This window comes from Halogranum rubrum (genome assembly GCF_900114455.1).
Lineage (GTDB): Archaea > Halobacteriota > Halobacteria > Halobacteriales > Haloferacaceae > Halogranum > Halogranum rubrum.
This window is the reverse complement of the sequence record NZ_FOTC01000002.1, coordinates 1-114806: the sequence shown is the minus strand read 5'-3', so window position 1 is coordinate 114806 and position 114806 is coordinate 1. Positions and strand designations below refer to the sequence as shown.

The 114806-nt window shown below is 63.9% G+C and carries 107 protein-coding genes, 1 tRNA gene and 1 pseudogene (1 of these 109 running past the window's edge); 58 read left to right on the top strand and 51 right to left on the bottom strand.

Annotation, left to right across the window (positions count from 1 at the left end; genetic code table 11):
- The 3 genes from BM083_RS08800 to kdgK1 all read right to left on the bottom strand — a co-directional run.
- Positions 1-341 carry the start of a dihydrolipoyl dehydrogenase family protein gene (locus BM083_RS08800; RefSeq protein WP_089868632.1) on the bottom strand. 1090 nt of this gene lie to the left of the window's left edge, so only the first 341 of its 1431 coding nucleotides appear in the window; the start codon lies at positions 339-341; the stop codon falls past the left edge of the window.
- Positions 342-431: 90 nt separating this feature from the next.
- Positions 432-1619 carry a hypothetical protein gene (locus tag BM083_RS08795; protein WP_089868630.1) on the bottom strand — a complete coding sequence of 396 codons (1188 nt, stop codon included), beginning with the start codon at positions 1617-1619 and terminating at the stop codon, positions 432-434.
- 52 nt (positions 1620-1671) lie between these two features.
- Positions 1672-2631: a bifunctional 2-dehydro-3-deoxygluconokinase/2-dehydro-3-deoxygalactonokinase gene (kdgK1, locus tag BM083_RS08790; protein WP_089868627.1), complete on the bottom strand. Its 960-nt coding sequence runs from the start codon at positions 2629-2631 to the stop codon at positions 1672-1674.
- A 351-nt stretch (positions 2632-2982) separates the two neighbouring features.
- Here kdgK1 and BM083_RS08785 point away from each other — a divergent pair, with 351 nt between their 5' ends.
- The 3 genes from BM083_RS08785 to BM083_RS08780 all read left to right on the top strand — a co-directional run bounded on the left by BM083_RS08785 (position 2983) and on the right by BM083_RS08780 (position 4432).
- A complete protein-coding gene (locus BM083_RS08785; RefSeq protein WP_177197591.1) occupies positions 2983-3768 on the top strand; it encodes a winged helix-turn-helix transcriptional regulator in 786 nt (261 codons plus the stop codon).
- Positions 3769-3912: 144 nt separating this feature from the next.
- Positions 3913-4074 carry a hypothetical protein gene (locus tag BM083_RS23250; protein ID WP_177197590.1) on the top strand — a complete coding sequence of 54 codons (162 nt, stop codon included), beginning with the start codon at positions 3913-3915 and terminating at the stop codon, positions 4072-4074.
- A complete protein-coding gene (locus BM083_RS08780) occupies positions 4067-4432 on the top strand; it encodes a response regulator (RefSeq protein ID WP_177197589.1) in 366 nt (121 codons plus the stop codon). Before BM083_RS23250 ends, BM083_RS08780 begins: the two co-directional genes overlap by 8 nt.
- Positions 4433-4442: 10 nt before the next feature.
- On the opposite strand, the gene mutL is transcribed toward BM083_RS08780, so the two are convergent.
- The 8 genes from mutL to BM083_RS08740 form a co-directional block, all read right to left on the bottom strand.
- Complete coding sequence (mutL, locus tag BM083_RS08775; RefSeq protein WP_089868621.1) at positions 4443-6719, bottom strand: DNA mismatch repair endonuclease MutL; 2277 nt, start codon at positions 6717-6719, stop codon at positions 4443-4445.
- Complete coding sequence (locus BM083_RS08770) at positions 6716-7117, bottom strand: NUDIX hydrolase (RefSeq protein ID WP_089868619.1); 402 nt, start codon at positions 7115-7117, stop codon at positions 6716-6718. The genes mutL and BM083_RS08770 overlap by 4 nt, the downstream gene beginning before the upstream one ends.
- Positions 7114-7530 (bottom strand): NUDIX hydrolase, encoded by a 417-nt coding sequence (locus BM083_RS08765; RefSeq protein ID WP_089868618.1) that lies wholly within the window; start codon positions 7528-7530, stop codon positions 7114-7116. The genes BM083_RS08770 and BM083_RS08765 overlap by 4 nt, the downstream gene beginning before the upstream one ends.
- A 140-nt stretch (positions 7531-7670) precedes the next feature.
- Entirely contained in the window at positions 7671-9869 is a 2199-nt protein-coding gene (locus tag BM083_RS08760) for a glycoside hydrolase family 3 N-terminal domain-containing protein (RefSeq protein WP_089868616.1), read from the bottom strand.
- A gap of 66 nt (positions 9870-9935) precedes the next feature.
- Positions 9936-12620 (bottom strand): DNA mismatch repair protein MutS, encoded by a 2685-nt coding sequence (gene mutS, locus BM083_RS08755; RefSeq protein WP_089868614.1) that lies wholly within the window; start codon positions 12618-12620, stop codon positions 9936-9938.
- A gap of 192 nt (positions 12621-12812) precedes the next feature.
- Entirely contained in the window at positions 12813-13478 is a 666-nt protein-coding gene (locus BM083_RS08750; RefSeq protein WP_089868612.1) for a hypothetical protein, read from the bottom strand.
- Positions 13479-13531: 53 nt separating this feature from the next.
- The gene (gene thiD / locus BM083_RS08745) at positions 13532-14977 is read right to left on the bottom strand and encodes a bifunctional hydroxymethylpyrimidine kinase/phosphomethylpyrimidine kinase (RefSeq protein ID WP_089868610.1); all 1446 of its coding nucleotides are present in this window, start codon (positions 14975-14977) and stop codon (positions 13532-13534) included.
- The gene (locus BM083_RS08740; RefSeq protein WP_089868607.1) at positions 14977-16014 is read right to left on the bottom strand and encodes an AIR synthase family protein; all 1038 of its coding nucleotides are present in this window, start codon (positions 16012-16014) and stop codon (positions 14977-14979) included. The genes thiD and BM083_RS08740 overlap by 1 nt, the downstream gene beginning before the upstream one ends.
- 155 nt (positions 16015-16169) lie before the next feature.
- Between BM083_RS08740 and BM083_RS08735 the strand changes: the two genes are divergently transcribed.
- Positions 16170-16691, top strand: a complete 522-nt coding sequence (locus BM083_RS08735) for a DUF6789 family protein (protein WP_177197588.1) — start codon at positions 16170-16172, stop codon at positions 16689-16691.
- A gap of 86 nt (positions 16692-16777) precedes the next feature.
- On the top strand, positions 16778-18529 hold the full coding sequence (locus tag BM083_RS08730; RefSeq protein WP_089868606.1) for a cbb3-type cytochrome c oxidase subunit I: 1752 nt from the start codon (positions 16778-16780) through the stop codon (positions 18527-18529).
- A gap of 92 nt (positions 18530-18621) precedes the next feature.
- On the opposite strand, the gene BM083_RS08725 is transcribed toward BM083_RS08730, so the two are convergent.
- Positions 18622-19212 carry a MaoC family dehydratase gene (locus tag BM083_RS08725; protein WP_089868604.1) on the bottom strand — a complete coding sequence of 197 codons (591 nt, stop codon included), beginning with the start codon at positions 19210-19212 and terminating at the stop codon, positions 18622-18624.
- A gap of 189 nt (positions 19213-19401) precedes the next feature.
- On the opposite strand from BM083_RS08725, the gene BM083_RS08720 reads away from it, so the two are divergent.
- On the top strand, positions 19402-20034 hold the full coding sequence (locus BM083_RS08720) for a DsbA family oxidoreductase (RefSeq protein WP_089868602.1): 633 nt from the start codon (positions 19402-19404) through the stop codon (positions 20032-20034).
- A 213-nt stretch (positions 20035-20247) separates the two neighbouring features.
- Here the strand turns inward: BM083_RS08720 and BM083_RS08715 are convergent, their stop codons facing one another.
- A complete protein-coding gene (locus BM083_RS08715) occupies positions 20248-20598 on the bottom strand; it encodes a winged helix-turn-helix transcriptional regulator (RefSeq protein WP_009366579.1) in 351 nt (116 codons plus the stop codon).
- Between the two features lie 125 nt (positions 20599-20723).
- On the opposite strand from BM083_RS08715, the gene BM083_RS08710 reads away from it, so the two are divergent.
- Complete coding sequence (locus BM083_RS08710) at positions 20724-21146, top strand: DUF6069 family protein (RefSeq protein ID WP_089868600.1); 423 nt, start codon at positions 20724-20726, stop codon at positions 21144-21146.
- A gap of 8 nt (positions 21147-21154) precedes the next feature.
- Here BM083_RS08710 and BM083_RS08705 read toward each other — a convergent pair whose 3' ends face one another.
- On the bottom strand, positions 21155-21619 hold the full coding sequence (locus BM083_RS08705; RefSeq protein ID WP_089868598.1) for a PaaI family thioesterase: 465 nt from the start codon (positions 21617-21619) through the stop codon (positions 21155-21157).
- A 248-nt stretch (positions 21620-21867) separates the two neighbouring features.
- On the opposite strand from BM083_RS08705, the gene BM083_RS08700 reads away from it, so the two are divergent.
- Complete coding sequence (locus BM083_RS08700; RefSeq protein WP_089868596.1) at positions 21868-23229, top strand: GntP family permease; 1362 nt, start codon at positions 21868-21870, stop codon at positions 23227-23229.
- Positions 23230-23295: 66 nt separating this feature from the next.
- Here the strand turns inward: BM083_RS08700 and BM083_RS08695 are convergent, their stop codons facing one another.
- From BM083_RS08695 to BM083_RS08685, 3 genes are all read right to left on the bottom strand, one after another.
- Positions 23296-23931 (bottom strand): MBL fold metallo-hydrolase, encoded by a 636-nt coding sequence (locus tag BM083_RS08695; protein ID WP_089868594.1) that lies wholly within the window; start codon positions 23929-23931, stop codon positions 23296-23298.
- 71 nt (positions 23932-24002) lie between these two features.
- Positions 24003-24812, bottom strand: a complete 810-nt coding sequence (ubaA, locus tag BM083_RS08690; RefSeq protein ID WP_089868592.1) for an SAMP-activating enzyme E1 — start codon at positions 24810-24812, stop codon at positions 24003-24005.
- A gap of 73 nt (positions 24813-24885) precedes the next feature.
- Positions 24886-25434 carry a GNAT family N-acetyltransferase gene (locus BM083_RS08685; protein ID WP_089868590.1) on the bottom strand — a complete coding sequence of 183 codons (549 nt, stop codon included), beginning with the start codon at positions 25432-25434 and terminating at the stop codon, positions 24886-24888.
- A gap of 100 nt (positions 25435-25534) precedes the next feature.
- Between BM083_RS08685 and BM083_RS08680 the strand changes: the two genes are divergently transcribed.
- Both BM083_RS08680 and BM083_RS08675 read left to right on the top strand, forming a co-directional pair.
- Positions 25535-25858, top strand: a complete 324-nt coding sequence (locus BM083_RS08680; RefSeq protein WP_089868588.1) for a rhodanese-like domain-containing protein — start codon at positions 25535-25537, stop codon at positions 25856-25858.
- Positions 25859-25991: 133 nt separating this feature from the next.
- On the top strand, positions 25992-26432 hold the full coding sequence (locus BM083_RS08675; RefSeq protein ID WP_177197587.1) for a DoxX family protein: 441 nt from the start codon (positions 25992-25994) through the stop codon (positions 26430-26432).
- Positions 26433-26581: 149 nt separating this feature from the next.
- Here BM083_RS08675 and BM083_RS08670 read toward each other — a convergent pair whose 3' ends face one another.
- From BM083_RS08670 to BM083_RS08660, 3 genes are all read right to left on the bottom strand, one after another.
- Positions 26582-27172, bottom strand: a complete 591-nt coding sequence (locus BM083_RS08670; RefSeq protein WP_009366589.1) for a 50S ribosomal protein L15e — start codon at positions 27170-27172, stop codon at positions 26582-26584.
- Between the two features lie 230 nt (positions 27173-27402).
- Positions 27403-28479, bottom strand: a complete 1077-nt coding sequence (locus BM083_RS08665) for a DUF7972 family membrane protein (RefSeq protein WP_089868586.1) — start codon at positions 28477-28479, stop codon at positions 27403-27405.
- Complete coding sequence (locus BM083_RS08660) at positions 28476-28697, bottom strand: Sp36 family protein (RefSeq protein WP_177197636.1); 222 nt, start codon at positions 28695-28697, stop codon at positions 28476-28478. Before BM083_RS08660 ends, BM083_RS08665 begins: the two co-directional genes overlap by 4 nt.
- Positions 28698-28825: 128 nt before the next feature.
- On the opposite strand from BM083_RS08660, the gene BM083_RS08655 reads away from it, so the two are divergent.
- Entirely contained in the window at positions 28826-29647 is an 822-nt protein-coding gene (locus BM083_RS08655; protein WP_089870041.1) for an alpha/beta hydrolase, read from the top strand.
- Here the strand turns inward: BM083_RS08655 and BM083_RS08650 are convergent.
- The gene (locus BM083_RS08650) at positions 29644-31707 is read right to left on the bottom strand and encodes an alpha-amylase family glycosyl hydrolase (protein ID WP_089868583.1); all 2064 of its coding nucleotides are present in this window, start codon (positions 31705-31707) and stop codon (positions 29644-29646) included. The genes BM083_RS08655 and BM083_RS08650 overlap by 4 nt on opposite strands.
- Before the next feature lie 230 nt (positions 31708-31937).
- Here BM083_RS08650 and BM083_RS08645 point away from each other — a divergent pair, with 230 nt between their 5' ends.
- Positions 31938-32816 (top strand): DUF7351 domain-containing protein, encoded by an 879-nt coding sequence (locus BM083_RS08645; RefSeq protein ID WP_089868581.1) that lies wholly within the window; start codon positions 31938-31940, stop codon positions 32814-32816.
- A gap of 35 nt (positions 32817-32851) precedes the next feature.
- On the opposite strand, the gene BM083_RS08640 is transcribed toward BM083_RS08645, so the two are convergent.
- Genes BM083_RS08640 through BM083_RS08630 form a run of 3 tightly spaced genes read right to left on the bottom strand, consistent with a single transcriptional unit; the run spans position 32852 to position 36195 of the window.
- Positions 32852-33934, bottom strand: coding sequence for a sugar ABC transporter permease (locus BM083_RS08640; protein WP_089868579.1), 1083 nt, complete (start codon positions 33932-33934; stop codon positions 32852-32854).
- Complete coding sequence (locus tag BM083_RS08635; protein ID WP_089868577.1) at positions 33931-34896, bottom strand: carbohydrate ABC transporter permease; 966 nt, start codon at positions 34894-34896, stop codon at positions 33931-33933. Before BM083_RS08635 ends, BM083_RS08640 begins: the two co-directional genes overlap by 4 nt.
- A 3-nt stretch (positions 34897-34899) precedes the next feature.
- Complete coding sequence (locus BM083_RS08630; RefSeq protein ID WP_089868576.1) at positions 34900-36195, bottom strand: extracellular solute-binding protein; 1296 nt, start codon at positions 36193-36195, stop codon at positions 34900-34902.
- Positions 36196-36455: 260 nt separating this feature from the next.
- Between BM083_RS08630 and BM083_RS08625 the strand changes: the two genes are divergently transcribed.
- Positions 36456-37589: an ABC transporter ATP-binding protein gene (locus tag BM083_RS08625; protein ID WP_089868574.1), complete on the top strand. Its 1134-nt coding sequence runs from the start codon at positions 36456-36458 to the stop codon at positions 37587-37589.
- Positions 37590-37704: 115 nt separating this feature from the next.
- Here BM083_RS08625 and BM083_RS08620 read toward each other — a convergent pair whose 3' ends face one another.
- Complete coding sequence (locus BM083_RS08620; RefSeq protein WP_089868572.1) at positions 37705-39867, bottom strand: DUF7997 domain-containing protein; 2163 nt, start codon at positions 39865-39867, stop codon at positions 37705-37707.
- 164 nt (positions 39868-40031) lie between these two features.
- Between BM083_RS08620 and BM083_RS08615 the strand changes: the two genes are divergently transcribed.
- Genes BM083_RS08615 through thrS form a run of 3 tightly spaced genes read left to right on the top strand, consistent with a single transcriptional unit; the run spans position 40032 to position 43244 of the window.
- The gene (locus BM083_RS08615; RefSeq protein ID WP_089868570.1) at positions 40032-41102 is read left to right on the top strand and encodes a TrmB family transcriptional regulator; all 1071 of its coding nucleotides are present in this window, start codon (positions 40032-40034) and stop codon (positions 41100-41102) included.
- The gene (locus tag BM083_RS23245; RefSeq protein ID WP_177197586.1) at positions 41099-41239 is read left to right on the top strand and encodes a hypothetical protein; all 141 of its coding nucleotides are present in this window, start codon (positions 41099-41101) and stop codon (positions 41237-41239) included. The genes BM083_RS08615 and BM083_RS23245 overlap by 4 nt, the downstream gene beginning before the upstream one ends.
- A gap of 58 nt (positions 41240-41297) precedes the next feature.
- Positions 41298-43244 (top strand): threonine--tRNA ligase, encoded by a 1947-nt coding sequence (gene thrS / locus BM083_RS08610; RefSeq protein ID WP_089868569.1) that lies wholly within the window; start codon positions 41298-41300, stop codon positions 43242-43244.
- A 220-nt stretch (positions 43245-43464) separates the two neighbouring features.
- Here the strand turns inward: thrS and BM083_RS08605 are convergent, their stop codons facing one another.
- The gene (locus BM083_RS08605) at positions 43465-45852 is read right to left on the bottom strand and encodes a M14 family metallopeptidase (protein ID WP_089868567.1); all 2388 of its coding nucleotides are present in this window, start codon (positions 45850-45852) and stop codon (positions 43465-43467) included.
- A gap of 410 nt (positions 45853-46262) precedes the next feature.
- Between BM083_RS08605 and BM083_RS08600 the strand changes: the two genes are divergently transcribed.
- Together BM083_RS08600 and BM083_RS08595 are read left to right on the top strand one after the other, a co-directional pair.
- On the top strand, positions 46263-47741 hold the full coding sequence (locus BM083_RS08600) for a citrate/2-methylcitrate synthase (protein ID WP_089868565.1): 1479 nt from the start codon (positions 46263-46265) through the stop codon (positions 47739-47741).
- 238 nt (positions 47742-47979) lie between these two features.
- Entirely contained in the window at positions 47980-49164 is a 1185-nt protein-coding gene (locus BM083_RS08595) for a citrate synthase (protein WP_089868563.1), read from the top strand.
- Positions 49165-49221: 57 nt separating this feature from the next.
- On the opposite strand, the gene BM083_RS08590 is transcribed toward BM083_RS08595, so the two are convergent.
- The 4 genes from BM083_RS08590 to BM083_RS08575 all read right to left on the bottom strand — a co-directional run bounded on the left by BM083_RS08590 (position 49222) and on the right by BM083_RS08575 (position 52291).
- A complete protein-coding gene (locus tag BM083_RS08590) occupies positions 49222-50136 on the bottom strand; it encodes a serine/threonine-protein kinase RIO2 (protein ID WP_089868562.1) in 915 nt (304 codons plus the stop codon).
- A 196-nt stretch (positions 50137-50332) separates the two neighbouring features.
- On the bottom strand, positions 50333-50656 hold the full coding sequence (locus tag BM083_RS08585; protein WP_089868560.1) for an ASCH domain-containing protein: 324 nt from the start codon (positions 50654-50656) through the stop codon (positions 50333-50335).
- Positions 50657-50775: 119 nt separating this feature from the next.
- Positions 50776-51372, bottom strand: a complete 597-nt coding sequence (locus BM083_RS08580; protein ID WP_089868558.1) for an arsinothricin resistance N-acetyltransferase ArsN1 family B — start codon at positions 51370-51372, stop codon at positions 50776-50778.
- Between the two features lie 49 nt (positions 51373-51421).
- On the bottom strand, positions 51422-52291 hold the full coding sequence (locus BM083_RS08575) for a deoxyribonuclease IV (protein ID WP_089868556.1): 870 nt from the start codon (positions 52289-52291) through the stop codon (positions 51422-51424).
- 96 nt (positions 52292-52387) lie between these two features.
- On the opposite strand from BM083_RS08575, the gene BM083_RS08570 reads away from it, so the two are divergent.
- On the top strand, positions 52388-52921 hold the full coding sequence (locus BM083_RS08570; RefSeq protein WP_089868553.1) for a redoxin domain-containing protein: 534 nt from the start codon (positions 52388-52390) through the stop codon (positions 52919-52921).
- A gap of 10 nt (positions 52922-52931) precedes the next feature.
- On the opposite strand, the gene BM083_RS08565 is transcribed toward BM083_RS08570, so the two are convergent.
- Positions 52932-53747, bottom strand: coding sequence for a lipoate--protein ligase family protein (locus tag BM083_RS08565; protein WP_089868551.1), 816 nt, complete (start codon positions 53745-53747; stop codon positions 52932-52934).
- A 116-nt stretch (positions 53748-53863) separates the two neighbouring features.
- Here BM083_RS08565 and BM083_RS08560 point away from each other — a divergent pair, with 116 nt between their 5' ends.
- From BM083_RS08560 to BM083_RS08525, 7 genes are all read left to right on the top strand, one after another.
- Positions 53864-54946: a metal ABC transporter substrate-binding protein gene (locus BM083_RS08560; RefSeq protein WP_089868549.1), complete on the top strand. Its 1083-nt coding sequence runs from the start codon at positions 53864-53866 to the stop codon at positions 54944-54946.
- Positions 54943-55725, top strand: coding sequence for a metal ABC transporter ATP-binding protein (locus BM083_RS08555; protein WP_089868547.1), 783 nt, complete (start codon positions 54943-54945; stop codon positions 55723-55725). Before BM083_RS08560 ends, BM083_RS08555 begins: the two co-directional genes overlap by 4 nt.
- Positions 55718-56653, top strand: coding sequence for a metal ABC transporter permease (locus BM083_RS08550; protein WP_009366616.1), 936 nt, complete (start codon positions 55718-55720; stop codon positions 56651-56653). Before BM083_RS08555 ends, BM083_RS08550 begins: the two co-directional genes overlap by 8 nt.
- 178 nt (positions 56654-56831) lie before the next feature.
- On the top strand, positions 56832-58496 hold the full coding sequence (locus BM083_RS08545) for a bacterio-opsin activator domain-containing protein (RefSeq protein WP_089868545.1): 1665 nt from the start codon (positions 56832-56834) through the stop codon (positions 58494-58496).
- A 196-nt stretch (positions 58497-58692) separates the two neighbouring features.
- On the top strand, positions 58693-60099 hold the full coding sequence (locus BM083_RS08540) for an endonuclease/exonuclease/phosphatase family protein (RefSeq protein ID WP_143085706.1): 1407 nt from the start codon (positions 58693-58695) through the stop codon (positions 60097-60099).
- Between the two features lie 114 nt (positions 60100-60213).
- Positions 60214-61029, top strand: coding sequence for a class I SAM-dependent methyltransferase (locus BM083_RS08535; RefSeq protein WP_089868541.1), 816 nt, complete (start codon positions 60214-60216; stop codon positions 61027-61029).
- Positions 61030-61889: 860 nt separating this feature from the next.
- The gene (locus BM083_RS08525; RefSeq protein ID WP_009366623.1) at positions 61890-63128 is read left to right on the top strand and encodes an orc1/cdc6 family replication initiation protein; all 1239 of its coding nucleotides are present in this window, start codon (positions 61890-61892) and stop codon (positions 63126-63128) included.
- A gap of 30 nt (positions 63129-63158) precedes the next feature.
- On the opposite strand, the gene BM083_RS08520 is transcribed toward BM083_RS08525, so the two are convergent.
- Positions 63159-63809 carry a DUF7095 family protein gene (locus BM083_RS08520; RefSeq protein ID WP_089868537.1) on the bottom strand — a complete coding sequence of 217 codons (651 nt, stop codon included), beginning with the start codon at positions 63807-63809 and terminating at the stop codon, positions 63159-63161.
- A 122-nt stretch (positions 63810-63931) separates the two neighbouring features.
- Between BM083_RS08520 and ncsA the strand changes: the two genes are divergently transcribed.
- Complete coding sequence (ncsA, locus tag BM083_RS08515) at positions 63932-64912, top strand: tRNA 2-thiolation protein NcsA (RefSeq protein WP_089868535.1); 981 nt, start codon at positions 63932-63934, stop codon at positions 64910-64912.
- Positions 64913-64935: 23 nt separating this feature from the next.
- On the opposite strand, the gene BM083_RS08510 is transcribed toward ncsA, so the two are convergent.
- The 4 genes from BM083_RS08510 to BM083_RS08495 all read right to left on the bottom strand — a co-directional run bounded on the left by BM083_RS08510 (position 64936) and on the right by BM083_RS08495 (position 67809).
- Entirely contained in the window at positions 64936-65541 is a 606-nt protein-coding gene (locus BM083_RS08510) for a class I SAM-dependent methyltransferase (protein WP_089868533.1), read from the bottom strand.
- Between the two features lie 123 nt (positions 65542-65664).
- Positions 65665-66843: a cell division protein FtsZ gene (ftsZ, locus tag BM083_RS08505; RefSeq protein ID WP_009366626.1), complete on the bottom strand. Its 1179-nt coding sequence runs from the start codon at positions 66841-66843 to the stop codon at positions 65665-65667.
- 3 nt (positions 66844-66846) lie between these two features.
- A complete protein-coding gene (locus BM083_RS08500; RefSeq protein ID WP_009366627.1) occupies positions 66847-67035 on the bottom strand; it encodes a ribbon-helix-helix domain-containing protein in 189 nt (62 codons plus the stop codon).
- A gap of 210 nt (positions 67036-67245) precedes the next feature.
- Complete coding sequence (locus BM083_RS08495; protein WP_089868532.1) at positions 67246-67809, bottom strand: double zinc ribbon domain-containing protein; 564 nt, start codon at positions 67807-67809, stop codon at positions 67246-67248.
- Positions 67810-67929: 120 nt separating this feature from the next.
- Here BM083_RS08495 and BM083_RS08490 point away from each other — a divergent pair.
- Positions 67930-68003 (top strand) — tRNA-Tyr (locus BM083_RS08490).
- Positions 68004-68239: 236 nt separating this feature from the next.
- On the opposite strand, the gene BM083_RS08485 is transcribed toward BM083_RS08490, so the two are convergent.
- Positions 68240-68833: a flavin reductase family protein gene (locus BM083_RS08485; RefSeq protein WP_089868530.1), complete on the bottom strand. Its 594-nt coding sequence runs from the start codon at positions 68831-68833 to the stop codon at positions 68240-68242.
- Positions 68834-69057: 224 nt separating this feature from the next.
- On the opposite strand from BM083_RS08485, the gene BM083_RS08480 reads away from it, so the two are divergent.
- Positions 69058-70047 carry an aldo/keto reductase gene (locus BM083_RS08480; RefSeq protein ID WP_089868528.1) on the top strand — a complete coding sequence of 330 codons (990 nt, stop codon included), beginning with the start codon at positions 69058-69060 and terminating at the stop codon, positions 70045-70047.
- 209 nt (positions 70048-70256) lie between these two features.
- Here the strand turns inward: BM083_RS08480 and BM083_RS08475 are convergent.
- Both BM083_RS08475 and BM083_RS08470 read right to left on the bottom strand, forming a co-directional pair.
- Positions 70257-71192, bottom strand: a pseudogene (locus BM083_RS08475) (FAD-dependent oxidoreductase); the annotation flags it as partial.
- Positions 71193-71315: 123 nt separating this feature from the next.
- Entirely contained in the window at positions 71316-72659 is a 1344-nt protein-coding gene (locus tag BM083_RS08470) for an outer membrane protein assembly factor BamB family protein (RefSeq protein WP_089868526.1), read from the bottom strand.
- Positions 72660-72841: 182 nt separating this feature from the next.
- Here BM083_RS08470 and BM083_RS08465 point away from each other — a divergent pair, with 182 nt between their 5' ends.
- The 10 genes from BM083_RS08465 to BM083_RS08420 all read left to right on the top strand — a co-directional run bounded on the left by BM083_RS08465 (position 72842) and on the right by BM083_RS08420 (position 80846).
- Positions 72842-73450, top strand: a complete 609-nt coding sequence (locus tag BM083_RS08465) for a translation initiation factor IF-2 subunit beta (protein ID WP_049893608.1) — start codon at positions 72842-72844, stop codon at positions 73448-73450.
- A gap of 136 nt (positions 73451-73586) precedes the next feature.
- A complete protein-coding gene (locus BM083_RS08460; RefSeq protein WP_089868524.1) occupies positions 73587-74000 on the top strand; it encodes a DUF5789 family protein in 414 nt (137 codons plus the stop codon).
- Positions 74001-74120: 120 nt separating this feature from the next.
- On the top strand, positions 74121-75173 hold the full coding sequence (locus BM083_RS08455) for a dipeptidase (RefSeq protein WP_089868521.1): 1053 nt from the start codon (positions 74121-74123) through the stop codon (positions 75171-75173).
- A gap of 54 nt (positions 75174-75227) precedes the next feature.
- Complete coding sequence (locus BM083_RS08450) at positions 75228-75854, top strand: HAD family hydrolase (RefSeq protein WP_089868519.1); 627 nt, start codon at positions 75228-75230, stop codon at positions 75852-75854.
- Positions 75845-76747, top strand: coding sequence for an adenosylcobinamide-phosphate synthase CbiB (cbiB, locus tag BM083_RS08445; RefSeq protein WP_089868517.1), 903 nt, complete (start codon positions 75845-75847; stop codon positions 76745-76747). Before BM083_RS08450 ends, cbiB begins: the two co-directional genes overlap by 10 nt.
- Complete coding sequence (gene cobS / locus BM083_RS08440; RefSeq protein ID WP_089868515.1) at positions 76738-77535, top strand: adenosylcobinamide-GDP ribazoletransferase; 798 nt, start codon at positions 76738-76740, stop codon at positions 77533-77535. Before cbiB ends, cobS begins: the two co-directional genes overlap by 10 nt.
- Positions 77535-78143 (top strand): NTP transferase domain-containing protein, encoded by a 609-nt coding sequence (locus BM083_RS08435; protein ID WP_089868513.1) that lies wholly within the window; start codon positions 77535-77537, stop codon positions 78141-78143. Before cobS ends, BM083_RS08435 begins: the two co-directional genes overlap by 1 nt.
- A complete protein-coding gene (locus tag BM083_RS08430; protein ID WP_089868512.1) occupies positions 78134-79126 on the top strand; it encodes a nicotinate-nucleotide--dimethylbenzimidazole phosphoribosyltransferase in 993 nt (330 codons plus the stop codon). Before BM083_RS08435 ends, BM083_RS08430 begins: the two co-directional genes overlap by 10 nt.
- Positions 79116-80126 carry a threonine-phosphate decarboxylase gene (locus tag BM083_RS08425; protein WP_089868510.1) on the top strand — a complete coding sequence of 337 codons (1011 nt, stop codon included), beginning with the start codon at positions 79116-79118 and terminating at the stop codon, positions 80124-80126. Before BM083_RS08430 ends, BM083_RS08425 begins: the two co-directional genes overlap by 11 nt.
- Positions 80127-80138: 12 nt before the next feature.
- Positions 80139-80846 carry an adenosylcobinamide amidohydrolase gene (locus BM083_RS08420; RefSeq protein ID WP_089868508.1) on the top strand — a complete coding sequence of 236 codons (708 nt, stop codon included), beginning with the start codon at positions 80139-80141 and terminating at the stop codon, positions 80844-80846.
- Between the two features lie 59 nt (positions 80847-80905).
- Here BM083_RS08420 and BM083_RS08415 read toward each other — a convergent pair whose 3' ends face one another.
- Positions 80906-81310, bottom strand: coding sequence for a hypothetical protein (locus BM083_RS08415; RefSeq protein WP_089868506.1), 405 nt, complete (start codon positions 81308-81310; stop codon positions 80906-80908).
- A 232-nt stretch (positions 81311-81542) separates the two neighbouring features.
- Here BM083_RS08415 and BM083_RS08410 point away from each other — a divergent pair, with 232 nt between their 5' ends.
- Genes BM083_RS08410 through BM083_RS08400 form a run of 3 tightly spaced genes read left to right on the top strand, consistent with a single transcriptional unit; the run spans position 81543 to position 84923 of the window.
- Positions 81543-82865, top strand: a complete 1323-nt coding sequence (locus BM083_RS08410) for a cobyrinic acid a,c-diamide synthase (protein ID WP_089868505.1) — start codon at positions 81543-81545, stop codon at positions 82863-82865.
- A gap of 53 nt (positions 82866-82918) precedes the next feature.
- Positions 82919-84190, top strand: a complete 1272-nt coding sequence (locus BM083_RS08405) for an amylo-alpha-1,6-glucosidase (protein WP_089868503.1) — start codon at positions 82919-82921, stop codon at positions 84188-84190.
- On the top strand, positions 84183-84923 hold the full coding sequence (locus BM083_RS08400; protein ID WP_089868501.1) for a cob(I)yrinic acid a,c-diamide adenosyltransferase: 741 nt from the start codon (positions 84183-84185) through the stop codon (positions 84921-84923). The genes BM083_RS08405 and BM083_RS08400 overlap by 8 nt, the downstream gene beginning before the upstream one ends.
- A gap of 4 nt (positions 84924-84927) precedes the next feature.
- Here the strand turns inward: BM083_RS08400 and BM083_RS08395 are convergent, their stop codons facing one another.
- Complete coding sequence (locus BM083_RS08395) at positions 84928-86223, bottom strand: outer membrane protein assembly factor BamB family protein (protein ID WP_177197585.1); 1296 nt, start codon at positions 86221-86223, stop codon at positions 84928-84930.
- Positions 86224-86362: 139 nt separating this feature from the next.
- Between BM083_RS08395 and BM083_RS08390 the strand changes: the two genes are divergently transcribed.
- Together BM083_RS08390 and yqeC are read left to right on the top strand one after the other, a co-directional pair.
- Positions 86363-87979, top strand: a complete 1617-nt coding sequence (locus BM083_RS08390; protein ID WP_089870040.1) for a cobyric acid synthase — start codon at positions 86363-86365, stop codon at positions 87977-87979.
- A gap of 51 nt (positions 87980-88030) precedes the next feature.
- A complete protein-coding gene (gene yqeC / locus BM083_RS08385) occupies positions 88031-88759 on the top strand; it encodes a selenium cofactor biosynthesis protein YqeC (RefSeq protein ID WP_089868497.1) in 729 nt (242 codons plus the stop codon).
- 126 nt (positions 88760-88885) lie between these two features.
- On the opposite strand, the gene BM083_RS08380 is transcribed toward yqeC, so the two are convergent.
- The 5 genes from BM083_RS08380 to BM083_RS23240 form a co-directional block, all read right to left on the bottom strand.
- Positions 88886-89686 carry a hypothetical protein gene (locus tag BM083_RS08380; protein ID WP_089868495.1) on the bottom strand — a complete coding sequence of 267 codons (801 nt, stop codon included), beginning with the start codon at positions 89684-89686 and terminating at the stop codon, positions 88886-88888.
- Positions 89687-89751: 65 nt separating this feature from the next.
- Complete coding sequence (mobA, locus tag BM083_RS08375; RefSeq protein ID WP_089868494.1) at positions 89752-90366, bottom strand: molybdenum cofactor guanylyltransferase; 615 nt, start codon at positions 90364-90366, stop codon at positions 89752-89754.
- Positions 90367-90417: 51 nt separating this feature from the next.
- Positions 90418-93723 (bottom strand): formate dehydrogenase subunit alpha, encoded by a 3306-nt coding sequence (gene fdhF, locus BM083_RS08370; protein WP_089868492.1) that lies wholly within the window; start codon positions 93721-93723, stop codon positions 90418-90420.
- Complete coding sequence (locus tag BM083_RS08365; protein ID WP_089868490.1) at positions 93720-95315, bottom strand: NADH-ubiquinone oxidoreductase-F iron-sulfur binding region domain-containing protein; 1596 nt, start codon at positions 95313-95315, stop codon at positions 93720-93722. The genes fdhF and BM083_RS08365 overlap by 4 nt, the downstream gene beginning before the upstream one ends.
- Before the next feature lie 94 nt (positions 95316-95409).
- Positions 95410-95559 (bottom strand): hypothetical protein, encoded by a 150-nt coding sequence (locus BM083_RS23240; RefSeq protein WP_009366652.1) that lies wholly within the window; start codon positions 95557-95559, stop codon positions 95410-95412.
- A gap of 104 nt (positions 95560-95663) precedes the next feature.
- Here BM083_RS23240 and BM083_RS08360 point away from each other — a divergent pair, with 104 nt between their 5' ends.
- From BM083_RS08360 to BM083_RS08320, 9 genes are all read left to right on the top strand, one after another.
- Positions 95664-96437, top strand: a complete 774-nt coding sequence (locus BM083_RS08360; protein ID WP_089868487.1) for a nucleotide-binding protein — start codon at positions 95664-95666, stop codon at positions 96435-96437.
- Positions 96434-96976, top strand: coding sequence for a DUF8054 family protein (locus BM083_RS08355; protein WP_089868485.1), 543 nt, complete (start codon positions 96434-96436; stop codon positions 96974-96976). Before BM083_RS08360 ends, BM083_RS08355 begins: the two co-directional genes overlap by 4 nt.
- Positions 96977-97134: 158 nt before the next feature.
- Complete coding sequence (locus BM083_RS08350; RefSeq protein ID WP_089868483.1) at positions 97135-98496, top strand: ferritin-like domain-containing protein; 1362 nt, start codon at positions 97135-97137, stop codon at positions 98494-98496.
- A gap of 9 nt (positions 98497-98505) precedes the next feature.
- Positions 98506-98811: a DUF8036 family membrane protein gene (locus BM083_RS08345; RefSeq protein ID WP_089868481.1), complete on the top strand. Its 306-nt coding sequence runs from the start codon at positions 98506-98508 to the stop codon at positions 98809-98811.
- 210 nt (positions 98812-99021) lie between these two features.
- Positions 99022-100161 (top strand): AI-2E family transporter, encoded by a 1140-nt coding sequence (locus tag BM083_RS08340; protein ID WP_089868479.1) that lies wholly within the window; start codon positions 99022-99024, stop codon positions 100159-100161.
- 60 nt (positions 100162-100221) lie between these two features.
- Positions 100222-100962, top strand: coding sequence for a DUF8116 family protein (locus BM083_RS08335; RefSeq protein WP_089868478.1), 741 nt, complete (start codon positions 100222-100224; stop codon positions 100960-100962).
- A gap of 66 nt (positions 100963-101028) precedes the next feature.
- Entirely contained in the window at positions 101029-102006 is a 978-nt protein-coding gene (gene corA, locus BM083_RS08330; protein ID WP_177197584.1) for a magnesium/cobalt transporter CorA, read from the top strand.
- 112 nt (positions 102007-102118) lie between these two features.
- A complete protein-coding gene (locus BM083_RS08325) occupies positions 102119-102742 on the top strand; it encodes a V-type ATP synthase subunit D (RefSeq protein WP_089868474.1) in 624 nt (207 codons plus the stop codon).
- A gap of 174 nt (positions 102743-102916) precedes the next feature.
- Positions 102917-103276 carry an SHOCT domain-containing protein gene (locus tag BM083_RS08320; RefSeq protein ID WP_089868472.1) on the top strand — a complete coding sequence of 120 codons (360 nt, stop codon included), beginning with the start codon at positions 102917-102919 and terminating at the stop codon, positions 103274-103276.
- Between the two features lie 175 nt (positions 103277-103451).
- On the opposite strand, the gene BM083_RS08315 is transcribed toward BM083_RS08320, so the two are convergent.
- On the bottom strand, positions 103452-104780 hold the full coding sequence (locus tag BM083_RS08315) for a permease (protein ID WP_089870039.1): 1329 nt from the start codon (positions 104778-104780) through the stop codon (positions 103452-103454).
- Positions 104781-105088: 308 nt separating this feature from the next.
- Positions 105089-106081 carry a class II fructose-bisphosphate aldolase gene (gene fba / locus BM083_RS08310; protein WP_089868470.1) on the bottom strand — a complete coding sequence of 331 codons (993 nt, stop codon included), beginning with the start codon at positions 106079-106081 and terminating at the stop codon, positions 105089-105091.
- Between the two features lie 384 nt (positions 106082-106465).
- On the opposite strand from fba, the gene BM083_RS08305 reads away from it, so the two are divergent.
- The 5 genes from BM083_RS08305 (at position 106466) to BM083_RS08285 (ending at position 112504) form a co-directional block, all read left to right on the top strand.
- The gene (locus BM083_RS08305; RefSeq protein ID WP_009374765.1) at positions 106466-106660 is read left to right on the top strand and encodes a cold-shock protein; all 195 of its coding nucleotides are present in this window, start codon (positions 106466-106468) and stop codon (positions 106658-106660) included.
- Between the two features lie 162 nt (positions 106661-106822).
- Positions 106823-107044, top strand: coding sequence for a hypothetical protein (locus BM083_RS08300; RefSeq protein WP_089868468.1), 222 nt, complete (start codon positions 106823-106825; stop codon positions 107042-107044).
- Between the two features lie 160 nt (positions 107045-107204).
- Positions 107205-109016, top strand: coding sequence for an SLC13 family permease (locus BM083_RS08295; protein ID WP_089870038.1), 1812 nt, complete (start codon positions 107205-107207; stop codon positions 109014-109016).
- A gap of 230 nt (positions 109017-109246) precedes the next feature.
- Positions 109247-109441: a cold-shock protein gene (locus BM083_RS08290; RefSeq protein ID WP_009374772.1), complete on the top strand. Its 195-nt coding sequence runs from the start codon at positions 109247-109249 to the stop codon at positions 109439-109441.
- 210 nt (positions 109442-109651) lie between these two features.
- On the top strand, positions 109652-112504 hold the full coding sequence (locus BM083_RS08285; protein WP_089868467.1) for a bacterio-opsin activator domain-containing protein: 2853 nt from the start codon (positions 109652-109654) through the stop codon (positions 112502-112504).
- Positions 112505-112814: 310 nt separating this feature from the next.
- Here BM083_RS08285 and BM083_RS08280 read toward each other — a convergent pair whose 3' ends face one another.
- The 3 genes from BM083_RS08280 to BM083_RS08270 all read right to left on the bottom strand — a co-directional run.
- The gene (locus BM083_RS08280) at positions 112815-113165 is read right to left on the bottom strand and encodes a type II toxin-antitoxin system PemK/MazF family toxin (RefSeq protein WP_089868465.1); all 351 of its coding nucleotides are present in this window, start codon (positions 113163-113165) and stop codon (positions 112815-112817) included.
- Complete coding sequence (locus BM083_RS08275; protein WP_089868463.1) at positions 113162-113533, bottom strand: MarR family transcriptional regulator; 372 nt, start codon at positions 113531-113533, stop codon at positions 113162-113164. Before BM083_RS08275 ends, BM083_RS08280 begins: the two co-directional genes overlap by 4 nt.
- A gap of 904 nt (positions 113534-114437) precedes the next feature.
- A partial coding sequence (locus tag BM083_RS08270; RefSeq protein WP_143085704.1) for a transposase occupies positions 114438-114806 on the bottom strand: 369 nt, incomplete at its 5' end.

Here is a 114806-nt window from a genome sequence, read left to right as displayed (position 1 = left end):
AGGAACTCGACGCCCTCCTCGCTCGCCATTCGGTGGACGGCCGACCGACGGTGTTCGGCGAACCCGAGGACGTGGTCGTCTTTGGTCGCCACCGTCTCGTGGAGGTCGATGGTCGGCGGGTCGCCGGTCAGTCTGTCGTCGTGGCGGGCCTGATAGCGGTGGGCCGCCGCAGAGAGCACCTCCTTCGAAGGCATACAGCCACGGAGGATACACAGCCCTCCACCCGGTTCGCCGTTGTCGACGAGCGTCAACTGGTCGACTCTGCTTCCGACGTGGTCCGAGAGCGTCTCCGCGACGGCGACGCCCGCACTCCCGTACGCACCGACGATGACGACGTGCATACTCGCCAATCAAAGCCGAACGGATTAGGTGTTGTGTCGGTTGGGCGAGAACGGTGGAAAACCGACAGACAGCGAGGCGTCGGGGGAGAACTAGTCCCGTCGACGGACGCGGCCGGCGAGACCGACGAGTCCAGCGAGTGTCGCGAGCAGTGCGAGGACGGCGACGCCGGCCCCGAACCCGGGCGTCGTCGTCGACGTCTGTGACGTCTGTGACGCTTCGGCCGTCGATTCGGACGACTCGGCCGAGTCGCCGTCGTCGCCGCGAATCGTCACCTGTCGCTCGGAGAAGTGGTTGAGCGCGATACCGACTTCAGTCGTCGCCCGGGCGTTACTGCTCTGTTGGACGAGGTACTTCGAGGTCTGTCCGCCGCCGGCGGCCATCTGGAGTTCGCCGTAGGTCAGCGCTTCCCCGGCGACTTCCCCGTCGACGGTGACGTTGACAGTGCCGTCACCCGCTCCGTCGAGCGTCCCCTGTGGGATGCTCGTGAGAATTACCGTTCCCGACTCGACGGCTCTGTCGACGGTCATGTCGAGTGCGTCGGCGCTCTGACTCGTCACCTCGACAGTTGTATTTCGGCCGTAGGCGACGGTGTCGACGACGGTCTCGCCACCGCGCTGCACGAGATAGACCTCGCCCGTCGCGACGCCGTCGGCGATGAGTTGCTCTTGATTCCGGTCGTCGGTCCCGCGTTCGTCCTCGTAGGTCCGGACGACGAGATAGCCGTCCGGCCCGACCGTCGCCGTGAGGTCACCGTCGTCGTTGACGCCGACGCTTCCCTCACCGACGACGAACACGGACGCCTGTGGGCCGCTCTCGGTCTCGACGAGAACCGTCGCGTCGCCCTGGTAGGTCGCCTCCGTCGTCTCGCTGAGGTTCGCCTGGAGGTACTGAGTTCGCTGCTCACTCTGGAAGACGACGATACCGTGGGTGTTGTCGTGCACGTCGAGGGTGGCCCCGCTGTCGGCTCTGACCGTCGTCTCCACGTCGGTCGTCGACCCGAGCGAGAGGCCACTCCCCGCGAGCGACCCGAGCGACGAGACGTCGGCACCGACGCTCACGACACCGCTCTGTTCGGCCTGCTGTTTCGACTGGACGGCGATTCGCTCGAAGAACGTCGTCCCGTCGACGCGGTAGTCGATGAGAGCGGTGTCGTCGACCGAGAACTGGACGTGCTGGCCGTCGTAGGTCGTCGACTCCTGTGCACCGACGACCGCAGGCGCGGCCGTACTCGTCACGAGAAAGAAGACCGCGAGGAGCGTGAGAGACCGTGGTATCATGCGGCAGGCTACTCCGGAGTCGTGCTATAGTCTTGTGGCTACTCGCCGTGTTCTACCGTGAAATCGTGTCGTGTTCGTCGGCGACGACGGTGTCGACTTCGGCGGGCGTCACGAGCGCCACGTCGCCGTCGATAGTGCGTTTCAGCGAGGCGGTCGCCGCACCGTACGCCAGCGCCTCTCGCAGCGTGCCGCCGTCGAGGCGCTTCGAGAGGAAGCCCCCGACGAAGGCGTCGCCGGTTCCGATTGCGTCGTAGGTGTCGGCCGCGAACACCGACTGTTCGGCGACGTCACCGTCGTGTAGTGCCAGTGCGCCTTCGCCACCGCGTGTGACGACGACCGTCTCGAAGTCGTACGTCGACGCGAGATGCTCTGCCATCTCGGCCGCGTCGCCGTCGAGTCCGAGACAGGTTCGCGTGTCGCTGACGGGGGCGACGAGAACGTCGACGTGGGCGAACAGGTCGCGGTACTGCTCGGCGGCCTCGTCGGGCGACCAGAGTTTCGAGCGGTAGTTCAGGTCGAACGCCGTCGTCGTTCCCGCCGCCTGTGCTCGCTGCAGGAGCGCCTCCGTCGTCGTCGCCGCCGTCTCCGAGAGAGCGGGCGTGATACCGCTCGTGTAGAAGACGTCCGCGTCGTCGATGGGGTCGGTGTCGAGGTCGTCGACGGTGGCCGTCGTGATAGCGGCGTTCGCTCGGTCGTAGATGACGTTCGTCCCGCGGGGTTCGCCGCCGTATTCGAGGTAGTAGGTGCCGACGCGGGCCTCGTCGCGGTCGTCCCACGCAATGTTCGTCTCCACGCCGTAGCTCTCTAGTTCGGAGACGATGCGTCGACCCAACGGCGAGGCGGGAAGTTTCGACAGCCACACCGTATCGCAACCGAGGTTCGCCGCGGCAGCGGCGACGTTGCTCTCGGCACCGCCGGCCTGCACGTCGAGTTCGCGGGTCCGTTCTAACCGGTCGCCTCGGGGGGGCGAGAACCGAAGCATCGTCTCGCCGAACGTGACGATATCTGTCATACCGAGAGAGTCTGACGGCGGCGCACATAAGTTCCGGTCGTTCCGTCTGAACTCGCCACTCGCCGACCGTGTTCGCGACGGCGTCGGCGATGAACGTTTCTGAGGAATTCCTCCGTATTCGACGCTGTGAGCCCTCAACGAGCCAACGTATGGCCACCACACTTAACAACAGTGACTCCATACGAAGCCAGTGTGAGCGGTCGACGATAGCCTCTCTGGGCGGCGACCGCTCGCCACGCAACACACAGGTCACGCAACCCGTATCACGGAGAGATTGAACAGCGGACTGCAACCTGATACAGCGCTATGTCTCGTTTCAACCGATATCTCACACTCCTCGTAGTGGCTGCCATGCTCGTAAGCTACTCCGGAGCCACGGTGGCGGCCGCAGCACAGCCTTCGACCACACTTGCTGTCACAGGAGACACGAGTGACCGGCACGTGAACCCCTTCGCGACTGCCGACGGCGTGGACACGGAGCGTCCCGACCTCCCCGACGGCCTCGACGCCGCACTTACCGATGCATCGCTCGAGACGGGGCTTTCAGACCTCTCGACCACAGTGACAGTCGGTGGTGAAGAGATCGTGCACCTCACGGGTGTGTTCGCACAGATGCCAATAGGCGATGGTGCGCCCGGCCTGCTCGTCGCGGCGGGCTACCAGCGGCGCTCTACGTCGTCCACGCTGGAGAACGAGACGCGAAGCGAACTCTACGAGACGGTTCGTGAGTCGCCGGGGTCGTACCTCAGTGAACTCGCGACGGAGTTAGACGTCTCCGTCTCGACGGTTCGCTACCACGCGCGGATTCTGAAGAACAACCGCGTCGTGGCCGTCGCCGAGACGGCCGGCAAACACCGACTGTATCCGGTCGGCGGTACCGACCCGGTGCTACTCGCCGCGCTCGACGAGGAGTCGACGGCACGCATCCTCCACGCCGTCGAGCGGTTAGGGCCAGTCACCGTGTCGAGTCTCGCGACCGACCTCGACCTCGCGGATAGCACCGTCTCGTACCACCTCAACCGACTCCACGACGACGGACTGGTCACGCGTGAACGAGCAGGCCGGACGGTGCTGACCGAACTGACGCCTCCGGTCGACGCCGTGGTCAGCGACGACAGCGCTCGGTCGTCGAGATAGCTGTCCGAGAGCTAACCATTCGATACCGTTGAGAGAACCGTTATTCTCGCTCACGCGTGAGTACTTGGGTAGTGGGCAGTACTTCGGAGTCGGAGACAGAGTCGATTTTCCGATGTGCAGCTTGCGGCACCCGTTAACGCATCTATGGAATTTCGCATCACGTCTCACGGCATCGCCGTCGGCGACACATCCACGGGTCTCCAGGGCGTACTGACGGGGACGTCCACCGAAGTCGGAGCCGAACCCGACGACCCCCGGACCGCCAGCGTCGAGGAACCGTATCGAGGGGCTAGAGACGGTGACTGACGCGCCGGCAGTCCTCGCACTCGCCGCGAAGCAACGAAATCTCGAACTGCTGACGGACGCACTGACTAGCGAGGGCTACGCCGTCGAACGGACGACCAGCCAGGCCGAAGCGACTCGACTGCTCGAACGACCCCGGTTCGACCTCGCTGTCGTCGACGTCGACGGGTTCTCGCGAGCGATACTCACCGTCGTCGAAGCACTCCACGCACGACAGGTGCCGGTCGTCGTCCTCTCACGACGAGTCTCGTCGGTCCTCCGGAAGCGAGCGATGGAGGCCGGCGCACTCGTCGTCCTCGAAAAACCGGTTTCGCGAGGCGAACTCTCACACCAACTGCGTGTGCTCGTCCCGAAACCGTAGTCGACTCTGGTTACTCTTCTCGTCGCCGCCCCGCGTGACCCGGATAGTCGCGCTCGAATCGGTCTGCTATCTCGTCGCGGTCGAACTCGATGACGACCGGGCGTCCGTGCGGGCAGGCGTAGGGGTTCTCGCAAGCGTCGAGCGCTTCCAGCAACTCGACGACGGACCCCTCGGTCAACGACGTGTTGCCCGTGATAGATGGGTGACACGCGAGGTCTGCGAGCAACGAGTCAGCGACGGCGTCGACCGTCTCACGGCCGCCGTCACGTTCCGCTTCGACGAACGCCGTCAGCACGTCGCGGAGGAGTTCCGGTTCGAGTGCGGCGTCGAAGACGGCCGGAACGGAGCGAACGGAGACGGTCCGTTCGTCCGTTCGCTCGGCGTCGAAACCGAGTTCTGCCAGCGCGTCGGCGTACTCCTCGAACAGCGCCGCCTCGCGCGCGGTGAGTTCGAGTTCGACGGGTTCTGCGAGTCCCTGTGTCGGCGTGTCGCCGCGAATCTCCCGGCGAAGTCGCTCGTAGTTCACCCGCTCGTCGGCGGCGTGCTGGTCGACGAGGACGAGTCCGTCCGGCGCTTCGGCGACGAGGTAGGTGTCGAACAGTTGGCCGAGCACTCGAAGCGAGGGTAGCGAGTCGAACTCGCCGCCGACGGTGGCTTCCTCGCCGTCGAGCGTCTGCTGGTTCGTCGCCCCGACGACGCTGAACGTCGCCGACGAGTCGTCGCCTGCGTGCTCCGTCTCACGTCCCTCGTCGTCGCCGAGCGACGACTGTTGCCACGGCCGCGGCGACGGGCGACTCGCGTCCGTTCGTTCCCGTTGCTCGGGAAACTCCCACTCGTCGGTGGCCGCCCGGAAGTCCGGGACGGCGTCCGAATCTGCGGTGGACTCTTCCGAACTGCGGGCGTTGTCGACGACCCACGACGCCTCGTCCGTCTCCTCTTGCCGTGTCTGTCGTGTGTGCTGCTGCTCGTCCGTCTGCACGGCGTCTGTGGTGTCGACGGTGTCGACCGTCTCCGCTTCGACCGACTCGGAGCGTGCCGCCGTGGCATCGTCGTCGACAGCGTCGGCGTCGGCGGAGCCAGTAGCGTCACCGACGGTTTCGACGTCACCAGTATCGACAGCGTCGGTTTCGTCGACAGCGTCGACTTCATCGACAGGGCCTGCTGCAGGCGACTCAGTGTAATCATCTGTCTCTGCGTGCTCCGGAGCGACGGGAGTCTCGTCGGGTGCCGACCGACCGCGCGGGGCGGACGAGCGGACCAACCCACCGTCGAGGAGAGCGGATTCGACCGCCGACTCGACGGCGGCTTTCACGCCCGACTCGTCGTCGAATCTGACCTCCATCTTTCTCGGGTGCACGTTCACGTCGACCGAGTTCGGCGGCACGTCGAGAAAGAGGACGGCGAAGGGGTAGCGGTCGGGGGCGAGTTGGCCGACGTAGGCGTCGAGGACCGCCTCGCGAAGTGAGCCAGCAGTGACGTACCGACCGTTGACGAACGTCGAGAGATACTCGCGGCCCGAGCGCGTCGTCTCGGGGTGACTGACGAGTCCGGAAATCGAGGCGACGGCGTCGTTCGCTGGGTCGCTCTCGACGCGCGTCATCGCCTCGGCGACTTCCCGGCCGTAGACCGAGAGCACCGTCGATTCGAGACTTCCCTGTCCTTCGGTGGCGAACACTTCTCGGTCGTTGTGTTCGAGCGAGACGGCGACGTCCGGGTTCGCCAGCGCGTACTGCGTGACGACGGTGTTGACGTGGTCGAACTCCGTCGCGTCCGTCTTGAGGAACTTCTTTCGCGCGGGCGTGTTGAAGAAGAGGTCGTCGACTTCGATGGTCGTCCCCGCCGGACAACCAGCAGGACGGACCTCGCCGACGTCGCCGCCTTCGACGGTCAGTTCCGCACCGGCGCCGGCCGACCCGCGGGGCTTCGAGCGCACCGTCGTCCGTGAGACGGCGCTGATGGTGTGGAGCGCCTCGCCGCGAAAGCCGAGGGTGGCGACGCCGGTTTCGAGGTCGTCGATGTCCGAAATCTTGCTCGTCGTGTGTTCGTCGACGGCGACGGCGAGTTCGTCTTCGGTCATGCCGACGCCGTCGTCGCGGACGCGAACCCCGTCTTTCCCGCCGTTCCGGACGGCGACCGAAACCCGAGATGCGTCGGCGTCGAGACTGTTCTCGACGAGTTCCTTCACGACGCTCGCGGGGCGTTCGACCACCTCTCCGGCGGCGATGCGTTGAATCGTCGTCTGGTCGAGTGCGCGAATCGTCGGTCGGTCGTCTCCCGTGTCGGTCATTCTCGTAACTCCGTGGCTCGCGTGACGGCGCTTCCTTGCGTCTCGCTCAACCGCTCGGCCGCCGCCGACGGCGTGAGCCAATCGTAGTCGGTGTGTTCGTCGCTGAGTGTGACGCCGTCGCCCTCGGCGAGACAGTAGTAGTAGACGCCGTAACGTCCATTTCCGCGGTCGTTGCGCCACGACGTCGTGTAGATAGGTCGGCGAATCGCCACGTCGAGACCGGTCTCCTCTCGGACTTCGCGGCGCAGTCCCTCGACCGTCGACTCGTCTGCGTCCAGTCGCCCGCCGGGGAGTTCCCAGCCACCGTCACTGGCGCGGCGGACGACGAGGATTCGGTCGTCGTAGCCGAAGAGGACGGCCCGTTGGCTCACCGTCGCGTTCAGCGGTTCGTCCGTCACCGGACCACCGCCCGTCGTCTCGCCGCTCGTTCGATTGCCGTCCGGAGTTCCGAGGGCGAGAGGACGTCGTCGACTGCGCGTTCGGGGTCCGTCCACTGCCAGTCGCGGTGTTCGTCGCTCAACTCTACCGCGCGACTGTCGGTCGTACATCGAAAGACGACGGCGTACCGACCGTCGCCCTCTTTCGTCCGCCACGTGTCCGTGTATATCGGCTCCTCGACGTCGACGTCGAGTCCCGTCTCTTCGCGGACTTCGCGGCGCAGTCCCGTGACGACGTCTTCGGAGGCGAGAAGGCGACCGCCGGGGACGTCCCACCGGCCGCTCGACGCTCGGCGAAGCAGCAGCACGTCACCGTCCGGGCCGAACAGCGCTGCCTTCTGGCTGATGGTCGCCTGCAGATGTTCGTCGGTCATAGCTCGTTCACAAATGGAACCAGGGAGTGTTTAACGTTCGTGCCCCGTGACGCGGTTTGCGGTGAGTGCATCGGCCGCACCAACTGCACCGACTGCACCGACTGCACCGACTGTGACGGCACACGACAGCTACCGAAGAATCAGCCGTCGTCCGCGACGGTCAGCGACGCCGTCGACCCCTCACACTCGACGGTGACCGTCCCCGCCTCGACGACGCGACTCCCGTCCGGGTGGAAGACACTGAACGCCGAAGCCGGGAGGTCGAACTCGACGGTTGCCGTCTCGCCTGCGTCGAGGCTCACGCGCTCGAAGTCGACGAGTTCTCGGACGGGCGTGACGGTCGAACTGTACTCCCGAGCGCCGAACAACTGGACGGCTTCGTCGCCAGCGCGGTCACCGACGTTCGCCACGTCGACGCCGACGGTGACACGTCCGTCCGGGTCGACCGTCTCCGCCGACAGCGACAGGTCACGGTACTCGAAGTCGGTGTACGAGAGACCGTGGCCGAACGCCCACAGCGGGTCGTAGCTCGGTTCGTGCTCCTCCCGACCGATTGGCGTCGGGTTGGGGAGGTGGTTGTGTCGCGTCGGCAGGTGACCGGTCGAACGCGGCACCGAGATGGGAAGCTTCCCGCTCGGGTTGTTGTGCCCGAAGAGCGTCTCGGCGACCGCTCGTCCGCCGTCGGCACCGGGGTAGTACGCCTGCAGGATGGCCGGGACGTTCGCCTCGGCCCACGGCGTGGCGAGCGGCCGACCGGTGATGAAGACGAGCGCCGTCGGCGTCTCCGTCTCGACGATGGCCTCCAGTAGGTCCTGTTGCGCGTCGGGGAGGGTGAGTTGCGTGCGCTTCGGGAAACGGTCCGTCGGCCCAGTTATCTCCTGCACCCCGAACTCGTGGATGTACCAGTTCTCGCCGAGGACGACGACGGCGACGTCCGCCGATTCTGCGGCCTCGACGGCCGCTTCGACGTCTGCCGGTTCGTCGATACCAGCGCCCTGTTCGTAGGTGACCGTCGTGTCGTCGCCGACGACGGATTCGATACCGTCGCGAACGCTGATACCGGTGACTTCGTCGTCTTTGCTCACGCTCCACCCACCGACCTGATTCGAGAGCGCGTCCGAGTTCGGCCCCGTGACGAACACCTCGTCGGTGTCGGGGTCGAAGGGAAGCAGGTCGTCTTCGTTCTGCAGCAGCGTCATCGACTGGCGGGCCGCGTCGAGGGCCGTCTCTCGGTGGGCGTCGGTTCCGAGTACGTCGTCGAGACCCTCCGCGTCGACGTAGGGGTCCTCGAACAGACCGAGGTCCGCCTTCAGTTCGAGTACGCGCCGAACCGACTCGTCGACGACGGATTCGTCCACCTCGCCCGACTCGACGAGGCCGACGACGTGGTCGGTGTGGTCGACGCTGCCGAGCGAGTGGACGTCGACGCCCGCGGTCATCGACTGCCGAATCGCCTCGCGCATCGACTCGGCGACGCGGTGGTCCTCGTGGAGCATCCGGACGCCGTTCCAGTCGGAGGCGACGTAGCCGTCGAAGCCGAGTTCTTCGCGGAGCACGTCGGTCAACCAGTACGACGACCCGTGAGAGGGTTCACCGTTGATGGAGTTGTAACTGGGCATGATACCCTCGAGTCCTTCTTCGAGAATCGGCTCGAACGCCCGGACGAAATCACGACGGAGCGACGAGAGCGAGCGGTCGACGGGGGCGGTGTCCTCGCCGCGTTCGGGTTCGCCGTACGCTGGGAAATGTTTCGCCATCGTCGCCACGTCGACGTCGGCATCGTGGACGCCGCGCGACTTCGCGGCCGCGAGTTCGCCACAGAGAAGCGGCGACTCACCGAACGTCTCGAACGTCCGCCCCCACCGCGGGTCACGGGCGACGTCACAGGTCGGTCCGTAGGAGAGTCGTGCTCCGGTCGCCGCGACTTCTCTCGCCGTCGTCGTCCCGACTCGTTCGAGGAGTGCCCGGTTTCGCGTCGCTGCGAGTCCGAGATTGTGCGGGAACACGGTCGTGTTCTGCACGTAGGCGTGGCCGTGGATGGTGTCGACCGGAATGAGAAGCGGGATTCCCAGTCTGGTCTCCTCGACGGCGGCGCGCTGGAGTCGGTTGGCGATGTCGACGACTTCCTTCGACCCGGTGTGCGGCGACCCACCGAACCCGAACGGGGTGGCGAAGCCGATACCGGGGTTACGGACCAGTGCTTCGACTTCGTCGACGGTCTGGGTCGGGTGCTCCGCCATCTCGCCCACGTACGTCCCAGCGAGTTGTGCGGCCTTCTCACGGAGCGTCATCTCGTCGAGAAGCGCCTCGACCCGAGAGTCGGCGTCGTCTGCGTGCATAGTACGCCGATTCGGAGACAGACTCTTGACTGTAGGGGCTGTCGGTGGGCGTTGCCGGAGTGTCGCTCACTCGTCCAGTCGCTCTTTCCACTGCTGGACTTTCGCCATCAACTCGATGGGCGACGTCTCGTTGACGTCCGTCGACCGCAACTCTTCCAGAATCGCCTCGGTGTCGGCGTCGAGTTCGGCTCTCGCTGGCTCTGCGTGACCGTTAGCCGTCGTGGCGGCGGTTCCGTTGCTCCGCTCGCCAGTCGTCTCGGCCACGTCTGCCGTGTCGCTCCCGCCCGCGAACTGCCCCGACCCGAGGTCGAAGACGGCTTGGACGGGTTCGCCGCTCCCGCCGTCGCCGCCCTTCGCCTCGATAGCCTTCTCGTCGCGCAGACGACCGAGTACGTCCGTCGCGCGGTCGACGACCGGTTTCGGCACACCCGCGAGGTCGGCGACGTGAATCCCGTAGGAGCGGTCGGTCGGGCCGTCGACGACGGTGCGGAGGAACGTTACGTCGCCGTCTCGCTCGTCGGCGGCGACGTGGACGTTCGCCACGCGCGGGAGATGGTCGGCGAGACTCGTCAGTTCGTGGTAGTGCGTCGCGAAGAGCGTCTTGGCGCGAACCTCGTTGTGCAGATACTCGGTCGCCGCCCACGCGATGGAGATGCCGTCGTAGGTGGCGGTGCCGCGGCCCACCTCGTCGAGGATGACCAGCGAATCTTCGGTCGCCGAGTGGAGGATGTTACTCAACTCCTGCATCTCGACCATGAACGTCGAGCGTCCCTGTGCCAACTCGTCGAGTGCGCCGACGCGGGTGTAGATACCGTCGACGACGCCGACTGTCGCACTGCGGGCGGGGACGAAACTGCCGACTTGGGCAAGCAGGGTGATGAGCGCGGCCTGTCGCATGTAGGTCGACTTCCCGGACATGTTCGGGCCGGTGACGATGAGGAATCCCCGACGCTGGTCGAGTCGGAGGTCGTTCGGCACGAAGTCGGTCGTCTGCTCGACGACGGGGTGGCGACCGGCCTCGATGGTGAGTGCGTCACCCTCGTCCAACGCTGGGCGGACCCAGTCGTTCCCGGCGGCGTGGGTGGCGAGGGAGGCGAGCGTGTCGACTTCGGCGAGCGTCCGCCCGACGTCCTGCAGGAGTTCTGCCTGCTCGGCGACTCGCTCGCGGAGGTCCTGAAAGAGTTCGTACTCCAAGTCGCCTCGCACCTCTTCGAGACGGAGGATGTCGCGTTCCTTCTCCTCCAGTTCGTCGGTGACGTAGCGTTTCGAGTTCTTGAGCGTCTTTATCTCGCGGTAGTGTTCGGGGACGCGGTCGGTGTTGGATTTGCCGACCTGGATGTAGTAGCCGTCCGTCTTGTTGCGGTCGACCTGCAGGTGTTGAATGCCGTGTTCGCGCTTCTCGCGCGGGCCGAGGTCGTCGAGCCAACTCTTCGCCGACTCGTGACGCTCGATGAGGTCGTCTAGCTCGTCGTCGTAGCCGCGCTTGAACAGTTCTCCTTGGGTGACCGTCTTCGGTGGCTCTTCGGCGAGGGCGTCGGCGAGTTCGTCGTGGAGCGCCGCTGCAGCCTCGCGGTCCGGCCGCTCTACGACGTCGCGGAGTGGCGAGTCGGCGAGTCGACTCCCCTCGATGGCGTCGACGAGCGCAGGAAGGATGGCGAACGTGTCTCGGACCGAGAGCAGTTCACGGGCACCTGCACTCCCGCTGGCCGAGCGACTGGCGAGTCGTTCGAGGTCGTACGCGCCGTCGAGCACGTCACGGACCTGCTCGCGGGCGAGTGCCTCCGAGGCGAGCGCCGAGACGCAGGTCTGTCGCCGTCGCAACTCGTCGGGGTCACGTCGCGGGCGCGTCAGCCACTCGCGGAGGAGTCGTCCACCCGGACTCGTGACGGTGTGGTCGAGCGTGTCGAGGAGGGAGCCATCGCGCCGACCCTGCATCGTCTCGGTCAGTTCGAGGTTGCGCTGCGTCGTCGCGTCGAGTTCGAGATGGTCGCGGGCGTGGTAGGCCTGCAGGCGCGTCATCGACTGGAGGACGCCCGCACCCGTCTCGTCGACGTAGGCGAGGACGGCACCCGCCGCCCGAACCGCTCGTTCGGAGTCGATACCGACGCTCTCCAACGCTTCGTCGCCGAACTGTTCGCGAACGCGATGGCGCGCACGACCCGGTGCGAACGCCTCCGCCTCGTGGAGTGAGAGCGAGGCGTCCGTCCCGTCGCGAAGGGACGCGAGGAACTCGTCGTCGCCGCGGAGTTCCGGGCCGGGGAGGATTTCGGCGGGGGCGAACCGGTACAGTTCGGCGTGGGCGTCGGCGACGTCGTCGACGTCGGTGACGAGGAAGCGACCGGTGGTGATGTCGGCGAACGCGAGACCAAATCCATCAGAGTCGCGAACGAGTGCGGCGAGATACTGGGCGTCGGCGTCTGTCGTCTCCAAGAGCGTGCCGGGCGTGACGACGCGCGTAATCTCGCGGGCGTGGCCGTTCTCCGTCTCGTACTGGTCGGCGACGGCGACTCGGTAGCCGCGTTCGACCAACGCCTTGAGGTAGGGCGTGAGGTCGTCGAGGGGAACGCCCGCCATCGGGTAGGACGACCCGTGCGAGGACTTCTGCGACACCTTCAGGTCGAGTTCCTTCGCGACCAGTTCGGCGTCGTCGGCGAAGAACTCGTAGAAGTCGCCGCACTGCATCGCCAGAATATCCGCGTCCGTCTCCTCTTTGAGGGCGAGGAACTCCCCGACGATTCCCGTTGCAGTCATACTCTGTTCTGGGAGAGACGGCGGCTAAAGCACTGCGGGTTACTGATGCGGTTTGTGGGAGAATGTCGCCCGTCGCCTCGCACGGGCCGTCCCTACCCTGTCCGTGCGGTGCGACCGAGACGACACGTAGACGAACAGACCGGCGGGAAGTGTAGGTTACGGCACGTCAGACAGTCGTCTGACGAGTTCTCGTCACCGACGGCGAGCGACGGCGACGCCGGCAACACTCACGACGACGAGCAACACGGCGACGACGGCCGGGACGACGCCGAATCCCGGCGTCAACACACCCGTCGGCGCGTCGCTCTCGACGTAGACGCGCGTACTCGTGAAGGCGTCTCGGCCGCTGGCCTCGTAGACGGCCGTCGACCCGTTGACCGACGAGGCACCCTCCGCACGCTGGACGTCGCCCGGCATGTTCACCACGTATCGGAGTTCGAAGTCGGCGACGTCGACGCCCCCGCCGGGAGCGACGTCGGCGTCGTAGAACGTCGTGTCCTCGTAGACGACGCGACCGTCGACGCGGGTCACGTTCAGTCGCTCGGCGTCGACGGGGTTCCACCCGGTTACGACGAGCGTCACCGTCGCCTGGTCGCCGTCGAGCGACTGGCTGACGCTGACGTTCTCGGCGTTCGAGTCGTTGACGTTCGCACGGAGTTGTTCCGCCAGCGAGTCGTACCCCTCGTCTTCGGCACCTTGGTTCAGGAGACCGTAGACGGTCGTCGAGGTGTTCAGGTTCAGTTCGTAGCGGTCGATGGTGCCGTCGGTGGCGACGTCGGACTCGACGGTCATCGTCGCACAGCCAGACAGCAAGACGAGGAGGGCCAGTATCGCGGCCGCGGGGAGACGGTTGTCCATGGGTGAACGAAACATGGAGAGAGGAAATCGTTTCCGACGCGAGCGCCGTCTCTCTATCGCTCCGCCTCGACGGCGTCGAGGAGCGTCAGCGTTCGCTCGACGAGTGTGTCCGCATCGGCGGCGAGCAGTTTCACGATACGCTCCTTACCGACTGCACCCCGGTCGACGACGGCGACGGGTGTCCCTTCGGTCGATTCGAACGCGCGCCGCGCCCCCCACTGCATCGTGTTTCCTTCTTCGGTCGCAGAGTCGTCCGGTTCGGCCGCACGGTCGAACTCCGCGACTGGACCGTCGAGTGCCGACAGGGCGGCCTCCACGTCGTCGGCGAACCGACAGTTCACGGCGAAGCGACGACTCGGGTCGACTTCGCGGGCCGCGAGGAGAAAGCGCGCGACGTGACTGGACGCGCCGAGACGCACGCCCCGATTCGGGTGGACGCCCGAGAACGTCCGCGTGATACGCCCCTCGACGGCCGCCGTCTCGTCCGGTGACTCGGCGTACGGCGTCGCCCCGACGACGTTCATTCCGACTTCGGGGACGAGGAGGGAGACGTCGCGGGCGACGAACTCCTCGACCACACTGGCGACTGCTTCGACCGTCTCCTGTCGGGCGGCCCGCTCTCGGAGTTCCACGAGGTGGTGGACCGCACCGGGTCCCTCGCCGACGTCGAGACCGTATCTGACCGCGCGATGGAGGAAGTCGGTTCCGCCGTCCACCGCCTCGACCAGCGACTCGCCGCGAGCGAGTCGGGCCGCGATGGCACTCGACAGCGCGCACCCCGACCCGTGTGTCGCGTCCGTGTCGACGCGCGGATGGTCGAAGCGGTGGGTGGCGAGTCCGGTCGGTGCGTCGGGCGTGCCCGGTGCGTCCGGCGCGTCGTCGTCGCGGGGCGCACGGCCCGCACGGAGTCGGTCGGAGACGACCAGCGTGTCGACGACGCGCGCTCCGTCGAGGTGGCCGCCCTTCACGAGCGCCGCCTTCGCCCCCATCTCGACCAGTCGCTCGGCCGCCTCGCCCGCGCTCTCGCGGTCCGTCACGTCGACGCCGGAGAGCACCGCCGCCTCGTCGGTGTTCGGCGTGACCAGCGTCGCGGCGGCGACGAGTTCCTCGTACGCCGACTCGGCGTCTGCGGAGAGGAGACGGTCGCCCGACGTGGCGACCATCACCGGGTCGACCACGAGCGGTGCGTCGACCCCGTCGAGTCGGTCGGTCACCGTCTCGATTACCTCGCGCGTGGCGAGCATCCCCGTCTTGACCGCACCGAGGGTGAAGTCGTCGAGCACGGCGTCGAACTGCGCCTCGATTTCGCTCGTCGGCAGAGTGTACGAAGACGCGACGCCGCGGGTGTTCTGCGCCGTCACGGCGGTCAGTACAGACGTTCCGAAGACGCCGTGGGCCTCCATCGTCTTCACGTCGGCTTGGATACCTGCGCCGCCGCCGGAGTCGCTGCCGGCGACGGTGAGCGCGACAGGTGGCGAGACGGGTGCCGGTCGGCGCATCACTGCTCCTCCCGCGCCTGCAACTCGGCCATGTGCTCCTCGAACGCGCCCCAGAACGGGTCGACTTCCGGATGGGGAACCTCGTCGCCGTCGACGCGAAGCCCCAACCCCTCGACCACCTCGCCGACGGCGGCCGACGGAACTCCTTCGCGGTCCAGTGCGTCGAGGACCGCGTCGGCGTCGTCGGGAGCCACCGTCGCCAGCAGCGTCCCCTCGCTGATGGCGTGCCACGGGTCGATGCCGAAGAAGTCGCAGGCTTCGAGCACGCCCGGGAGGACGGGAACCGAGTCGCGGTCGATGTCGATACCGACGCCCGCGGCGCGAGCGAGTTCGTAGAGACCGCCGTAGACGCCGCACTCGGTGGCGTCGTGCATCGCGGTGACGTCGCCCGCCGCAGACGCGACCATCGCGTCGCGGACGGGACTCATGTCGTCGAAACGGTCCTGTGCGGCGTCGATGGTCGTGTCGTCGACGCCGCCGTCGCGCATGAGCGGGTCGAACTGGTTGCTCAGGAGACCCGTCGCCTCGATAGCCGGACCCTTCGTGATGACGACCGTATCGCCGACGCGCGCGCCGTCGGGCCGGACGAGATTCGCGGGGTCGCCGACGGCGACGCTCGTCGCGCCGCCGACCATCGGATAGTTGCACCCGGCGTATCGGGCGGTGTGACCCGTGACGATGCTCACGCCCAACTCGCGGGCCTCGGCGTCGAACGTCTCCAAGAGCGTTCGAATCTGGTCGTTCGAAATCTCCGGCGGGAGATTGAAGTCGACGGCCAGATGTGTCGGGGTGAGACCCGAGACGGCGACGTCGCTGACGAGGATGTGGAAGGCGAACCACGCCGCACGCTCGAAACCGAGCGACGGCATCACGAAGACGGGGTCGGTGGCCATCGCCACGGCCCGGTCGCCGACGTCGACGACGCCGAAGTCGACGCCGTGTTGCGGTGAGAGCCGAACGTCGTCTCGGTCGGCCCCGAGGTTCGGGTACACGTACTCGTCGAAGAACGCACGGTCTATCTTGCCGAGTTCGGACATACCCAGTGATATTCGTTCGTGGTACTAAGCTGTGTGCTTCGATGAGGAGAGAAGAAGAGAGACGAGTGGACGAACGAGGGGCAACCGAGTAGTGAGCGACACTGGACGCGACGATAGCCGGTGTCTTATTCAGGGACGGCCGTGTATCGTGGGCCATGCAGACGCCGCGGACCGACGGAGGCAACGACGAGGGGTATCTGGAGTACGCGCTGCGAAACCTTCGCCACCCGATAAGCGCCATCGCCGGTGGCGTCGTCGGAATGGCCGTCATGAGCGTCCTCTTGCTCCTCTTGGAGGTCGAGACACGCGAACAGATCGGCGTGTTCGACGCCGTCGCCCGCTTCGCCGGCCAACCGGGGAACGTCTTCGTCGGTTTCGTCCTCTTCGTGCTCGCGGGGGGTATCGCCTGGCCGTTGCTCTTCTTGGCGCTCGAAGACTACATTCCGACGAGTCCCGACCCGGCGACGCGTGGAGCGGTCTTCGCAGTCGTGCTGTGGGTCCCTTTCGTCGTTCTCGGCCGCGGTGACATCGGTGGGGCGCTGTTGGTCATCTACGCCATCTTCACGCTTATCTCGCATCTCGCGTACGGGTTCGTCCTCGGAGCGGTCTACGGTCGACTCACCGGAACGACTCGGAGTCGCTTCGAGGAGACGCCGTCGGTGGAATCTTCACGGTAATTCCTCCGCGGCGGGTAGCTATTTGCCTCCCCCGTCCTAAGGGGAGCTATGTTCATCGGGACCTCTTGTTCGGAGGCGTGGTACCCGTGGTAGCACTCGCGTCTGGACTGGTGACTATCACACTCCTCCTCACGCTTCTCGCAGTGGGCGCGGTGGTGTTTCGACTTCGTCGTGACGGCGGCAGAGACACCGACACACCTGCGACCGACGGCGGCTTTCTGCGTGGCACGCGAGTGCGGACCGAGAAACCACTCGGTGTCTTTCGTTGGTTGACGACTGTCGACCACAAGGACATCGGCGTCTTGTACCTCCTGTTCGGGACCGTCGCGGCCCTCTGGGGCGGCACCGACGGGATGATGATCCGGACCGAACTGTTCACCGCCGGCGTCGACGTCTGGAGCGCAGAGACGTACAACGCGCTGTTCACGACCCACGGGTTCACGATGCTGTTCTTCTTCGTGACGCCCGTCTTCACCGGCTTTGCGAACTACTTCCTGCCCATCCTCCTCGACGCCGACGACATGGCGTTCCCGCGCATCAACGCCATCGCCTTCTGGCTCCTGCCGCCGGCGTTCTTCATGGTTCGAGCGGGACTCATCACCGAGATTATGGGCAAGATGCTCTTGGCCGTCGGTATCCGTAGTGAACTCCTCTTCGCACTCGAACCACCGACGACGGGGTGGACGCTCTACACGCCGCTGGCGACCCAACTCACGAACCCGCAGGTCGACATACTCCTCCTCGGACTCCACCTGAGCGGTCTCGCGACCATCATGGGTGCAATCAACATCATCGTCACCGTGTTCACCGAACGCGGCGACGAGGTCAGTTGGAGTAACCTCGACATCTTCACGTGGACGATGCTCACCACGAGCGGCATCATCATCTTCGCGTTCCCCATCCTCGGGAGCGCAGTCCTCATGTTGTTGCTCGACCGTAACTTCGGAACAGTGTTCTTCGCCGTCGAAGGTGGTGGCCCCATCCTCTGGCAACATCTCTTCTGGTTCTTCGGCCATCCGGAGGTGTACATCCTCGTCTTACCGGCGTTCGGACTCGTGAGTCTCATCCTCCCGAAGTTCTCGGGGCGGAAGCTCTTCGGGTTCAAGTTCGTCGTCTACTCGACGCTCGCTATCGGCGTGCTCTCGTTCGGCGTCTGGGCACACCACATGTTCTCGACGGGAATCGACCCACGGCTTCGGGCGTCGTTCATGGTCGTCACCCTCGCTATCGCCATCCCCTCGGCCGTCAAGACGTTCAACTGGATGACGACGATGTGGACCGGCAACGTTCGACTCACCGCGCCGATGATCTTCTGTGTCGGCGGTATCGGTCTGTTCGTCATCGGCGGCGTGACCGGTATCTTCCTCGCGTCGATTCCGGTGGACCTCGTGCTCCACGACACCTACTACGTCGTCGGCCACTTCCACTTCATCGTCATGGGCGTCATCGCCTTCGCTGGCTTCGCCGCGAGTTACTACTGGTTCCCCATCCTCACCGGACGGATGTACAACCAGACGCTCGCCCAAGTGCAGGCGTACCTCAGCATCGTCGGCGTCGTCGTGACGTTCATGCCGATGCTCATCATCGGCCAGATGGGTCTCCCTCGCCGGTCGGCAGAGTACCCTGCGCAGTTCGAACTGCTCCAACAGGTCGCCACCGTCGGCGCGTTCGTCCTCGGGTTGGCGGCGGTTCTCTGGGTCGTCAACATGGTCCAGTCGTACCGACTGGGCTCTATCGTCACCGACCCCGACCCGTGGAACCTCAAGGAGTCCGGGCAGTTCACCCGCGAGTGGCAGTGGTTCGAGAAGAAGATAGAGGACCGAACGAAGACGCGCTGATAGGTGAGACTCGGCTTTTTGTCGCGGTTTGTTGAAGTGTGACCGATGAGCGAGAGAAAGAGCGACCGCGAGTTCGTCAGAAGAGACCGACTTTACTCTGCGGCTTCGGGTGTCTCCGCCGCCGCAGTCGGCAGTTCGTCGACGAGGACGACCGCTTCGCCGTCGATGAGTGTCTGCCCGTCGTCGTCGGTGACGACGGTCGTGAGACGGTAGCGCCACTTCCCGAGGTCTTCGACGATTTCACACTCGGCGGTGAATCGGTCGCCGACCGACGCCGGAGCGTGAAACGACGTGTCCTGCGAGAGATAGACGACGACACCTGGGAGACGAGCGAGTGCGGCGCTGATGAGCCCCGAGACGAGCGTCCCGTGTGCGATTCGGCCGCCGAAGCGCGTCCCGTCGGCGAAGTCGTCGTCGAGGTGGAGTCTGTTGGTGTCGCCGCTGGTGTGTGCAAAAGTGTCGACGTCCGCGCCGGAGAAGGACTTCTCGAAGACGACGGTGTCGCCGACGGCCAGATTCGACCGCTGGTCGACGCTCCGTGTCGCAGTCCACTCCTCGTCCTCGTACGCGACTGCCGAACCGTTCGGACTCGTCGGATGGTCTGCCATCTCCGTCATCGTCGCTTCCGTCGTCTTCGTCGTCTCCGCTACATCGGCATCGGCGTCCGGGTTTCGGCTGGCCATTGTCGACTCCGGCTACTCTCGTGACATACATCATTATTCAGGGGATAATCTGCCGGTACGACCAGAGGACGACACTTAGTGGTGTGGTAACAGTCCCCTATCTATATGTAGTCGTCCCCCGTTCCGCCCGCCCGTCGCCGTCGCACACACGAGCAACCCTCTTCTGTCTCGTTGGTCACTAGCCAGACGATGAGTCAACAGGAGTCGGAACGAATCACGGTCTACTCGGACTACGTCTGTCCGTTCTGCTACCTCGGGCGTCACTCGCTGAACCAGTACCAAGAGACCCGCGAGGAGGAACTCGAAATCGACTGGCATCCGTTCGACCTACGCTCACAGAAACGCAACCCGGACGGCACCATCGACCACGCTGTCGACGACGGGAAAGACGACGACTACTACGCACAGGCCAAAGAGAACGTGCGTCGCCTCCAGGAGAAGTACGACGTCGAGATGGACCTCGACATCGCCACCGACATCGACTCGCTGCCCGCGCAAGTCGCCTCCTACTACGTCAAGGAGCACTACGACCAAGCGACGTGGCTCGACTTCGACGTCGCTATCTTCGAGGCACTCTGGCAGGAGGGCAAGGACATCGGCGACGAAGCGTTGCTCGTCGAACTCGCCGAAGACGCTGGGGTCGCCGGCGACGAGATTCGCTCGGCACTCGACGACGAGAGCCTACGAGCGGAGGTCCGCGAGCAGTTCACCGAAGCCCAACAGCACGGCGTGACTGGCGTGCCGACGTTCGCCTACGAGGGCTACGCGGCGCGGGGTGCGGTCCCACCCGAGCAGTTGAGACGACTCGTCGAAGGGACGTAGTCGTCGAAAAATTCGTTACAGCGGTTGTTCACACCGCGGGCAGTCGGTCCGCTCGTCGGTGACGATTGGCCGGAACCCGCAGTGGGAGCACTCGTACCACGCGACCATCCCGTCGAACGCCTCTCGTTTGTTCATAACGATTAATCGTCGCGCGCAAAGGTAAGTATTAGCCAGGCTCTCGTGAGGTGGGAACGAGCGATAGAGAACGGCTCTTCAGTTTTGGCTGACGACCGACTCGCCGAGCCACTCTTCGGCCCACGCTTCGATTTCTTCGAAGACGGGACAGAGCGACTCGCCTTTCTCGGTGAGACTGTAGTACGTCGCGACGGGTGCGTCTTCTTCGAGTCGTCGGCTGACGAACCCGGTCTCTTGGAGGTCGTCGAGCACTCGTGAGAGCGTGCGCGAACTCGCGTCCGTCGACCGCTTGAGTTCGTTGAACCGCTTCTCGCCGTCCTGCAGGTCGTGTAGGACGATGAGTCGCCACTGCGAGCCGATTTGCTTCAGCGAGTCGATGACGAAACAGGGTCCGACGAGTTCTTCTTCGTTCTCGGTGTTGACAGCCATCTCTAAACGGGTGTACGGACGCTGCGTATATACCGGTTCGGAATCGAACCTGGTATCTCATTGTGAGTGCTCGTCTCGGTGACAGAGAGTCACAGCTATTTCTCCATCGGAAGCGTACGGATGGGATGCAATCCGTTGCTACCCCTGTCGACTCGCTACAGCAGACGCGCGCTTCACTCCCGGAACGTGCAGCAATCGGGCTCGTGCTCGCGCTCGTCTTGAACGCACTCGTTCGTGCGATTACCGGGGCACTCGTCGATGTCAGCGGTGTCGACCCCTTAGGGTGGGGTCCCATCCTCACCGTGACGATTGTCGCCGCAGTCGGTGCGACCGCCGTCTACGTCGCCGTGTCTCGGTTCTCGACACGCCCAGACCGTCACTTCACGATTGTCGCGGCGGTCGTCCTCGTGCTCTCGATGGGGCCGGTGTTCACCGTCGCCCCCACAATCCCGGGTGTCACGGCGACGATGCTCGTCGCGCTCGCGGTGTTGCACGTCACGACTGCTGTCGGCCTCGTCACCGGATTAACCGGTGTGATTCACCGATAGCTTCCAGTTCACTCGTCTTCTTCGTCGGCCCCGTTTCGTCCGGGGAGACTTCCACGACCACCCGCTCCCCACGCCGTCTCGTCGGCCGCACCGCTCGTCTTGTACGTTCCGCGAGCAGTGGCGACGTCCGTCCCTTCGGTGTCGGAGACAGTGACGTCGGCGACGGCGACGCTGCCGCCGTCTCTGACGACTTCGGCTTCGGCGACGAGGTCGGTCGTCGCCGGCGCGAGATAGTCCATCCGCATGTCGATAGTCGGCGTCGCCGTGTAGTGCAACGAGATGACGGCCGCACCGCCGACGGTGTCGGCCAACGCGTAGGCGACGCCGCCGTGTGCGATAGACCGGCCCGGAACCGAGGAGTGGAAGTCGTTCAGCGTCAACGTCGCCGTTGCCCGCCCGTCTACCGCCTCCGTCACTTCGATGTCGAGATGGTCGGCGAACGGCATCTGCGACATAATCTCCTCTAAGCTCATTGTCCGTGATTCTCGGCGGGGTGGCAAAACGGTTGTCCGAACGTGCCCCGCGTTCGAGTTCGGGCGAGTATCGTGGTTCGAGTGAGTGTCGTGGTTCGAGCGAGCGTCGCTACCCCACGATGATATGGTCGCTGTGGTGCGCTTAGAGTACCCAACTCGCCCTATAATTCCTTATCTCACACACATGTTCTAGTAATATTTGTGGCTGACAGCACCCTCTTTTCAGGCCACCGGAGTGGTACACGTGCATGATAGATGGTTACGCATTGGTGATACTACTCGCCGCAGCAGTGGGGTTCATCATCTTCGCGACGGCGAAGGTGAACCTCCACGCGTTCTTGACGCTCTTGCTCGCGGCGTACGGAACCGGTGTGCTGGCAGGAATCGACCCACAGGAGGTTGCGACACTCGTCACCGACGGGTTCGGTGGTGTCCTCGGCTACATCGGTATCGTCATCCTCGCGGGGACGATTATCGGTGTCGTCCTCGAACGGTCGGGTGCCGCAATCGTCATCGCCGAGAGCATCCTCGACCTCATCGGCGAGAAACACACGCCCGAGGTGATGGCGATTACGGGGAGTCTCGTCAGTATTCCCGTCTTCTGCGACTCCGGGTACATCATCCTCTCCGGACTGAGTCGCTCGCTCGCCGAGCGCTCGAATCGCTCGCTTGCGACGCTCAGCGTCGCACTGGCCGGTGGCCTCTACGTCACGCACGTCTTCGTCCCGCCGACGCCCGGCCCCATCGCTGCGGCGGGTATCCTCGGTGCCGACGTCGGACTGGTCATGCTCGCCGGTATCGTGGTGAGCATCCCCGTGACGCTCGTCGCCGCAAAGTGGGCCAGTTACGTCGCCTCGCGCTTCCACATCGACCCCGAACCCGAGGTGACGATGTCGGACATCAAAGCCGAATACGGTCGGCTTCCCTCGCGCGGACAGGCGTTCGCGCCGTTACTCGTTCCGATTATCCTCATCTCGCTCGGCAGTATCGCCGCCTACCCGAGTGCCGACGACCCGGCGTTCGTCGCCGGTACACTCCAGAGTTGGCTCCTGTTCATCGGTGACCCCGCGGTTGCGCTTCTCTTCGGGGCGTTCCTGAGTTTCACTATCGTCCCATCGTTCTCCGATGACATCATCGACGAGTGGGTCAGCGACGGTCTGACCAACGCCGCCGTCATCCTCGCCGTGACGGGCGCAGGTGGCGCGTTCGGGAGCGTTCTCGGTGCCCTCCCGCTCGAAGACTTCATCGGCAACACGTTCAGCGGTCTCGGCATCGGTCTCTTGGCCGCCTTCATCATCGCGGCAGCACTCAAGACCGCACTCGGGTCGTCGACGGTGGCGATTCTCACCACGTCGAGTCTCATCGCACCCCTCCTCGGGTCACTCGGACTCGCTTCTCAGTGGGGAGCGGTGTTCGCGGTGCTGGCAATCGGTGCGGGAAGTATGACGGTGAGTCACGCCAACGACTCGTACTTCTGGATCATCACCGAGTTCTCCGACATGGAGACGGCGACGGCCTATCAGGCGTGGACGCTCGCCACGCTGGCACTCGGCATCGTCAGCATCGTCTGGATTGTCATTCTCAGAAACATCGTCCAGCTGGTCGCCTGAGTTCACGACGCACCGTTTTCGTTCGTTTTCTGTTCGTCGATGCACCGAACAGTAGAATCTCAGCGACTACGACGGCTTGCCGGGGAAGTTCACGAACGCGTCGAGCTTTTCGTGCCCTCCGTCGAGCACCGACGACCCGTGGAAGACGAGGACGGCGTCGAACTCGTAGTCGAGGAGTCGTTCGAGACTCGCCTCCGCTTCGTTCAGGTCGTCGGAGTAGACGGCGGGTGGGAGGAGGAGATAGCCCGCGGGCAACCCGCGTTGGTCGGACCCCGAGACGGCGTCGCCCGCGACGACGACGCCGCGGGACTCGTCGACGAGTGCGTGGTTGTCCGGTTCGTGACCGGGGACGTGGACGGCTTCGAAGTCGCCGATGGTGTCGCCGTCGCCGTAGCGAACGTCCGGGTCGACGCCGCCGAGTGCGCTCTCTTCTGTCTGCTCGGGGACGAACACCTCCGGGTCGTACTTGTCGACGACGGCCGGGAGGCCGCCGGTGTGGTCGCCGTCGTTGTGCGTGACGACGACGCGCTCTGGTTCGACGTCGAGCGCATCGAGACCCTCGAACAGCGCGTCCGTCGTGCCGCCGAGACCGGTGTCGACGAGCGTCGGAACGGGGTCTTCGAACAGGTACACGCGGAATCGTCGACCCTCGCCTTCCATCACCGTCACGTCGTGGACGCCGGGCAGAACCTCTTCTGGCATAGCTGAGTAAACGAAGTGAAGCGGGTTAAACGACAGCCTCGCGGTAGGTCGGACGGCCAGTCGACGAACGCTCAGTCGGCGATGGTACAGCCACCGCTGTACTCGATGCCCTCGATGGAGTCGATGGCCGACTCTCCACAGACCGGGCAGTCGGGGTTCTCTCTGTACGGAACCGTCTCGAACGTCATGTCCATCGCGTCGTAGAACAGCAGTCTGCCTTCGAGCACGTCGCCCGTCTCCAAGAGGAGCTTCATCGCTTCGGTCGCCTGGATACAGCCGACGGTTCCCGGGAGAACGCCGAGGACGCCCGTCGTCGCACAGTCGGGAACCGTCCCCGGTTCGGGTGCCTCACGGAACAGACAGCGGTAACACGGCCCGTCGGGCGTGAGCGTCGTGACCTGTCCCTCGAACTTGTAGATAGCGCCGTGCGCGACGGGCACGTCGTGGATGCGGGCGGCATCGTTGACCATGTAGCGCGTCGGGAAGTTGTCTGAGGCGTCGACGACGACGTCGTAGTCGGCGACGAGTTCTTCCACGTTGTCGGTGTCGAGGCGCGTCTCGTGTGCCTCGACGGTGACGTCGGGGTTCAGTCGTTCGACGAACTTCTTCGCACTCTCGACTTTCGGGATGCCGACGTCGGCGTCGGCGTGGATGACCTGCCGCTGGAGGTTCGAGCGTTCGACGACGTCGTCGTCGACGACGCCGATTCGGCCGACGCCCGCGGCGGCGAGATACTGGATGACCGGCGCGCCGAGTCCACCCGCCCCGACGACGAGGGCGCTCCCGTCGAGCAGTTTCTGTTGGCCCTCTGGGCCGACTTCGTCCATGATGATGTGTCGAGAGTACCGGTCCAACTGGGTCGAATCGAGTGAGAGAGACATTGTCTGAGGTTTGCGACACGCCGGGATAAGGATACGGCTCGCGGGTGTGACTGGTAGAGAGTGGGCAACGTCGTCACTCCGTCCACTCCTCGCGGAGCAGTCCGTACTGCACCATATCGCGGTGTTCGCCGTCGACGAACATGAACTTCCGGCGACGCCCCTCCTCGACGAAACCGAGCAACTCCAGTAGTCCACGCGAGGCGTCGTTGAAGTCGAAGACACCCGCGCCGACGGCGGGCGTGTCGTACTGTCGGAACACGTAGTCGACGACGAGCGAGAGGGACTCTGTACCGTAGCCCTCGCCGTGGAACTCGGGAACGAGCCAGTAACCGAGTTCGGGTCGTTTGTAGTGGGCGTCTGCGACGCTCACGCAACCGATTCGGGTCACGTCGTCGGCATCGTCGAGCAGTTCGGGCGTCTCGTCGCCTTCGAGGCAGACGAGAAACCGGTCGGGGGCGTTCCGGTCGTCCGACACCTCGTACTGCTCGCGGTTCTGCAGTGGGTTGCCGAGCGGATACCGAATCTCGGGGTTGGAGCCTGCTCGCTGGAGAAACGGGATGTCCTCGTTCTCGACCGTTCGGAGGGTGACTCGCTCGCCGCTGGTGATGCGTGCGCCGGGCATGGACGTACCGAGACAGACGCGCCTCATGGACGTTCCCCCTCGAACGCAGTGGGAGTCGAGAGACCGACGAGCATTTGCCCGACCTGCCGTAAGCCACCGCATGGTCACGGAACTCTCGCCGACGGAGCTACAGGAGAAACTGGACACCGGTACCGACGTCGCCCTCCTCGACATCCGCGACCCCCAAGCGTTCGCCGACGGCCACATTCCAGGGTCCGAAAACCGCCCCGCACAGCGGCTCGACGCGTCGGTCTTCGACGAGGAGTGGCCCGACGAGGTGGTCGTCTCCTGTTACATCGGCAAGAGTTCGAAGCGTATCGCCGAGATTCTCGACACGAACCTCGCGGCCGACGTGACGAGCCTCCGGGGCGGGTTCGACGCCTGGGAAGGGCCCGTCGAGAGCGGTCATTCGGTATCGGAGTGAAGCGACACGGAAACCCGAGGAACGCTGAAACCAGAAGAGTCCGAAGTTGCGGAACTGCCTGCCTTCTGAGGTAGAGCTAAAGGTGTCGAACGTTATATCTCCGTATATCTCCACCAGACGGAGAGACGTTCTCATGAGCGAGGAAGCAATCACCATCGACATCGAAGACGAACAGGCGAGTGAAGCAGCGGCCGAGGAGAGCAGCGACGGATTGCTCTTCCTCCTCGCACGACTACTCTTTGCGATTCCGCTCGGCTTCACCGCGTTTAACCACTGGAAAGACATGGAAGGGACCATCGGCTACGCCGAGGCGATGGGCGTCCCGAACGCCGACAAACTCGTGCCCTTCTCCGTCGGCATGCTCTCGTTCGGCAGCATCGGCATCGCGCTCTGGCGACTCCCGACGCTGGCCGCGGGCGCAGTCGCGACGTTCCTCGTCGGCGTCACGCCGCAGATGCACCGCTTCTGGGAAGCCGACGAAGACCAGAAGCAGTCCGAGCGCACGCACTTCGTGAAGAACGCTGCCATGCTCGGCGGCGCGCTCGCGTTCCTCATCAAGGCGCGACAGGACTGAGCGAGACGACAGCGTTTCCCGGTTCTTTTCTTTGACTCGTCCCAGATGCCGTAGCCTCGGCTCCGAGTGCGTCACTGCGGGATATCGACGCGTCGCTCACGAGTTCGAAAAAGACAGAATACGAGTGGAAGCGCGCGTTCCGTAGAGGGTTATTTGCCGCGACCCTGACCGCTGGCGACGCTCGGGCGGACGTGTTCCGACCCCTTGCCGCGGTTGTTGAGACCACGGTTGTCCTTGCCGGCGTTCGTGAGACCACGGAACGCACGGCCCTTGTGCTTGTCCGAGCAGATCCAGTTGAGGTCGTCGTCGTTCTCGATGGCTGCGTGTTCCGGGTCCACGAGAATCACCTCGAACCACTTCTGCGAACCGTCTTCACCGACCCAGTAGGAGTTGAGGACGCGCAGGTTGGGGTACTTTCGGGAGACGCGCTGTTCGCCGATGCGCTGGATGCTCGTACGTCGCGAGAGACGCTTGACACCCTGACGCTTCGAACGGCGACCCGCCTTGTGGCGCTGCTTGCGCGCGGTCCCCTTCCGGACGGAGACGCGAGCGACGACGATGCCCTGCTTGGCCTTGTAGCCGAGTTCGCGGGCCTTGTCGAGACGCGTCGGGCGCTCGATGCGCTCGATTGCGCCCTGTCGGCGCCATTCCTGTTTTCGCTGCCACTGAAGCTCTGCGAGTTTCCCGTCACCGGGACTCCGCCAGGCTTCCTTGATGTGAGAGTAGAAGCTTCGTGCCATTGTAATCACCACGGACGCTTGCGATTCAGTTCCGCCAACGAAGACGACACGTCGTCGCCCTCGCCGCGCAACCACATTTCGTCCCGTTCCCGTACGGGTCACGGGTGCCCACTGGTGGCCCGTCGTCCAGCGAGTTACCCACACTTCCTCGTCTCGGCCTTTAACCACTTCGGAACGCGAGAGCGTGTGTGAGAGGGTTTCGTGGGTCGACGTCACGAGGTCCGACGGTCCTACCGCTGGGAGTCTCGAAGGATGAGCGGACCGATAGCGAGTGTCCGCTTCGCGATGGTCGCGATACGGGCGATGTAGGACACGAGAAGCAAGAACGGGAGCAACGAGATGGTGAAGGCAGCGTCGACGACCCAGAGGATGTTCTCGATGCCGAACGTGACGCCCGTAACAGAGTCGCTTCCGACGAACGCCAGCATCCCACCGGTCACGACGAGTGCGGGAACCGCCGCGTAGAGAATCATCTGTGAGAGGTCGATGAGCGCCCACTGGAAGTAGAGCGTCTTGATGTGTTCGCGGGCGGGTCCGAACATCGACAGGCTGGTCTTCAGTTCCTCGAACAGTTGTCGTTGGTCGGCCGAGAGGGCGTCGTCGTACTCGTACATCATGCGCTCGACCTGAAAGATCTTCCAGCCGTAGTTGAAGTCGAGTGCGGCGAACAACACGTCGAACGTTCCGAAGCGCGCGCCGTCGAGTTCGTCTCTGACCTCGTCGGCGTTGCCGGTCAGACTGTCCGTGAACTCGTCGAGTTCGTCCCGGAGTTGGTCGTTGTCGCTCCCCGAGACGGCGTCGCGGAGCGCGCGTGCGCGTTTCTGTGTCGCGTCGACCAGCACGCGGAGGAACGCCGACGGGTCGGCGGGTACGGGTTGCTCGAGCAGTTCGGAGGCGTAGCTCCGGAAGTCCATCGTGTTGCTCATCCGCGCGTGTTGGTCGCCGAGCGGACCGTTCTCCTGTGAGATGACCAACTGCGTAATCGTGACGACGAGCGTCGTTCCGGTGATGATCGCACCGAGCATCGTCGAGAAGATGGTCTCGATGGTGTCGCCAGACTGGATATCCGCTTGGAAGTCCGGGTAGTAGAACTGTCCGAGCACCATGAACGCGACGAAGAAGCCGAGTGCCAGCGCGCCCGTTATCAGGAGTCGGTTCGCACTGAGGAGCACGACGAGTTTGATTCGACTCTCGTCGGCCCGGTCGAGCATCGTGTTCGCGGTGCCGATGTCGGAGTCACCGTGCGTCTCTATTTCGGTTTGGCTCTCTGCATCCGCGTCGACGTCGTCGTCGAGTCCGGAACTCATTCAGCGTTCTCGGCTTCGTCGCCGCCGTCCTCCTTCGGTCGCTTGAACACGAGGAACTTCGTCCCCCCGCCGACGTACTCGATGGTGTCGACGAGCTCCCACCCCTCGTCGCCGAGTTCGTTCAAGCGCGCTTTCGGGTCGGTCGCTTCCTTCTGTGTCGACCCCTTGGGAGGGACGACTGTCTCGTATTCCCATTTCGTAGACTCAGACACAGCTATCGAGTAGGCCGGACGACTCCTAAATCTATTCGCCGTCGTGCGCTATCCACTCGATCGTAGGGCTGGGCAGCGGCGTGCGTTCCCTCCGAGACACTACAGTGATGTCGCTCGCCGCAGACGACGAGACCATGACCGACGACATCGACTGGCGGCCGTACGACCTGACCGACGGCCACACCGTCCTCGGCGACGTCCGTGTCTCTTCGACCATCGAGACACCGCTCTCCACCGACCGCCACCTCCTCGTCTCTCTGCCGCCGTCGTACACTGACGCCGAGCGGTCCGAAACGTCGTATCCTGTCGTCTACATGCACGATGGGCAGAACCTCTTCGACGAGGCGACCAGCAACTCGGGTGAGTGGTGTGTCGACGAGACGATGGCGCGACTGAGCGACGAAGGTAGAGAAGCAATCGTGGTCGGTATTCCCCACGGTGGCGACGCCCGGGGCGACGAGTACACGCCGTATCCACACGAGGAGTACGGCGGCGGCGACGCCGACCAGTATCTCCAGTTCCTCTTCGAGACGGTCAAACCGCTCGTCGACGAGACGTTCCGAACCCGTCCCGGCCGGGAGGCCACCGGACTCGTCGGTTCTTCGCTCGGCGGCGTCGTCAGTCTCTACGGCTTCTTCGAGTATGGAGCGAAAGTAGGCTTCGCAGGCGTCATGAGTCCGGCGTTCTGGTGGCCTGGCGAACCGATGTTCGAGTACGTCGCCGACCAGTCGCGGACGGACGGGCGACTCTACGTCGACGTCGGCGGACAGGAGTCACCCGACAATCCCGAACTGAACGACGCGTACGTTCGCGACGCAGAGCGGATGGCCGAGCAACTGCGAGAACAGGGGTTCACGGACGACCGACTCAGATTCGTCGTCGACGACGACGCGAGACACCACGAGTCCGAGTGGGCCGAGCGGTTCCCCGACGCGATGCGGTTCTTACTGGGTTAACGGATGCGGAGGACGACCACGCTGTCGACGCGGACACCGTCGCCACCGCCCACGTCCGACTCGGTGAGTAGGTCGCGCGTGTCGACGTCCCGATGCGGCGTCACCGTCGCAGACCCCTCGGCGAAGTTCAGCACGACGACCACACTCTCTTCGTCCTCGGTTCCCGGTCGTTCGTAGGCGACGACGTTCCGCTCCTCGCCGTCGTGGACGTCGCAGGCGACGCGGTTCACACCCGGCGAGCGGAGCGCGGGAATCTCGTCGCGGAGGGTGACGAGACGTCGGTGGAACGTCGTCAAGTCGGCGTCACCGTCGTGCCACCGCATCGGGCCGCGCTGTTCGGGGACACCTCGTTCCTGTCCGTAGTAGACGAGCGGCGTGCCGGGGAGCGTGAACGTCGCCGCCGCCGCTGGACGAAGCGTTCCCGCCTCACACTCCGTCGCGTACCGGTCCTCGTCGTGGTTCTCGACGTAGCGCAGGTAGACCGCTTCGTCGGGAAACCCTTTCCGCTCGGATTCGACGAACGCGTCGAAGAGTTCGGCGGCGGGCGCGTCGCCGGTGCCCACGTCGCGAAGCGCGTAGTAGAGGTCCGTGTCGTAGTGCAGGTCGAACTCGTTCTCGCGGAAATCGACGCGTCGTTTCGGAACCGTCTCGTCCAAGAAGAGGAACTCGGGGTCTTCGGCCTTCACGCGCGCTCGAACCTCCTTCCAGAAGCCGTGGGGCACGCCCCACGCGACGTCACACCGGAAGCCGTCGACGAGCGGTGCCCACGAGTCGACGACGTCGAGCATCCACCGGCGAACCGCGAGCGAGTCGTAGTTCACGTTCGGAATCGACGCCCAGTTGAAGTAGTGGCCGGGTGCGTCGTCCCCAGCCCAGTCGACGCCAGTCGTATCCTGCTCACGCGGGATGCGTTCGTAGTGGTCTGCGTATTCGGGGACGCCCGCCCGGTGCATCTGGAAAGCCGGATGGTCGCGGGAGGTGTGGTTGACGACGAGGTCGAACAGGACTTGGATACCCGCCTCGTGAAGACGGTCGACGAGCGACTCGAACTCCGCGCGCGTGCCGAGGTCCGACGCCGTGTCGAACAGGTCGGTGATGTGGTAGCCGTGACGCGTCGGACTCGCACAGACGGGTGTGAGCCACACGGTGTCGATACCGAGCGATTCGAGGTACGGGACGCGTCGTTCTATCTCCTCGAAAGTCGTCTCCAGTTTCTCGCCTGCGAACTGCCGGACGAAAATCTGGTAGACGGTGGCGTCCCGAACCCAGTCGGGAGCGTCGGCCGGTCGGTCGAACGAAATCGTCTCTTCGTCCCCAACCCGAATCGTCAGCGTGTCGGCGATGCTCGGTCGCTCGGCGACGGCGACGGCGTGAACGCGTGAGAACACCGGAAGCGACTCGACTGGGATGCGGAGTTCCTCGCCGTCGACGGAGACGTCCGACTCGTCGAGGGCGTCGCGGTCGTCGAAGTGGAACTCCACCTCGGGGTCGTCGCCGTCGGGAGCGGCCTGCGCCGTCGCAGTGACGACGACTTCCTCGGCCTCCCGTCGTCCGTCCAGGCGGATACGCGGGCGCCCCGGCCCCTCGACGGTCACGCTGGTCGTCGCGTGGGGGTCGAACTCGTCCTCGAACGCGAAGATAGCCTGGTGGTCGCCGGGCGGGAGTTCGACGTCGAGTGTGAACTCGTCGCCCTTGCGGGTGACGCGATGACCGCCCATCACGAAGTCGTTGAACGGGCCGATGACCGAGGCCGAGTCGACGCCGTCGAGGGCAGCGTCGACAGCGTCTGCGGACACAGAGAATCGAGCAGGTGTACGTGTCGTCGGGAACACACGGACGGTCTGTGTGTGCGTGCCGTCCGGTGCGTCGAGTTCGGCGGTGTACGTGCCGGGAGCGTCCGGGTCGAGGTGGACGACCGGGCCGTCGTCGAATTCCGCGGTGCTCTCTTCTGGCGCGGACGTGAGCGTCCACCGGTAGAGTTCGTCCGGGTCTGGGTCGCGTGGGGCCAGTTCGACTGCCTTCCCGACGGTCGTGAATCGGGGCGGTCCGGGATGCTGCATGTGAGTACGTGGGCGGACGGAGCGTGGATAAACCTCCGCAGAAGGGTTCTTCTGTTCGTCTACGTCGATGAGGGGGCAAGCGGTGGTCGTGGTGCAATCAGCTCTATACTTTGTCTCTTCGCGCGTGCGCGCGAGTCTCTCAAGGCTGCCGGTACGGTGAAGATTTCTTCTGTTCGGGTCGGTCCGCTCCGAGGAGATAGTTTTTCGACCGTCGGCCGACGTGAGGCGGTATGGCCCGAGACGAGAACGGTGGAAGACCCGACGTCGACACCACACAGGCGGCGTCGGCGCTGGGGTCACTCGCCGACGAGGACCGCATCGCCATCCTCCTCGCACTCCGAGAGGGCGGTCCGCGGTCGTTCGTCGACCTCCAGACCGCCGCCGGATTCGAAGACAGCGGTCGGTTCAACTATCACCTCGACCAGTTGGTCGGGCGGTTCGTCCAGAAGAGCGACCGCGGGTACGACCTCCGAGCGGCCGGCGCGAAAGCGGTTGACATCGTCACCGACGAGCGGTTCGGCGAGTCACCACCGCCCGTCGACAGACCGGCCGACGCCGACTGTCCGAACTGCGGTGCAGGACTCCGAGCGCGCTACGCCGACGAGAACGTCGAGATTTCGTGTCCCGAGTGTACGGTTCTCGTCCACTACGGCTACTTCCCGCCGCGTGGTCGAACGACCCGTGACGCCGACGACCTGTTCGACGCCTACGGGAAGCGCCTGTGGCGCGACTTCACGCTCGCCTATCGCGGGGTCTGTCCGTACTGCAGTGGACGGATGACGACCCGTGTGGAACGCGAATCTGACCACCACCTACACTATCCTGCAGTCAGCACCTGCCGCGACTGTGGTGCCGAGATTGCGACGGCGGTCGGACTGCGACTGCTCGCAGACTCGGGCGTCGTGTCGTTTCTCGCTGACCACGGCGTCGGTGTCGACGACCGGCCGTTCTGGCAGTTCGACTTCTGTCTCGACGACAGCCGCGTCGACGTCGTCGCCGAGGACTCGTTTCGAGTCTCCGTTCCAATCGAACAGGGAGAGGAGACGCTTCGGGTTATCGTCGACGAACGGGGAGACGTAGTCGAGACCACGCGGACGACGCGGCGGTAGAGGTGAAGAAAAGGACCGCTGTGTCGACTATCTCACTACCCTTCGACGCCACCGAACGACAACCCGCCCTCGATGTACCGCTGTGCGAAGAGGTACACGAGGCCGAGCGGTGCGGCGAACGTCAGCGCGAACGCCGAGAACCGCGCCCACGGGATAGAGTACTCGCTGATGAGCGAATACAGGCCGACCGGGAGCGTGTAGTTCTCCGTCCCGAGCAGTGTCTGAGCGACGACGAACTCCGTCCACCCGGTGAGGAAGGTGAAGATGAACACCGTCGCGAGGCCGGCTTTCGACAGCGGGAGGATGACCTCGGTGACGACCCGCCACGGCGGCGCGCCGTCGACGATGGCCGCCTCTTCGTAAGAGACGGGGATACCGTCCATGTAGGTCTTGAGCAACCACGTGTTAAACGGCACCGCCGTCGCCGCGTAGTATACCGAGAGTGCGAGTTTACTGTCGTTGAAGCCGAGTTGGACGAACACGGTGTACAGTCCGATGAGCATAGCGATTCCGAGTCCCCCACCCACCTGCGTCAAGAGGACGTAGCCGAACAGAATCTTCTCTCGGCCGATGAACTCCCGCCGGGAGAGGGCGTATGCACCCGGCACGATTAGCGACATCGCGATGAGCACCGTCGGGATGGCGACGGTCATACTGTTGACGAAGAACTGTTTGAAGCCGGAGGGACTCTCAACCCCGTGGGCGGAGGCGTCGAGGAACGTCACCTGCGGCGTGTTGAACACGACTGCCAAATCCGTCAACGGGATGTTGAGGCTGATGGCGTACGCTGGGATGATGAGGTCGCCGACGACCCACACGAACGGCTGGAGCGAGACGTCCGTAGGGAGTAATCGAAGACCACCGGACGAGTAGATAGAGCCACCGGACCCCGACAGTGCGGACATGAGAATCCAGTACAGGGGAAACAGGAGCGTCAGGACGATAGCCAGCGCGCCGAGCGTGATAGCCAGCGTCTTCACCGGTTCGACCGGCGACATCCGGCCGTTCCGAACCTCGTCGACCGTGTACCCGACCCCACGGACGAGGTCGACCGGGACCATCAGAGCCTCTTTGGTGTCCTCCTTGACGCTCCGTCCGACAGATCGAAGCAAACTCATGCTTCGTTCACCCCGTCTGCGAGACGACCGCGCTTGACGTTCAGCCACATGAACGCGCCGATGATGACGACGGCGACGAGGCTGATGGCGGCACCCTGCCCGTACTGTGAGAACGAGAACGCCTCACGGTAGGCGTACAGGATGAGCAGTTCGTTCGCCCGTGCGGGCCCTCCCTCGTTGAACACGAAGGGGATGAGGAACTGCTGGAACGACGCTGCCGCCGTCAGGATGGAGGCGAACAGCACCGGTCGTTTGATCGAGGGAAGCGTCACGTGCAGGAAGCGAGCGACGTACCCCGCCCCGTCGACCATCGCCGCCTCGTGCAGTTCGTCGGAGACGTTCTGTAGCGCGCTGACGGTGATGATGACCATGAACGGGTAGGCGAGCCACGCTTCGGTGACGTTGTACGCGAGAAACGCCATCCAGCGTTGGCTCATCCACGCGATGCTGGAGAAGCCGAACTCGGCGAGTACCTGATTGGCCAGTCCGAACTCGGCCGAACTGAAGATGCCGCGCCACACCGTGATGGTGAAGATGGCGGGGAGCCCCATCGGGACGATGATGATAGAGCGCATGAAGCGCTTCCCGCGGACGCGTTCGCCAGTAACGACGAGCGCGATGCCGAGGCTGAGTGCGATCTTCAGTGCGACGCTCGTGGCGACGAACAGCCACGTGATACCGAACGAGTTCCAGAACGCCGGGTCGGTGAGGATGGTGACGTAGTTCTCTAGTCCGACGAACGTCGCTTCACCGAACGTCAGAATCGAGGCGATACCGTCTCCCGCAAAGAGGTTCGACGGTTTCGCGTTCGTGAACGAGACGCCGACGAGGTAGAGGATGGGGAAGAGCATGAACGTCGAGAACATGAACAACCCCGGAAGAACGAGGAGCAGCGACGCGTCTCCTCGCTCTAAAAACGGCACCTCGTCGACTCGCTGTGCGACGCGCGATACTGTGCTCATTGTTCACTCCCAGTTCTTGCGGACGGTCGCTGCAGCCTGCTCCAGAGCCTTCTTCGGTTTCGCGTCGCCGTTGAACGACTTGATGAGCGCGTCGTCGAGCGGTCCCCAGACCTTGTTCATCTTGGGGTGCGTCGGCATCGGCCTCCCCTGAGCGACGGCCTCGGAGAACGCACGGACCCGCGGCGGCAGGTCCTCGCTGCCGGCGAGACTCTTCAGCACCGGAATCGTTCCCTGCTCCTCGGCAGCCATGAGCGCGCGGTCCTCGTTGGTGACGTACCACTCGATGAACTTCTGTGCGGCCATCGCGTCGGCACCGCCCTCCTTCATCGCCTTCGAGAAGTACCACATCGTGATTCCCGTGTACGGGGTCGGCTCTCCGCCCTCTGGTTTCGGCAGTGTCGTCACGCCGTAGTTCACGCCCTTCTCGTTGAGCGTCGCGAGATACCACGGACCGTTGAAGGCGAACGCCGCGTTGCCCTCGGCGAACGCGGCCGCCTGTGCCTCGTAGCTCGGGTCTTTCGGCACGTACGGGACGAAGTTGTCGAGGATGAATTGGAGTCCCTCGACGGTGCTGGACTGATCGATTCCGAGCTGTGGGTCCTTCTCCGAGTCGAAGTAGTAGCCGCCGAACGCCTGTAGCCACGCACTGACGAAGTAGGAGTTGAAGGGGTAGCTGAGCCCGTAGGAGTTGTTGCTCGGGTCGTGCTGCTCTTCCATCACGCTGACCATGTCGGCGACCGTCTCCGGTGCGGAGTCGACCTTGTCTTTGTTGTAGACGAGCGACACCGTCTCGGCGGAGTGCGGGAGGCCGACCGTCTCCCCGTCGAACTGAACTGCCTCCGCAGCAGCGTCGGTGAAGGTGTCGAGGCTCACCGAGAGGCTGTCGCCGCGGCCGACGACGAAGTTACGCTGATAGTAGTCGCCGACCCAGTCGTGTGCCCACTCGAAGCTCTGTGGCCCCTGACCGGCCGGGATTGCGCTCGTCGTCTTCTTCTCGAGGTCTGCGATGTCTGCACCTGTGACCGCGTGCTTCGACTGGTCGTTGAACTGCTGCATCGCGTTCTTCCGAGCCTGGATCTCCGAATCCGGGAGACTGTACCACAGCTTCGCCTCCCCGGCCGGCCCGGACGACTCCGTCGTCTCCGACCCGCTCGATTCGGACCCACCGTCGCCGGAGCCACCGTCACTCGACGGCTCCTCAGTCGAGCCTTGTTCTTGCACACCGACACAGCCTGCCAGCCCGCCGATGGTGCCTGCGATACCGAGGTTCTTGAGTACCGTTCTGCGGTCCATTGTCATGGATGAATATTGGATGAATAAGTCGTTCACACCTTAAATCATTCGGATACGACACTATTGTTCATCCTGGATACGGCGCGCGCGAGCGACGCGGGTGACTGTCCGTTCTTACACAGACGGGGAACGACGCGCACGCCCGCCGCTCTCGGACCGTTCGTGCGCCGTCGAGGTGAGACGCGTTAAAATACTACGAAATTATGCATCACAGATTCTGCTCAGAGGGCAAGAACTATACACTGTGACCACTACGCATGGCCATAATGGCAACTGTAACGCTCGATAATCTCAGAAAGGAGTTCGACAACGGTCGCATCGTCGCCGTCGACGACATCTCGCTCGACGTCGCTGACGGCGAGTTCGTGACGGTCGTCGGACCGTCGGGGTGCGGGAAGTCGACCACATTACGAATGATTGCGGGACTCGAATCGCCGACGTCGGGGTCCATCCACTTCGGCGACGAGGACGTCACCGACGTCCACGCCCGCAAGCGCGACGTGGCGATGGTGTTCCAGAACTACGCGCTCTACCCGCACAAGACGGTCGAACAGAACATGGCGTTCGGCCTGCGGATGAGCACGGACCTCTCGAAGGAGGAGCGTCGCGAACGCGTCCGCGAGACGGCCGAGATGATGGGCATCGAGAACCTCCTCGACGACCGACCGGACGAACTCTCCGGCGGGCAGAAACAGCGCGTCGCACTCGGGCGCGCCATCGTCCGCGAACCAGACGTGTTCCTGTTCGACGAACCGCTCTCGAATCTGGACGCGAAACTCCGGACGACGATGCGGACGGAGATTCAGCGCCTCCAGAACGAACTCGGTATCACGGCCATCTACGTCACTCACGACCAAGAGGAGGCGATGACGATGGGCGACCGAATCGCCATCCTCAACGGTGGAGAACTCCAGCAGGTCGGCGCACCCAAGGAGGTCTACAACGACCCGACGAACGCCTTCGTCGGCGGGTTCGTCGGCAGTCCGAGCATGAACTTCCTCGACGTCTCCGTCGACCGTCGCGGCGACGACGTCCACCTCGTGACCGACGACGGCACCGTCGACTACGTCCTCTCGGGCGACATCGCCGCCCGCGTCCGCGACGCCGACGGTACCGAGTTCAACCTCGGAATCCGACCCGAAGACGTCGGTGTCGTCGAGAGCGGGAGAAACACCGTCCGAACCACCGTCGGCGTCGTCGAACCCATCGGCAGCGACAACTACCTCCATCTCGACATCGGCCCGGACTTCATCGCCCGCGTCGACTCCGACATCGAACCCGATACCGGCGACGTCATCCACGTCACCTTCGACCAGTCGGACCTCCACCTCTTCGACGGCGACACCGGCGAGTCGGTGCTCAAGCGGACGCGGGAGCGCACCGCGTCGCCGACACCGTAACTCGCCCTCGCCTCGGTTCTCTTGTCTTCTTCTCACCTCTCTTCTCGCAGTCTACAGTCGAACGACTACCGGTGGTGGAACCCAGCGAACGCCAGTGAGAAGACTCCGACCCGATTCAGTCGTCGGCGACGACGACCTGTTCGTCGAGCATCTCGTACTCGTCCATCAGCGCGACCGTCGCCAGTCGGAGCGCGTGGGGCCATCCGAGCGGCGTCGCGCTGTCGGGCGTCCCGTCGTCGAACACCTGTTCGGGGAGATAGCCACTCTCCATGCAGAGCGCACCGCCGGGCAGACACAGCGAGAGGAGGTCACGGGCCAGTGCGGCGAACTCGGCCGCCCGCGGGTCGTCGTGGTCGTCCAGCAAGGCCGAGAGACTGGCCGCCGCGTGCGCACCCCACGCCGTCGACACCGACCAAATCTTCTCGGCGGGTTGCTCGCGGACGCGCCAACTGTCGCCCTCGTAGCGGTACAGACCGTCGACGCCCTCGTTCGGCGTCCGGCGGAGCGTCTCGACGACCTCTCGAACGTGCGAGACGAGTCGGTCCAGTCGTTCGTCGTCGACCGACTCGACGCGGTCGTAGGCGCGGTGGGCCGCGACGAGACCGAGCGTCGCGGAGTCACAGCGGTCGTCGAGTTCGCCCGCCTCGTAGTCGGTCGGTTCCTTCGCTTCGACGAGTTCTGCGGGCGTCTGTTCGCCCTCGTCGGTCGACGCGGACGCTTCGGAACTCGGATTCGCATCCTCACTGAACTCTCGGAGCGCGTAGATGCCCTTCTCTGGCACCCACAGGTCGTCGACAGCGTCGTAGACACGGGTCGCCTGTTCGGCGGCGTGGTCGTCGTTTGGCAACTCGCTGGCCCCGAGCGTCGCGTAGGCTTCGAGGAACGTCGCCGTCGTGTGGGCGAACCGACCGGTCATGTCCTCCCACGCGTTCTGGCAGGCGACGGGGCGGGCGTCGTCGGCGAGCGTCTCGTCGAGTCCGTCGAGTGCGTCGGCGAGCGTCTCGTCTACCTGTGCGGCGAGGGGAGTATCGTCGTCGAGTCGCTCACGGACGCTGGCGAGGAAGGCGATGACGCTCCCGGTCTGGTCGGCCTGGTAGTCGACGTCGTCACCCGCTTCGAGACGACCGTTCGCCCACCCGGGAGCGAGACTGCCGTTTCGCGGCCAGACGCGGTGAGGCCACGACCCGTCTTCGCGCTGTGTCTCACAGTAGGCCCGGGCGCTCCGGGCGTGCCACGCGTCGAGGTCGAGACCGAACCGCTCGGCCGCTTCGAGACAGAACAGCGAGATTTCGGCGTCGTCGCGGAACCACGTGTAGCCATAGCCACCGGAGTAGGCGTAGTAGGGGTCGAAGTCGGGGCCGGCGATACGGAGACCGGTCTCCGCCGAGAGCAACGAGAGCACCCGAAGGTCGGTCGCCATCGCGTCGGCGTGCGGCGTGTCGGCCGGAACGGGAACGTCGACCTGCGACTGGGCGGCGCGTTCGAGCGACTCGACGTCCGTGTAGGCGACGGCGAGTTCGTCCAGTCGACCGAGTGCGTTCTGCCGAAGCGTCTCCGTGCGGTCGGTGAGGAGTGTCGTGAGCGTCGTCGCATCGTCCTCGAACGGCAGGAAGCAGACGAGATTCCCGGAGAGGCGCGCCTCCTCGTATCGGTCGTCCGAGACGGGCCGCGGCAGGTCGACGGGGTCGGCAGCGAGCACTTCCGCGAACTTGGGCGGCACCTGTCCGTGGAACTCCGCGATACCGGTCGAACTGCCGACGAAGTCGTGTTCGTCGGCGTGATACACTTCGAGAGCGTCGTCGTGGTGGAGTTGGCCGATACGCGTATCCTGGCCGTCGGGGGCGAACCCAACGAAGGCGACGAGGTCCGTCTCGCCGTCTTCGCTGCTCTCGCTGCTCTCGCTGCCCTCGACGTCGAGCGTCACGTGCGTGAGATGCGCATCACCGAGCGTCAGGTCGTACTGCGTGGCGACGCCGTCGTCGAGGACGTGTTCGGTCACGACGAGTGCGGTGTCGTCGTGGTAGGCCTGTGAGCGAACCTCGCAGTCGTCGAACCACGTGACCTCGTTGTCGCGGCGGACGCCGAGACGAGAGCGCTCGACACCGGTCTGACCGGTGAGCGGGTAGCCGAAGTCTCGAACACAACCGTCGGGCGTGACGTGGACGAGTCGGCCGTCTCGCCCCGAGAACAGCCCCTCGGTCGACCGCCGTTCGCCCGGGAACCGTGTCCTGTGGTCTCTGTGATGCTTGTAGTCGTCGAGCGCGTCGCGGAGTTGCATTGGCGAATGCGACGAGAGAACACGTTAAGAACTTTTGGTGTAATTTTCGTTCATGGTTTCAGCAGTAAGTGAAGACGTCGTCGAATGTCGGTCGGGCCGACAGAACCGACCGACGTGGACGCATCCGGGGGATGTAAGTAGGGGTCGTGCACATCTGTAGCAAGATGGACGACCCTACGCTCTCGGACCTGCTTCGGCAGTTCGGCCTCTCGGACAAGGAGGTCGACACGTATCTCACCCTTCTCGAACACGGCGAGGCCAAGGCGAGTACCATCGCCGAGGCGGCCGGTGTCTCCAAGCGCTACGTCTACAGCATCAGCGAGAAACTCGAAGAGCGGGGGTTCGTCTCGGTCAACGACCACGTCGTCCCGACGACCATCCGCGCGAACCCACCGGAGGCAGTCATCGAGACGCTCTCGGGCAACCTCGACCAGATGCGCCCGGAACTGGAAGCACGGTACTCGCAGGCAGCACCCCAGTCCGACGAGTTCGAGGTGGTGAAATCCCGCGTCACCGTCATCAAGCGCATCAAGTCGCTCATCGGCGGTGCAGAGAACGAACTCAGCCTCTCGATTCCGTACGAACACCTCCCCGAAGTCGCCGACGAACTCCGCGAGGCGGTCGACCGCGACGTCTTCGTCCTCCTCGTCGTCACCGGCGTCGACCCGTTGGTCGACCTCGAACTCGACGGTGTCGCCAGTGTCGCCCGCGCGTGGCGCGAACTCATGCCGACGATGGTGACGGCCGACCGCATCTCCAGTCTCATCGCCCCGACCGAGATGATTTCGCGCTCGAACAGCGGCAAGCAGGCCATCGCGTTCACGCAGGAACAGCTCTCGCCCGTCATGGTCGGGTCGTTCTTCGGTAACTACTGGCCGAGTGCGACCGAGGTGTACGTCACAGAACCGGGTGACCTCCCGGGAACGTACACGGACTTTCGCAGCGCCGTTCTACAGGCGACGCTCCATCTCCGCGCCGGATTTCCCGTCTCCGCACGCATCCGTGGACGACCCGTCCACAGCGACAGTGAGACGACCGAGATAGACGGTCGTATCGTCGAAGTTCGACAGGGACTGCTCTCGCCCATCAACAACGACTTTCCCGTCCAGAACGCGCTCGTCGTCGAGACGGACGACGGGACGTACATGGTCGGCGGCAGCGGTGCGTTCGTCGAGGATTTCGAGGCCGAGGCGGTCGAACTCTACGTCGACGAGGACGCGGAGACCGAGGAGTGAGCGACGACACCGACGACTTCCACGACGCCCACGATACCGACTATCACACCACCGACACGGATATATCGCCGTCGTCGCTACAGGTCGGTATGAGTCTGCTGGTCGGTGAGTGCTTTACACGGGTGCCCGCCCGCTAACTCACTACCACCAGGTCTCGACGTATTCTGTGCGGTTCACCCGCAGAGTGACAACACCATGTCCGACGACGACAGTTCACAGCTAGTGGTAACGCTTCCTGACAACTCCCAACGACAGTTCGCCTCCGGAACGACGGTCCTCGACGTCGCCTACGCCATCGGCCCCGGACTCGGCGACGACACGGTGGCCGGTCTGGTCGACGGCGAACTCGTCGACAAAGCGACGCCGCTCGACGCCGATGCGCGAGTCGAGATAGTCACGCGCGACAGCGACGCGTACCTCCGCGTTCTCCGCCACTCGACGGCGCACGTGTTCGCGCAGGCACTGCAGCGCCTCCACCCGGAGGCCCGACTCGCAATCGGTCCACCCACGGACGACGGCTTCTACTACGACGTCGCGAACGACGACCTCGATACGGACGATTTGGCGGACATCGAAGCCGAGATGGCCGACATCGTCGCCGAAGACCTCCCCATCGAACGCGTTCTCGTCGACCGCGAGGAGGCGCTGGCGAGGTACGCAGACAACCCGTTCAAGCGCGAGATTCTGGAACAGGAAGCCGCTGGAGAAAGTCCCGTCTCGTTCTACGAGCAAGGCGAGTTCGGAGACCTCTGTAAAGGTCCACACGTCTCCTCGACGGGCGACATCGGCGCGTTCGAACTCCGCAACATCTCCGCGGCCTACTGGCGCGGCGACGAGACGAACGAGACGCTGACGAGAGTGTCCGGGACGGCGTTCGAGAGTGAAGCGGAGTTACGGACGTTTCTCGAGCGACAGGCGGAGGCCGAACGCCGCGACCACCGCCGACTCGGCCGAGAGTTAGACCTGTTTTCCATCCCCGAGCACTCACCAGGATGTGCGCACTTCCATCCGCGCGGGATGGCGGTTCGCCGCGTGCTGGAGGAGACGATTCGCGAACAGAACGCCCGTCTCGGCTACGAGGAGGTGTGGACGCCGACGCTGAACAGAGCCGAATTGTGGAAACCCTCCGGACACTACGACGCGTTCCGCGAGGCAGGCGAGATGTTCGTGTGGGAGCAAGACGGCGAGGAGTACGGGTTGAAGCCGATGAACTGCGCGAACCACGCGTATCTCTACGGCCGGACGCAACACTCCTACCGTGACCTACCGATTCGGTTCGCGGAGTTCGGCGAGATCTATCGCAACGAGCAGTCGGGTGAACTCTCCGGCCTCTTTCGACTGCGTGGCCTGACGCAAGACGACGGGCACGCCTTCGTCCGTCGGGACCAACTCGAAGACGAAGTCCGGCGCGTCCTCCGGAGTATCGAGGCGTTGTACGACCAGTTCGGACTGGACGTGCTCTACAAACTGGAGACGAAGGGTGACGACGCCGTCGGAAGTGACGAGGTGTGGGAACTCGCGACGACGTCGCTGCGAGACGCACTCGACGCCGAGGGACTGCCGTACGACGTCGCCGACGGCGAAGCGGCGTTCTACGGGCCGAAGATTGGACTCGACGCTCGCGACGCACTCGGCCGAGAGTGGACGATTGGGACGGTGCAGGTCGATTTCAACATCCCCGAACGCCTGGATTTGACGTACGTCGGCGAAGACAACGAAGCGCACCGACCAGTGATGGTCCACCGCGCGCTTCTCGGGAGTCTCGACCGGTTCATGGGCGTGCTCATCGAGCACTGCGCCGGGAAGTTCCCCCCGTGGCTCGCACCGGAACAGGTTCGCATCCTCCCCGTCTCCGACGACCACTTGGACTACGCTCGGCGTGTCGCCGACGAACTCGGCGAGTTCCGGGTCGACGTCGAGACGCGTGAGTGGACGGTCGGTCGAAAGATTCGGCAGGCCCACGACGACCGAATCCCGTACATGCTGGTCGTCGGCGACAGAGAGGCGACGTCGGAGACGGTGTCGGTCCGTGACTGGGACGAACGCGAACGCTCGGACGTGGCTGTCGCTGCCTTCCGTGAAGAGCTACGCAAAGAGTGCGCCGAAAAGCGGGGACGGCCGGCATGTGCCGAGGGAGAGTAGTGAGTTCGCAACCGTTGGCAACGCGTGCGAACGCGTACTTCGGTCGGCGGCGTATACGAGTGTCAGACTGCGGGTGACGGGACGTCCGGGCCCGGCGTGCCTGAGAACGCCGGGTCGGAACGCCCGTCGACTGCTGCGTCGGGTCGAGACGCAAAGTGGCTCGTCCCCTTGCCAGGGAGTCATCGCCGGGTGTCAGCGGGAACCGTGAGTCGGAGAGCGTCTACGCGACGTTCATCTCCGACCCGTCGACGACGACGACGATGTCGTCTGCGCTCCCGTAGGTGACGTCGAAGTGTTCGAGTTCGCCGGTGTACTCGAAGGCGTCGTCCTGCGAGGAGACCTGGCCATCGACGCTGTGGTCGTACAGGGTGTCGCTGTCTTCGAGCGTCCCCGCGTTCCGTAGGTCGCCGGAGACGGCGAACTCGAAGCGGACGACCGGGCCGGTGCCTCGGATTTCGATGAGGTGGGTCTCTTCTTCGACCGAAATCTGTTCGCCGTCGACGGTGACGTCGACGTCGCTCGCACGTCCGTGCGTGACGGTGAAGTGCTCTAACTCGCCCGTGTAGGCGAACTCGTCGTCCTGCGAGGAGACTTGCCCCTCGACACGACTGTCGTAGACAGTGTCCGAATCTTCGAGCGTCCCCGTGTTCCGGAGGTCGCCCGACACCGAGAACTCGAAGCGCGTAACAGGGCCAGTCCCGCCGATGTGGAGAATCTTCTCGGGGGTCTCCTCTTGGACCGAAATCCGGTCGCCGTCGACGGTGACGACGACGTCTTCCTTGTTGCCGTACGTGACGGTGAAGTGCTCCAACTCGCCCGTGTAGGCGAACTCGTCGTCCTGTGAGGACACCTGTCCTTCGACGCGACTGTCGTAGACGGTGTCGCTGTCTTCGAGCGTCCCCGTGTTCCGGAGGTCACCCGACACCGAGAACTCGAAGCGGGTCACTGGACCGGTGCCGCCGATGTGCAGAATCTTCTCGGGGTTCTCCTCCCGGACCGAAATCTGCTCGCCGTCGAGGTAGACGTTGACGTCCTCTTTGTCGCCCTCGGTGACGGTGAAGTGTTCGAGGTCGCCCGTGAACGCGTAGCGGTCGTCCTGTGAGGAGACTTGGCCTTCGACACGACTGTCGTAGACGGTGTCCGAATCTTCGAGCGTCCCCGCGTTCTCGACGCCGCCGGAGACGGAGAACTCGAAGCGAACGACCGGGCCGGTTCCCTCGATGTGAATCTCACGCTCGTCGGTCTCTTGGTCGACCGAGATCTGTTCGCCGTCGAGGTAGACGTTGACGTCCTCTTTGTCGCCCTCGGTGACGGTGAAGTGTTCGAGTTCACCCGTGAACGCGTAGCGGTCGTCCTGTGAGGAGACCTGGCCGGTGACGCGACTGTCGTAGACGGTGTCGCTGTCTTCGAGCGTGCCCGCGTTCTCGACGTCGCCGGAGACGGCGAATTCGAAACGAACGACCGGGCCAGTTCCTTCGATGTGAACCTCGCGTTCGTCGGTCTCTTGGTCGACCGAAATCTGCTCGCCGTCGAGGTAGACGTTGACGTCCTCTTTGTCGCCCTCGGTGACGGTGAAGTGTTCGAGGTCGCCCGTGAACGCGTAGCGGTCGTCCTGCGAGGACACCTGGCCGGTGACGCGACTGTCGTAGACGGTGTCCGAATCTTCGAGCGTCCCCGCGTTCTCGACGCCACCGGAGACGGAGAACTCGAAGCGGACGACCGGACCGGTGCCCTCGATGTGGAGTTCGCTCTCGGACGGTTCGTCGGAACTGCTGGAGTTCGAGGAGTCACTCTTGGACCCGTCCGCGTTCGGCGACTGACCGTACTGGTTCATGATGTGGTCGACCGTGAAGAGATGCCACTGAATCTGTTCTTCCAGCGAGTCGGCCTTCTCGGTCGTCTCACAGAGGAACCCGGGGACGTCGAGATAGCCCGCGATGCGGTGCATGAGCATCTTGCGGTCGGCGTCGAGGGTGTTACCCATCAGGTAGGCCATGTCGCCGGTGAGACCGAACTCGTCGTTCAGGTCGGCGATGGCGTTCTCACCGTAGTCACGAGCAGGCGAGGTCCACGTCGGGAACACCGCTTGTCCGACACTGCCGTCACCGGAGCGCCAGATACCGCGTGCGGAGTGGAGGTCGAACGCGAAGTCGGGGTCGTGTCTCACGACCTCTTCCCAGATGGCACGGGCGATATCGGTGTAGCACTCGCCGCTTCGGGGCGGGAACTGTCGGTTCAGGTCGCCTTCGGGGCCGTGACGGTCGAGTGCGTCGATTGCCGGGACGTTCGCGCGGGGGATGACGACGAGTTTGCCGTGGTCCACCGTCCACGTGGCTATCTCTTCGGCGGCCATGAAGCCGCTGCGTTCGTCGCCGTGGATGCCACCCGTGATGAACGTCGTCGGGCCGTCGTTTCCGGAGTCGTAGACGTGAACCGACGTCTCGTAGATGGTGCCGTCGAGAATCGTGTAGCTGTCTCGACTCGCTGCGGCGACCTGCTGGCTCGTCGCGGAGACTGCGCTTCCTGCGAGACTGAGGGTCGCTGCTGCTTTGAGAAAACCGCGTCGTGAAGTGGTTGCCGGGTCGTCGGTGGATGGGTTCTCAGGCATTGTGTCTACTACAGACTGTCCTACTTTCCATACTTAACAATAATCTAACAATGAAGTAATCGAACGTAGTTACCGGATAGAAACCTCGGTTACCGGCCGGTCAGTGGGTCACAGTTTACCACAGAGAAGCCGTCTCAAGCCCCCTCCGTCGGGGCGGTAGAAACGACGTCGTTCTGGAGGAGGTAGAGAGGAGACCCAGAACACATACAGAATCTGGTAGTTCCACGGTCGTAGCCACGCGAACAACGTCAGTCGTCTGGCCGGGTAGCCGAAACGCGGGACTGAGAGTGAGACTGTATCGAACTCCACCTGTGAGACAGGCGTCGTCGGACGAAGAGCTACCCTCTCGACTCGACGGAGCAGATTCGCCGTAACACTGTTGCCGACGTACCGAAGATATCTGAGAGACCGTGACTCCCTCCGTCTTCGACCCTGGCCTCTCCTTCACCGAAGTCGCTGAGACGGGCCTCAGCGAAATCGACGGCGACACCGGCGAACTGCGAATCCAAGGGTTCGCGGTCGAAGCCCTCGCCGAGAATGCGACGTACGAAGAGGTCGCGTGGTTGTTGTTCGACGGACGGCTCCCTACCGACACAGAGTTAGTCGAGTTCACAGACGAACTCTCGGACGCTCGACGTCTCACAGACGACGTCTACAATCTGATTCGGGCCGGAGCCGACGAGGGCGTCCCGGCGATAGACGTCCTCCGAATGGGACTCGGGGCAGGTAACCTCTACTGTGACAGCGAGGACACCCTCGCCGCAACTCGACGCGTCGTCGCAAGCTGTCCAACCATCGTCGCGGCCTACTGGCGGTATCGCCAGGGGAAAGAACCCGTACAGCCACGTGACGACTTAGCACACACGGCTAACTTCTTGTACATGCTCTCCGGGACGACGCCGGAGAAGTCGACGGTAGACGGACTAGAGACGTATCTGACGACCATCGTCGAGCGCGGCCTCAACGCCTCGACGTTCGCGGCGCGTCTCGTCGGGTCGACTGGCTCTGACCCACTCTCGGCGGCGACCGCTGCCGTGGGTGCACTCAAAGGACCACGACACGGGGGCGCACTCGAACGAACGCTCGAACTGCTCACGGACCTCGACGAGACGGTGGACCCGACAGCAGTGGTTCGGACACGACTGGAAGCCGACGGGTCGGTACCCGGGTTCGGTCACGCCGTCTACGAGACCCGAGACCCGCGAGCGGGCGTCCTCGAACGAGCGGCCGAGCGCGTCGGCGAGCAGGCAGCCGAGCGCGACGGCGAGAGCCGAGAGTCGAAGTCGTTGCTCAGTAGCGCACAACAGCTCGAAACGGCCGCCGAGGAGTACTTCACGACACACGAGCCGACGCGGCAGATTCACGCTACCGTCGACTACTACGCGGCCGTTCTCCTCTCCGAACTCGACGTCCCACCCGAGCTTTTCACTGCGGTCTTCGCCATCGGGCGCTCTGCGGGCTGGATGGCGCACTATCTCGAACAGCTCGAAAGCGAGACGCTGCTCAGACCGCGAACGAGATACGTCGGACCAGAGCGACGACAGTGGATTCCGCGCTCGGACAGAGGCGTCGGCGACGACGCGGGCACGCCGTCGTCCACCGACCTGACGGGAATCTCCTCGGTTCTCAGCACGCTCGCGGAACCGGCTCGGTTGGAGTTACTGTTGATTCTGTACGAGTCGGCGGAACCACTCTCCTACTCGGCGATTCGGGCGCGGAGTTCCATCGACGACAAGGGGCGGTTCAACTATCACCTCCGGAAGCTCCGGAGTCGCTATCTCACGAACACGGACGCCGGGTACTCGTTGTCCGATACCGGTCGGCGAGTCGTCGAGATGCTCCTCGACGACGAGCAACTACTCGCGCGAACGGTCGAAGAGGCGGACTGAGGACCGGAGATAGGGGGAAGCCGCGTTACCCTACGGCAGTGAGACGGTTTTATGACGAGTAAACGGCCAGCGACCGCCGGTAGCGGCGTCTCCATGCGTCGTCCGGGAGCGGAGAACTACGAGACCAAACCTGCCCACAGGCTGGTCGCGCTTCCGTGTTGGCTGCTGGGTGATGTAGAGGGGAAATCGTATTCTCCGAAACGCTATCTCCGACGCTCTCGTCTCTCTATTCGAACGAATGGCCGACCGAGAGCTTCACCGAGGATTGGAGGGTATCGCCGTCGCGGAGACGCGACTCAGCAGTATCGACGGCGAGCGAGGCGAACTCGTCATCGGCGGGTTCCCCGTCGAAGGACTCGCCACACGTGCAACCTACGAGGAGAGTGTGTTCTTGCTGCTCAACGACCGACTGCCGACGGCGGCGGAACTCGACTCGTTCCGCACGGAACTTGCAGGCTACCGAACACTCTCCGAGGAAGTCGAGCAGGTGCTTCGACGCGCGGCACGCGAGAACGTAGATGCGATGGACGCGCTACGGATGGGTGTCGCCGCGGCGAACCTCGGCGTCGACGCGACGGAACCGACGGAACCGACGGAAGCGAGAGAGTACGCGAAGCGACTGGTGAGTGTGATACCGACCATCGTCGCGACGTACTGGCGGTACCGCTCGGGCGACGCGCCAGTAGAACCGCGCGAGGACCTCGGCCACGCCGCGAACTACCTCTACATGCTGTCGGGTGACGAACCCGACCCGGCGGCCGTGCGAGGACTCGAAACCTACCTCAACACAGTCGTCGACCACGGGTTGAACGCCTCTACCTTCGTCGCTCGCTCCATCACGTCGTCCGAGTCGGACCTCGTCTCGGCCGTGACGGGTGCGGTCGGGTCGCTGAAGGGCCCGCTTCACGGCGGCGCGCCGGGGCCGGTGTTGGAGATGCTCCTCACCGTCTACGAGTCCGGCGACCCGGAGGGGTATCTACAGGAGACACTCGACGCCGGTGAACGGCTGATGGGATTCGGTCATCGAGTCTATCGCACGCGTGACCCGCGTGCGACGGTTCTCTCCGGTGCCGCCGAGCGGTTCTACGCCGATGCGGGCGACGAAGCGTTCTTCGACTTCGTCGAAGGGTTCGAAGCGCGGGCAGTCAGTCGACTCGCCGAACACAAACCCGACCGACCGCTGGAGACGAACGTCGAGTTCTACACGGCCGTCCTCCTGTACGGCGTCGGCATCCCACGAGAACTCTTCACCGCGACGTTCGCCGTCTCCCGAGTCGGTGGCTGGGTCGCTCACTGTCTGGAACAGATGGCCGACAACAGAATCGTCCGTCCCCTGTCTGTCTACGTTGGTGACCGTGGCCGGACGTGGACGCCAGTCGACGAGCGCGAGGCGACGAATTCCCCGAAAGCCAGTACGGAGTAGCGTCTCCGCCGCGACGATTCGTGGGGAAAACTCTGATTCCATATCTCGGTATGTGGTTTACGACTCCGCGAACGCGCGGACAGAATCGAACTCGTCGGCGGCGAGTGCGGCCGCGAGTGCGCCGATATCGACCGATTCGGGCGTCTCGGAGGGGTACTTCCGGCGGAAGTACCCGACGACGTTCTTCACGTCGCGTTCGAGGAGCTCCCGAGCGTTGTCGTGGTCAGTCGGAACTGCTTGGGGCCAGTCGAAGACGGTGATACCGCGTTCGCTGATAGCGACGTTGTACTCGCTCATGTCGGCGTGGACGTAGCCAGCGTCGTAGGCCATCACCATCTCGCGGAGGACGAGGTCCAACACGCCGACCACCTGCTCGGATTCGAGTTTCGCGCGGGCGAGTTCGACGCCGTCGAGTTTCGCCATCACGATGGCGTGGCGGTTGTGGTCGACCGGACGAGGAACCGAGACGTCGGGGTAGAGCGTCTCCAATGCCTCGTACTCTCGTTCGGCGGCCTTTCGAGCGGTGTAGAGCCACGAGACGTGGTTCTTGTCGGAGGTGTAGTCGCGCTCTCGGTCGACCTTTCGAAAGTTGGTGTATCCCTCGCGGTGGAACTTCAGCGCCATCGGCTTGAACGACTGGACCTCGTAGACGTCGCTCTCTTTCCCGACGCCGAGAGGCGCGCCGACGCCGTCGATACTCTCGCGCTGCGAGAACGTCCGAAGCGCGAGTGCGTCGTACCCCTCGAACTCCAGTTGGTAGCCCTCGTACTGGATAGTCTTGCGGGTGATGAGGTCCCGCTTCATACAGCGGTCGATTCGGTAGTCGACCTCCTCTTTCGTCAGATTCGCGTAGTCCGGGAGTTTCTCCCGATTGACCCACTTGCTGAAGCGCATCCCGTGCTCGACGCCCGAGAGGAGATAGAAGTCCTCGGGTTCGAGCTCGGCCATCACGCTCGCGATGTTCCGAACCATACTGAAAGGTCGAGGTGGGCGGGTAAAAGGCCCGCGAGTCGGTTACGCGAGTGAATAAACGTGATACGGCGATAGCAAACTGCCCAGAACCGAAGTGAACGTCGGCGTCGCTACGTGCGATGCGAGAGAGACTCTCAGTCGAAAGACTCACTCGAGTTGTCTCAGCCCGTGTAGAAGTGTGAGGGTCGGTGACGCGTTACTCGCGGCGTTCGAACCGGTAGGTCAGCACCTCGTCACTGTCGTCCCACTCGAAGTCACCGGGGTGGACGCGTTTCATCCGCGCTTTGTACGCGTCCAGTGACTCCGACCCTTCACGCTGAGCGTCGGCGTCGGTGAAGTCGCCGAGCGTTCGGTGGTCGACGCTCGTGACTTCGAACGTCTCGTCTTCGATGGCGAACGTGTCGCCTTCTTCGGCGTATCGGTTACTCGCTCCGCGAGTGAGTTGTGTGATGTCGCCGGACAGCACCGCCTGTTTCACGCGTTCGTTCGGGAGCAGGTCGTCGACGTCGATAGTGGACATACTCGTACGTGGGACGCCAGCGACAAAAGATTCTGTACGCCGGCGAACGAGAAGTACGCGTTCGAGGTGTCGAAGAGGACGACCCACCCAGTCGCTGGGTGAAGTATCGCCTCAGAGTCTCACAAGCGAATCGACGACTGACCGGCAGTCAGGCGCTCGTCCCACTCGTCGCGTTCTCGTGCCACCGCGAGCGACAGCGGTGGGTCCGGGTCGGCCGGATGCTCGCGCACGGCGAGTGACCACCACCCGACGTCGTGCCACTCGCCGTGTTTGTACCCCATCTTCTCGAACGTCGCGTCGTGGTCGAAGCCGAACGACTCGTGGAGTGCGACACTTCCCGGATTCGGCAGCGTCGCCACCGCGTAGACGGTGATGTACCCGTGGAGTTCGAGGAGTTCGAGGAGCGACTCGTACAGGCCGCGGGCGACGCCGTTTCGGTGAGCGGCCGAGTCGACGTAGACCGAACTCTCGACGGACCACTGGTAGGCCTCGCGCTTTCGCACCGGTCCCGCGTACGCGTAACCGACGACGTCGTCGTCAGCCTCACAGACCAACCACGGGTAGTCGGTGAGGGTGTCGTCGATGCGCTCACGAATCTCCGCCGTCGATGGCGGTTCGAGTTCGAAGGTAATCGCCGTCTCCTCGACGTACGGTGCGTAGATGCGCTGAATCGCCGCCGCGTCGTCTTCGGTTGCGAGTCTGAGTGTCGCAGTCACAGTCGAACGTCGATTCGGGGGACCAAGGGTGCTTCTGTCGGGAGAGAGGTTACTCCTCGCGGAGTTCGTGGACGCGCTGGATGTTCCACGCGAACCCTTTGCCGTCTTCTGTCGGGGTTTCGAGCGCCATCGGCACGTCTTCGAGGTCCGGATGGTTGACGAACGCGCGCATCCCTTCCTCACCGATGAGACCCTCGCCGATGAGTGCGTGTTCGTCTTTGTTCGTCCCACACTCGTGTTTGGAGTCGTTGAGGTGGATATATTCGAGGTGCTCTAAGCCGACGACGTCGTCGAGTTCGGCCACCGTCTCCTCGACGCCTTCCGCTGTCGAGAGGTCGTAGCCCGCCGCGAAAGCGTGGGCCGTGTCGAGACAGATGTCGAGGTCCTGTTCGGACGCTTCGAGGACGGTAGCGAGATGCTCGAAGTCGCCACCGAGTTTGGTCCCACTACCGGCGTCGCTCTCGATGAGAATCGTCACGCCGTCGGGAACGTCGAGTTCGTCGAGCGCACTCGCCGCATTCTCCAGACCGCCCTCGACACCGGCACCCGTGTGCGCGCCGAGGTGGACGTTGACGTACGGGATACCGAGTCTCGCCGCCGTGTCGACTTCCGTCTGCATGGAGGCGATGGACTTCTCACGCAGGCCGTCTTTCGGCGTACAGAGATTCACGAGATAGGAGGCGTGGATGACCCAGGGGCCGTCGAGTTTCTCTTCGGTCTCGCGTTTGAACAGTTCGGCGTCTTCGTCGCTGATCTCCGGGTCGCGCCAGACCTGCGGGGAGGTGGTGAAAATCTGCCCGCAGTCGCCGCCGAAGGCGACCTGCCGGTGGACGGCGTTTGCGATGCTGCCGTGCGGCGGCGTCTCGTCGTCACTAGAGACTTTCGAACTGGAGATGGATACGTGTGCTCCGACGTGCATGCGGGTGGGAAAGCGGCGGGTGTAAAAAGGGACTTCGGAGTCGGGGAGGACGTCGGTTACGCAAATACCTATTGGACGTGAAGACTGTTGAAATATATGGGTAGTTCTACGGGCCTGGCAGTCGGTGAGGTCGCACCGGACTTCACCGCACCGCTCGTCCGGGCAGATGGTGAGACAGAGCGTGTCGCGTTGTCCGCGTTGCTCGAAGACCGACCGGTGTTGTTGTCGTTCTACACGGCCGACTTCAGTCCGGACTGCGTTTCCGAGTGGTGTTCGTTCCGGGACTTCGATTGGTTCTCCACGAACGAGACGGTACAGGTCGTCGGCATCAGCAAATCCAGCGTCGGACTCCACCGACGGTTCATCAACCATCTGAACCTCGGCTTTCCGCTCTACGCCGACCCGGACCTCGACGTCGCGGAGGCGTTCGGCGTCGACTACCGCGCGTTCGGTCTCTCGCGGCGTGCCCGGCGCTCGTGTTTCCTCATCGACCGAGACCGGACGGTTCGGTACCGTTGGCTGAGCGAGCACTGGTTGGACCCGACGCGAGACACGCCGCCGGTCGGTGAGATTCACGACGCCATTCGACGGGAGTTCGGCGTCGAGGAGACGGACAGTTTCGGGTTCTGACGCGCTGGTGCTATCGCTCGTCCGGACGCCGTCGCACCCAGTCGTCGTCGGCGTACTTCTCCGCTGCTCGTTCTCTCGCCCGCTCTAGTTCGTCGTCGGTCCACGACCCGTCGTCGGCCGCCGCCCAGTCGGCGAGTGCGCGTTCGACGGCGGAGACTGCTTCGGAGCGACTCGTCTCGCTCTCCTCGTCGATGCCGGTGACGCGCTCACGGAACGTCTCGGGAGAGACGTCGTGTCCCGTGAACGTCGAGAGGTGACGTTCGGCGTCGACCGAGTACGTGAGTGACCCGTGTTGGATGACGGCGTTCTTCCGGCGATACTGGGCGTTACCGCTTATCTTCCGCCCGTCGGCGACGATGTCGTGGGCGGGGTGCAGTTCGCGCAGATAGCAGGCCGGATGGTAAATCTCGGGGAGTTCTTTCTCGGCGAAGTCGGCGGCGACGCCCATTCGCTCGAAGGCGTCGAGAACCGGCGTACAGAGCAGGTGATAGCAGTCCATGAGACTCGACGGCAGTTCGTCCTTCGGGGCGACGATAGAGTAGGAGATGTCGCCGTTCGTGTCGTGATAGATGCCGCCGCCGCCGGTCTGTCGGCGAGTGACTTCGATCCCTTCGCGCTCACAGAACGCCCAGTCGACGGTGTCGGGGTCCTGTCGGTAGCCGAGTGAGAGCGTACTCGGGTTCCAGCGGTAGACGCGGACCGTTCGTGGACCGCCGTCTGCGGCCGTCTCGGCAGCTATCTCGTCGAGTGCCATGTTCATGGCACCTGACCACGACTGCTCGCGGATGAGTCGCCAGGCCCTGTCTCGAACGTCGGTGTCAGCCATAGTTCCCCGTTGGGCGGTCCACGCAAAGCGGTTGTGGCGACGACGACTGATTTAACAACACGTGAACGACGAGTAGTAGAATTTAATAACGACCAAGATAGAGTTGTTAATCAGTGATGCAGTCACACACACGACGGGCGGTTCTCGCTGCCGGTATCGCTGCTGCAGCAACGGGTCTCTCGGGCTGTCTCGCGGAGACGTCACCGGCAGACCAGAACCAGACCGACGGGCGACTCGACGTTCAGTCGTCGTTCTTCGTCGCCGGTGACTTCACGCGGCGAGTTGCCGGTGACGCCGCGACGGTGACGGACCTGGTTCCGTTCGGCCAACACGGACACGGCTGGGAGCCGGGACCCGACGTCCAGCGCGCCGTCGTCGAGTCGGACGTCGTCGTCTACGTCGGCGAGGAGTTTCAGCCGTGGGCCGACGACATCGTCGCCAACCTCGAACAGGACGCTCCCGCCGTTTCGGCGATTCCGATTCGGCACGGTGTCGACCTGTTACCCGCACCGGGAACGAACGACGGAAGCGACGCACACGACGACCACGATGGTCACGAGACGGGAGGAAACGGGACGGACGAACACGGCGAGGAGCACCACGAGACGAACGACCACGAGTCCGAAGCCACCGAGGGAGACGAAGACGGCCACGACCACGGGGCGATGGACCCGCACTTCTGGCTCGACCCGACACGAGCGAAGCAGGCCGTCGAGAACGTCCGTGCGGGACTCACAGAGGTAGACGCCGAGAGTCGGGACGCCTACGAGACGAACGCGAAGTCGTTCGCTGCCGACCTCGATGCGCTCGACACCGAGTTCGAGGACCGACTCGCCGACCGGAGCCGCGACGTCGTCCTCGTCGCCGGACACAACGCGTTTCAGTATCTCGGCAATCGGTACGACTTCGAAGTCCACGCACTGACTGGCGTCGCACCCGACGCGACGCCGTCGCCGAAGGCGATTCGCGAGGCGCAACGCGTCGTCGAGGAACACGACCTCGACCACGTTCTCACCCCCGTCTTCGAGTCCGACCGGGCCGCACAACAGTTGGTCGCGGAGACGGACGCGACGACGGTACTGCCGCTCACACCCATCCCGACGGTCAAACCCGAGTGGGCCGAGCGAGGCTGGGGCTACCTCGACGTGATGCGCGAGGTGAACCTCGACTCGTTGTCGACGGCGTTGGGGGCGACGTGAGCGAGCGTGACAGTGGGCGAGCGGTCGCCACGTTCGAAGACGTCACGTTCGGGTACAGCGAGACACCGGCCGTCGAAGCCGTCTCGTTCGGTCTCGACGCGGGCGACTTCCTGGGACTGGTCGGGCCGAACGGGTCGGGAAAGAGCACACTCGTCCGACTCCTGCTCGGACTCGACCGACCTGATGCAGGGCGCGTTCGGTTGTTCGGCCAGCCTGCACACGAAGTCGACACGGGGACGCGTGTCGGTTACGTCGCCCAGGCCGCCGCGACGGCTGGCCGGAAGATGCCCGTGACCGTCCGCGAAGTCGTTCGGATGGGGCGGTATCCCCACGTCCCACACGGGCGGTTCCGCCGCGAAGACCGCACAGCGGTCGACGACGCGCTGGCGACAGTCGGTATCACCGACCTCGACACTCGACGACTCGGCGCTCTCTCCGGCGGCCAGCGACAGCGAGTGTTCATCGCGCGAGCACTGGCGACCGAAGCCGAGATGCTCGTCCTCGACGAACCGACCGTCGGCGTCGACGCCGCCTCTCGTGAGTCGTTCTTCGAGTTGCTCGCAACCCTCAACCGCGAGGGGATGACGGTCGTCCTCGTCGAACACGATATCGGCGTCGTGACGACGTACGCGACGCACGTCGCCTGCGTGAACCGACGGCTGTACTTCCACGGCGACGCCGACGGCTTCGCCGAGAGCGACGCACTCGCGCAGGCGTACGGTGCCAACCAGCGTATCGTCGAACACGACCACGACCACGACCACGAGCACCATGACTGACGCCGGCACCATCACGGCCGTCGTCGACTCGATTCTCGACGCGTTTACCGCGCTTCTCGGCTTCGTCGGTAGTGCGTTCTGCCGCCTGTTCGGAGCGGTCGGTGTCGACCTCGTCTGCTACCCGTTCATGCAGCGAGCGTTGCTCGCGGGCGTCTGTGTGGGCGTCGTCGCGCCGCTCGTGGGGTCGTTTCTCGTCCACCGCGAACTGGCACTCATCGGCGACACGCTGGCACACGCCGCGTTCGCTGGGGTCGCAGTCGGACTGTTCCTCGGGTCGGCCACCGCGTTACCCGTGTCGCCGACGCTGACCGCACTGGTCGTCGCCGTCCTCGCGTCCCTGCTGGTGCAACTCATCGCCGAGCGAACCGACACCTACGGTGACGTCTCGATGGCCATCGTCCTCTCCGGTGGGTTCGCACTGGGAACCGTGCTGGTGAGTCTGACCGACGGTGGCATCGCGGTGAGCATCAACCAGTATCTGTTCGGGAGTCTCTCGACCGTCCGTCGTGAGGACGCACTCGTCCTCTCGCTCTTGAGCCTCGCCGTCGTCGGCATCGTCTGGCGGTACTATCGGCAGTTCGTCGCCGTCACCTTCGACGAGACGGCCGCCCAGGTCGCGGGTATCGACGTGACACAGACGACGCGTCTGCTCGTCGTCCTCACCGCGTTCGTCGTCGTCGCCGCGATGCAGATTATGGGCGTCATCCTCGTCGCCGCGATGCTCGTCGTCCCCGTGGCGACCGCCGCACAGTTGAGTCGAAGCTTCCGGGAGTCGATGCTCGTCGCCGTCGTCGCAGCCGAGCTGGCCGTCGTCGTCGGCATCGGGCTCTCCTACAGCTACGGGTTGGCCGCCGGAGGCACTATCGTGCTCGTCGCCATCGGTGGGTACGGACTCGCGTTACTGGTACGTCGTGTCGGGCGTCGCTGACCGGGGGTCTCGGACCGGCGAGACGAACTTACGCCGATGTTCCGCTGTGAACAGATTTTTGTTGCTACAGACGCTGTGTAGTGTGAAGCGGTCAGACGCAGTCGAATGCCACCGAACGCCGTCGCACGGGTCAACTGTCGTCGAGCGAGTAGATATGAGTAAACCGGGTCACACGTAGATGGACGACGCAACAGAGGGACCAACCGAGACGTACGGTTCCGAGGGTCCCCCACGGACTGACGAGTTCGAGACGCATCCACTCGCGAAAGCGAGTCTCGACGCGCTGCCGACACAGGTCGCTATTCTGGACGGAGCGGGTGATATCGTATACACCAACCACGCGTGGCAACGGTTCGCCCGCGACAACGACTTTCCGGGTTCACCGCAGATGCTGGGGACGAACTACCTCTCGGTCTGCGACACAAGTACGGGAGCAGGTGCCACCGATGCGGGTCGAGGTATCCGTTCCGTCCTCGACGGCGAGCGCGACGAATTCTCACTGGAGTATCCGTGTCACGGTCCCGACGAACGGCGTTGGTTCGCCATGCGCGCCATCCGATTTCGCCACGACGGCCGGCGGTTCGCGCTCGTCTTACATCTCGACGTCACCGAGCGTAAACTGTCGGAACTCGACGCCGAACGTCAGAACACGCAGCTTCGGACGGTCGACAGTATCAACGTCCTCATCCGCGACATCATCCAGTCGTTGCTCGAGGTCGAGACACGCGCCGAACTCGAAGACATCGTCTGTGACCGACTCGCCGAGTCGGTGCACTACGAAGCCGCGTGGGTCGCGAGTACGAACGGGCAAGACGAGACAATCTCGGTTCGGACCAGCACCGGGATGGACGAGTCGTCGGTGACGAGTATCGACCAACTGACGGCCGACGAAGCGAAGCAAACGGGCGTTCGGTCGGCGCTGAACAGTGATCGACCGACCGTCGTCCACGCGACGGGCGACGCCGCGGGCGCGGTACAGTCCTTGGGACTCGACGACGGCTATCGGTCGTACGTCGCCGTTCCGCTCCAGTACCGTGACGCTCGCTACGGCGTACTCGTCGTCCACTCGAACACGGAGACGGCGTTCAGTGAGTGGGAACGTGCCGCCTTCGCGGTACTCGGTGAGACGCTGGGCCACGCGAGTAACGCTATCGAGAACCGACGACTCCTCTACGCCGACTTCGTCACCGAACTGGAGTTCGTCGTCGGTGACCCCGAATCGTTCCTCACGGTTCTCTCGGCCCGCGCGGACTGTGAGGTGGAGTTGACTGGGTTCGTCCCACTCGCGGACGACGCAGTCCTCCAGTACGCGACGGTCGACGGAACCGACGCGGCGACGGTCGAAGCCGTCGCCGAAACCGTCGACACCGTCGAGAACGTCAGCGTCATCTCGACGTACGACGACGGTCTTCGCTTGGAGTATGCGGTGTCGAACACCTCTCTCGTCTCGCTGCTCGCGGAGTACGGTGTGAACGTTCACACCGCCACCGCCGTCGACGGCGACGTCCGAGTTACCGCCGAGGCCGTCACGGGCGCAGACATTCGAGAGGTCATCGAAGCGGTCCGCTCGGAGTTCACGAACGCCGAACTGATTTCGAAACGTGAGGTCAAGCGAGAGACGCAGACACTGTCGGAGTACTGGGACGAACTGACAGAGCGACTGACCGACCGCCAGTTGTCGATGTTGCGGGCGGCGTACCACGCCGGGTTCTTCGAGTGGCCGCGTGAGAGTTCGGGTGAAGAGGTCGCCGCCTCCTTCGACCTCTCGGCGGCGACGTTCCACGAACATACACGAATCGGACTCGAAAAGATGCTCACGATGCTGTTCGACCGAGAACGCTGACACTGCGCTCGCGCTGGAAAGTTCATTACTGTTGGCGACGACTTGGTCAGTGACAGACGACAGCCTCGGCGGCCTCGACGCGTGCTGTTCGCGCGGTGAATCCGTCGCGGCGTGAACTCGGTAGGCCGCCGTGTCCCCGCGAGCGAATGCTCCGACGAGACGGTCTCGCCTCGCCGTTACCGTGAGAGTCCGACTCGTGAAGCAACAGACCTTCTCCCGACGCAGCGTCCTCCGTGGAATAGCCGGTGGTGTCGTGGCCGCACCGAGTCTCGGCCGCACGAACGGAAACTGGAACGAAGTCGGCGACAGAGACAAACGTACCGACACCGAGACGATGGCGAAACAGAGCGAATCGACGGCCGAACCACCGCTCGTGACGGTCATGACACGGAATCTCTACGTCGGTGTGGACCCCAGACGACTGCTCCTCCAGTCGGCCGAAGAGGAGATGGGAACGGTCGTCGCCGACTTACTCGCCGACATCGAACGGAGCCGATTCGACGCCAGAGCGGAAGCGATTGCCGACGATATCGCGGAGGCCCGTCCAGACCTCGTCGGGCTACAGGAGGTGACACTGCTCCGACTCCAACTGCCGGGCGACTACGTCAGTGACGCCGGACGGACGAACGCCAGCGAGTACTACCTCGACTTTCTCGGTCTCGTCCAGTCGGCACTCGCCGAACGGGGACTGACCTACGGAGTCGTCAGTTCGGTCACCAATACGGACGTCGAACTGCCGGCGGACCTCGATGCGGGACTGGCTGACGTCCGACTCACCGACCGAGACGTGGTTCTCGCTCGGCAAGGACTCGTCACACACAACCCACGCAGACACACGTACGACGCGACAGTCACCATCCCGTTCCCGGACGGTGTCGAGTTCCCACTCGTCCGCGGTTACTGCGGAATCGACGTCGAAGTCGACGACACCGAGTTCACCTTCGTCAACACACATCTCGACAGTACGTCGGCGTCGACGCAACTCGACCAGGCGCGAGAACTCGTCGTCGACCTGACCGCACTCGACCGGCCGGTCGTACTCGTCGGCGACTTCAACAGCCCCGCCGACGGCAGCGAAACGGTGACCTACGACCTCTTGACTCAGTTCTTCGTCGACGCGTACGCAGAAAGAGAGCCCGACAGCGCGGGCTACACCTGTTGTCAGCATCCGACCCTCAGAAGGACCCGCTCGATGCTCTCGAAGCGACTCGACTTGGTTCTGCTCCGCGACGTCGGCCCGGTGGTCGACGTCGACCGCGTCGGTCTCCACTCCGCCGACCGCGTGTCGACTACCGTCGACGGCGAGACGCGCCGACTCTGGGCGTCGGACCACGCTGGCGTCGTCGCGACGGTTCGAGTGGACCCATCCGGTACGGTTCCGAGACCGTCTGGCCGGGAGCGAACCCTCTCTTCGTCTCGGACCTCGACCGCCCGCTACTCCAACGAATCTGCAAACGAGACGGGAGCAAACGGAGTAAACAGAACAGAGAGCACAGGAGGCGAGACGACTGACGTCGCCGTACCGGGGTTCGGCTTCCTCGCGGCGGCGATTGCACTAGCCGCTATCGCCGTCGAAGCAGTCCGTCGCCGGAACGCTGAGTGATTAGACGACCGCCGAACGAGAGACCGAACAGCCGAGAGACCGAACGACCGAACAGCCGAGGGACCGACACAGAGAGTCGACTGGTTTTTCACCGCGACTCGTGAACCGAGGGGCGTGCGCAGGTTCTCAGCCGAGTATCTTCGACGGACGCGCGAGGGGATGTGGGCGGACTCCCGTGCGGCGCTCGCGAATCTCGACCTCGACTCGCGGAGTCGAATCCTGGACGTCGGATGCGGGACGGGCGAACTGTCGCGCGTGTTGGCCGACGAGAGCGACGCCGACGTGGTCTGTGTCGACGCCGACCGTGACCTCCTCCGGGTCGCTCGCGAGGAGACCGGTCTCCCTATCGTCGCCGGCGACGCGACCGGACTCCCCTTCGCCGACGATACCTTCGACCTCGTAATCTGCCAAGCTTTGCTCGTGAATCTCCCCGACCCGACGGCGGCAGTCGAGGAGTTCGCTCGCGTCTCGTCTGACCTCGTCGCCGCCGTCGAACCCGACAACGCCGACGTCAGCGTCGATTCGACCGTCTCAGAGGAGGTCACGCTGGAACGCCGGGTTCGCGAGGCGTATCTGGCCGGTGTCGAGACCGACGTCGCTCTCGGCGAGACGGTCGGAGAGACGTTCCGCGACTGTGGGTTGGCCGACGTACGGTCACGCCGGTACGACCACGAGAAAGTCGTCGACGCGCCGTACGACGAAGCAGACCTGCAAGACGCCGCGCGAAAGGCCAGTGGGGCCGGTCTCGCCGACCACGAGACAGAGCTTCGTCGGGCGCTCTCGACTGAGACGTACGACGAACTCCGCCGGGCGTGGCGAGCGATGGGCCGCGACGTCGTCGCACAGATACAGGAAGAGGAGTATCGGCGAGTCGAAGTCGTCCCCTTCGACGTGACCGTCGGTCGCGTGTCGTCGACGAGCGTCGAGTGACGCCCCGGGACTACAGGCGAAGCGTCGAACGAGCGAATCGTGGCGTATTCTCGACAACTTCGAGACGTGTCTGTGGTGGGGGAGACACACCCCACGTTTCGAGCGTAACTAGTCGAAAAGGCCCCTCAGTGTTTCTGAGCCGACTGAATGTGAGATGGGATAGGTTGGATGTGTTGTCTGACAGAGTGGCGAGAACGCCCGATAATGACATTTATTCGATATTTTTATATACCGTACCTCGGTAGGAACCCGTAGGCTCGATTCGTCTTTTTGGAGGTGGAACGGTGACGTTCCACCGTGTTCCACACGAACCAGTCGCTCGACTCGGCGTGAATAAGTGAGAGTACACGGGAGTGAGCGAGTGTACACTCCGGGTACAGAGCGCCCGACCGGACTGTCAGACAGTGTGTCGTCTGTCCTCGCGGTGTTGGCGGCGGCGACGACAGCGTGTCGGCATCGTCGTACGGTGCGGCGACGACTCGCGAAACCCACCGCTTCGACTCCACTCACCCCCACTCGCAGCGTCTTACGCTCGAAACGTGGGGTGTGTGTCTCGAGTCAACGACTAGCCACGCCGACAGTGTGTATCGCAGTTACGCTCGAACGACGGTATCATCCATCACAGCCCTCGGCCACTTTAGAGCGCCCAAAAGTGACGAAAGCAGGGTTTTACGGTTGAAACGAGGGGTCGGGTCGGCGAATCCTCTCGGTACTCGACGATACGTTCGAAACGCGGTGTTGGCCGGCAGGAGCGGTGAACCGTGTTAATCCGTCGCGTTGACCACTGTACGGACGTTACGCTCGAAACGCGGGGGTCGCAAATATACACGGTTAAACCGGGGCCGTCTGAAGCCCGTCGTATGCCAGACGACGGGGACGACACGAGCGGGGGAGCAGACCCCCTGTTCCGTGTCGAGAGTCCCATCTTCACCCGGAAAGAACTGCTCGAAATCGAGCACATCCCGAACGAGGAGCGCATCGTCGGCCGCGACGAACAGATAAAGAAGGTCGCCAACGCCCTCAACCCCGCTATTGCGGGCGGGTCACCCCGGAACATGATCGTCTACGGAAAGACCGGGACGGGCAAGTCGCTCGTCGCGAAGCACGTCACTCAGCGGGCCAAACGCGCCGCCGAGAACCACGGGACGACCGTCGGGACGGCGTACATCGACTGCGCACAGTCGAACACCGAGACACGCGCCATCTCGACGCTGGCGACGCAACTCAACGCCGTCGCCGAGACGGACGTGACGATTCCGCGGACGGGCATCGCGACGGACGACTACTACGGCCGGTTCTGGGAGATTCTCGACTCGCGGTTCGACGTCGCCATCATCATCCTCGACGAGATAGACAAACTCGGCAACGACGAGATTCTGATGCAGCTCTCGCGGGCGGGCGAGGCGGGGAAACTCGACTCCTGTAAGATCGGCATCATCGCCATCTCGAACAAGATCAGCTATCAGGACAAACTCGAACAGCGAGTCAAGAGCAGTCTCCAGGAACGCGAGTTCATCTTCCCGCCGTACGACGCCGAGCAGTTGCGCCTCATCATGGAGAACCGCGAAGACGCGTTCAAACCGGACGTGCTCACGACGGACGTCATCCCACTCTCGGCCGCCTTCGCGGCGAGCGAACACGGTGACGCGCGAAAGGCACTCGACATCCTCCGGCACGCTGGCGAGATTGCCGAGGAACGCGACGACGACCACGTACGAGAAGAGCACGTTCGCGACGCCCGAAGTCTCGCCGACGTCAACCGATTCCGTGACCTCCTGCAAGGACAGCCCACACAGGCGAAACTGACGGTACTCGCCGTCGCCGAACTCACCGCCGCACGCCGAGAGTCGAAGATAGAGTCCAACGACATCTACGACAAGTACTGTGAACTCACGACGACGCTCGACGTGAACCAACTCTCACAGCGCCGCGTGTACGACCTGCTTCGCGAACAGGCGTTCCTCGACATCCTCGGACAGGAGTTCGAGGGCCGGGGCCGTGCCCGCGGGAGCGTGATGAAGTTCCACCTGCTCGAAGAGCCCGAAACCGTCCGACAGGCGATTCAGCGGGACGCGGTGTTCGAGCAGATGCAGGGTTGATAGCGTCGAAGAAGCCGAAGAGGTGAAGCCTCAGACCACGTCGCCGCGGACGGTCGACCCGGTCTGTTTCGCTCTGTGGGCTTCCACCGCGCTGGCCGCCTCCGTCGCCGTCTCTTCGTCCAATCCGAGCATCTCCAGCGCACCAGAGAGTGTCGGGAAGGGGAGTTCGCCGCCGCGGAGTTTCTGCATCGTCTCGTCGGCGCGTGTGCCCTCGGCCCACAGACAGACGCCGCGCGGGTCGAGAATCTGTTCGTACGCCTCTCGGGCCATCGCCCCGCGGAGTCGCTGGGTGACGTTGTTGTCGAAACTCGTGTTGCAGACTTCGAGGTGGATAGGGTCGTCGCCGTCGACGAGGTGAGCGGCGAGACACTTCTCGGGGGCAGCGTGGCCGTTGTCGTTGGCACGAAGGTGCTCGGGATACTGTTCGGCCCACGCCGCGGAGACGCTCTTGCCGACGCCTCTCACCCCGTACTCCTCCTCGAAGTAGCGTTCTTGTTCCTCGCTCCCGTCGCCACGGAGCAGCATATCCTTGGTCAGATAGACGTCCAAGCGGTCGATAGGGTCGAGGCCGAGTGCGACGTCGCCGTAGACCCACACCTCGCGGACGGGGACGGGCATCGACTCGTTCTCGACGGCATCGAGAATCACGTCGACACGGTCGAGGGCGGCGGTTCGGTCCATCGTTGGCCCCTTGCCACTCGTCGCGCAAAACGGTTTCCTCACAGGCTTCCCGAGAGCCACGGTCGACTCCGCGAGTCTCCGAGACGAAACGGTCATGCCCGGCCGTCGGCAAAGACCCGGTAATGGAGTGCGACAAGTGCGACCGCGACGCGGTGATGCACGCGGGCTACTCCGGGGCACATCTCTGTGAGGACCACTTCTGTGCCTCGGTCGACAAACGTGTCCGCCGCCGCATCCGCGAGGACAGTATGCTTCCCGCCGACGCGACGCCCGAGGATCCCGAGACGTGGGTCATCGGACTCTCCGGCGGGAAAGACAGCGTCGTGCTCACCCACATCCTCGACGAGACGTTCGGGAGAGACCCCCGAATCGAGATGATTGCGCTGACGATTCACGAGGGTATCGAAGGCTATCGCGACAAGAGCGTCGACGCCTGCGTCGAGTTGGCCGAGAAGTTGGAGATGCGCCACGAACTCGTCACCTACGAAGACGAGTTGGGGGTCAAGATGGACGACGTCGCCGAGAAAGACCCGATGGACATGGCTCCCTGCGCCTACTGCGGGGTGTTCCGCCGTGACCTCTTGGAGAACTTCGCCGACGAGTTCGGTGCGGACAAACTCCTGACGGGCCACAACCTCGACGACGAGGCGGAGACGGCGTTGATGAACTTCCTCGAAGGCGACGTCAAACAGGTCGCCAAGCACTTCGACGCCAGCATCGGCGGCTTCGACGACCGGAACGAACAGGACGACTTCATCCCGCGGGCGAAACCCCTGCGTGACGTCCCCGAGAAGGAAGTCGCCCTCTACGCACATCTGAAAGACCTCCCCGCGCACATCACCGAGTGTCCGCACGCCAGCGAGGCGTTCCGTGGCGAGATTCAGCAGTTGATGCTCAAACTGGAGGAGAACCACCCCGGGACGCGTCACTCCATCATGGCCGGGTACGAAGAGTTGGCGCAACTGGCCGCCGAGCGATACCGCGGTGACAAGGACGGCGACGGCGAGGGCGTCGACCTGAACGAGTGCGAACGCTGTGGGTCGACGACAGCGCGGGACGTGTGTCGGAAGTGCCGACTCATCGAAGCTATCGAGGCCGTTTAGACCGGTCAAATCGAGACTCCCGTTTAGGTGCGTGCCAGTAGTTGAATCCACGTCTCGTCGTCGGCGCTGACCGACTCTACCTCGAATCCTGCTTCCGAGACCATCGTTCGAAGCTCGTCTGGACGGTAGAGCGTGAACCGACGGCCGTCGTCGTCGTACACGTCGCCGCCTTTCTCTCCGTCGCCCCCTTTGACCGAGAGGAGGAGTGCCCCACCCGGACGAAGGACGCGGCAGAACTCGCGTAGCGTGTCTCGGGCATCTGTACGCGGGACGTGGAGGAACGACGCACAGACCCACAGCCCGTGGAACGTGTTGCGCTGGAGGCCGAGCGTTCGCATGTCCATTCGAGCGACCCTCGCCTCGGGTGCGTTCTCACGAGCGAGTCGGAGGAACGCCGGTGTGAGGTCGACGGCGACGACGTCGTGACCGGCCGCGCCGAAGGTAGCCGACTCCCACCCCGGCCCACAGCCGATGTCGGCGACGTAGGTCGACTCGTCGTCTGTGTCAGTGGCGTTGATGGCGTCGAGAAACGCGTCGACGAGGTGTCCGACGCCCGAGCGGTTTCCGTTACGTTCGGCGTACTCCTCGGCGACGGATTGATACGTCCGGATGGTGTCCGAGTCGGTCATTAGTCAACGTGACGACTGGTAGGACGTAAGACCTCGCCCGACGACGAGTGCTGTCGCTCAGTGAGTGAGCGCCAAAAACGAAGAGAAAGTGGGTGTCGTAGTTCGAGAGGTGGGCTGCGATCGTCAGCGGATGACGTCGAGACCGTTGTTCTTCTCGACTTCGTCCTGTCCGCCGTCAGACTGCCAGGCCTCACCCGAACGCTGGTTCGAGTTCGAGTTGAACTCCGAAGCCTGCTGGCCGTTGATACTCGCACGCGATTTGTCGGCCTGTTTCTGCGTCGTCGGGCCGAGCACCTGCGCGCTCTGAACGCCGGTCATGATGGCCATGACGCGAACCTTGCCTTTGTACTCCTCGTGGATGCGTGCGCCCCAGATGACGTTGGCGCTCGCTTCGAGGCGTTCGGTGATGTTGTCCGCGATTCCCTCGGCCTCCTTGAGCGTGAGGTCGGGACCGCCCGTGATGTGGACGAGACCACCGGAAGCGCCCCGGTAGTCGACGTCCAGCAGTGGGTGGTTCATCGCGTCGTTGACCACTTCTTGGGTCTTGTTCTTGTCTTGGGTCTCGCCGACGAGCATCACCGCGACGCCGCCCTGGTTCATAATCGTGGACATGTCTGCGTAGTCCAGATTGATGAGCGAGGGCTGGGTGATGGTCTCCGAGATACCTTTGACCGTCTCGGCGATGATCTGGTCCATGACCGAGAACGCCTTACCGATGGGCAGGTTGGGGACGTAGTCGAGCAGGCGGTTGTTGTCGAGGACGATGATGGAGTCCGCTTCGTTGCGGAGCTTCTCCAGTCCTTCTTCGGCCTTGACCGTCCGCGCACGCTCGACGTTGAACGGCGTCGAGACCATCCCGACGACGATTGCGCCCTGTTCTTTGGCGATCTTGGCGACGACGGGCGCTGCACCCGTCCCGGTTCCGCCACCCATGCCGGCGGTGACGAACACGAGGTCGGCGTTGCCGAGAACCTCTTTGATGGTTCCCTGCGCCATCTCGGTCGCTCGCTCGCCCATCGAGGGGTCGCCACCAGCACCGAGCCCCTGCGTCAGGGACTTGCCGACGAGAATTTTCGTGTCGGCCTCGATCATCTTGAGGTGCTGTTTGTCGGTGTTGATGGCGACCGTATCTGCGCCTTCGACACCGATGTTGTACAGGCGGTTGATGGTGTTGTTCCCAGCACCACCACAGCCGACGATGACGATACGAGGTTCACCGAACTCGTCGTCGTCGTCGGCGGACGCCATCTTGGACTGCTCTGCTTCTGCGTTTTCTAGCGCGTCCTGGACGATATCTTGCATCAGTTACACCCTCGCCCAGCTGCGCTTCGTGGTCTCTTTCTTGCCCGAATCACGGCTCTCTCCCTGTTCGTTGAGCATCTCACGAACCGCCGATCGGATCGCTTCGCTTCGATTCGGGAACTGCCCCGTTTCGACCATCTGTTCGACCTCTTCTATCTGCTGCTTCGGAATTCGTAGTGTCACACGCTCCATGCTTATATTCCCCCGGTAAGACGGTGGGCGCGCGGCCCGTGCGGACGTCATACACACCAAAATCGCATGACGCGGACGACGTCCACGCCGCGAGACCAGTAGTGTAAGACAACCGTCTTACGCGAAAGTACCCACATTGGCATGGGTTATAAAAGTATCGGCGATCCGTAAGACACACCCGTTTCGGGCGTATACGCCACTTCAGTACGTCTACGACCGGTCGAGAACGTCGGCGGCGGGCGTCCGACGGCCACAAGTCGGACAGAACGCCCAGTCGGACCGAATCTCGTCACCACATTCACAGAACGACCGGCGTGCCGTCTTCTCTCCACAGTTCGGACAGTAGATATGGTCTCCGTCTATCGATTCACCACACTGCCCACAGGACGGTGTCTGTTCGTCTTCTGAGTCGGGTTCCGGACCGTCTGCCGGTGTCTTACGGACGCCGTCTCTCGATTCGGTAACGGTGTCTGTCGCGACAGTGTCGGATGCGACGCCGTCGACGGTCACGGTAACACTCAAATTGTTCGTCCGACGAGAGCGGCGAGCGAGTGCCTCGTCCAGTCGCTCCGCGATGAGATCGTCGACCCGGGCGGCGAGTGCGTCGTCGACGGACTGCACGTCGGGCGACCGGTCACGTTGTTCACGTTCCACGTCGTCGAGGCCGTCGAGATAGGCTCGAAGCGCCTCGCGCATGACCTCGCTCTTCGAAGTGTCGAGCCTTTCGAGTCGCTCGACGAGGTCGTCGTCCGCGCGGAACGTGATCTTGCTCATCTGTTCGTCATGCCATTCGTGTGGGACTATTTCAATCTTACTTCATGTCGGTCGCTCACGTGGGTCACGACTACGACAAACAGTAATCGTTAACATACCGTGTCGACAAGAAAGCAGTGACCGCTCTTAGCTCAGCCTGGCAGAGCAGCCGACTGTAGATCGGCTTGCCCCCCGTTCAAATCGGGGAGAGCGGACTCATTTCTCTCGACGCTACACGAGCGAGCGTAGCGAGTGAGTCGTGTCGGGTTCTGAGTCTCCTGAGCCCCGATTTGAGTAGGGAGCGGGAAGCGAGTGGATTCAAACCACCGTGACTTCGCTGCGCTCGTCACGAGCCCTCGTTCGCTTCGCTCACGAGGATGGGGAGAGCGGACTTCTCTGATTCCGACCGACGAGCCATCGCGAGCCGTCGGGACTCGGCGACGGAAGACGATTACTGCCACTCTCGGTCGACTTGGAACGGTTCGAGGCGAGCGTAGTACGAACCGGTCAATCGACCGACCGCATCTACTTTCTCGACGTCGATCTTTCCGTCGGTCAGTAGCTCGTCGTCGACGTGTATGTGTTCGATTCGTCCGAAGACGACGGTGTGGTCTCCGATGTCCATCGTGTCGTGTAGTGAGCACTCCATCGTCGCCTTCGCCGCAGCGACGAGTGGGACGTCTACTACCTCCCCTTCAGACCGGTCGAGTCCGGCGACGTCGAACTCGTCGACGTCCGAATCGACAGACTGGCTCGTGCGGTCCATCTGGTCGACGAGGTCGGTCGTGACGAGATTGAGACCGAACGCCTCCGTTTCGAGGACGTTCCGCGTCGAGTCTTTGAGTGTCCCGTCCACTCGGTCCTCGGCCGAGAACATGACGACCGGTGGGTTCGCCTCGATGATTCCCATGTAGAAACTGAACGGAGCCAAGTTGTCGACGCCGTCGACGCTCCGTGTCGACACCCACCCGATTGGGCGAGGGACGATGAGACTCGTCAAGAGACGGTACATGTCGTCTACGGCGTTCTCTGGGTTGATATCCACTGTCACCCATCGGGACACGACAGTAATAGGTGTTCGCTGAGCGTGTCTGACACGAACGCACGTACTGTGCTGTCAGCCACCGAGCGACGAAACCACCGGACGGTCGAGACGGCCGACGACTGTCGTGAGTGGTAATGAGCGACAGTTCGTGTGTGACCGAGACAGTGTAAGTCGAGAGACCTGACGCCACCGAAACTTACCCATCAGGAGTGCGAAGAGCGGGTATGGAGCAAAGAACACTCGGAACCACGGGGTACAGTGTCACCGAAGTCGGTCTCGGCACCTGGAACATCGGTAGCGACTGGGGTGACGTGAACGACGAAGAAGGACGTGAGGCCGTCCGAACGGCACTCGACGCCGGTATCGACTTCCTCGACACCGCCGACGTCTACGGCGACGGCAAGAGCGAACGCAACATCGGCACCGTGCTCGACGAACGCGACGCGTTCGACGACGTCACTGTCGCCACGAAGGCGGGTCGTCGACTCGACCCACACGAACCCGCTGGCTACAACCACGAGAACCTCGAACGCTTCGTCGACCGAAGCCGTGAGAACCTCGGTGTGGACTCGCTGGACCTCCTCCAGTTGCACTGTCCACCGACCCAAGTCTACTACCAACCCGAGACGTTCGACGCACTCGACGAACTGCGAGCGAGTGGGAGAGTCGACGCCTACGGAGTCAGCGTCGAGAAGGTCGAGGAGGGGCTGAAAGCCATGGAGTATCCCGGCGTCGAGACGATCCAACTCGTCTTCAACCCGTTCCGCCAGCGACCCGCCGACCTGCTCTTCCACGAGGCGAAACGACGCGACGTCGGCATCATCGTCCGCGTCCCACTCGCCTCGGGACTGCTGACCGGGACCATCGACCGAGACACCGAGTTCCCGGAGAACGACCACCGAAACTACAACCGCGAAGGCGAGGCGTTCGACGTCGGCGAGACGTTCGCTGGCGTCCCCTTCGAGGCCGGACTCGACGCCGTCGACGCACTTCGACCACTCGTCCCGGAAACGATGTCGATGGCGCAGTTCACCCTCCGTTGGATTCTCTCGTTCGACGCCGTCACGACGGTCATCCCGGGGTCGACGTCACCCGAACACATCGAGACTAACGTCGCCGCCGCAGACCTCCCGCCGCTCTCGGCCGACCAACACCAACAGGTCACGCAGGTGTACGACGACTACGTGCGCGAACACGTCCACCAGCGCTGGTAGACTGAACGACGACGTCTCTGGCCGCTTGTCACAGTCGACGGACCTCACAGATTCGACTGGTTGGACTGATTCAACTGAGTCGAGTCTCCGTGTCTCCAGTGCGATTTCCGGTACAATTCATCGAATTCATCGTTTTGATTTACGCGTACACGCACGCACGGCACCCGTAAACCAATATCCACGATATGAAATCGGGACTGCGGCTCTCGCTGTCGCTCGGCCGCTATCTCACTCGCTGCTCGAAGGATAGCGTCGTCGTCGACGTGTTCGAGCAGGCGCTCGTGGCCACGCTGGATGCGGCGTTCGATTTCGTCGTCAGTGAGATACGTCGCGAGGCGTCGCTCGATCTCGCGCTCACGAAGTTCGGTCAGTCGCGTCTCGTCGAGGCCGTGGTCGTCCGGCACCCGGTCGTCGAACCACTCTCGCCAGCGGTCCGTGTCGGCCCACTCGCCAGTCAGGTCGGCCTCCTGTCGAACCCAGTCCCAATGGCCGGCGACGTCGTCGGGATAGCCGACGTCACGTCGGATGTCTTCGAGAACGGTTCGGGCGACCTGCGCGCCGTGACCGGCAGACATGATAGCCTGCGCCTCGGCGTCCGACACCGGTGCTGCCACGTACACGCCGTCGAGCGGCGTCGTTCCGTCTTCGTTCGGATAGTCGCGGTCGAAGTGCTCGTGTTCGTCGTCGCCGTGTGTGTGCGTGACGAACATCTCGTCGCCACCGAGTGGACGGAGGAACTCGACGTCGTATCGAGCGGCCGCGACGACCCGTCTCGTCGTCACCGCCGTTCCATCTTGTGTCTCGACGGTGAGACGGCCATCTTCGGTTCGGTCGACCGTCTCGACCATCTCCCGAACGAGGGCACAGCCGGCTTCTTCGACGTGGTCGTGCAGCAACCCGTAGAACGTCTGGACGTCGATACCGGCCGGGAAGCCGAGATAGTTTTCCAGATACGCACACCGCTGAATCGAGGAGTTACCACGGTCGAGGACGGCGACATCGAGTCCGTACCGTGCGAGAAACACTCCTGCTGAACAGCCAGTGGGACCGCCGCCTACGACGACGACGTCGTAGTCGTACTCGGCGTTCGATTCGGTCTGGTCAGTCGGGTCGGCCGACTCAGCCGCTCCGGTGGCTTCTGACATGCATTTTAGGCCCACCTAAACATTGATAACTACGTCGCTTTTGGACAGCCCTAAAACCGAGAGCAAAGAGCAAAGATGAACGAGCCGGTTATCTAGAGACGGCTCTCTCGAACCGAGGTAGTGTCAGCAGTCTTCGTCCGGTTCGCCCCCTTCTCCCTGCGTCAGCGCGTACAGTTCGGCGTCCCCGCCGAAAGAGCGCTCGTCGCTCACGTACACCGCCCCGTCTGCGACCACGGGCGGCCAGAACTCGTTGTCGTCCGCGAACTCGTGGACGTCGAGGAACGCCCCGGCCGCCGTGTCGAGCGTCAGGAGTCCCTCGTTGCTCCCGAGGTAGAGCGTGTCGCCCGCGACGACGACGCCCACGTCGACGAAGAACGGATACGGCCCCCGCGACTCGTGTTGTCGCCAGCGCGTCTCACCCGTCTCGACGTCGAGCGCGACGAGCGAGTACGTGGAGAAGCCGACGACGCAGTAGACGGTGTCGTCGTCGACGGCCACCATGCCCGTGTGTCCGGTGACGAATCGCCACCGCTCCTCTCCGGTCCGCTCGTCGAGCGCGCGGATTGCGTCACCGCCTCTGATCTTCGTGCGCACGACGACCGCGTCGCCGACGGCGACGGACGTTCCGAACCCCGGCGCGGTCCACCGCTCTTCGCCGGTCGTGGCGTCGACGGCGTGGACCGTCTGGTCGGCTCGTGAACCGGCGGCGAAGTAGACCGTCTCCTCGCCGACGGCCGGCACCCCGCGCGTGGAGACGCCGTCCGAGTCCGGGTCGTCGATTTGGCACTTCCAGAGGACCGACCCGTCCGTCCGGTCGAGCGCGTAGAGCGCGTCGGGGAGCGCGACGAACACCGCAGCGTCTGTGAGCGCCGGGGCGGATGCGGGCGCACCTCTCTCCGACCAGAGCGTCTCTCCATCGCTTTCCGCTCCGTCGCCGCGGGCGAACGTCCATCGTTCGCTCCCGTCCGAGGGGTCCAGCGCGTGCAGACCGTGAGAGTCGCTGACGTAGACGGCGTCGGTCGTCGCGGCCGGCGCGCGCGGGTCGGCCGCCGGAGTCGTCCACGACACGGACCCGTCGTCGGCGTCGACGGCGTGAACGGCTCCCGTCTCCGAACCGGACGGGCCGTCTCGGGCGGGTACGTACAGCGTCTCGCCGACGACGGCGGACTGCTCGGACACCTCGCCGACGGGGGTACGCCACTTCGTCTCGAACGCGGCGCGCGGGGCGTCGACGGCGGGATTCGCGGTGTTCGCGGCGTTCGCGTTGTACTGCGTCCACCCGTCGATGTCGAGCGGACGTGTCAGGTCGCCGGCGACGTCGGCGTTCGTAGCCGCGTCGGTTCCGACGGACGAAGATGCGTCAGATTCGGCTTGGACGACCGAAGACTGTCCGAGCGCGGCGGCGCTTCCGGTAGCCAGTAGACCGACCGCTCCGAGGAACGACCGGCGGTTCGTGTCCGAAGACATGAGAGTCCGTACTCTGAACGCGTACGTTATTATCCACGCAGTAAGCAGTCTCCGCGTAGGGTTATCGTCGGGTTAAGACGACGAGTTCCGCGGTGGGTCCGACGGTCGAATTCGACACACCGTCGCGCCTGCGGGAAGTACTCTCTCGGAACGCCTATACGTGTCCTTCTCCACGAACCTCTATGGACTATCAAGCCAGTCTCGACCGGGCGCTCGACGCCGTCCCGGACCTCGGAGGGTCCGACGAGCGTCTCTCGGTTCCCGACCCGCAGGCACAGAAAGACGGGGCGTTCACCCGACTGACTAACCTCTCGTCTATCGCCGACGCACTGTCGCGCGACCCCGAGCATCTCCACTCGGCCATCCAGCGCGAACTCGGTACCGCCGGTCAGTACGCCGACGGCCGCGCTCGCTACAACGGGAGTTTCACCGCGCAGGACTTCGACGCCGCCGTCACGAGTTACATCGAGGAGTACGTCACCTGTTCGGAGTGTGGCCTCCCCGACACGCGACTCGTCATGGAGAACCGCAACCAGATGCTGCGGTGTGAGGCGTGTGGTGCGTTCCGACCAGTCGCAAAGCGCAAGCGCTCCAGCCAGCGCACGAACGTCCCGGACGTCGAAGAGGGCAAGACCTACGAGGTCAAGATTACCGGTACTGGCCGCAAAGGCGACGGTGTCGCCGAGAAGGGCAAGTACACCATCTTCGTCCCCGGTGCGCAGGAAGGCGACGTCGTGAACATCTACATCGAGAACGTCAGCGGCACGCTCGCGTTCGCTCGGCTGGCCTGAACTTCGCCTTCGACCGCTCTCGACCCTTTCCGACGACGTTTTTCGGCCGCTCGCCTCCGAGAGCGACCGCTCTGTGACGAGGTGAGACTACCGGGGGGCCACCACATCCTTACCGTTCCCAGCCGAATCCGGAAGTATGAGTGAGGACCACGACGCAACCGCTCCGAGTGTCGACAACGCCGAGAAGAAAGACAGCGTCACGGACAGCGCCGAATCTCGAAAGCACGAACGCGCCGAAGAGGTCGAACACGTCCTCAACGAGACGGAGACACTGCTTCGCGACCAGAAGTATCCGGTGACGACGGAGGAACTCGCCAGCGAGTACGCCGACCAACCGCTCGACTTGGTCAACGAGACGGAGTCGCTCGGGAGCGTCTTCGACCGAATGACCGACAAAGAGGAGTTCGAATCCTCCGAGGAGGTCCGCGAGGCGCTGTACAACGAACTCACCGGGAGCGCCGACGGACGCACCGAAAACGAGTACAACGAGGAGCGGGACGTCGGCGAGGTTGCTGAAGCCGAAAACGAGACGCAGCCAGACCGTCCGTAGCGTCGACGAGATTCCTCGACTCGGGGAGTTCACGGCACGACACTACCGGAAGGGAACGACAGGGGACGTAAAGTTGAGGTAGCCGCCCGTCGCAGAGCCAGTAGTTATTCTCTACGTCCCATGTCTCGTTCCGCTCCACTCGTCTTCGACGGTCACAACGACACACTGCTCGACTTACTGAACGCCCGCAGCGGGAACCGCTCCTTTCTCGAAGCGAGCGCGCGCGGACATCTCGACTTACCACGCGCACTGGCGGCCGGGTTCGGCGGCGGTTTCTTCGCGATGTTCACCCCGAACGAGGACGAACTCGACCTCCGGGAGACCGACGACGGCTACGAGGTGCCACATCCACCGACGGTTCGGACCGACTACGCCGCGGAAGTGAGTGAGGAACTGCTCGCGCTCCTCTCGTCGCTCGAAGCAGACGCCGACGGCGCGATTCGCGTCGTCCGGACCGCCGCCGAACTCCGCGACTGTTTCAGAGAGGGGACGCTCGTCGCCCTCCCGCATCTCGAAGGGGCCGAAGCCGTCAGACCAGACCTCTCGAACCTCACGGAACTCTACGACGCCGGGATTCGCTCCATCGGCCTCGTCTGGAGTCGAGAGAACGCCTTCGGCTACGGCGTCCCCTTCCGATACCCGTCCTCGCCCGACGTCGGCCCCGGACTGACGGACGCCGGTCGAGCACTCGTCGGCGCCTGCAACGACCTCGGCATCGTCGTCGACTGCGCGCATCTCAACGAACGCGGGTTCTGGGACGTAGCCGAGATATCGACAGACCCCCTCGTCGTCACGCACACGGCGGCCCACGCGCTCTGTCCGTCGTCGCGCAATCTGACCGACGAACAACTCGACGCCGTCGCCGAATCCGGCGGCGTCGTCGGTATCACCTTCGGCGTGAGCGACTTGCGGCCCGACGGCGAGTTCGACGACGACGTGCCGCTCTCGACTCTCGTCGACCACGTCGAGTACGTCGCCGACCGTCTCGGTGTCGACCACGTCGCCTTCGGGTCAGACTTCGACGGAACCACGATTCCAGACACGCTCGGCGACGTTCGCGGCGTTCCAGACCTGTTCGAGGAGTTGCGGACCCGCGGCTTCGACGACGACGAGTTGGCCCGAATCGCCCACGGGAACTGGTTCCGCGTACTCGACGAGACGTTGGCCGTCTGAGTTCTGTCGTTATCGACCACTAAGTTCAAGTCTACTTTCGGTAATCACGTCACAGTGGCAGTCTCCTTCGACCTGTTCGGAACGCTCGTCGACGTGTCGTACCCCGAGAACCCGGCACGAGCAGTCGCCGCTGAACTGGATGCGCGCGGCGTGGCCGTCCCCAACGACTGGGACGACGCCTACCGCGAGGTCCACATCGACGCGCCCGACGGGGCCGAAGTCCCCCTCCCCGCCCACGTCAGTGCCGCCCTCGCCAGTCGCGGTGTCGACGCCCCGAACAATGCGCCTCGACACGCCGTCGTCAGCGCGTTCGACCCCGACGTGACCAGGCGTCCCGGCGCGCGCGAGGCCGTCGCGGCCGCCGCCGCCCGCGGACCAGTCGGCCTCCTCTCGAACTGTAGCGTGCCGGAACTCGTCGGTCGGACGCTCGTTCGGGCCGACATCGCTCGCGACGACTTCGACGCCATCACCACGAGTGTGGCCTGCGGGTGGCGTAAACCGCATCCGGACGCGTTCACCACCGTCGCCGGCGCGCTGGGTGTCGACGTGAGTGACCTGATACACGTCGGCGACGACCCGGAGACGGACGGCGGAATCACCGAACTCGGCGGCACGTTCGTGGACGTAGCCGACGTCCCGCTGTCGTCGTTCCCCGCGTGGTTGGAGGACAGATGGGGCTGACGGCGACTACCGCCGTCGTCCTCGGTGCGGGGTTGGACGTCGTCTTCGCCGAACCACCGACGCGTGTGCACCCCGTCGTCTGGTTCGGCAAAATCGTCGAACCGTTCGACCGGGAGTGGTCGAACCCGCGGGCCGCGAGCGTCGTCGTCGCACTCGGCCTGCCGTTTCTCGCGGCGTTCGTCGTCTGGAGCGTCGTCGACGCCGTCGTGTCGATACTGCCGGCGGCCGGCGCACTGCTCGCGGCAGTCGTCCTGTTTTCGACGACGAGTCTCCGGATGCTCACCGACACGACGCGCGACGTCGTCGCCTTGACGGAACGTGACCTCGAGGCGGCCCGCACCGAACTCCGGGCGCTGGCCGGCCGTGACGCGAGTGCGCTCTCTCGCGGCGAGGTTCGGAGCGCGGCCGTCGAGAGTCTCGCCGAGAACCTCGCCGACGGACTCGTCGGTCCGCTGCTCGGGTTCGTGCTCTTCGCGCCGCTCTCGCTCTCGCTCGGGACGGCCGCCGCGGTGTGGGTCAAGGCGGTCAACACGCTCGACTCGATGCTCGGCTACCGGTCGAAACCCGTCGGCTGGGCACCCGCCCGCCTCGACGACGCGGTCATGTGGGTTCCGGCCCGCCTGAGCGCCCTCTTGCTTGCCCTCGCAGCACACGACCCGACTGCACTCCACCGTGCCCGTGAGGACGCCCGCGTCCCGAGTTCGCCGAACTCCGGGTGGCCGATGGCGACGCTCGCCGTCGCACTCGACGTCCGACTGGAGAAGACCGGGCACTACCGACTCAACGCCGGTCATCCGCTCCCGACGGCCGTCGACGCGGAACACGCCGTCCGCGTCGTCACCGGAGCAGGCTTACTCGCCGTGGCGCTCGCCGGAGTGGTAGTGTGGTTCTGACGGCCCTCCGCGGCGGCGTGGCCTTCCTCACCCGTCTCCCTGTCGGCGGCGGCGAAGCCGAGTGGGACGCCTTTCGGCGGACACCAATCGCGTTTCCGCTGGTCGGCTACCTCGTCGGCGTGTTCGCGGCCGCGCCGTTCTTCCTCCCGGCGCTGCTCTCGGCACTTCCGCTCGTCCCGCGCCTCCCGCCGCTCCCGCTGAACGCCGCCGTCGCGGGCTATCTACTCGCGCTCTACGCGACGACCGGTATCACTCACGCCGACGGCCTCGCCGACGTCGGTGACGCCTTCTCGGTCCACGGCGACAGCGAGCGTCGACTGGCAGTGCTCAAAGACTCCGAGACGGGCGTCGGCGGAACGCTCGCCGTCGTCCTCGTCGTCGTCGCACTCGCGCTGGGTGCGCTCGGTCTCCCGACGAGCGGGTGGGGTGTGTTTCCCGCACTGCGTCTCGTCGTCGCCGCCGAGGTGGCCGCGAAGATGGCGATGGCGCTGCTCGTCTGCGTCGGTCGGTCGCCGCACGAGGGACTCGGGGCACAACTCGTCGACAGCGTCGACGGCTGGTGGGTCGTCCCCGTACTCACGCTCTCACTGCCCCTGTTACTCGTTCCCGGTCCGGCCACCGCGGGTGCACTGGCCGCACTCCTCGTGACGCCCGTCGTCGCCCTCGGTGTCGGCTGGTGGGCGACGCGCACGCTCGGCGGCGTCTCCGGCGACGTCCTCGGCACCGCGAACGAACTCACCAGACTCGTCGCGCTGCACGCGGGGGTGGTCGCGTGGACGTACTTCTGATGTGCGGTGGTCGGGGAACACGACTCGGCGGCGACGTCGAGAAGCCGCTCGTCGAAGTGGGCGGGGTTCCGATGGTCGACCGGGTGCTCGCCGCTCTCGACGGGAGTCGCCTCGGCAACGTGCACGCCGTCGTCTCGCCGCACGCGCCGGCGACGCGCGACCATCTCGAACTCGAACTCGAACGACTCGAACGCCACGAGCGGGACTGTACACTCGTCGACGCGCCCGGCGAGGGCTACGTCGCCGACCTCGGCTACGCACTCGAACTCGACCGCGTGGAGACGCCCGTGCTCACCGTCGTCGCCGACCTGCCGCTGCTCGACGCCGAGGTGGTCGACACGGTACTGGACCGGTTCGACGCCGTCACCGGAGACGCACCTGGCGACGACCCGCCCTCGCTCACCGTCTGCGTGCCCGCCGCGGTCAAGCGACGACTCGGCGCGAGCGTCGACACGTCGTTCGACCACGAGGGACGAGAACTCGCACCGACCGGCGTGAACGTCGTCGCCGGAAGCGACGACCACTTGTACTGCAGTCACGACATTCGACTCAGTGTGAACGTGAACCGACCTGCAGACCGAGAACTGGCGGAGGGACTGTGCGACTGATTCTCGTCGCTGGGACGACGGCGACGGCCGAGATAGACGGTATCAGTGCCGCGGGCGCGGACAAAGACCTGCTCGGCCACACTCCCGGTGCGGACGCAGAGCTACTCACCTACGGCGACGTCGTTCGGGCGCCCGAGGTGCCGATGAGTCCGACTGGCTGTCCGACGCCTGCACTCGTCACGCGGGCGGCGCGGGAACTCGCCGGGTTCGACGTGGTCACCGTCGACGGTGGCCTCGGCATCCCGACCGGTGCCCCGACCGTGACGGTCGGTGCGCGTCCCGGTGGCGACATCCGCGAACAGGACCCCGTCCCGAGCGCACCGGGTGCGTTCGAGGCGGCCCGGCAGTTCGGCTGGAAACTCCCGGCCGAGGAGTTCGTCCTCGGCGAGACGATACCCGGCGGGACGACGACGGCACTCGGCGTCCTCCGCGCACTCGGCGAGGAGTGGAGCGTCTCCTCGTCGCTGCCGGAGAACCCGATGGAACTGAAAGAGGAGGTCGTCGCAGCGGGACTGGAGGCGAGCAACCTCCAAACGGGTGACGCCGCGGGCGAACCGAAGACGGCCGTCCGACGCATGGGCGACCCGGTTCTCGCCGTCGTCGCGGGGCTCACCGTCGGCGCGCTGGAGACGGGGACGCGCGTCGTCCTCGGCGGCGGGACGCAGATGTTGACCGCCGCCGCCCTCGTCCGACACGCCGGAATCGAGGCGCCGCTGTCGCTGGCGACGACGTCCTACGTCGCCGACAGCGTGCCGGACTTCGAAGCCGCCGCCAGTGCGCTGGACCTCGGTGTCACCGTCTCCGACCCCGGGTTCGACGCCGTCGACCACGTCGGTCTCGCGAGTTACGCCGAAGGGGTCGCGAAAGAGGGTGCAGGCATGGGCGGAGCGCTCGCCCTCGCCGAGCGAGCGGGCGTGTTAGACGATGTGGCAGCCAAAACGTTTGACTCACTCCAGCGTCTGGAAGTGGACAATGGACCCTGAGTCCCTCCACGACGTCGCACACGTCCCTCACGGCGGGGTCGCTGACGCCGATATTCTCGATTTTAGCGCCAACATCAATCCCGTCCGCCCACGCGGGGCGTCGACCGTCTACGACGCCGCGTTCGCCGCCTCGACCCAGTACCACACCGACGACTACACCGAGTACCGGACCGCCGGCGCCGACTACGCTGGCTGTGACCCCCAACACGTCATCCCGACCGCAGGCGGACTCATCGCCATCCGACTGGGACTCGGTGTCACCGTCAGTCCCGGTGACTCGGTGGCCGTTCCCGCCCCGAGTTTCGGCGAGTACGCCCGAGAAGTCCGTCTGCAGGGTGGCGAACCCGAGTTCGTCGACGCCGACACGGTGCTCGACATCGACCCCGAACCGCACTCGGTCGTCGTCGTCTGTAACCCGAACAACCCGACCGGCCAACTCTACGACCCTGGCGAACTCCAGTGGTTCGCCCAGCAGTGCCGCCGGGCGGACACGACGCTCCTCGTCGACGAGGCGTTTCTCGACTTCACGGAGTCGCCCTCGCTCGGCGGGATGCGCGGCGTCATCGTCGCTCGCTCGCTGACGAAGATGTTCGGTCTCCCCGGCCTGCGGGCGGGCTACGTCGCCGCGAGCGGTGACTTACGCGAACGACTCGAAACCGCTCGGCCGGCGTGGGGCCTCAGCACTCCCGCCGCCGACGTCGGCGCGTACTGCATGAAGCAGACCGAGTTCGTCGAGGAGACCCGCGAACGCGTCCGACGAGAGCGGACGCGGATGGCTGACGTCCTCGCCCACGAGTTCGACGTCAGACCGTCGTCGGCCCCCTTCCTCCTGCTCGACGTCGGTGACCGCGACGTCCAGACCGTCGTCGACACGACGCGCGAACGCGGCGTCGCCATCCGCGATGCGACCACCTTCCGCGGGCTGGATTCGCACGTCCGCGTCGCCGTCAAACGAGCGAAGGAGAACGACCAACTGCTCGAAGCACTCCGAGGCGTCTGAGGGGCGACGAGCGTGTTCGAGACGACGGTCCGAGACGGCGTCTGCCGAATCGCTCGCGACGAGACGCGCTGGCTCTCGACGGGCTATGCGGGCGGCGAGTCACACGGACCGGCCGCCTACAACGTCACCGTCCCCGACGGGTGGCCCGAGATGGACTTAGACGAGTACATCGACGAGCGTCGCCAGCGAGCAGGGTTCGACGACCCCGGGCCGACCCTCCTCACGGGCGTCGAACAGCGACACGCCCACCGCGCCCGACTCGGACCGGTCGAAGCCGTCGTGACGGCGGGCGTGTCGAATCCGGCGACGTTGCCGCTCGAACCGACGGACGAGCGAGGTGAACCGAGGAGTGACGACCGCCCGGTTGGGACTATCAACGTCGTCGTCGGGACGACTCGCTCGCTCGCGCCGGGTGCACTTCCCAACCTGCTCACCGTCGTCGCCGAGGCCAAGACGGCCACGTTGCTAGCGAAGATGGGGTTCACCGGGACGACGACGGATGCGGTCATCGTCGCCTGCGACCCAAGCGGTGAAGAGGCCGCGTTCTCGGGGAGTGCGACCGGCGTCGGTGCGGCGACGCGGGCCTGCGTCCGCGACGCACTCGTCGCTTCACTCGACTCCCGGTACGCGGTGGGCGACGTCGACCTTCCGGAATCTGTCGCCGAGGCGGCCTACGGCGTCGTCACCGACGAACGCGCCGACGTCGAACCGCTCGATTAGTCTCCTTGGCTTTCCTCGTGCTCGGGCCGGGACGGTGGTGAGTCGTTACTGCGAGAGACTCAGGAGAGCGTCGTGGAGACCGACTTCGGTGCGAAGAGCGGTCCTGCTCTCCACTGCTCGATACGGTAGGAGAAGATCGGTCCGTCAGTGTTTGGTGGATCTTCCGACCCTGCGACGACCGATACGTCGTACGACAGATTGCCGTTTTCGACGGTCGGTCGGTCGACCGAAATCTGCTGCCCACGGTCGACCACGCCGACGTGGACGACGAGAAACTTCGATCCGTACTCCGTCTCCTTGTAAGGCTGTGCTGTCGAGTCCAGAAGCATCTCCCAGTTGGCCACTGCTGACTCGGCGTTCTGTTTGGTAACCAGGACGCTGGCGACCGTCGGTCGCTGCGCATCTAACGACGACTGCTGTGCGAGGAACTCCTCGGTCCGTCGAAATCCGAGGCTTCGAACCAACTTTGGACCACCGACTCCCTGCGAGGTACATCCTGCCAAGGCAGACACGGCCGGTAGGGCACACGACAGTATCGCTCTCCGTGAAACCATTTTCAATCTCACCTAGACTGTGTCGATGTACGTATCTTCCAGTTGATTGTCTTTTGGGTCTGACTGCTTCGCACTGCGTATCGACCATCGAATTAAAGTATAGTTGTAGTAATCCATATTCAATGAATGTAGAGGTGAGACGGTGAAGGGCCTGGTCGTCGCCGGCACCGCGTCGAGCGTCGGGAAGACCGTGACGACGCTCGCAGTTTGCCGTGCGCTGCAACGGGAGGGTCGAACCGTCCAACCGGCGAAAGCCGGGCCGGACTTCATCGACCCGAGTCACCACACCGCGACGACGTGGCGCGCCTCGCGGACGCTCGACCCGTGGCTGCAAGGCGAGCGAGGACTCCGCGAGAACTATGCTCGCGGTGCGGGTGACGTCTGCGTCGTCGAGGGGATGATGGGACTGTACGACGGTGCTGGCGACCCCGACACGTCGACCGCCCGCGTCGCCGAACTGCTCGACCTGCCGGTCGTCCTCGTCGTCGACGCGAGTGCGGGCATGGAGAGCGTCGCCGCCACCGCACTCGGCTTCCAACGCTACACCGAACACACCGGCCACGACGTCGACGTCGCGGGCGTCGTCGCCACACGCGCCCACGGCGGGCGACACGAGCAGGGCATCGTGAACGCGCTTCCGGACGACTTGACGTACTTCGGTCGGATTCCGCCACGCGACGACCTGACGATTCCCGAGCGACATCTCGGTCTCGTGCTCGGCGAGGAGTCGTCGTTGACGCCCGACGCACTCGACGCCGCGGCAGATTGCTTGGACGTGGACCGACTGCTCGACGTGGCGCGTGAGGCAGACGTCCCCGACGACCCGAGCGATTCGGACCTGGCTCAAATCGCCGACGCCCCCCGAATCGCCGTCGCCGACGACGCCGCCTTTCGGTTCGTCTACCCGGCCGTCCGCGAGCGACTTCGCGCGCGAGCGACCGTCGTTCCCTTCGCACCGACCGCAGGCGACGACCTGCCCGAGTGCGACGGCGTCTACCTCCCCGGCGGCTACCCCGAACTCCACACCGAAGCACTCGAATCGAGTCCGGCGTTGGCGACGCTGGCCGACCGTGCATCCGAGGGACTGCCGGTCCTCGGCGAGTGCGGCGGCCTGATGGCGCTGGCCGAGTCGCTGACGACGACGGAGGGCGAGACGTTCGAGATGGCGGGCGTACTGCCCGCGAGCGTCCGGATGGCCGACCGGTATCGGGCGCTGGACCACGTCGAACTGGTCGCACGAGATGGGACGCTCACCGCCGGGCCGGGAGAGACGCTCCGCGGGCACGAGTTCCACTACTCCGAGGCGAGCGTCGCTGACGATGCACGGTTCGCCTTCGACGTGGAGAGAGGAACGGGAATCGACGGCGACCACGACGGTCTGACCGAATACCGGACGCTCGGCACCTACGCGCACGTCCACGCCGCGAGCGGCGCGTTCGACCGGTTCGTTTCGGAGTTGTCGTGATGCGCGATGCGTCGACCGAAAGGCAAAACTCCCGGTGCGGGGGTCTCTCTCACATGACCGACCGACGAGAGCAAGCCGTCGCAATCCTCCGCGAGAACCGCCACGAGGGGTACACTATCCCTTCGTCGACACTCTATCCCTACCAGTGGAACTGGGACTCGGCGTTCATCGCCGTCGGTCTCGCCCACGTCGACGAGGCGGCGGCGAAACAGGAGTTACGGACACTGCTCGACGCGATGTGGCCGAACGGGATGGTGCCGCAGATAGCGTTCTGGGCCGACGCGGAGGGCTACTTTCCCGGACCCGACGAGTGGGAGGCGGGCACGGACGAGGTAGCGACGAGCGGTATCACCCAACCGCCGATGCTCGTGCCCGCCGCCCGCCGCGTCTACGAGGTGACCAGCGACGACGCGTTCCGCGACGAGATGCTTCCACTCCTCGACCAGCATCTCTCGTGGTGGGTCGACGAACGGTCGTTCGACGGCGACACCGTCTACGTTCGCCACCCCTGGGCGACAGGGATGGACGACTCTCCTGCGTGGGTTCCCGTCTTAGAGTCGTTCGACCCAGCGGACATCGCCACGAACCTCGACTACGCGCGGAAAGACCGCAAGTCCGCCGACCTCTCCGAACAGCGACCGACCGACTGGGACTACGACCGCTACGTCGCGCTCGTCCGACAGGGGAAGGCGCTCGACTGGGACGAGTCCCGACTCCGAGAGGTGTGTCCGTTCCTCGTCGAGGACGTGCTGACGAACAGCATCTTCGTCCGCGCCTGCGACGACCTCGCCGCGCTCTACGCGGGTGCGGGCGACGAAGCCAAAGCCGACGAGTGGCGGCGACAGGCCGAACACAGTCGCGCCGGGATGCGCGAGCGACTGTGGGACGAGGAGTTGGGGACGTTCGTCTCCTACGACCGTGTGAACGACCGGAAACTGCGCGTGAACTCCGTCGCCGGTCTCGTCAGCGTTTTCGGCGAGGTACCGACGAACGAGCAGTTCGGCCGTCTCCGCGAGAATCTGCGAGAGAACTTCCTCGACTACGACTACGCCTGCCCCTCCTACGTCGGCCCCGACATGGACTACGACCGTTACTGGCGCGGGCCGGCGTGGATGAACGTCAACTGGCTTCTCGCCGACGGACTGCGGCGCTACGGCGCCGTCGACACCGCCGACCGAATCGAGGAGGACAGCCTCGAACTCTTGGAGGAAGAAGGGTTCCGCGAATACTTCAACCCGGAGACGGGCGCAGGCCGCGGGAGCGACCGATTCTCGTGGAGTGCCGCCCTGTATCTCGACTGGGCGAGTGACATGACACATGAGTAACGACGATTCACACACCGCAGACACGACGAACGCGACGGACACGACGGACACGACACACACCGCAGACGACGTCCGAAAGAACACGCCCGGAAAGGGCCGAAAGCCCGATGCCCGGACCATCGAACCGAGCGCCCCCGACGAGTTCGGACTCGTCCAAGTGTGGTGGGGTGGCGGGAAGGGCAAGACCACCGCCGCACTCGGCATGGGCTTTCGCGCCGCTGGCCACGGCTTTCGAGTCCACCTGCTCCAACTGATGAAGGGCGGCGCGGACAGCGTCGAGGACGTCCGCGGCGAGTACAACGCTATCGCCGCCGTCCCCGGCATCACCTACGAGAACCTCGGTCACTACGGGTGGGCCGGGATGCGCGACGGCAGCGACGAGGCCGACCACGCTACGCAGGCTGAAGCGGGGTTCGAGCGCGCACGAGAACTCGTCGCCGCGGCGGGCGAGGCAGACCTCTCGAAACCGCTGCCGCTCGACGGACCGGCCGAAGACGGTGTCCACATGCTCATCATCGACGAGGTGCTCTACGCCGTCTCGATGGGACTGCTCGACGAGTCGGCCGTCGTCGACTTCGTCGAGTCCAAGCCCGAGAACCTCGAACTCGTACTCACGGGGAGTCACGAACGACCGGACTATCTCGACGACGTTGCCGACCTCATCACGCAGGTCAAGATGGAAAAACACCCGTTCGAGACGGGGCAACGCGCTCGGAAGGGAACCGAGTACTGACCGATCAGACAGTATCGCCGGTGATAGCCGTGAGACTCGCGCCGCCGACGTAGACGGTGTCGTCGACGACGGCGGGAGCGGTGGTGCCGAACGGGACGTCGTCGCCGAACTCCCACGCGACGCTCCCGTCGGCGGCGTTCAGGGCCTTCCGTCCGGTGTAGACGAGGTCCTCCGTGGCGGCCGGTGCGACGACGGTACCCGTGACGTTCCACGCGACCGACCCGTCTTCGCGGTCGAACGCGTAGTGCCCTCGCGTCCTGCCTTCTTCGACGGGTTGGAAGCCGAAGACCACGTAGTCACCGGCGACAGCCGCCGACGTCCAGTAGCCGACGCCGTAGCCCGGGCCGTCGGGTTGATTCTCCCAGCGAATGCTTCCGTCCTCGGTGTCGACGGCGTAGACCGTGTCTTCGTATCTACCCGCACCGACGTAGACGGTGTCGCCGACGACGGTCGGCGTCGCCTCTTGCATCGACTTGAGGGCGCTCGTCTCGGCGACCCACTGCTCTTCACCCGTCTCCGCGTCGAGTGCGTAGAGTCGGTCGCTCGCGAGGTAGACCGCTCCGTCGGAAACGGCTGCTGGCGAGGAGTTCAGACTCGCGATGCCGGAGCCCTCGACACCGAACCGCCACTGTTCCTCACCGGAGGCCGTGTCGATTGCGAGCAGCGTACCGCCGTCTGTCATCGTCTCCGTCCCGAACGCGTAGACCATCCCGTCGTCGACGGTCAACGATTGATACGAGTCGTTCCCGCCGTCGAGCGGTGTCCGTCCCTGTTCTGTGCCGTCTTCGACGTCGAGGGCGACGAGTGCGCTCCCGGTCTTCTCGTTGCAGTCGGTCTCGGCGGCTTTTGCGGCGACGTAGACGGTGTCGCCGTCGACAGCGGGTGCGGAGTATCGGAACTCCTCGTCGCCAGCGGCGTCGGCGAACCATCGGAACTCGCCTTCGGTCGTCAGCGAGACGAGGCCCTCCTCGGTCGTCGCGTAGACGGCACCGTCGGCGACGACTGGGTCGCCGTAGCTCTGCTCGTCGTCTGCACCGAACTGCCACGCGACACCGACGTTCGAGCGCGGACCCGACGAGGCGACACCCGTCTTCGCGGCGTTTCCTTGCACCTGCGGCCACTCCTCGGAGACGGCGACGTCGTCGAGGGCGAGTGAACTCTCGGTGCTGACGTCGGTCGAGTTCGGCGCTCCGTCGAGCATCCGTGCACCCGCGTGTCCCGCTCCGACGGCCCCCACACTCGCAGTGACTCCAAGAAACTTCAGTACGGTTCGGCGTGTCGCGTCGTCTTGCTTCGACATAGACACGTCAACTACGCGCATTGAGAGTGTTATTATACGGAGAATAAATCGGCTGATTCGACAGCCAGTATATAGCGTATTCGGCCGTGACGAAACCGAACCGGGTGCGTTGATTGCAGTGCACGCCGAACTGTCGACGATGCCCGCCACACGAACACTTCTCGTCGCCGGTACAGCCAGTCACGTCGGCAAGAGCACCGTCGTCGCCGGTCTGTGTCGCCATCTCGCCGACCAGGGCGTCTCCGTCGCGCCGTTCAAGGCGCAGAACATGAGCAACAACGCGCGGGCCGTCCCGCGGTCGTCGGCCGTCGTCGGTGACCGAGAAGACGAGTCGACCGCCTTCGGCGAAATCGGCGTCTCGCAGTACGTCCAAGCCCGAGCAGCACGGGTTCGACCGACCACCGACCACAACCCGGTGCTCCTGAAACCGCGCGGGGATGGCCAGTCACAACTCGTCGTCGACGGCGTGGCAGTCGGGAACTTCGAGGCGGGACACTACTACAGCGACCACTGGCACGACGCGCGGGATGCAGCGAGAGACGCCCACGAACGACTCGCCGACGCCCACGACGTCGTCGTCGCCGAGGGTGCTGGCTCGATTGCGGAGATTAACCTCCACGACAGAGATTTAGCGAACGTCGAGACCGCTCGAACAAGTGGTGCAGACATCCTCCTCGTCGCCGACATCGAACGCGGCGGCGTCTTCGCCAGTCTCGTCGGGACGCTCGAACTGCTGCCCGACGACCTCCGCGAGCAGGTCGTCGGCGTCGTCGTCAACAAGTTTCGCGGCGACCTGTCCATCCTCGAACCGGGGCTAGACGCTTTCGAGGAGCGAACTGGTGTCCCCGTTCTCGGCGTCCTCCCGTACGACGACCCGGGTCTCCCCGCCGAGGACAGCGTCTCACTCCCGCCGGTCGGGGAGCGGTCGGTCGTCGGCGACAGCGACGGCGTCGCAGCGGCCGAGAGCGTGACCGTCGCCGTTCCTCGACTCCCGCACATCTCGAACTTCACCGACCTCGAACCGCTCGCCGCCGAACCCGGCGTTCGCGTCGCGTACGTCCCACTCGACGACCCCCTCGCCGACGCCGACGCCGTCGTCCTCCCGGGGACGAAGAACACCGTCGACGACCTACTGGCGGCACGAGAGGCTGGTCTCGGTGCCGCACTCGCCGCCTTCGACGGGCCACTCGTCGGCCTGTGCGGCGGCTATCAGTTCCTCGGCGAACGCCTCACGAACGCCGCCGTCGAAGGGACGGGCGAGGCGGAGTCGGTGGGTGGGTTCGGCCTCCTTCCAGTCGAGACGCGATTCGACCCGAAGAAACGCGTCACCGAAGCGCGGTGGCGTCTAGACGGAACGGGACCACTCGCGGGCGCTCGTGGGACGGTCGAGGGGTACGAGATTCACACGGGACAGACACGAGCAGTCGGCGACGACGAAATCGAGACACCGTTCACGCGCACGCGAGACGGTGAACGTACTACCGGTGACGATGACGAACGTACGGACGACGATGACGTGGCCGAGTCCGACGGGGCGACACTGGGCGCGGCGAACGCGAACGTCCTCGGGACGTATCTCCACGGTCTGTTCGAGAACCAGGTCGCTCGCGACGCGTTCCTCGACGTGACCTTCGCAGCGGCCGGTCGTCTCCGACCGAAACCGGGCGAAGCGACTCGCTCGCCGTTCGACCGCGCGGCCACGCTCGTCGCCGACCACGTCGACGTCGCCGCACTCGGCCTCGATAGTCGACACTGAACCGAGCAGTTCGCCACGACACTTTTTGACCGAGCACGGAGACAGAGACACATGGACATCGTCGAGGCACTCGCGGCGGAGTCGGGGATGGTCTGCGTCGTCGGCGCGGGCGGGAAGAAGACGACACTCTACTCGCTGGCGAACCGCGTCCCACGTGGCGTCGTCACCGCGACGGTTCGTATCCCCATCTTCGACGACCAGGTAGCCCACGTCGCCGTCACCGACGCACCGGTCGAGGCGCTCCGGACCAACGAGTCGTGGCCGCTCGGACTCGTCCCCGAACAGGAACGCGACGACCGATACCGCGGCTACGACCCGGCGCTCGTGACGGCGATTCGCGCTAGCGGCCACGCCGACGCCGTGTTCGTGAAGGCCGACGGGGCGCGGACCCGCTGGCTGAAAGCGCCCAACGAACACGAACCGCAGGTTCCAGCGATGGCCGACACCGTGATTCCCATCGCCAGCGCGAAAGTCGTCGGGAAACCGCTCACCGACGAACACGTCCACCGACCCGAACGCGTCGCCGACGTCACGGGGTTGGAGTTAGGCGACACCATCGGTGCCGAGGACGTCGCCGAGGTACTGGCGAGTCGTGACGGCGGACGGAAGGGCATCCTCCCGCGTGCGACGGTGATTCCGCTGATAAACATGGTCGACGACGAGGAGTTGGAAGCGGTCGGCCGAGAGATTGCGGAGGGGATTCACGAGCGCGTGAACGTCCCGCGAGTGGTGCTGGCGCGGATGAACACCGACGACCCGCTGGTGGACGTGGTGACGTAGAGGAGCGCCCGAGTCGCCCACTAGACGACGACTATCGTCGCTGTCCGCTACGGCGAGACGACAGTCGTCCGCGAGAACGTTGCCGACTACTGCTGAGCCGACCGTCGCGGAACCACGGCTACGTAGTCAGGAACTGCTGGTGTTGTCGCTCGTGGTGTTCCCGGCGAGTCGCTCTGCGGTGTCGACCCACTCGTGGTCCGGAAACTCGGTCGGTGCGACGTCGTAGGTGTAGTGGTACTCACCTTCTTCTCGGACCGTAATGTCGAAGCCGTAGATAACGCCGTCGTCGACACCGAGTTCGAACGTCCCTTCGACGAGTTGCGGGACGTAGTCGCCGGACCGCTCACCGGTCGCTCGGTAGACGAGTACTGGGACGCCGTAGTGGTTCTCCGTGCCGACGGCTTCCCACGTGTACAGTTCGAGGATGTCTGGATGCCGTCCGATGGTCGTGGGGTGTATCTTCCCGACGTGTGGGTCGTATCGGTAGAACGCGTCAGTGGTGTCGTCGTAGACGAACTGGTTGTCCGCTTCGAACATCTCTCGTCTGTGCTCGTCGAGTCCGGACGCGGGTTGGTAGAACACGTACGTCTTTCCGTGGCGGTACACCTTCGCATCGTGCCACCGGTCGGCGAGTATCTCGCCCGTGGTCGAGTTGATGTAGTACACGCCCTCGACTCGTGCTCCCTCGTCGGGTTCGGTGTAGTTGAGGACGTACGCGTCCCAGTGTTCGCGGGGTGCATAGGAGACGTTGTGTTCGTCGGCGTCGAGTGCCTCGAAGTCGACGGAGTCCGGGCCTGCACCAGCGGGATACGTCTGGTCTGCGGAGAGCGAGTTCGCCGTGGGTGGGTCGAACGCAGTGAGAGAGACAGGGACGGCGACGATGCCGACGAGAACGACGAGGAGGGCGACGAGATGGGGACGGTCCATGCACCCCGTATCAGGAGCGCCGATAAAATAGTTAGGGGGTTGAAAGTACCGAAGTGCCAGTAGGTTCAGAACCGCGTCTGTGCATCTTCGAACTCGTCACGCGTGTTCACATTCTCGAACGTCCCGACGTCGCCGTGTTCCCGAATTTCGCTCTCCTCGACGACGACCCACGCTAACTCCTCCAGCGGCGCGAGAATCTTCCGGTCGCCGCGTTCCAGTGCGGCCTCACAGGCCGCCGCCATCGCGTCTGCTCGATAAACGGCTTGCGTCGTCTGGTACCACCCGTCGTCGAGTTTCGGAACCGCGGCGTCGACGTTCTCCTCTTCCGCTCGCTCGAACAGGTACTCGACGACTCCCGAGTCGACGAAGGGCATGTCGCAGGCGACGACGACGGCGTACTCGCCGTCGCACGCGCCGAGTCCGGTTCCGATACCGGCCATCGGTCCCTCGTCGGTGTCGGTGTCGAGGGCGTATCGAACGGGGAGCGGATAGTCGCCCATCGCCGATTCGATTGCTGCCCGCTGGTCGGCGCGGCAGTTGACGACGAGTTCGTCGACGGTGGAGACGAGGCGGTCGGCGACGCGACGAATCATCGGCGTTCCGGCGAGTTCGGCGACGGCTTTGTCGGCGTCGCCGAACCGTGTCGAGCGACCACCGGCGACGACGACTGCTGAGCGCATGAGTGGGTGTTCTGTCGGCAGCGAAAAGTAGCCTCTGTTCGTGGTCGGTGCTCAGTCGTCGGCGGTCCCTTCGTCGGGTCGGCCTTCGACTTCACCCGTCGGCGGTTCGACCGGCAGTGGGTCGACGTCCGGGTCCGGGCCGACCGGTTCGATGCGGACGCTCGTCACCTTGTACTCGGGGATGTAGGAGTCCGGGTCGAGTTCGTGCTGCGTGAGTTCGTTGATGGCTCCCTGCGCGAAGTGCATCGGGATGAAGACGACGCCGGGGTCGGACATCTCGTGGACGTCCGCCTTGACGACGATGTCGCCGCGACGGGAGGTGACTCGCACGTACTCGTCGTCTTTCACACCCAACTGCTCGGCCATCTCCGGGTGGATGGTGACGAAACTCTCGGGGACGTGGTCCATCGATACCTGCGTCCGGCGCGTCATCGTCCCGGTGTGCCAGTGGTAGAGCACGCGACCCGACGTGAGCATCAGCGGGAACTCCTCGTCGGGCATCTCCACCGGCCCCGCGTAGTCGGCGGGGACGAATCGGGCGAGGCCGTCGTCGAAGTTGAACTCCTCTTCGTAGAGGAACGGCGTCCCCGGGTCGTCCTCCTCCTCGCAGGGCCACTGAAGCCCCTCCGGCGTCGACTCCAAGCGGTCGTAGGTGATGCCGCCGTAGATGGGGACGAGTTGGGAAATCTCGTCCATCACGTCGGCCGGCGAGGTGTAGTCCCAGTCGTAGCCGAACCGCTGGGCGAGGTCACAGAGGATACGTAGGTCCGTCTTTGCCTCACCCGGCGGTTCGACTGCTGGTCTGACCATCTGGACGCGACGTTCGGTGTTAGTGAACGTGCCGTACTTCTCAGCCGCCGAGGCCGCTGGAAGCACCACGTCGGCGAACTCCGCCGTCTCGGTCAGGAAGATGTCCTGCACCGCGAGGAAGTCGAGTTCCTGAATCGCGTGTTCGGCCTCTCGGATGTCTGGCTCCGAGAGCACCGGGTTCTCGCCCATGATGAACATCCCTCGAATCTCCCCGTCGGTCATCGCCTCGTACTGTTCGGGAAGTCGGAGACCCGTCTCCTGTGGTGGGCGCTCGCCCCAGACTCGCTCGAACTTGTCGGCCACCTCGTCGTCGGTGGGGTCCTGATACCCCGGTAGGTTGTGCGGGGCCGGTCCCATGTCGCCGCCGCCGCCCTGCACGTTGTTCTGCCCGCGGAACGGCGAGAGACCCGCGCCGGGCTTTCCTAAGTTGCCGGTGACGAGCGCGAGATTCGTGATGGCGAGGACGTTGCGTGTTCCGTGGGCGTGTTGGGTCATCCCCATCGCCCATCCGAAGATACAGGTGTCGGCTTTCGCAATCGTCTCGGCGGCGTTCTTCAACTCCTCGGGCGAGACGCCGGAGAGTTCCTCTACCTTCTCGGGCGTGAACGGTTCGACCTTCTCTTTGACATCGTCGAAGTGCTTCGTCCGTTCCTCGATGAACTCGGTGTCGTGGAGGTCCTCCTCGATGATGTGGCGAACCATCCCGTTGAGCCACGCGATGTCCTCGCCGGGTTTCGTCCGCGTGTACTGCGTGGCGTGCTCTGCCATGCCGATTTCGCGCGGTTCGAAGACGAACAGGTCCGCACCGTCGCGGACGTTCTGCTTGATGCGCGTGGCGAGCACCGGATGGCCCTCGGTGGTGTTCGACCCGGTGATGAGATAGCAGTCCGTCTCGCCGATATCCTCGTTGATGCGGTTGGTCATCGCCCCGAATCCGACCGTCTGCTTCAGCCCCGTCACCGTCGAAGAGTGACAGAGGCGCGCACAGTTGTCGACGTGCGGGGTGTGCAACACCTGCCGAGCGAACTTCTGGTTCAGGAAGTTCTCCTCGTTCGTGCACTTCGAGGAGGAGGTGACGGCGACCGAATCGTCGCCGTGTTCGCGCTGGATTTCGCTCAACTCTTCGTAGATTCGGTCGTACGCCTCCTCCCAACTGGCTTCGCGGAACTCGTCACCCTCTCGAATCAACGGCGTGGTCAACCGGTCGTCGCTGTCGACGAAGTCGTAGCCGAACTTCCCTTTCACACACGTCGAGAAGTCGTTGGCCGGCGTCGCCTCGGGGTCCGCCGGGCGGACGCCGAGTACGTCGCCGTCTTTCCCGTACAGTTCGAACCGACACCCGACCGCACAGTAGTTACAGGTCGTCTCGGCCTTCGTGATTCGGCCCAGTCGCGCGTCGCTGATGACCTCGGCGACGTCGAACAGTTGCCCGATGGTGAACGCCTCCGAGGCGAACTTCTCGCCGGCGTGTTCGGCCTGTTTCAGCGCCTCGTCGGTGAGTTGTTTACCCGTGTCCGTCGCCTGCTGTTTGGCCTTCGCCATGAAGCGTGCGACGCCGGACGTCTCGGAGACGTCCACCTCGTCGTCTTCGGCCGACGACGCCGACGAGACGCCGCGGTTCGGCGCACTCGACTCGTCGGCCTTCTGGGCGCGGTCACCCTCGATGACCTTCCCGATGGAGTTCTTCTGGTTGAACCCCGGCAGCGGGATAGTCGCGCTGTCGACGAGTCCCTGCTCGACCAGCGACCCGGTCGGACAGACCGTCGCACAGTGGCCACACGAGACACAGGTCGACTCCTGCATCGTGTCGACGTCGGACTGGAAGCCGATTCGCGTGTCCGACCCCTGTCCCTCGATTCTGAGGACGCCTTCGACCTGCACGTCGTTGCAGGCCTCGACACAGCGGTTACAGAGGATACACTTGTTGCGGTCTATCTGGATGACCGAGGAGGTGTCGTCGAGCGGTTCGTACTCGTCGCGGTCCTCGAAGACGCCGTATCTCGGTTCCTCGACGCCGTGTTCGATGGAGGTGTCTTGCAACTCACAGCGACCGTTCTGTCCGCAGGTCGTACACCGGAGGTTGTGGTTCGAGAGCACCAAATCGAGGTTGACGTCGCGGGCCTCGGCGGCGTCCTCGGCGGCGGTGCGGACGGTCAGGTCGTCCTCGGCCGGGAAGCTACAGGAGGGGACGAGTCCGTACTCCTCCGTCTCGACCATGCAGGTCCGACACTCGCTGCGCGGGCCGACGTTCTCTGACTGTTCTGTTCCACGGTCGTAGTAGCAGAGCGCCGGCACCTCTTCGTCGGTATCGACCGCTTCCATCGCCTCGATGACCGTCGACCCCGGTGGGACGGCGATAGACTGACCGTCGATGGTGAGGTGTGTCATCTCCTCGCCGCGCGTCCCCGTCTCGGGGTCGTTCGCCGTCCCGGTGTTGAAGTCCTCCGTCAGCGGCGTGCTGGGTCGGGGGTCCTCCAAATCTGGAATCCCCGGCATCGCCGGGGCGGGTGCCGATTCTCGCTCGCCTGATGGGTCGTCTGTGCTCATGTCGTCACTTCTCCTCGTTCGCGTTCGGCGTGTCGTTTCGTCTTGCACTCGCCGCTGGGACAGCGCCCTTCAGCGTGGGCGTGGAACTCCGTCTCGAAGCGGTCCATCGCCGTACTGACCGGGCGGGCCGCGCTCCGTCCGAAGTCGCAGGTGCTGGTGGTCCGCATGGTTCGAGTCAGTTCTCGGAGCATCCCGTCTTTGTACTCGCCCTGATAGACGTCTCGAAGCAGGTCCGTCAGTTGGACTGAACCTTCCCGACAGGGGACACAGCGCCCGCAGTTCTCCTCCTCGGCGAACCGGGCACGCTTGCCCGCGGTGGCGACGGCACACCGCGAGTCGGCGAGCAGTTCGACCGCGCCTTCCGTGCCGAGTCCCGCACCCGAGAGACCGGATGCGCTCGGCGCGTAGTCGAGCGACCGAGTGAGGCCGCCGAACTGCCCGCCGACGCAGGCCATCTTGAACGACCCGTCGAGCGTCACTGCCTCGCGAATCGCCTCCAGCGACCCGCCAGTCGAGAGTTCGACCGTCGCGGGTGCGTCCACGTCGCCAGAGACGGTCAGCAGTCGCGTCCCCGGGTCGGCGTCGCCGGCGTCGAAGGCGTCGGAGTCGAGGAGTAGTTCGCGTATCTGTGCTATCGTCCGCGGGGTGTGGATCACGGTCGGCCGACCGTAGAGACCGTGCTGGGCCGGCGTCGGGGGGCGGAGTCTCGCCTCCAGTCGGTCGTTACCCTCCATCGCTTCCAGCGCCATCGTCATCTCACCGGCGATGTACCTGTCCGGGCCGGCGACGACCTGCGGGCGTTTCGGCGGGTCGACGTGTTCACAGACGGTGTCGACGGCCGCTCGAACTCGGTCGCGCGCGAGGTAGTCCGCTTCGTTACAGTAGACGACGACGTCTTCGACGGCCAGTAGGTCGGCCACGGCGAGGGCGCCGTCGACGACAGCGGCCGGGTCCGCTTCGAGGAGCGTGCTGTCCGTCCGGTTTCGGTCGTCACTCTCGTTGGCGTTGACCACGAGGACGGGGTCTTGCCCCTCGGACTCGACCGTCTCGCGGGCGCGGTCCCACTCCTCGATTACGGGCACGTCCGTACTTCCGTCGCCGCGGCCGCGACCGAGCAGACCGACGCGTCGAATCAGGTCGTCCGCCCCGTCGGCGTCGTCGCGGACGACGTCGGTCGCCAGTCGCTCGTCCAGTTGCTCGCCGGGAACGGTCCACCCCGCGCGAGCGAGTACCCGCCGCCGTCCGACGGCGAGGGGGCCGTTCTCCGGAAGCGGAAGCGTTCCGCTGTCCGGGTCGTGGTCGACGACCGCGTGTGCCGCGTCGGTCGACACGTCGCCGTCCTCGACCGCTCGAACCAGCGCTCGAACGTCGTCGGCAGTGGGGTCGGCGTGGAACGCCGTCACGCCGTCGTGCGTCGTGAGGACCAGCGGCGCGAGGTCACCGACGCCGGCCGGTCCGACCTCCAGCACCGTCGCCGTCGTCGCCTCGTCGCGGGCGACAGTGGCGAGCGACCGGGTCCGGTCGAGCGAGTCCGTCCCCGTACAGATTCGAACGACGTGCGTCGTCGCAGTCGTTCCGTTCGTCTCCGTCATCTTCTGATGCTCAGGAGGGATAGCACGAAAGCGTTGTGGCGACTGCTAGCACGTATCTTGCCGGTTGTCTGCGACGGTGGAAAACGAGACCGAGTCAGAACGGTGGTTCGAGGTCCGGTTCGTCGTCACGGCGGAAGCCGACGGCGAACGCGACGACGACCATCACCGCGGCGGCGACGGCGGCGAGTTTGCGCGCTGGCGACGACTCGGGGGTGTCGAGTTTCGCTGAACTCTCGACGGTCATACAGACTCTACAGCCGTGGGCGAGTTAGCCCTTCGGGCAGCAGCACCGATTGTTTCGGTACTCTCACCCAAGTTTTAAACCACATTAGCCAGCAACCACGGACTATGGTGGAGGCGTTCGCAGTCGCGAGTGGCAAGGGTGGGACTGGAAAGACGACGAGTACGCTCGCGCTGGGGATGGCGCTCGCGGCCGACCACGACGTGACGGTCATCGACGCCGACACGGGGATGGCGAACCTCCTCTTTCACGCCGGTCTCGACGACGTCGAGGTGACGCTGCACGACCTGCTCGTCGAGGAGACTGGGACGAGGGTCGACGAGGCAGTGTACGACCGCTTCGGGATGTCCGTCGTTCCGTGTGGGACGAGTCTCGCCGCCTTCGAAGCCGCAGACCCCGGACGCCTCCGAGACGTCGTCGCCGACCTCGCCGCCGACACGGACGTCGTCCTCTTGGACTCGCCGGCGGCACTCGGGTCGAAGAGTGCCGTGCTTCCAGTCGTCTTGGCCGACCGGGTCGTCGTGGTCCTCCAGCCGACGATTCCCTCCCTCTCGGACGGCCTGAAGGTCCAGGAGTACGCGCAGTCCTACGGCACCGAGACGGCGGGCGTGCTGTTCAACAAAGTCCACGACGACGAGCGAATCGACCGCGTCGCCGACCAAGCCGAGCGCTACTTCGGCGGCGAGACGCTGACGACGGTGCCAGACAGCGACGTCGTCCGGGCGGCCCGCCGGGCCGGAGAGCCACTGCTCGCACACGCTCCCGACTCGGTCGCCGCGGCGTCCTACCGGGAGGCGGCCGCTGCCATCGACGTCCGCGACGGCGACGAAGACGACGTCGCGGCACGCTTCCGGAGCGCCGTCGTCCCCGAGACGCCATGAGGCTTCCCGAGGGTGACCTCGTCCGCTCGCGCGTCGTCTCCGACCCCGGAGCGGCGCTCTCGGCCGCACTCGACCGCCGACTGACTGGGTACGCGGTGTTCCGCCCGCAGGACACGCTCCTCCTCGGCGGCGACCGCCGCGCCGTGTTGACGTTCGAGGGTGGGGTCCCCGTCCTCGCGTACGACGGTGCGACGGACCGTGGCGGTGCCGAGGCACTCGGTGACTTGGCCGTCCCCGGCCCGTACAAGGTCGAACTGTACGAACTGTCGAGCGACGCGCTCAGCGACGCCCACGACACGCCCGAACTCCGTGTCTCGCCGGAGATGCCCGCCGAGGAACTCGCTGCCGACAGCGAGTTGGCGGAGCGAACCCGTGTGCTCGCTCCCGACGACCGCGAGGAGCAGTCACAGAACGACAAGAGTGCACTCGAAGCGTTCCTCGACGACGAGGAGAAGATCGCCGCGATTCGCGAACAGGCCCGCGAAGAAGCCGAACAGCGGGCCGAAGAGTGGGGATTCGACGACGCCCTCGACAGATAGCCGACGTGCAGAACTAGTAGGAAAATCAGACAGTCTGATTAAATTGGGTAAGATTTGGGTGAGTCTCCGGACAGACCTCGGAGACACCTCGGAGCCACTCAGGTCGGAGTTCGGAAATTCTTCATTAACTGATACGACTTCGCTCCAGTCGAAGCCCAATGGCTCGCAAGAACACCGACACCCACCGACCCGAACAGCACCCGACCACCCAACGCGCAGCGAGCGGTATCCGCCCCACGTCGCGACGAAAGCTATTGAGTGCGATGGCAGTCGTCGGCGGGACGGCCCTCGCTGGCTGTATGGGCGGCGACAGTGGTGGCTCGGCGACGACGACTGAGGAACCAACCGAGACGCCGACGATGACGCCGGAGATGACCGACGAACCGACCGAGACGCCGATGGCGGAGACGAACCCCGACGTCCCCATCTTGAACTACGCGCTGACGCTCGAACACCTCGAGAACGCCTTCTACCGCGACGGTCTGAAAACGTTCTCGGACGACGAACTGATGGGCGCGAACGTGCTCTCGAAGTTCGGCGAGGCGGTCCGCATGGACGTTCCCGAGTATCTGAAAGTGGTCGGCGAACACGAGGCCGCGCACGTGAAGGCGCTCACGCAGACCGTCGAGCAGTTGGGCGGAACGCCCGTCGAGGAGGCCGAGTACGACTTCGGCTACGAGACGCCGACGGAGTTCCTCGCGACGGGGATGGCACTGGAGAACACCGGCGTCGCCGCCTACGCCGGGGCCGCGCCCTCTGTAGTCGACACCGACATCCTCGCGGCCGCCGCAGGAATCCACAGTGTCGAGGCCCGCCACGCGAGTTTCCTCAACCTCGTCAACGACGAGTCACCGTTCCCGAAGGCCGTCGACGAGGCGAAGTCCGTCGAGGAGATTCTCGAAATCGCGGGGCAGTTCATCACCTCCGACGTCGATGCGGGTGCCATCACCCGCAGCGACGAGATGGAGGTGCCGAAACTCGGTCGGAAGAAGGACGACGGCACGACCGACGTCGACATCCTGAACTACGCGCTGACGCTCGAACACCTCGAGAACGCCTTCTACCGCGACGGACTGGCGGAGTTCTCCGAGGACGAACTGATGAACGCGAAGGTGCTCGCGGACTACGACGACGGCCTGAAGATGAAGGTGCCTGGCCACCTCGAGATGGTCGGCGAACACGAGGCCGCGCACGTGAAAGCGCTCACGCAGACCGTCGAGCAGTTGGGCGGAACGCCCGTCGAGGAGGCCGAGTACGACTTCGGCTACGAGACGGCGTCGGACTACCTCGGTGTCGCGAAGGCGCTGGAGAACACCGGTGTCGCCGCCTACGCCGGTGCCGCTCCCTCCGTCGCCAACGACGACATCTTCGCGGCCGCACTCGGCATCCACAGCGTCGAGGCTCGCCACGCCGCCTTCCTGAACGAACTCAACGTCGAGTCACCGTTCCCGATGGGCGTCGACGAGGCGAAGAGCATGGAAGAGGTCACGGAGATTGCCGGGCAGTTCATCGTCGAGTAGGCAGTATAGATGAACCTCTGGGTCGACGTGGCTCGACTGGCCACCGCGGTGAACGTCCTCATCTTGGCGTCGCTCGCCATCCTCTGGGGACGCAACTACGCCGCGATGCGGTCGAAACACGTCCTCGGACTGTTCGTCTTCGCGACGTTCCTGCTGGCCGAAAACGCCGCCGCGCTCTACTACTACCAACTGGACCCGACGCTCTCGGTGTGGTTCAGGACGGCCGTTCCGGCCGTCGCGTGGCAGGCGATGCTGGCACTCCACGTCCTCGAGGCCGTCGGTCTCACGTTCCTCGCGTGGGTCACGTGGGACTGAGAGGGATTGGCCTAAGTCAGTCCCTCTGACGGCGGGACACCCCGCAGTCTGACGCTTCGGCCCCTTCAGCGACTCCGGGCACGGGTTGGTTCCCCAACGACACCAGGCACTCCAAACACATCGGACGCTTTCGGAGACTCCCGGGCAACATCGAGAGCGTCCGACGAATCGGGCAGTAGCTAAAAGGAAACCGCGCGCGTCGTCCCCGCCATGGACGAGTACCTGCCGTTCGATATCGAGCGGAGACGTATCGGTTGGTGGGTCATCGCGCTGGCGCTCTTCGCGACACTCGGACTCTTTCTGTACTCGTTCGTCGGCACGTTCGTTCTCGGACTGTTCATCTACTACGGGGCACGCCCGATGCACGTCCGTCTCGAACGTCGCTTCTCGGACGGACTCGCGGCGACACTGACGATACTCTGTCTCGTCGTCCCCGTCCTCGCACTCCTCGGATACACCGGGTTCGTCGCCTTTCAAGAGTTCAGTTCGGTCGCGGGCCAGAACATGGTCCAGTTAGTCCTCAAGCGACTCCCGGGGAACTCGCAGTCGCTCGGGACGGTGCTCGAACAACCCATGCAGTTCGTCAACCAACTGGGGAACGTCTCGCAACTACAGAGCGGTCTCGACACCGTCCTCGCGACGTTCGGAACCGTCGCCACCGGACTCCTCCATCTCACACTCGCGTTGACGTTCGCGTTCTTCCTCTTTCGAGACGGCGACCGCCTCGAACAGTGGTTCAGCGCGGAAGTCGGGAGCGAACACACCGCGATTTACGCCTTCCTCTCTGCGGTCGACCAGGACCTCGAAACCGTCTACTTCGGTAACGTCCTGACCGTCCTGCTCGTCACGCTCACCTCCATCGTCGTCTACAACGGCTTCGCCTACATCGCCCCCGACCCGCTTTCGGTGCCTTTCCCCACGCTCCTCGCCGTCCTGACCGGACTGGCGACGTTCATTCCGCTCGTCGTCGGGAAAGTGGTCTATCTCCCCGTGGCGGGGTGGTTGGGACTGCAAACCGTCCGGTCGGACGCGACCGGCGTACTCTGGTTCCCCGTCGCGTTCGTCGTCGTCTCGTTCGTCGTCCTCGATTTCCTCCCGCAGGCTGTCCTGCGACCGATCATCTCGGGACAGACGCTCCACCGGGGACTCGTCCTCTTCTCGTACGTCCTCGGGACGGCGCTGTTCGGCTGGTACGGTCTCTTTTTGGGGCCACTCGCGGCTGTCTTGCTCGCGCAGTTCGCCAACATCGTCTTCGGAAACCTTCTGCGCGGCGAACCGCTGACACCCCAACCGTCGAGGGCGACGACGCTCGGGAGCGACCCGAAAACTGGGACGAACACCGACGACTGAGGCGAGCGGCGAACCGACGCGGGCGACACTGCTTCCTCCCTCCGGTCGGAACACCCACGCGTGACAGTCATCTCGCTGCTCCGACTCGACTCGCCCGCGGATTTCGCCGACTGGTACCGCGTCGGTGCCGAGTACGTCCTCACCGTCTCGGAGGGGATGGGGTTCGAGACGGGGACGTTCGAGGCGGACTTTCGAGAGGCGACGAACGCGATGCGCGACGGCGACACCGCTTTGCGACCCGAACTGGCCCGTTCCGTCGCCGCAGACCTCCTCGCCGACGCCGTCTTCTCGGACCCGTTCTGCGAGTGGATGCCGCTGTGGTACGAACTCGCACTCGCACCGTTCGTGCAGGCTGCGGACTACCGCCTCCGGCGCGTCGCCCGCGAGTACGCCACTGGACTCGACCACGTCTCGGTGCCGCGCTTCAGTCGCCCGCGAGACGTCTACGTCGACGGCCGGTCGGCGTTGGCCCACGTCGACGGCTTCGTCGACCAGTTCGTCTTCGCCGACGCACTGCTCCATCTGGAGTGGTACGACTACGTCGCCCGCGAGTCGGGTATCGACGTTCCCCGGTCGCTCGTTGAACGGACGCGTAGAGAGACAGTCGACTACTACACCGGTCGACGCGAGGGTCTCTCCGAAGACGTCCGACGGTTTCAGGAACTGCTCTTCGCCGACGACGTGTGGGTACGCGACATCGACGACGCCTACGGTCTGGACAGTGCGCTGTTCGGCGTGTGGGAGCGCATTCTCCGCGACGAACGTCGACGGTTGGCCGCGATGGCTCCGAAGTCGGAGTGAGACCGTCGTGACACTGCACAAGTAGTTAGGCGGCCTCTAGTCCGGTATGTGGAGGTTGATTCGGTGGTGATACGGGCGGTCGTATACACTGCAGACGGGCCACAGGTCGTCGAGAGCATACAGGAAGCGAGAGAGCGACCGGGAACAGCATGGATCCGCATCGAACACGCGACCGACGACGCGGTACGGCAACTCGAAACGGTGTTCGGGATTCACGGACTCTCGACGGACGACACGATGGCGAACGTCCGGGCCACCGTCCACGAGTTCGACGAGTACACGTTCATCCTCATGAAGGCCGCGCGGTTGGCGAGCGGCGAGACGTCGTTCGCCGAGGAGGTGACAGAGGGCCCCGTCGGTCTGTTCTTCGGGACGGATTGGGTCGTGAGCCTCTCGCCGGGGCGAGTCGACTCCATCGACGAGATGTGGGAGACGGCCCTCCACCCCAAACAGAACCTACTCGACAGGGGTGCAGACTTCGTCGTCTACCGAATCATCGACGGACTGGTCGACGACTACTTCGAGATTCTCGACCAGATAGAGGTCCAGATAGAGCGCATCGAGGACGCAGTCATCACGACGCTCGACACGTCGGTCTTAGCGGACATCAACAACGTCCGACGCGAACTGCTCAGCATCCGAAAGTTGCTGATTCCCGGCCGAGAGGCCGCCAGTTCACTCGCTCGTGGGGACTCTCCCAACGTCCGACCGGAGTCGGAGAAGTACTTTAGAGACGTCTACGAGAACCTGATTCAACTCGTCGAGTTGACCGAGACGTATCGTGAACTAGCGACCGGTGCACGCGACATCTACCTGAACGCGCTGTCGATGTCGACGAACGAAGTGATGAAGCGACTGACCGCCGTCGCGACGATTCTCCTGCCGCTCACAGTCATCACCGGACTCTACGGGATGAACTTCAGGGGGAGTCCGTACAACATGCCCGAACTCACGTGGGTCTACGGCTATCCCGCAGTCTTGCTGGCCATGGCGCTCGTCGCGTTCACGTCTGGCGTGTACTTCTCCCGTCAGGGGTGGCTATGACCCTCGCTACTGCCCGACTCACTCTCTCCGGAGAGAGTGTCGAAACCACCAGAGCGTAGGGTTGAGACTATCGTGTTCGGTGGCCAACGTATCACCACGTCTTCGCACCGACATGACGACGTACCCGATACCGACCCAACACGAACGGCTCCGTCTCGAAGCGGAACTCCGCGTGGCCCAGAAGGGACAGCACGTCCTCGAACTGAAGCGGGATGCACTCATCTTCGACTTGCTAGACCTTTTGGGCCGATACGAGACACACTACGCGGACGTGTCGGAATCGTTTGCGAACGCCGTCACCACTCGCACGCGTGCACTGGAACGTGAAGGCGGAATCGCGCTTCGGACCGCTGCGTGGACACGGACGACGACGCCGGAGGTGTGCTTCGCCGAACTTCGCATTCACGGCGTCGAAGTCCCGATGATTCTGAGTCGAGCTATCGAGACACCGCTTGACTATCGGGGCTACGGCGTCTTGGGCACGAGTGCGGCCATCGACGAGGTAGCCGAGACACACGAACGACTGCTCGAACGAGTCGTCCCGTTGGCAGAGATGGAAGGCGCATTGAAACAACTCGTCGACGAGATTTGGCTGACGAACCTCCGCGTGAACACGATTCGACATCGACTCGTGCCCGAACTCGACGCCCAGATTCGGTACGTAGAGGCGCATCTCGCCGAACGCGACCACGAGGAGCGTCTCCGGCAGTTCTTCTTCAAGCGACACGCGGAGTAAACGTGAGAGTACGGTGTGCTTTCGGTTCTACGGTGGCGGCAGCGGAGAGCTTCGTCTTCGGAGGTTCCAGCCGCTGAGACGCTCGTATTCGGAAGGAAAATGGGGTTAACCGAGCCGAGCGTATCTCTACCTGAGGAGGCGTCTCGGTTCGACGCTTCCGGAAGGTGAGTAACCATGGCAACCACGACAACTACGAATCGCCTCGTCGTCCTCGCGTTGGTCGCACTCGGCGTACTCGTCGTTCTCCCCACACTGTTCATGGGTGGTGGGATGATGGGGTACCGCGGCCCGATGATGGGCTGGATGTACGGCACGAACGCACCGGGATGGCTGTTCGCCGTCGGCCTCGTCAGCCAACTGCTGTTGGTCGCCCTCGTCGTCGGCGTCGGCTACCTCGCGTACCAGACGCTGACGGGTGGCGGGGCCAGTACGGACCCCGCGATGGACGAACTCCGCGCGGCGTTCGCCCGTGGCGACATCAACGAGGAGGAGTTCGACCGACGTGAGACCCGTCTCCAGCGTGACGAGCGCTGAAGACAGAGAACGAACCACCCACTGTCGCGAGTACCGTTGTGAGGACGTCCCACACCTCCGTTCTGTCGACAGCTATCGAGTTGCTCGAACCACAGTGGGTAGACTGCGCGAAGCAACGAGGGTGGACCCCAGCGAACGGCGGGAGACCACCTCGACGAGCGCCGGCGAACGATGCTCAGTCGGCCGAGTGCGCCATCTCGTCTCCGCCAGCGGACCCGATTGACTCGGTCCGGTGAAGCCAGAAGAGGACGAGGAAGAACGCCGTCGCCAACACGTTCAACACGAGTTTGTAGTTCATCTCGATTTGGAGTTCGGCCACCTGTGCCGTCGACGGGTCCGGAATCAACCCGAGTCCGTAGAACAGGAAGTGAACAGCGACGCCGACGACGACGCTCGCGACGAAGATCATCACCGAGAGCAGTGCTGCGAACGTCGTTCCGTAGTACTCGCGATAGGCGTCCATAATCGGCGGGACGATGAGGTCGGCGTAGATGTAGGAGAGGACCGACCCGAACGGGAGGCCCTTCGTCCAGAGAACGGTGCCGAACGGCACGTTACCGACCGAGCAGACGAAAGTCGCGATGCCGACGAGTGCCCCGAGGATAGCCGTCCAGACGACGAACACGGGTGCACCCGAACTGCCGTTCGAGAAGAGACTCGTCCACACGCTCTGGGGGATGAACCCTGCGATGAGTCCGGCGAAGACGAAGCCGATAGCGATTTCGTCCCACAGCATCCCCCACTCTTTCCACTGTTTGTCTGCGAGCGCTTTCCACCCGGAGAGCGACGTCGCCTGCTCTCGGACGGTCGTGTTCGCCTCTTCGGGGTCGAAGCTCTCCTTACAGGACTCCGAACAGAAGTAGTAGGTCGTCCCGTCGTGGTTGACGCTGTAGTCGGTCTCCTCGGGGTTGACCTCCATCCCACAGACGGGGTCTCGGGCGGTCGGTTCGCCGTCTTCGAGCGCGTTCTGTCGCGCCTCTTCGACAATCTCGTCGGGAACGACGAAGACGAACGCGACTGCCATGAGGCCGATGAGGAGCAGACCGCCGACGAAGTCGGCGAGCAAGAACTGCCACCCGAGAAGAATCCAGATGACCGCGCCGATTTCGATGACGAGGTTCGTCGACGCGAACATGAACGCACCGAGTGCGGCGGCGGCGGACGCACCCTTCTTGAACAGGTTCTTCGACGTCGCGATGGCACTGTAGGAACACGACGAGGAGACGAATCCGAAGAACGTCCCCGCGCCGATTGCTTTCGCGCCATTGCCCTCCATCAGGTCGGCGATGTCGTCGGAGTTGACCCACGCTTCCACGCCGCCCGCGATGGCGAATCCGACGACGAGCGCCCACCACGTAATCCACGCCATCGTCACCGTCGTCGTCGCCGCCGTCGTCACACTCTCGACGAAGAACCTCCCGAGCGGTTGGTTCGTCGTCAGGACGCCAACCCCGACGACGGTCAGTGCGATTCCAGTCAGGAGCGCGTATTCCCAGCGGTCCATGAGTGTTGACCCGTCGTAGACTACGGACGGCATCTCTAATGCGGTTGTGGCTTTGGAAGCGGAGTTGTGAACGCCCTTCAAACAAGATTCCAAATCGAACTGGCCCATCGCTTGTAGAAGACGAAACTCACCACCGCCTCGAACTCCGCTCTGTCGAGTCAGGTGGGAGCGAGTCGACGGGAACAGCGGTCAAAACGTCGTTGGTGCATCCGCTGTGATCCCAACCATCGGAGCGAAGTCGGCCATCGGTCGGTGTCGAGCCACGGAGACACGAGCGAACACGAGTCCGTCGTCCGGACGCAGACCGACTAGATGTATCGACTGCGGCCGGCGCTCCCGGCGCTCTCTGCGAGGTCCGCGTAGACGTCGGCGATTCGGTCGCGAATCCGTTGCCCGGTGACGCGTGGGTCGAAGGTGTCTTTGTTCGGTGCCCACTCGACGTCGTTGAAGAACGTCTCACGGTCGTCGTCGACGCTGTCCGGTGGGACGATGTCGTCGGTGCGTTCGCGGTAGAAGTCGAAGGCGGTTCGGGTGTACTCGTACTGGTAGTGTGTGTCTTTGTTCACCTTGCAGACGCCCCGTCGCAACATCGACTGGAGTTGGTCGGGTTGGACGCCCGACGACCCGTGGAGGACGAGCGGAACGTCGAGTCCGTGGTCGTGGAGCGCCGTTCGGATGTCCGCGGCCAAGTCGGGACGAAGTTCCAGATTCTTCCCTTTCGCGACGCCGTGTTGCGTTCCGACGGAGATGGCCAAGAGGTCACACCCCGTCCGGTCGACGAACTCGACGGCCTGCTCGGGGTCCGTGTAGAACGCTTCGTCGGCGACGATTTCGTCTTCGACACCTTTGATCTTGCCCAGTTCGGCCTCGACGAGGATATCCGCGCCACGCTCTTCGACCATCTCGACGACGCGGCGACTCCGTTCGACGTTCTCCTCGAACGGTTCGTGCGAGGCGTCGATCATAATCGAGGAGGGAATATCTAACTCGACTTGTTGTTGGATGCGGTCGAGGTCCGTCTGATGGTCCATGTTGAGAAAGACGCCGACGTCGTACTGTGCGGCGATGAGGTCGATGTACGTCCCCATCGCTTTCAGCCCCGCTATCGGGTCGCCGTTGCCAGCGAACGTACACGCACCGTTGCTGAGTTGCAAGAGGAGGTCGGAGTCGACGCGCGCCGCCCCCTCCATCAAACCCATCATCGTGTTGGGTTCGGCGATGTTACTCGCAATCAGGCCGAACCCGTCGCCGAGGGCGTCTTCGTACACTGCCGCCAGTTCGTTACCGCCGTAAAATGTCACACTACTCCACCGACTACTGTGTCGAGTGTGGGGAGCATAAAGTCACAGTACGGGTTCGCGTCTCGTGTAGTGACGTGGAACTGTTCGGCGAGTTTCGGCGGTTTGTCCGGCGAGGCATCTGTCAGTCCGTGTAGCCGACGGCGTCGAGAGTGTCGATTCGAGTAAACCGACCGGCCGCGTCGTGACCGACTTGCGGTCAGAACTGCCGATACCACGGAAGTACGGGGTCGTTGTTCCGAACCGAGCACGGTCTCCGTCCAGAACCGACGTGATAGACAAATGACCACCGAGTACCCATCTACAAAGGCTTTTGTCAACTAATCCGGGGCATTTCCGGACAGATTCAGAACCCTTAACCGTGTGGTCAGTCTGTATCTATCTGTAATGGCAAACGGTAAAGTTGATTTCTTCAACGACACAGGCGGCTACGGTTTCATCTCGACGGACGACGCAGACGACGACGTGTTCTTCCACATGGAAGACGTTGGCGGCGAGGACCTCACCGAGGGAACCGAGATCGAGTTCGACATCGAACAGGCTCCCAAGGGCCCGCGCGCGACGAACGTCGTTCGCAACTAATAGCGTTATTTCGTCGCCACACGGCGACGTAGCGTACTTGCGTTTTCTTCGGTCAGATAGTCGTTGAGACGCATCAGTGCTCGACAGCCCAGACGAAGTAGACGAACAGAGAGCCGTCTCTGACGTGTGCTGTGTTATCCCGGTGGAGACCGAATCAACCGTATGCGACGACACGTAGCGACCTTCGAAATCGACTCGCAGACGGATTCGGACGCCGTGAGACGGCTCTTAGACCGGGTGTACGACACCATACGAGAAGAGTCACAACAGGTCCGAGATGGAACAGACGACGCGAACCGAGTGCTCGACGAGTTCCGAGCCCTCCGAGATGCGGCGGCGCATTCTGCTTCGGGAACGTTGACGATAACGTACGAAGAGGACTGAGTAGATAGGGAGGCGCTTGTGTTCGTCCGGTGTCACTCAGTAGACGACTGGGGCCCAGATACCAGCGCTTTTCACTCGTTGGGGCTATCCTTCGGGTATGTCTTTCTTCGTGCCCACCCTGACAGTACAGGGTGTGGCATCGACGTCGGTAACAGTGGACATGCTCGTCGTCTTCGCGCTCATTCTCCTCGCACTCGTCTTGTTTGCGACCGAGTGGCTCCCCATCGACGTCACTGCAATCCTGGTGATGGTTCTCCTGATGGTACTCGAACCGTGGACCCAGATCACCCCTCGTGAGGGAATCTCGGGGTTCGCCAGTCCTGCGACGATAACCGTCCTCGCCATGCTCATCCTGAGTACGGGCATCAATCGAACCGGAATCGTCCAGAAACTCGGGAAGAAGATGGCCGCGTTCGCGGGGACCGACCGCCGGAAACAGCTTGCGGCGACCATCGGCATCACCGGCCCTATCTCGGGCGTCATCAACAACACGCCGGTCGTCGCGATTCTCGTCCCCGTGATTGCTGACCTCGCCCACGAGGGGAAGACGTCGCCGTCGAAACTGCTGATGCCGCTCTCGTTCGCGTCGATGTTCGGCGGGATGCTCACGCTCATCGGCACGTCCACGAACATCCTCGCCAGCGACATCTCCGCCCAACTCGGCGAAGAGTCGCCCGAACTCGGGTTGCACGCGTTCGGGATGTTCGAGTTCACCCAACTCGGTGTCATCGTCTTCGTGGTCGGTGCGCTCTACCTCATGACTGTAGGCGTGCGCCTGCTCCCCGAACGCGTCCCCGTCGAGGACGACTTGGTCGAAGAGTACGCCCTGCAGGAGTATCTCGCCGACGTCGTCGTCCCGGCGAGTTCGTCGCTCATCGGCCAGACGGTCGGCGAGGCGTTAGGAGACGACACCCTCGACATCGACGTGTTACAGCTGATTCGGTACGGTGAGCGCTTCTCCGAACCGCTTGCACGGAAAGAGATTCACGAGAACGATACGCTCCGGGTACGGACGAACCGACAGACGCTCGAACAGATCATGGACGCCGAGGGACTCACCTTCCTCGGCGGGCCTCAGTCGGAAACTGACCTCCATCCGGACGAGGAAGAACCGGTACTCGTCGAAGTCGTCATCCCGTCGGGGTCCTTTCTCGTCGGCGAGACGCTCGCCAGTTCGACGTTCCGTCAGCGCTACGACGCGAACGTTCTCGCCTTCCGGACCCGTGGCGAAGTCGTCCGAGACAGGTTCGAAGACATCCGGATTCGCGTCGGTGACACGGTGCTCGTTCAGGCACCACCAGACAGTCTCACTCGCCTCGTACAGAACGAGGACTTCATCGTCGCCCACGAGTTCGACGACGTGGACTACCGGACCGAGAAGATTCCGTTCGCCGTCGCAATCATCGCCGGCGTCATCGCACTTCCGGCACTGAACATCTATCCTATCGTCGTCTCCTCACTCGCCGGTGTGGTGGCGATGATTGGGACCGGCGTCCTCAAACCGAACGAACTCTACAAATCTGTCGAGTGGAACGTTATCTTCCTCCTCGCAGGAGTCATCCCACTCGGGACGGCGCTCCAAGAGACCGGGGCCGCGTCGCTCCTCGGAGACGCCGTCGCCGCCACGTCGACGGTCCTCCCAGCCATCGGCGTGCTGTGGGTCTTCTACATGGCGACTGGTCTCTTGACAAGCGTCATCAGCAACAACGCGAGCGTCGTGTTGATGATTCCCGTCGCGGCGAGTGCCGCACAGTCCATCGGCGCGAACGCGTTCGCGTTCGTCTTAGCCGTGACCTTCGCCGCCTCGACGGCGTTCATGACGCCCGTCGGCTACCAGACGAACCTCTTCGTCTACGGGCCGGGTGGGTACACGTTCTCGGACTTCCTCCGCGTCGGCGCACCGCTGCAGTTGTTGCTCTCGGTCGTCACCGTCCTCGGAATCGCGTTCTTCTGGGGCGTCCGTGTGCCGTGATTTCGATACGGACAGAGAGGCGTGTTCACGAGTTACACGAAGGATGAACTGCCGATACCACGGAAGTACGGAGTCGTTGTTTCGAACTAGGCACCAAAGTCGAACAGAACCAAAGAAATAGACAAATAAGCACTCATAAGTCGTTTGTGACCTCATTTGTAAACTAAAATATGGAATTCGCGGACGAATACAGAACCCTTAACCGTGCCGTCGGTCTGTGTATAGTTGCAATGGCAAACGGTAAGGTTGATTTCTTCAACGACACAGGCGGCTACGGTTTCATCTCGACTGACGACGCAGACGACGACGTGTTCTTCCACATGGAAGACGTTGGCGGCGAGGACCTCACCGAGGGGACCGAGGTCGAATTCGACATCGAACAGGCCCCGAAGGGCCCGCGCGCGACGAACGTCGTCCGTCAGTAACTAGCAGTTCTTTCGTCGCCACACGGCGACGCATCACTACTTTCGTTTTCTTCGATACCCTTCGACCACGAGAGACGTCGCTGCGAGGTGACTGGCCGGGAGTGGTGAGTTCTCGTCCGACGTCGATTCGACCGTCTATCTCGACGACGAGACACGGAAACGACTGTACCCGTCTCGAAGACTTATATGTCTCCGTAGGTGTGTGGTGATATGGCCGACGAACAGGAGTTACGGGACCACTCAGGCTCTGTCGAGGGGAGTCGAGCGGACAACGAACACACCTTGGTTCGAGTCCTGTTCGTCACCGACGAAGCGAGCGAACAGGAGATTCCGTCGGCACTCGGGGCGTCGGACCGACTCGACGTCTACACAGTCGGTTCCGACGAGGTACTCGACCGTCTCGGCGAACTCGACGTCGACTGTCTCGTCAGCGAGTATCGACTCTCAGAGGGCGACGGGTTGGGCGTGCTCGCCGACGTCAGTCGCGAGTATCCAGGACTGCCGTTCGTCCTCGTGACCGACGAGATACGAGAGGGACTCGCGGACGAAGCACTCTCGGCGGGTGCTGCAGACGTCGTTCACCTCTCACACAGCGACGAGACGGCACTTCTCGTCCATCGAATCCGCTCGGTCGTCGACGGTCAGGAAAGTGGTCGACACGAGAAACTCCACCGCATCTATCACGCACTAGAGACGACACAGGAAGGTATCGCACTGCTCGACGAGGACGGTACGTTCGAGTACGTCAACCAAGCGTACGCCGACCTCTACGCGTACGACCCAGAGGAGATGCTCGGACTACACTGGCGAGCGATCTATCCAGACGACGAAGTCGACCGCGTCGCCGACGAGATTCTGCCGTCCGTCGACGAAGGCGGTTACTGGTCGGGTGAGACCACCGGCTTACGCGCAGACGGGACGACGTTCGACGAACAGCACTCGCTGTCGAAGACGGCAGACGACGGGCTCATCTGCACGGTCAGAGACGTTACAGAACAGAAGCGGCAACGAGAGTTGGTCGACTACTACCGGTCGGTCGTCGAAGACGTCTTCGGCGAGTCCGACGTCGGGGTCTTCATCGTCGACTCGTCGGGCAGAGTCGCGTGGACCAACCGGACGACGGAACGGTACTTCGGACTCGAAGAGACGCCGGTCGAGGGCCGTAGTATGGACGAACTGGTCGACGAATCACTCAAACCGCAGGTCGCCGACCCGGCGGCGTTCGCCGAAGGCGTCGCCGCCGCGAGCGAGGACGACACGTCGGCCGACGACGAGTTCGAAGTTCGCGTCCTCCCGAAATCGGGCCGTGCCGAACGCTTTCTCGAACACCGGAGTCAGCCGATTCAGTCCGGCGAGTACGCTGGCGGTCGACTCGAACTCTACTACGACGTCAGCGAACGCAAACAGCGAGAGCAGGCGCTCCGGGAGACCGAAGAACGACTCGAAGCCGCGATGACCGTCGGGTCGGTCGGAACGTGGGTGTGGGACGTCACCGAGAACGACGTAGTGGGGGACGCCGCGCTGGCGGACCTCTTCGGCATCGAACCGGAGTTGGCTCAAGAAGGAATCTCCCTCGAGACGTTTCTGCAGTCCATCCACGAAGACGACCGTGACCGGACAGCGACTGCCATCCAACGGGCACTCGACACCGGTAACGAGTTCGAGACGGAGTACCGCGTCTACAATAGCGAAGGAGCGATTCGGTGGGTACTCGCCCGAGGCGAAGTCGAGTACGACGACGGTGAGCCGGTTCGGTTCTCGGGAGCGCTCACCGACATCACGGAGCGCAAGCGGACCGAAGGACAACTCGAAGAGACGGCTGCACGACTCGAACGGTCGAACGAGCGCCTGCGAACGCTGAACGACCTCAGCACTCTCGTCCAAGACATCACACAGACGTTGATAGCGCGGGGCGACCGCGAGGGAATCGAACGAGCAGTCTGTGAGGCACTCGTCGGGTCCGACCTCTACACCGCCGCCTCTATCGGCGAAGTCGCTCCCGAAGACGGGACGGGGACACTGCGAGCGAGCGTCACCAAGCACGGAACGTTCGAAGACTCTCACACCGTAACGGCACTCGAATCGGAAGCGGCGATGCGAGCGATTCGAACGGGTGCGGTACAGGTCGTTCGAGAAATCGACGAGAGCGACGAGAGCGACGAGTCGGCCGCGTGGCTGACACAAGCCCGAGACCACGGCGACCGGTCGGCGGTGATGGTTCCGATCGGGTACGAAGAGACATCGTACGGTGTGTTGACCCTCTATACGACACGGACGAACCCCTGTCACACCCAGGAACGAACCGTCGTCAGACGACTCGGCGAGGTCATCGGACACGCGATAAACGGCGTCGAGACGAAACAGCGACTCTTCGCAGACACCGTCGTCGAACTGGAGTTCTCGAGCGCCGACCCGACGTTCTTCTTCAACACCGTATCGGCGGAGCTCGACTGTACTGTCCGTCTCAACGATACCGTTCGTAATCGGGACGGCGACTTCGTCTACTACGTCACAGTCGAAACCGGCGCTGTAGACGACGTACGCGCGGTGTTCGACCGGATGGACGCCGTGAACGGAGCACGTCTCGTCTCGGAAGACTCGGACGACGAGTGCGTGTTCGAGATCAGCATCACCGGGAAGTCCATCGGTCGGACGCTGGCCGAACAGGATGCCAAGATCACGACCGCCGTGTCCGAACAGGGGACGACACGACTCACAACCACCATCGGACCACAGTCGGACGTCCGCACCGTCGTCGACGCAATCAACGCCCGTTACGCCAACACTGAGTTCACCGCCCGGCGCGAAACCACTCGTTCCGACCCCGAGGTAAGAAACGTCTTCGACGAGAACCTCACCGACAAGCAACGCTCGGCCGTACAGGCCGCGTATCACTCGGGGTTCTACTCGTGGCCTCGTGAGAGTACGGGCGAGGACGTCGCGGAGTCACTGGGTATCTCGGCACCGACCTACCATCAGCATCTCCGAGCAGCCCACAGAGCCATCCTCTCGGAGTTGGTCGAAGGAGACGACGAAGAGCGTCCCGACGACGAAACCGAGTAAGTCGCTGCTGCCACTGTTCGTGTCACCGAATCCACTGGTCGTGTCGTTCGAGACACCCACATGGGTCTCGCGGATTCGAACCGATAGCGGTACAGCATTCGCTACACACGTTGTTCACAGCAGAATTCATGGGCCCTATCGGATTTGAACCAATGACCACTCGGTTATGAGGCCAGTCGTGCTTGCGATTGCTCGGTGACAGCCGACCCATGCTCACGGCTACCTAAGTACATTCAACCCGGTGTTTTCGTATAAAGATTGCTTCGCAAGGTATGCTGCCGAGTGGTTCTCGGGTCTTCGCGACGGGCCGTCAACCGAGGTAGTCGACGAGTGACTGAACCGCGTCGGCGACGAATTCGTCGTCGAGTGTTCCCTGCCAGTAGTCGATGTCTCCACTCCCAATCGACTGGACTCCCCACGGGACGACGCGACTGTCGTCTGGAGTTCCGCCACGAATCCAGCTTGCCTCCGGAATCTCGATGACGTCGTCGTGCCACGTCTTCGTCGTCAACGTCAGTGCGATGTACTGGTCACCGTAGAACGGCTGTCCTTCGTGATTCGAGACGATGAGCCATGGGCGGGCGGCTTCTGCACCTTTGAATGGGTCTTCGCCGTAGACGACGTCGCCGGGTTCGTAAATCGGAGATTCTTCGTCCGTCACTCCGCGTCCTCCAGACTCGGATGTGGCTCTTCGGGGGCGTGTTCCTTCCAGTCGTCTTTGCTCTCGCGACCGAGTTGCTCGTTGAAGAGTGCCGTCGCCCGTTCGTAGCCACTGTACGACTGGAGCCTGTCGTTGTCGGTCGTCACGGCCCAGTACGTTGCCTTGTGTTCGACGAGCCCGCGACTCTTGAGTCGGGTCAGTGCAGTACTCACTGCGCCCTCGTCGAGTTCTGTTTGGGCTGCAATTTCGCGTGCTTCGAACGCGCGGTCCTCGTGTGCGACGAGAAACCCGAGAACTTGGTCCGGGACGGAGATCTCTGTGAGTTCGTCCTCGCTCGTGTTCTCGAAGGTTTCTCGGTCGATGGACATTGTTGAGCGAGAGTAGTGTAGCCACCGGTAAGAGTGTAACTAGTGAAAAGGCTGTAAATTCGATTCAAATCGCTCGTCAATCCTCGTGGACTCTGTCGTAATATCCATTAACAGACAAGAACTGCATGCTGAATACAGAGGCTGTATGCATCATATGATGCCCTCAATGGTTGCTCCAGTTCCTACAACGAGCAATAGAATGCTGACTCCGAAGAGCAAACTAAAATCGCCAGACGCAATGAGGAGAAAAATGGCGATGAGCGTAATCTGCAATCCTGCGGCAACCACTCGTGGTTCAAATTCGTTAGCAGCCACGTGTTATTCTCATAATATCAAACAATGAATCTACTGAGAGACTTGCGCGCTAAGTTCAGCACGGCCACAGAGACCTCCCCGGAGACTGTCAGAAGCGGCGTGCTGAATATAGAGGGTGTATCTTGCAGCCAATGAGTTAATTGCTACCGCAAATATGTATCAATCATGGCAGAGAATAAACACTCCCTGCTCCCTCGTCGTTCCTCACTAATTTGTTTCATTCCTGTGACTTTGCTCATCCTTCTCGTTTCGTTCTTCATGAATACGTCCTATTATCCAAATCTTGGATATCAGTTGATTTTCGGCTCCTTCGCGGTAGGTGTTGTATCCGTTTTGCTGTCACCGATACCGTACATACTTCGAGAGAACTCGAATTTGAGCACTTCTCTGTTCTTCCTCGGTAGTTCGCTTACTGCAGGAGCCGTGCTACTCTACCTTGTCTTCGGCTGTGTTTTCGGATGCCCTGGGTGAAGCACTCTTGACCGACTTGCGCCCTGAGTTCAGCACGCCCGCAAAATCCTATCCAGATGCTGTCAGAAGCGGCGTGCTGAATATAGGGCTCTGTAGCTTCGGTACACGGCGGTGGATTTCACGGATTTCTCACGCTCCGACGAAGGTTGTAGACGGTAGCTTTGAGAATAATTTCGCGGAACTCTAGCCACCAGCTTCGCGCACGCACGGCGCTGCCGAGCGTGCGCTTGATTGATGAGAAGACGGTTTCAGCCATCGAACGCTGGTGATACCGATCACTATCCATGCGGGCGTTATGGGCGTGATCGAGCGCCCAGTAGATGCGATGCTTAATCAATGGTCGAATTCCCTGCGCTCGGAGTTCGTCTCGGAAGGCTTTGTCGTCGTAGCCACGGTCTGCGGCGACTGAGAGCAGGTCACCCGCGTTTCGGCGGGTGACCTGCGGCCCGATTCGGAAATCGGACCTCATACTGGTCGTGAGGTGGAT

Bases quoted from the DNA above. Each gene is read 5' to 3' on its own strand.
- BM083_RS08285 (WP_089868467.1), top strand. From the start codon at position 109,652: ATGGCCGACGAACAGGAGTTACGGGACCACTCAGGCTCTGTCGAGGGG.
- BM083_RS08345 (WP_089868481.1), top strand. From the start codon at position 98,506: ATGAACCTCTGGGTCGACGTGGCTCGACTGGCCACCGCGGTGAACGTC.
- BM083_RS08705 (WP_089868598.1), bottom strand. From the start codon at position 21,619: ATGAGCTTAGAGGAGATTATGTCGCAGATGCCGTTCGCCGACCATCTC.
- mobA (WP_089868494.1), bottom strand. From the start codon at position 90,366: ATGCGCTCAGCAGTCGTCGTCGCCGGTGGTCGCTCGACACGGTTCGGC.
- BM083_RS08795 (WP_089868630.1), bottom strand. From the start codon at position 1,619: ATGATACCACGGTCTCTCACGCTCCTCGCGGTCTTCTTTCTCGTGACG.
- BM083_RS08315 (WP_089870039.1), bottom strand. From the start codon at position 104,780: ATGGACCGCTGGGAATACGCGCTCCTGACTGGAATCGCACTGACCGTC.
- BM083_RS08615 (WP_089868570.1), top strand. From the start codon at position 40,032: ATGGACGACCCTACGCTCTCGGACCTGCTTCGGCAGTTCGGCCTCTCG.
- BM083_RS08365 (WP_089868490.1), bottom strand. From the start codon at position 95,315: ATGACGGAGACGAACGGAACGACTGCGACGACGCACGTCGTTCGAATC.
- BM083_RS08275 (WP_089868463.1), bottom strand. From the start codon at position 113,533: ATGTCCATCGACCGAGAAACCTTCGAGAACACGAGCGAGGACGAACTC.
- cbiB (WP_089868517.1), top strand. From the start codon at position 75,845: ATGGGGCTGACGGCGACTACCGCCGTCGTCCTCGGTGCGGGGTTGGAC.
- BM083_RS08640 (WP_089868579.1), bottom strand. From the start codon at position 33,934: ATGAGTTTGCTTCGATCTGTCGGACGGAGCGTCAAGGAGGACACCAAA.
- BM083_RS08715 (WP_009366579.1), bottom strand. From the start codon at position 20,598: ATGGCTGTCAACACCGAGAACGAAGAAGAACTCGTCGGACCCTGTTTC.
- BM083_RS08300 (WP_089868468.1), top strand. From the start codon at position 106,823: ATGCGACGACACGTAGCGACCTTCGAAATCGACTCGCAGACGGATTCG.
- mutL (WP_089868621.1), bottom strand. From the start codon at position 6,719: ATGACCGACACGGGAGACGACCGACCGACGATTCGCGCACTCGACCAG.
- fdhF (WP_089868492.1), bottom strand. From the start codon at position 93,723: ATGAGCACAGACGACCCATCAGGCGAGCGAGAATCGGCACCCGCCCCG.
- BM083_RS08545 (WP_089868545.1), top strand. From the start codon at position 56,832: ATGGACGACGCAACAGAGGGACCAACCGAGACGTACGGTTCCGAGGGT.
- BM083_RS08735 (WP_177197588.1), top strand. From the start codon at position 16,170: ATGCAGACGCCGCGGACCGACGGAGGCAACGACGAGGGGTATCTGGAG.
- BM083_RS08470 (WP_089868526.1), bottom strand. From the start codon at position 72,659: ATGTCTTCGGACACGAACCGCCGGTCGTTCCTCGGAGCGGTCGGTCTA.
- BM083_RS08710 (WP_089868600.1), top strand. From the start codon at position 20,724: ATGCAATCCGTTGCTACCCCTGTCGACTCGCTACAGCAGACGCGCGCT.
- BM083_RS08605 (WP_089868567.1), bottom strand. From the start codon at position 45,852: ATGCCTGAGAACCCATCCACCGACGACCCGGCAACCACTTCACGACGC.
- BM083_RS08575 (WP_089868556.1), bottom strand. From the start codon at position 52,291: ATGCACGTCGGAGCACACGTATCCATCTCCAGTTCGAAAGTCTCTAGT.
- BM083_RS08635 (WP_089868577.1), bottom strand. From the start codon at position 34,896: ATGAGCACAGTATCGCGCGTCGCACAGCGAGTCGACGAGGTGCCGTTT.
- kdgK1 (WP_089868627.1), bottom strand. From the start codon at position 2,631: ATGACAGATATCGTCACGTTCGGCGAGACGATGCTTCGGTTCTCGCCC.
- BM083_RS08630 (WP_089868576.1), bottom strand. From the start codon at position 36,195: ATGACAATGGACCGCAGAACGGTACTCAAGAACCTCGGTATCGCAGGC.
- BM083_RS08720 (WP_089868602.1), top strand. From the start codon at position 19,402: ATGAGTCAACAGGAGTCGGAACGAATCACGGTCTACTCGGACTACGTC.
- BM083_RS08305 (WP_009374765.1), top strand. From the start codon at position 106,466: ATGGCAAACGGTAAAGTTGATTTCTTCAACGACACAGGCGGCTACGGT.
- BM083_RS08320 (WP_089868472.1), top strand. From the start codon at position 102,917: ATGGCAACCACGACAACTACGAATCGCCTCGTCGTCCTCGCGTTGGTC.
- BM083_RS08590 (WP_089868562.1), bottom strand. From the start codon at position 50,136: ATGGTTCGGAACATCGCGAGCGTGATGGCCGAGCTCGAACCCGAGGAC.
- BM083_RS08565 (WP_089868551.1), bottom strand. From the start codon at position 53,747: ATGGCTGACACCGACGTTCGAGACAGGGCCTGGCGACTCATCCGCGAG.
- BM083_RS08460 (WP_089868524.1), top strand. From the start codon at position 73,587: ATGAGTGAGGACCACGACGCAACCGCTCCGAGTGTCGACAACGCCGAG.
- BM083_RS08390 (WP_089870040.1), top strand. From the start codon at position 86,363: ATGCCCGCCACACGAACACTTCTCGTCGCCGGTACAGCCAGTCACGTC.
- BM083_RS08700 (WP_089868596.1), top strand. From the start codon at position 21,868: ATGATAGATGGTTACGCATTGGTGATACTACTCGCCGCAGCAGTGGGG.
- BM083_RS08675 (WP_177197587.1), top strand. From the start codon at position 25,992: ATGAGCGAGGAAGCAATCACCATCGACATCGAAGACGAACAGGCGAGT.
- ncsA (WP_089868535.1), top strand. From the start codon at position 63,932: ATGGAGTGCGACAAGTGCGACCGCGACGCGGTGATGCACGCGGGCTAC.
- BM083_RS08750 (WP_089868612.1), bottom strand. From the start codon at position 13,478: ATGGACAACCGTCTCCCCGCGGCCGCGATACTGGCCCTCCTCGTCTTG.
- thrS (WP_089868569.1), top strand. From the start codon at position 41,298: ATGTCCGACGACGACAGTTCACAGCTAGTGGTAACGCTTCCTGACAAC.
- BM083_RS08290 (WP_009374772.1), top strand. From the start codon at position 109,247: ATGGCAAACGGTAAGGTTGATTTCTTCAACGACACAGGCGGCTACGGT.
- thiD (WP_089868610.1), bottom strand. From the start codon at position 14,977: ATGCGCCGACCGGCACCCGTCTCGCCACCTGTCGCGCTCACCGTCGCC.
- BM083_RS08520 (WP_089868537.1), bottom strand. From the start codon at position 63,809: ATGGACCGAACCGCCGCCCTCGACCGTGTCGACGTGATTCTCGATGCC.
- BM083_RS08685 (WP_089868590.1), bottom strand. From the start codon at position 25,434: ATGCCCGGCGCACGCATCACCAGCGGCGAGCGAGTCACCCTCCGAACG.
- BM083_RS23240 (WP_009366652.1), bottom strand. From the start codon at position 95,559: ATGACCGTCGAGAGTTCAGCGAAACTCGACACCCCCGAGTCGTCGCCA.
- BM083_RS08760 (WP_089868616.1), bottom strand. From the start codon at position 9,869: ATGCACGCAGACGACGCCGACTCTCGGGTCGAGGCGCTTCTCGACGAG.
- BM083_RS08495 (WP_089868532.1), bottom strand. From the start codon at position 67,809: ATGAGCAAGATCACGTTCCGCGCGGACGACGACCTCGTCGAGCGACTC.
- BM083_RS08585 (WP_089868560.1), bottom strand. From the start codon at position 50,656: ATGTCCACTATCGACGTCGACGACCTGCTCCCGAACGAACGCGTGAAA.
- BM083_RS08625 (WP_089868574.1), top strand. From the start codon at position 36,456: ATGGCAACTGTAACGCTCGATAATCTCAGAAAGGAGTTCGACAACGGT.
- BM083_RS08695 (WP_089868594.1), bottom strand. From the start codon at position 23,931: ATGCCAGAAGAGGTTCTGCCCGGCGTCCACGACGTGACGGTGATGGAA.
- BM083_RS08325 (WP_089868474.1), top strand. From the start codon at position 102,119: ATGACGACGTACCCGATACCGACCCAACACGAACGGCTCCGTCTCGAA.
- BM083_RS08670 (WP_009366589.1), bottom strand. From the start codon at position 27,172: ATGGCACGAAGCTTCTACTCTCACATCAAGGAAGCCTGGCGGAGTCCC.
- mutS (WP_089868614.1), bottom strand. From the start codon at position 12,620: ATGACTGCAACGGGAATCGTCGGGGAGTTCCTCGCCCTCAAAGAGGAG.
- BM083_RS08400 (WP_089868501.1), top strand. From the start codon at position 84,183: ATGAGTAACGACGATTCACACACCGCAGACACGACGAACGCGACGGAC.
- BM083_RS08595 (WP_089868563.1), top strand. From the start codon at position 47,980: ATGGCCGACCGAGAGCTTCACCGAGGATTGGAGGGTATCGCCGTCGCG.
- BM083_RS08645 (WP_089868581.1), top strand. From the start codon at position 31,938: ATGGCCCGAGACGAGAACGGTGGAAGACCCGACGTCGACACCACACAG.
- BM083_RS08350 (WP_089868483.1), top strand. From the start codon at position 97,135: ATGGCTCGCAAGAACACCGACACCCACCGACCCGAACAGCACCCGACC.
- BM083_RS08380 (WP_089868495.1), bottom strand. From the start codon at position 89,686: ATGGACCGTCCCCATCTCGTCGCCCTCCTCGTCGTTCTCGTCGGCATC.
- yqeC (WP_089868497.1), top strand. From the start codon at position 88,031: ATGGACATCGTCGAGGCACTCGCGGCGGAGTCGGGGATGGTCTGCGTC.
- BM083_RS08405 (WP_089868503.1), top strand. From the start codon at position 82,919: ATGACCGACCGACGAGAGCAAGCCGTCGCAATCCTCCGCGAGAACCGC.
- BM083_RS08665 (WP_089868586.1), bottom strand. From the start codon at position 28,479: ATGAGTTCCGGACTCGACGACGACGTCGACGCGGATGCAGAGAGCCAA.
- BM083_RS08480 (WP_089868528.1), top strand. From the start codon at position 69,058: ATGGAGCAAAGAACACTCGGAACCACGGGGTACAGTGTCACCGAAGTC.
- BM083_RS08620 (WP_089868572.1), bottom strand. From the start codon at position 39,867: ATGCAACTCCGCGACGCGCTCGACGACTACAAGCATCACAGAGACCAC.
- BM083_RS08360 (WP_089868487.1), top strand. From the start codon at position 95,664: ATGGTGGAGGCGTTCGCAGTCGCGAGTGGCAAGGGTGGGACTGGAAAG.
- BM083_RS08395 (WP_177197585.1), bottom strand. From the start codon at position 86,223: ATGTCGAAGCAAGACGACGCGACACGCCGAACCGTACTGAAGTTTCTT.
- BM083_RS08525 (WP_009366623.1), top strand. From the start codon at position 61,890: ATGCCAGACGACGGGGACGACACGAGCGGGGGAGCAGACCCCCTGTTC.
- BM083_RS08425 (WP_089868510.1), top strand. From the start codon at position 79,116: ATGGACCCTGAGTCCCTCCACGACGTCGCACACGTCCCTCACGGCGGG.
- BM083_RS08725 (WP_089868604.1), bottom strand. From the start codon at position 19,212: ATGGCCAGCCGAAACCCGGACGCCGATGCCGATGTAGCGGAGACGACG.
- BM083_RS08785 (WP_177197591.1), top strand. From the start codon at position 2,983: ATGCTCGTAAGCTACTCCGGAGCCACGGTGGCGGCCGCAGCACAGCCT.
- BM083_RS08465 (WP_049893608.1), top strand. From the start codon at position 72,842: ATGGACTATCAAGCCAGTCTCGACCGGGCGCTCGACGCCGTCCCGGAC.
- BM083_RS08655 (WP_089870041.1), top strand. From the start codon at position 28,826: ATGACCGACGACATCGACTGGCGGCCGTACGACCTGACCGACGGCCAC.
- BM083_RS08340 (WP_089868479.1), top strand. From the start codon at position 99,022: ATGGACGAGTACCTGCCGTTCGATATCGAGCGGAGACGTATCGGTTGG.
- ubaA (WP_089868592.1), bottom strand. From the start codon at position 24,812: ATGTCTCTCTCACTCGATTCGACCCAGTTGGACCGGTACTCTCGACAC.
- BM083_RS08295 (WP_089870038.1), top strand. From the start codon at position 107,205: ATGCTCGTCGTCTTCGCGCTCATTCTCCTCGCACTCGTCTTGTTTGCG.
- BM083_RS23250 (WP_177197590.1), top strand. From the start codon at position 3,913: ATGGAATTTCGCATCACGTCTCACGGCATCGCCGTCGGCGACACATCC.
- BM083_RS08435 (WP_089868513.1), top strand. From the start codon at position 77,535: ATGTGCGGTGGTCGGGGAACACGACTCGGCGGCGACGTCGAGAAGCCG.
- BM083_RS08570 (WP_089868553.1), top strand. From the start codon at position 52,388: ATGGGTAGTTCTACGGGCCTGGCAGTCGGTGAGGTCGCACCGGACTTC.
- BM083_RS08560 (WP_089868549.1), top strand. From the start codon at position 53,864: ATGCAGTCACACACACGACGGGCGGTTCTCGCTGCCGGTATCGCTGCT.
- BM083_RS08455 (WP_089868521.1), top strand. From the start codon at position 74,121: ATGTCTCGTTCCGCTCCACTCGTCTTCGACGGTCACAACGACACACTG.
- BM083_RS08765 (WP_089868618.1), bottom strand. From the start codon at position 7,530: ATGACCGACGAACATCTGCAGGCGACCATCAGCCAGAAGGCAGCGCTG.
- BM083_RS08680 (WP_089868588.1), top strand. From the start codon at position 25,535: ATGGTCACGGAACTCTCGCCGACGGAGCTACAGGAGAAACTGGACACC.
- BM083_RS08650 (WP_089868583.1), bottom strand. From the start codon at position 31,707: ATGCAGCATCCCGGACCGCCCCGATTCACGACCGTCGGGAAGGCAGTC.
- BM083_RS08550 (WP_009366616.1), top strand. From the start codon at position 55,718: ATGACTGACGCCGGCACCATCACGGCCGTCGTCGACTCGATTCTCGAC.
- BM083_RS08510 (WP_089868533.1), bottom strand. From the start codon at position 65,541: ATGACCGACTCGGACACCATCCGGACGTATCAATCCGTCGCCGAGGAG.
- BM083_RS08355 (WP_089868485.1), top strand. From the start codon at position 96,434: ATGAGGCTTCCCGAGGGTGACCTCGTCCGCTCGCGCGTCGTCTCCGAC.
- ftsZ (WP_009366626.1), bottom strand. From the start codon at position 66,843: ATGCAAGATATCGTCCAGGACGCGCTAGAAAACGCAGAAGCAGAGCAG.
- BM083_RS08500 (WP_009366627.1), bottom strand. From the start codon at position 67,035: ATGGAGCGTGTGACACTACGAATTCCGAAGCAGCAGATAGAAGAGGTC.
- BM083_RS08740 (WP_089868607.1), bottom strand. From the start codon at position 16,014: ATGTCCGAACTCGGCAAGATAGACCGTGCGTTCTTCGACGAGTACGTG.